This is a genomic window from Spartinivicinus ruber, assembly GCF_011009015.1.
In the GTDB taxonomy this organism is placed as follows: Bacteria; Pseudomonadota; Gammaproteobacteria; order Pseudomonadales; family Zooshikellaceae; genus Spartinivicinus; species Spartinivicinus ruber.
Genome location: NZ_CP048878.1, coordinates 4,119,759 through 4,235,101, shown reverse-complemented (window position 1 = coordinate 4,235,101; position 115,343 = coordinate 4,119,759). Strand labels below are relative to the sequence as shown.

Annotated in this window: 85 protein-coding genes and 1 pseudogene (2 of these 86 cut by a window edge); 67 read left to right on the top strand and 19 right to left on the bottom strand. The window is 42.4% G+C overall.

The window, feature by feature from the left end:
- The 11 genes from G4Y78_RS19100 to G4Y78_RS30825 all read left to right on the top strand — a co-directional run.
- Positions 1-1,241, top strand: partial view of an alanine racemase gene (locus G4Y78_RS19100; protein ID WP_163834540.1) — the 3' portion only. It extends 25 nt beyond the left edge of the window; 1,241 of the gene's 1,266 nt are visible here — the last part of the coding sequence; its start codon lies beyond the left edge, outside the window; the stop codon is at positions 1,239-1,241.
- 10 nt (positions 1,242-1,251) lie between these two features.
- A complete protein-coding gene (locus tag G4Y78_RS19095) occupies positions 1,252-1,707 on the top strand; it encodes an acyl-CoA thioesterase (protein WP_230425621.1) in 456 nt (151 codons plus the stop codon).
- An 18-nt stretch (positions 1,708-1,725) separates the two neighbouring features.
- Positions 1,726-2,565, top strand: a complete 840-nt coding sequence (locus G4Y78_RS19090) for a hypothetical protein (protein WP_163834539.1) — start codon at positions 1,726-1,728, stop codon at positions 2,563-2,565.
- 56 nt (positions 2,566-2,621) lie between these two features.
- A complete protein-coding gene (locus tag G4Y78_RS19085) occupies positions 2,622-4,103 on the top strand; it encodes a glutamate--cysteine ligase family protein (protein ID WP_163834538.1) in 1,482 nt (493 codons plus the stop codon).
- Between the two features lie 4 nt (positions 4,104-4,107).
- Complete coding sequence (locus G4Y78_RS19080; protein WP_163834537.1) at positions 4,108-5,133, top strand: M14 family metallopeptidase; 1,026 nt, start codon at positions 4,108-4,110, stop codon at positions 5,131-5,133.
- A 193-nt stretch (positions 5,134-5,326) separates the two neighbouring features.
- Positions 5,327-7,483, top strand: coding sequence for a LamG domain-containing protein (locus G4Y78_RS19075; RefSeq protein WP_163834536.1), 2,157 nt, complete (start codon positions 5,327-5,329; stop codon positions 7,481-7,483).
- An 81-nt stretch (positions 7,484-7,564) separates the two neighbouring features.
- On the top strand, positions 7,565-8,830 hold the full coding sequence (locus G4Y78_RS19070) for a LamG-like jellyroll fold domain-containing protein (protein WP_163834535.1): 1,266 nt from the start codon (positions 7,565-7,567) through the stop codon (positions 8,828-8,830).
- Between the two features lie 527 nt (positions 8,831-9,357).
- Entirely contained in the window at positions 9,358-25,203 is a 15,846-nt protein-coding gene (locus G4Y78_RS19065) for a LysM peptidoglycan-binding domain-containing protein (RefSeq protein ID WP_163834534.1), read from the top strand.
- Positions 25,204-25,205: 2 nt separating this feature from the next.
- Positions 25,206-25,619, top strand: a complete 414-nt coding sequence (locus G4Y78_RS19060) for a hypothetical protein (RefSeq protein ID WP_163834533.1) — start codon at positions 25,206-25,208, stop codon at positions 25,617-25,619.
- A gap of 757 nt (positions 25,620-26,376) precedes the next feature.
- Positions 26,377-27,825, top strand: a complete 1,449-nt coding sequence (locus G4Y78_RS30830) for a LamG-like jellyroll fold domain-containing protein (protein WP_222937536.1) — start codon at positions 26,377-26,379, stop codon at positions 27,823-27,825.
- A 253-nt stretch (positions 27,826-28,078) separates the two neighbouring features.
- Complete coding sequence (locus G4Y78_RS30825; protein ID WP_222937535.1) at positions 28,079-29,512, top strand: LamG domain-containing protein; 1,434 nt, start codon at positions 28,079-28,081, stop codon at positions 29,510-29,512.
- A 343-nt stretch (positions 29,513-29,855) separates the two neighbouring features.
- Here the strand turns inward: G4Y78_RS30825 and G4Y78_RS19045 are convergent, their stop codons facing one another.
- The gene (locus G4Y78_RS19045; RefSeq protein WP_163834532.1) at positions 29,856-30,263 is read right to left on the bottom strand and encodes a hypothetical protein; all 408 of its coding nucleotides are present in this window, start codon (positions 30,261-30,263) and stop codon (positions 29,856-29,858) included.
- Between the two features lie 243 nt (positions 30,264-30,506).
- On the opposite strand from G4Y78_RS19045, the gene G4Y78_RS30820 reads away from it, so the two are divergent.
- Entirely contained in the window at positions 30,507-31,739 is a 1,233-nt protein-coding gene (locus G4Y78_RS30820; protein WP_222937534.1) for a LamG domain-containing protein, read from the top strand.
- Positions 31,740-31,867: 128 nt separating this feature from the next.
- Here the strand turns inward: G4Y78_RS30820 and G4Y78_RS19035 are convergent, their stop codons facing one another.
- The 3 genes from G4Y78_RS19035 to G4Y78_RS19025 are packed head-to-tail and all read right to left on the bottom strand — an operon-like array spanning position 31,868 to position 35,436.
- Positions 31,868-34,192 carry a PqiB family protein gene (locus G4Y78_RS19035; protein WP_163834531.1) on the bottom strand — a complete coding sequence of 775 codons (2,325 nt, stop codon included), beginning with the start codon at positions 34,190-34,192 and terminating at the stop codon, positions 31,868-31,870.
- Positions 34,185-34,838, bottom strand: a complete 654-nt coding sequence (locus G4Y78_RS19030; protein ID WP_163834530.1) for a paraquat-inducible protein A — start codon at positions 34,836-34,838, stop codon at positions 34,185-34,187. Before G4Y78_RS19030 ends, G4Y78_RS19035 begins: the two co-directional genes overlap by 8 nt.
- Positions 34,828-35,436 carry a paraquat-inducible protein A gene (locus tag G4Y78_RS19025; RefSeq protein ID WP_163834529.1) on the bottom strand — a complete coding sequence of 203 codons (609 nt, stop codon included), beginning with the start codon at positions 35,434-35,436 and terminating at the stop codon, positions 34,828-34,830. The genes G4Y78_RS19030 and G4Y78_RS19025 overlap by 11 nt, the downstream gene beginning before the upstream one ends.
- Positions 35,437-35,572: 136 nt before the next feature.
- Between G4Y78_RS19025 and G4Y78_RS19020 the strand changes: the two genes are divergently transcribed.
- Together G4Y78_RS19020 and G4Y78_RS19015 are read left to right on the top strand one after the other, a co-directional pair.
- Positions 35,573-36,082 carry a GNAT family N-acetyltransferase gene (locus G4Y78_RS19020; protein WP_163834528.1) on the top strand — a complete coding sequence of 170 codons (510 nt, stop codon included), beginning with the start codon at positions 35,573-35,575 and terminating at the stop codon, positions 36,080-36,082.
- Positions 36,083-36,095: 13 nt separating this feature from the next.
- Entirely contained in the window at positions 36,096-36,347 is a 252-nt protein-coding gene (locus G4Y78_RS19015) for a YkgJ family cysteine cluster protein (protein ID WP_163834527.1), read from the top strand.
- A gap of 169 nt (positions 36,348-36,516) precedes the next feature.
- Here G4Y78_RS19015 and gltA read toward each other — a convergent pair whose 3' ends face one another.
- Positions 36,517-37,803: a citrate synthase gene (gene gltA / locus G4Y78_RS19010; RefSeq protein WP_163834526.1), complete on the bottom strand. Its 1,287-nt coding sequence runs from the start codon at positions 37,801-37,803 to the stop codon at positions 36,517-36,519.
- A gap of 733 nt (positions 37,804-38,536) precedes the next feature.
- Here gltA and sdhC point away from each other — a divergent pair.
- From sdhC to G4Y78_RS18925, 17 genes are all read left to right on the top strand, one after another.
- Positions 38,537-38,911 (top strand): succinate dehydrogenase, cytochrome b556 subunit, encoded by a 375-nt coding sequence (gene sdhC / locus G4Y78_RS19005; RefSeq protein WP_163834525.1) that lies wholly within the window; start codon positions 38,537-38,539, stop codon positions 38,909-38,911.
- Positions 38,905-39,273 (top strand): succinate dehydrogenase, hydrophobic membrane anchor protein, encoded by a 369-nt coding sequence (sdhD, locus tag G4Y78_RS19000; protein WP_163834524.1) that lies wholly within the window; start codon positions 38,905-38,907, stop codon positions 39,271-39,273. Before sdhC ends, sdhD begins: the two co-directional genes overlap by 7 nt.
- A 3-nt stretch (positions 39,274-39,276) precedes the next feature.
- Complete coding sequence (sdhA, locus tag G4Y78_RS18995; RefSeq protein WP_163834523.1) at positions 39,277-41,049, top strand: succinate dehydrogenase flavoprotein subunit; 1,773 nt, start codon at positions 39,277-39,279, stop codon at positions 41,047-41,049.
- 10 nt (positions 41,050-41,059) lie between these two features.
- Positions 41,060-41,767, top strand: coding sequence for a succinate dehydrogenase iron-sulfur subunit (locus G4Y78_RS18990; RefSeq protein ID WP_163834522.1), 708 nt, complete (start codon positions 41,060-41,062; stop codon positions 41,765-41,767).
- 570 nt (positions 41,768-42,337) lie between these two features.
- Complete coding sequence (locus tag G4Y78_RS18985; RefSeq protein ID WP_222937533.1) at positions 42,338-45,175, top strand: 2-oxoglutarate dehydrogenase E1 component; 2,838 nt, start codon at positions 42,338-42,340, stop codon at positions 45,173-45,175.
- 84 nt (positions 45,176-45,259) lie between these two features.
- Entirely contained in the window at positions 45,260-46,486 is a 1,227-nt protein-coding gene (odhB, locus tag G4Y78_RS18980) for a 2-oxoglutarate dehydrogenase complex dihydrolipoyllysine-residue succinyltransferase (RefSeq protein WP_163834521.1), read from the top strand.
- Positions 46,487-46,600: 114 nt separating this feature from the next.
- Positions 46,601-48,043 (top strand): dihydrolipoyl dehydrogenase, encoded by a 1,443-nt coding sequence (gene lpdA / locus G4Y78_RS18975; protein WP_163834520.1) that lies wholly within the window; start codon positions 46,601-46,603, stop codon positions 48,041-48,043.
- Positions 48,044-48,246: 203 nt separating this feature from the next.
- Positions 48,247-49,413, top strand: a complete 1,167-nt coding sequence (sucC, locus tag G4Y78_RS18970; RefSeq protein WP_163834519.1) for an ADP-forming succinate--CoA ligase subunit beta — start codon at positions 48,247-48,249, stop codon at positions 49,411-49,413.
- 2 nt (positions 49,414-49,415) lie between these two features.
- Positions 49,416-50,291 (top strand): succinate--CoA ligase subunit alpha, encoded by an 876-nt coding sequence (gene sucD, locus G4Y78_RS18965; RefSeq protein WP_163834518.1) that lies wholly within the window; start codon positions 49,416-49,418, stop codon positions 50,289-50,291.
- A gap of 491 nt (positions 50,292-50,782) precedes the next feature.
- Complete coding sequence (gene ald / locus G4Y78_RS18960) at positions 50,783-51,904, top strand: alanine dehydrogenase (RefSeq protein WP_163834517.1); 1,122 nt, start codon at positions 50,783-50,785, stop codon at positions 51,902-51,904.
- Positions 51,905-52,271: 367 nt separating this feature from the next.
- Positions 52,272-52,964, top strand: coding sequence for a DUF599 domain-containing protein (locus tag G4Y78_RS18955; protein WP_163834516.1), 693 nt, complete (start codon positions 52,272-52,274; stop codon positions 52,962-52,964).
- A gap of 220 nt (positions 52,965-53,184) precedes the next feature.
- A complete protein-coding gene (locus G4Y78_RS18950) occupies positions 53,185-53,901 on the top strand; it encodes a hypothetical protein (RefSeq protein WP_163834515.1) in 717 nt (238 codons plus the stop codon).
- 138 nt (positions 53,902-54,039) lie between these two features.
- On the top strand, positions 54,040-55,956 hold the full coding sequence (htpG, locus tag G4Y78_RS18945; protein ID WP_163834514.1) for a molecular chaperone HtpG: 1,917 nt from the start codon (positions 54,040-54,042) through the stop codon (positions 55,954-55,956).
- A gap of 531 nt (positions 55,957-56,487) precedes the next feature.
- Positions 56,488-56,751: a BufA1 family periplasmic bufferin-type metallophore gene (locus G4Y78_RS18940; RefSeq protein WP_163834513.1), complete on the top strand. Its 264-nt coding sequence runs from the start codon at positions 56,488-56,490 to the stop codon at positions 56,749-56,751.
- Between the two features lie 8 nt (positions 56,752-56,759).
- A complete protein-coding gene (gene bufB, locus G4Y78_RS18935; RefSeq protein ID WP_163834512.1) occupies positions 56,760-57,632 on the top strand; it encodes an MNIO family bufferin maturase in 873 nt (290 codons plus the stop codon).
- Positions 57,616-58,395 (top strand): HvfC/BufC N-terminal domain-containing protein, encoded by a 780-nt coding sequence (locus G4Y78_RS18930; protein WP_163834511.1) that lies wholly within the window; start codon positions 57,616-57,618, stop codon positions 58,393-58,395. The genes bufB and G4Y78_RS18930 overlap by 17 nt, the downstream gene beginning before the upstream one ends.
- A gap of 64 nt (positions 58,396-58,459) precedes the next feature.
- Positions 58,460-58,918: a DoxX family protein gene (locus tag G4Y78_RS18925; RefSeq protein ID WP_163834510.1), complete on the top strand. Its 459-nt coding sequence runs from the start codon at positions 58,460-58,462 to the stop codon at positions 58,916-58,918.
- Positions 58,919-59,452: 534 nt separating this feature from the next.
- On the opposite strand, the gene G4Y78_RS18920 is transcribed toward G4Y78_RS18925, so the two are convergent.
- Positions 59,453-60,637 carry a hypothetical protein gene (locus G4Y78_RS18920; RefSeq protein ID WP_163834509.1) on the bottom strand — a complete coding sequence of 395 codons (1,185 nt, stop codon included), beginning with the start codon at positions 60,635-60,637 and terminating at the stop codon, positions 59,453-59,455.
- A gap of 220 nt (positions 60,638-60,857) precedes the next feature.
- Between G4Y78_RS18920 and G4Y78_RS18915 the strand changes: the two genes are divergently transcribed.
- Positions 60,858-61,667, top strand: coding sequence for a substrate-binding periplasmic protein (locus G4Y78_RS18915; protein ID WP_163834508.1), 810 nt, complete (start codon positions 60,858-60,860; stop codon positions 61,665-61,667).
- Positions 61,668-61,733: 66 nt separating this feature from the next.
- Complete coding sequence (locus G4Y78_RS18910) at positions 61,734-62,201, top strand: hypothetical protein (RefSeq protein WP_163834507.1); 468 nt, start codon at positions 61,734-61,736, stop codon at positions 62,199-62,201.
- Positions 62,202-62,271: 70 nt separating this feature from the next.
- Here G4Y78_RS18910 and fabB read toward each other — a convergent pair whose 3' ends face one another.
- The gene (fabB, locus tag G4Y78_RS18905; RefSeq protein WP_163834506.1) at positions 62,272-63,486 is read right to left on the bottom strand and encodes a beta-ketoacyl-ACP synthase I; all 1,215 of its coding nucleotides are present in this window, start codon (positions 63,484-63,486) and stop codon (positions 62,272-62,274) included.
- A gap of 12 nt (positions 63,487-63,498) precedes the next feature.
- The gene (fabA, locus tag G4Y78_RS18900) at positions 63,499-64,014 is read right to left on the bottom strand and encodes a 3-hydroxyacyl-[acyl-carrier-protein] dehydratase FabA (protein ID WP_163834505.1); all 516 of its coding nucleotides are present in this window, start codon (positions 64,012-64,014) and stop codon (positions 63,499-63,501) included.
- Positions 64,015-64,659: 645 nt separating this feature from the next.
- On the opposite strand from fabA, the gene G4Y78_RS18895 reads away from it, so the two are divergent.
- From G4Y78_RS18895 to G4Y78_RS18870, 6 genes are all read left to right on the top strand, one after another.
- Positions 64,660-65,685: an NAD(P)H-dependent glycerol-3-phosphate dehydrogenase gene (locus tag G4Y78_RS18895; protein ID WP_163834504.1), complete on the top strand. Its 1,026-nt coding sequence runs from the start codon at positions 64,660-64,662 to the stop codon at positions 65,683-65,685.
- Positions 65,686-66,051, top strand: a complete 366-nt coding sequence (locus G4Y78_RS18890; RefSeq protein WP_163834503.1) for a DUF4389 domain-containing protein — start codon at positions 65,686-65,688, stop codon at positions 66,049-66,051. It begins immediately after the preceding gene.
- Positions 66,052-66,054: 3 nt separating this feature from the next.
- Positions 66,055-66,540 carry a phosphohistidine phosphatase SixA gene (gene sixA, locus G4Y78_RS18885; protein WP_163834502.1) on the top strand — a complete coding sequence of 162 codons (486 nt, stop codon included), beginning with the start codon at positions 66,055-66,057 and terminating at the stop codon, positions 66,538-66,540.
- A 144-nt stretch (positions 66,541-66,684) separates the two neighbouring features.
- Positions 66,685-67,482, top strand: coding sequence for an alpha/beta hydrolase (locus tag G4Y78_RS18880; RefSeq protein WP_163834501.1), 798 nt, complete (start codon positions 66,685-66,687; stop codon positions 67,480-67,482).
- Positions 67,442-68,347, top strand: coding sequence for an alpha/beta fold hydrolase (locus G4Y78_RS18875; RefSeq protein WP_163834500.1), 906 nt, complete (start codon positions 67,442-67,444; stop codon positions 68,345-68,347). Before G4Y78_RS18880 ends, G4Y78_RS18875 begins: the two co-directional genes overlap by 41 nt.
- A gap of 44 nt (positions 68,348-68,391) precedes the next feature.
- Complete coding sequence (locus G4Y78_RS18870; RefSeq protein ID WP_230425620.1) at positions 68,392-69,411, top strand: patatin-like phospholipase family protein; 1,020 nt, start codon at positions 68,392-68,394, stop codon at positions 69,409-69,411.
- A gap of 144 nt (positions 69,412-69,555) precedes the next feature.
- Here the strand turns inward: G4Y78_RS18870 and folE are convergent, their stop codons facing one another.
- Complete coding sequence (gene folE, locus G4Y78_RS18865; protein ID WP_163834499.1) at positions 69,556-70,098, bottom strand: GTP cyclohydrolase I FolE; 543 nt, start codon at positions 70,096-70,098, stop codon at positions 69,556-69,558.
- Between the two features lie 66 nt (positions 70,099-70,164).
- Positions 70,165-70,767, bottom strand: coding sequence for a Smr/MutS family protein (locus G4Y78_RS18860; protein WP_163834498.1), 603 nt, complete (start codon positions 70,765-70,767; stop codon positions 70,165-70,167).
- Between the two features lie 104 nt (positions 70,768-70,871).
- Here G4Y78_RS18860 and prmB point away from each other — a divergent pair, with 104 nt between their 5' ends.
- Positions 70,872-71,813, top strand: a complete 942-nt coding sequence (prmB, locus tag G4Y78_RS18855; RefSeq protein ID WP_230425619.1) for a 50S ribosomal protein L3 N(5)-glutamine methyltransferase — start codon at positions 70,872-70,874, stop codon at positions 71,811-71,813.
- Between the two features lie 11 nt (positions 71,814-71,824).
- The gene (gene aroC, locus G4Y78_RS18850) at positions 71,825-72,922 is read left to right on the top strand and encodes a chorismate synthase (protein ID WP_163834496.1); all 1,098 of its coding nucleotides are present in this window, start codon (positions 71,825-71,827) and stop codon (positions 72,920-72,922) included.
- 182 nt (positions 72,923-73,104) lie between these two features.
- Here aroC and G4Y78_RS18845 read toward each other — a convergent pair whose 3' ends face one another.
- Together G4Y78_RS18845 and G4Y78_RS18840 are read right to left on the bottom strand one after the other, a co-directional pair.
- The gene (locus G4Y78_RS18845) at positions 73,105-73,611 is read right to left on the bottom strand and encodes a SixA phosphatase family protein (protein WP_163834495.1); all 507 of its coding nucleotides are present in this window, start codon (positions 73,609-73,611) and stop codon (positions 73,105-73,107) included.
- 3 nt (positions 73,612-73,614) lie between these two features.
- Positions 73,615-74,490, bottom strand: coding sequence for a LysR family transcriptional regulator (locus G4Y78_RS18840; protein ID WP_163834494.1), 876 nt, complete (start codon positions 74,488-74,490; stop codon positions 73,615-73,617).
- Between the two features lie 181 nt (positions 74,491-74,671).
- Here G4Y78_RS18840 and leuC point away from each other — a divergent pair, with 181 nt between their 5' ends.
- The 13 genes from leuC to G4Y78_RS18775 all read left to right on the top strand — a co-directional run bounded on the left by leuC (position 74,672) and on the right by G4Y78_RS18775 (position 91,853).
- The gene (gene leuC, locus G4Y78_RS18835) at positions 74,672-76,093 is read left to right on the top strand and encodes a 3-isopropylmalate dehydratase large subunit (RefSeq protein ID WP_163834493.1); all 1,422 of its coding nucleotides are present in this window, start codon (positions 74,672-74,674) and stop codon (positions 76,091-76,093) included.
- Positions 76,094-76,103: 10 nt separating this feature from the next.
- Positions 76,104-76,751: a 3-isopropylmalate dehydratase small subunit gene (gene leuD, locus G4Y78_RS18830; protein ID WP_163834492.1), complete on the top strand. Its 648-nt coding sequence runs from the start codon at positions 76,104-76,106 to the stop codon at positions 76,749-76,751.
- A gap of 12 nt (positions 76,752-76,763) precedes the next feature.
- Entirely contained in the window at positions 76,764-77,843 is a 1,080-nt protein-coding gene (gene leuB, locus G4Y78_RS18825) for a 3-isopropylmalate dehydrogenase (RefSeq protein WP_163834491.1), read from the top strand.
- Between the two features lie 63 nt (positions 77,844-77,906).
- The gene (locus tag G4Y78_RS18820; protein WP_163834490.1) at positions 77,907-78,929 is read left to right on the top strand and encodes an aspartate-semialdehyde dehydrogenase; all 1,023 of its coding nucleotides are present in this window, start codon (positions 77,907-77,909) and stop codon (positions 78,927-78,929) included.
- Positions 78,930-79,371: 442 nt separating this feature from the next.
- Positions 79,372-82,254: a FimV/HubP family polar landmark protein gene (locus G4Y78_RS18815; RefSeq protein ID WP_163834489.1), complete on the top strand. Its 2,883-nt coding sequence runs from the start codon at positions 79,372-79,374 to the stop codon at positions 82,252-82,254.
- A 45-nt stretch (positions 82,255-82,299) separates the two neighbouring features.
- Entirely contained in the window at positions 82,300-83,160 is an 861-nt protein-coding gene (truA, locus tag G4Y78_RS18810) for a tRNA pseudouridine(38-40) synthase TruA (RefSeq protein ID WP_163834488.1), read from the top strand.
- A gap of 21 nt (positions 83,161-83,181) precedes the next feature.
- Positions 83,182-83,820 carry a phosphoribosylanthranilate isomerase gene (locus G4Y78_RS18805; RefSeq protein ID WP_163834487.1) on the top strand — a complete coding sequence of 213 codons (639 nt, stop codon included), beginning with the start codon at positions 83,182-83,184 and terminating at the stop codon, positions 83,818-83,820.
- A complete protein-coding gene (gene trpB / locus G4Y78_RS18800; RefSeq protein WP_230425618.1) occupies positions 83,798-85,021 on the top strand; it encodes a tryptophan synthase subunit beta in 1,224 nt (407 codons plus the stop codon). Before G4Y78_RS18805 ends, trpB begins: the two co-directional genes overlap by 23 nt.
- 10 nt (positions 85,022-85,031) lie before the next feature.
- The gene (gene trpA, locus G4Y78_RS18795; RefSeq protein ID WP_163834485.1) at positions 85,032-85,832 is read left to right on the top strand and encodes a tryptophan synthase subunit alpha; all 801 of its coding nucleotides are present in this window, start codon (positions 85,032-85,034) and stop codon (positions 85,830-85,832) included.
- A 106-nt stretch (positions 85,833-85,938) separates the two neighbouring features.
- Entirely contained in the window at positions 85,939-86,949 is a 1,011-nt protein-coding gene (accD, locus tag G4Y78_RS18790; protein WP_163834484.1) for an acetyl-CoA carboxylase, carboxyltransferase subunit beta, read from the top strand.
- The gene (gene folC, locus G4Y78_RS18785) at positions 86,939-88,225 is read left to right on the top strand and encodes a bifunctional tetrahydrofolate synthase/dihydrofolate synthase (protein WP_163834483.1); all 1,287 of its coding nucleotides are present in this window, start codon (positions 86,939-86,941) and stop codon (positions 88,223-88,225) included. Before accD ends, folC begins: the two co-directional genes overlap by 11 nt.
- 3 nt (positions 88,226-88,228) lie before the next feature.
- Positions 88,229-88,885 (top strand): SPOR domain-containing protein, encoded by a 657-nt coding sequence (locus G4Y78_RS18780; protein ID WP_163834482.1) that lies wholly within the window; start codon positions 88,229-88,231, stop codon positions 88,883-88,885.
- Positions 88,886-89,288: 403 nt separating this feature from the next.
- Complete coding sequence (locus G4Y78_RS18775; protein ID WP_163834481.1) at positions 89,289-91,853, top strand: hypothetical protein; 2,565 nt, start codon at positions 89,289-89,291, stop codon at positions 91,851-91,853.
- A gap of 140 nt (positions 91,854-91,993) precedes the next feature.
- Here the strand turns inward: G4Y78_RS18775 and G4Y78_RS18770 are convergent, their stop codons facing one another.
- Entirely contained in the window at positions 91,994-92,617 is a 624-nt protein-coding gene (locus tag G4Y78_RS18770; protein WP_222937532.1) for a hypothetical protein, read from the bottom strand.
- A 447-nt stretch (positions 92,618-93,064) separates the two neighbouring features.
- Here G4Y78_RS18770 and G4Y78_RS18765 point away from each other — a divergent pair, with 447 nt between their 5' ends.
- From G4Y78_RS18765 to G4Y78_RS18755, 3 genes are all read left to right on the top strand, one after another.
- A complete protein-coding gene (locus G4Y78_RS18765; protein WP_163834479.1) occupies positions 93,065-93,568 on the top strand; it encodes a CvpA family protein in 504 nt (167 codons plus the stop codon).
- A 121-nt stretch (positions 93,569-93,689) separates the two neighbouring features.
- Positions 93,690-95,204 (top strand): amidophosphoribosyltransferase, encoded by a 1,515-nt coding sequence (purF, locus tag G4Y78_RS18760; protein WP_163834478.1) that lies wholly within the window; start codon positions 93,690-93,692, stop codon positions 95,202-95,204.
- Between the two features lie 6 nt (positions 95,205-95,210).
- On the top strand, positions 95,211-96,431 hold the full coding sequence (locus G4Y78_RS18755) for an O-succinylhomoserine sulfhydrylase (protein WP_163834477.1): 1,221 nt from the start codon (positions 95,211-95,213) through the stop codon (positions 96,429-96,431).
- A gap of 73 nt (positions 96,432-96,504) precedes the next feature.
- Here G4Y78_RS18755 and G4Y78_RS18750 read toward each other — a convergent pair whose 3' ends face one another.
- Positions 96,505-96,828: a hypothetical protein gene (locus G4Y78_RS18750; RefSeq protein WP_163834476.1), complete on the bottom strand. Its 324-nt coding sequence runs from the start codon at positions 96,826-96,828 to the stop codon at positions 96,505-96,507.
- A gap of 188 nt (positions 96,829-97,016) precedes the next feature.
- On the opposite strand from G4Y78_RS18750, the gene G4Y78_RS18745 reads away from it, so the two are divergent.
- From G4Y78_RS18745 to ribA, 7 genes and pseudogenes are all read left to right on the top strand, one after another.
- Positions 97,017-98,972 (top strand): cellulase family glycosylhydrolase, encoded by a 1,956-nt coding sequence (locus tag G4Y78_RS18745; RefSeq protein WP_163834475.1) that lies wholly within the window; start codon positions 97,017-97,019, stop codon positions 98,970-98,972.
- Positions 98,973-99,052: 80 nt separating this feature from the next.
- Positions 99,053-99,973, top strand: a complete 921-nt coding sequence (locus G4Y78_RS18740; protein ID WP_163834474.1) for an AAA family ATPase — start codon at positions 99,053-99,055, stop codon at positions 99,971-99,973.
- Positions 99,974-99,994: 21 nt separating this feature from the next.
- Positions 99,995-100,948 carry a DUF58 domain-containing protein gene (locus tag G4Y78_RS18735; RefSeq protein ID WP_163834473.1) on the top strand — a complete coding sequence of 318 codons (954 nt, stop codon included), beginning with the start codon at positions 99,995-99,997 and terminating at the stop codon, positions 100,946-100,948.
- A 6-nt stretch (positions 100,949-100,954) separates the two neighbouring features.
- Entirely contained in the window at positions 100,955-103,015 is a 2,061-nt protein-coding gene (locus tag G4Y78_RS18730) for a transglutaminase family protein (RefSeq protein ID WP_163834472.1), read from the top strand.
- Between the two features lie 434 nt (positions 103,016-103,449).
- On the top strand, positions 103,450-103,941 hold the full coding sequence (locus tag G4Y78_RS18725; protein WP_163834471.1) for a hypothetical protein: 492 nt from the start codon (positions 103,450-103,452) through the stop codon (positions 103,939-103,941).
- A 394-nt stretch (positions 103,942-104,335) separates the two neighbouring features.
- Positions 104,336-104,773, top strand: a pseudogene (locus tag G4Y78_RS31125) (NADAR family protein); the annotation flags it as partial.
- On the top strand, positions 104,765-105,400 hold the full coding sequence (ribA, locus tag G4Y78_RS31120; protein ID WP_230425770.1) for a GTP cyclohydrolase II: 636 nt from the start codon (positions 104,765-104,767) through the stop codon (positions 105,398-105,400). The pseudogene G4Y78_RS31125 and the gene ribA, both read left to right, overlap by 9 nt.
- 93 nt (positions 105,401-105,493) lie before the next feature.
- Here ribA and acnB read toward each other — a convergent pair whose 3' ends face one another.
- Positions 105,494-108,079, bottom strand: coding sequence for a bifunctional aconitate hydratase 2/2-methylisocitrate dehydratase (gene acnB, locus G4Y78_RS18715; RefSeq protein ID WP_163834469.1), 2,586 nt, complete (start codon positions 108,077-108,079; stop codon positions 105,494-105,496).
- Positions 108,080-108,564: 485 nt separating this feature from the next.
- Entirely contained in the window at positions 108,565-109,434 is an 870-nt protein-coding gene (locus G4Y78_RS18710) for a universal stress protein (RefSeq protein ID WP_163834468.1), read from the bottom strand.
- A 200-nt stretch (positions 109,435-109,634) separates the two neighbouring features.
- On the opposite strand from G4Y78_RS18710, the gene miaE reads away from it, so the two are divergent.
- A complete protein-coding gene (miaE, locus tag G4Y78_RS18705; protein ID WP_163834467.1) occupies positions 109,635-110,252 on the top strand; it encodes a tRNA-(ms[2]io[6]A)-hydroxylase in 618 nt (205 codons plus the stop codon).
- Between the two features lie 169 nt (positions 110,253-110,421).
- Here miaE and G4Y78_RS18700 read toward each other — a convergent pair whose 3' ends face one another.
- Positions 110,422-111,153 (bottom strand): UDP-2,3-diacylglucosamine diphosphatase, encoded by a 732-nt coding sequence (locus G4Y78_RS18700; RefSeq protein WP_163834466.1) that lies wholly within the window; start codon positions 111,151-111,153, stop codon positions 110,422-110,424.
- Positions 111,154-111,155: 2 nt separating this feature from the next.
- Positions 111,156-111,653: a peptidylprolyl isomerase gene (locus G4Y78_RS18695; RefSeq protein WP_163834465.1), complete on the bottom strand. Its 498-nt coding sequence runs from the start codon at positions 111,651-111,653 to the stop codon at positions 111,156-111,158.
- A 324-nt stretch (positions 111,654-111,977) separates the two neighbouring features.
- On the opposite strand from G4Y78_RS18695, the gene G4Y78_RS18690 reads away from it, so the two are divergent.
- Both G4Y78_RS18690 and cysS read left to right on the top strand, forming a co-directional pair.
- Positions 111,978-113,681: a glutamine--tRNA ligase/YqeY domain fusion protein gene (locus G4Y78_RS18690; RefSeq protein ID WP_163834464.1), complete on the top strand. Its 1,704-nt coding sequence runs from the start codon at positions 111,978-111,980 to the stop codon at positions 113,679-113,681.
- A gap of 20 nt (positions 113,682-113,701) precedes the next feature.
- Entirely contained in the window at positions 113,702-115,084 is a 1,383-nt protein-coding gene (gene cysS, locus G4Y78_RS18685; RefSeq protein ID WP_163836528.1) for a cysteine--tRNA ligase, read from the top strand.
- 82 nt (positions 115,085-115,166) lie between these two features.
- Here cysS and folD read toward each other — a convergent pair whose 3' ends face one another.
- On the bottom strand, positions 115,167-115,343 hold the end of the coding sequence (gene folD / locus G4Y78_RS18680; protein ID WP_163834463.1) for a bifunctional methylenetetrahydrofolate dehydrogenase/methenyltetrahydrofolate cyclohydrolase FolD. The gene runs 681 nt beyond the window's last position; only the last 177 of its 858 coding nucleotides appear in the window; its start codon lies beyond the right edge, outside the window; the stop codon is at positions 115,167-115,169.

The following is a 115,343-nucleotide window of genomic DNA, read 5'->3' as shown; positions in this document are numbered from 1 at the left end:
TTTTAGCATGGGTTATTTATCGATTAACCCGAGATACCAGCCAGCCTCATAATTATTATTTTCAACGACTTAACCAAACCTTACAGCAAGTGGGGCCTGCCCGACCATTGCAACTCGTTGATATGGACCGTTTGGCGGGTAACGCTGCGGTGGTTAAACGGCATTACCCTTATCCAAAACAATTGCGCTTTGTGGTTAAATCATTACCCTGTGTTCCTCTATTAAAATGGTTACTTGAAACATTTAGAAATGATAAATTAATGGTTTTCGACTGGCATTTTCTGCCGAAATTACTACCCCAATTTCCAGGAGTCGATTTTTTATTCGGAAAACCCATGCCTGTTCAGGCATTACGCCAAGCTATTGAGCAAATCCAAGACTGCTCTCCAAATTCGTTGACACAAGTGCAGTGGTTAGTCGATTCGCCGCAGCGACTGATGCAGTATTTATCCGTAGCAGAAGAAAAGTCTGTGACATTACGAATTAGTATTGAAATTGATGTGGGGATGCATCGTGGTGGGGTGAGTGACCTGGCCAGTTATCGGCAAGTGCTGTCTACCATTCAACAGTATTCAGCTTATTTACAGTTAAGTGGCTTGATGGGTTATGATGCCCATGTGGCTAAAGTACCTCACTTGTGGCCTATGTCTGCCGAGGGGGTAATGGCTAAAGCTCACCAAAAAATGCTAACGCAATACCGTCAATATGTGCATGTATTACAAGTAGAGTATGCCTCGTTATTTCATTCGGCATTGTGTTTTAACAGTGGTGGCAGCCCTACCTACTGTTTGCACGGTGGTAATCAGGTGGTTAACGATGTGAGTTTAGGCTCTTGTTTGCTGCAACCCACCGATTTTGATTTACCCCATTTAGCGGCCCATCAGCCAGCCTGGTTTATAGCAACGCCTGTTTTAAAAAAAATGGCTGGACTACAGATCCCATTTGTAGAGTTGTTGTCTAATTTTATTGCTCGTTATTTACCCCGTTGGCAGCATACTTATTTTATTTATGGTGGTTATTGGCGAGCAGAGCCCTTTTCACCACAAGGTTTGTATTTTAATCCGTTATATGGGCGTAGTTCCAACCAGGAAATTTTAACGGGCTCTGCTAAAACGGCACTGGAAATTGATGACTATATCTTTTTTCGACCAAGCCAAAGTGAAGCAGTAATGTTAGAATTTCCTGAAGTTTATGTGGTACGTGATGGGAGAGTGGTCGAACAGTGGGCAATGCTAAAATAGGTATCCTATAGTGAGTAATGGTCAAGAAATAAGTCAACAATGGGATTTACCTGCTCCGTTTATTTTAGATGTGATTGTAGATGAAACGGTCATTGACCACTATGGGCATGTTAATAATGCGGAATATGTACGTTGGTTGCAGGATGCCAGTTGGGCGCACTCGAATAGTATTGGTTTATCAATTGACCAATATAGGGAATTAAACCGCGCAATGGTCGTGCATCGCCATGAGATTGATTATGTAGCATCTGCTTTTCATCAGGATCAATTGCAAATTGCAACCTGGATAGTTGCATTGGATTGTAAACTGAGTTTAATCCGGCAGTTTCAGATTATTAGACCACAAGACCAATGTTGTATTTTGCGGGCTAAAACCAAATTTGTTTGTGTGGAGCTCTCATCAGGCAAACCACGTCGAATGCCTGAAGTATTTATTGAAGGGTATAGCCAGTTGTTGATTAAATAAACAGTTGTAGGGATTTATGTGGGTAAAAAACACTATTTGATTATTTTATCGTTGCTTTTAATGACAGTAACTGCCGTTTATTTGGGATGGCGCTGGTATCGCAGTCAGCAACCTGGCTCATCATTATGGGTGTCGAGTGTTGTACAAAATCAGCACTATACGTTTGGGAATTTTACTTTAGCTTGGAGTGATAAAAATAGCCAGTGGCAGCTAGTCTATAATCAAAAACAAGCAGCATTAAATAATCAGTTACTCTGGCAATCATTACCTCAACAAGCTTTTCTTCAGGCAACTATTAACCACAATAATCAAGTAATTGAATGCCCGCAGCAGAGTATTCAACAGCTTTACAGTCGGGCCACTTTATTCCAGTTTGCTGGGCAATTAGCTTGTGGCGATCAATTAATTCCTTACCAAGTGGAGTGGTTACCAATTACATCGGATGTGCTTAAATTAAAGCTGGTAGTGTTACATGAACAGGTGAAAGAGATTCGTTGGTGGTTAGGTAGTGAACAGCCTCATTACCAGCTTTCAAGTCAAAAAGTTATTCCTTGGCAACTCCAGGCTAATATGAAAGCGAGTTGTCGGCTGCCCAATCAATTAAAAGAAAAGTGTCTACCAGATCGTATAGGCGGTTTTCATTGGCCATCGGGATTGACCATGTGGCGGCTACACCCAACTAACAATGCATCCTTAGTAGCTATGACAGGGTCAGACCAAGGAAGCCAGGATAAAAATGGCTGGTGGCTGCTGCAACCGGGCAATGAATTAGAGCTATTGTTACTTAAACAACCATCAGCAGCAGCAAGTCTTCAGTTATTACAACAACTAGCTCTTCATCCTGCTTTGCAGCCTTGAGTGAATTGGCTAAGCTTAAAGTGTTTTGTTAATGTGAGCTTGCTTTGAATGCTGTTATGGGTGAAAGAGTAACTCAGTATCACTTTGATCCTGATGACTATGAGAAATTTTCCCAACGTTTACATCAAAGCCTGGCCATTTTTCAACAGTTGATTAAACGGCCTGGCTTTGGTGAGGGGCCTGTATTATTAGGTGCGGAATTAGAGCTTTATATCACTGACAAGCAATGCAATGCACTGCCTATCAATCAAAAGTTAGTGGAAGAGTTTAATGACAAAAAACTAACTCATGAATTAAATCGCTATAACCTGGAATATAATTTATCACCTGTTAGTCTTAAACCCACGCCCTTTAAAAGCATAACGGAAGAGCTTAATAGAATTATCACTAGTTTACAGCAATTAGCAGATAAGCATGGCGGGCGCATATTCCCCATAGGTATTTTACCCACGTTAACTGAAGATGATATTGATCCTGCAATGATGACGGATATTCCACGGTATCATGCTTTAACCAAAGGGGTAAAAGCGTTGGGGAATGGTCATTTTATGATTAATATTGATGGTAAAACTCCATTACAATTTTGTACCGATGAAGTCACCATGGAAGGGGCAAATACGTCTTTTCAACTGCATTATCAAGTTAAACCTGCACGTTTTGCGGATCTTTTTAATGCAGTTCAATTAGCAACACCTGTAGTGTTAGCCTTGGCTGCAAATTCACCCACTATCTTCGGTCATGAGTTATGGCATGAATCAAGAATTGCATTGTTTAAGCTCACTGCTGAAACCCACCAGCCTCACTCATACTGGCATCAACCCGCTCGGGCTAATTTTGGTCATGGCTGGGTGCGACATGGAGGAGAAGAGTTAATGGCAGAAGCTATTAGTTTACATCCTCCATTATTACCCATTTGTACTGATACAGACTATCAGCAACAAATGGCTGATGGTTTAACCCCTAGTTTAGATGAATTACGTTTGCATTTAGGGTCAGTTTGGTCGTGGAACCGACCTGTTTATGACCCTACTAATGGTGGCCATCTGCGAATTGAAATGCGTTCGCTACCAGCAGGCCCCAGTGTAATTGATATGATGGCGAATGCAGCGTTACTGATAGGTTTGTCTGAAGGCTTGGCTGAACAAATGAATTATTTATTGCCTGCAATACCCTTTAGCTATGTAAAAGGAAATTTTTATGAAGCTGCAAAACGAGGGCTGAATGCAAAGTTAATCTGGCCCAGTGTTACCAGCCATCAACTGGCGGAGCAGCCAGTGACAAAACTGGTAGATATTTTGCTGCCCATTGCGAGTAGAGGTTTAGCTAAACTAGGTATTAGTAGTGATGAAATAGATAAATATATGCAGGTGATTAAAGATAGGACTATCGCAAAGCAAAATGGCGCCATTTGGCAACAAACTATGCTTAATAAACTAAAATATCATTACCCGCTTCAAGAAGCATTGCACCAGTTAACTGAAAAGTATTTTCAAAACTTCATGTCTGGGCAGCCTGTTGCACAGTGGGCAAGAGAGTAGTGTAATGACTAAGGCAGTATTAAAAACTTGGTATGACCCAAAACCCGATGAAATAGCTGATCGGCATGGGGCCTTTTTACAACAGCTTGGTCAGCCCACTTGCTTGTTTATTCCAGGCAAAGATACTTCTAAGATAAGGGCTATTACGACTTTATTACATGGTAATGAACCATCGGGGTTAATCGCGGTTCACCAGTGGTTAAAAAGCCATTACGAATTACCAGAAGCCAATATTTTAATTATTATTGCCTCAGTTAAAACAGCATTAACAGAGCCTTTATATACATACCGACATTTACCTGATGAGCGAGACTTAAATCGCTGTTTTAATCCTCCTTATGAGGATAAGCAAGGGCAAGTTGCAGAAGCTATTTTAAATTGTTTGGCAGAATATCAGCCAGAAGCTTTATTGGATATTCACAATACCTCAGGGGATGGACCTGATTTTGCCGTAACTATCAATGACTCTAAACCTCATCAGTGGTTAAGCTCATTATTTACCGGGTTAATGATAAAAACTGACCTTCGTTTGGGAGCCATAATGGAGGTGGTAGATAATTTGTACCCAACAGTGACTATTGAGTGTGGTGGTGCCAAAACTGGTCAATCACATCGCACCGCTTTTCAAGGGTTACAACGGTATCTGCATACTCCTGAGTTATTTGCAGCTAATACCTTTAATCAAATACAGGTTTTGTATAATCCTGTACGTTTGGAGTTGGATGATAATATTAATTTAGATTTTTGTGATCAACCAGTATCAGGAAAGGATTTAACACTGCGTAAGGATATTGAGCGATTTAATTTTGGTGTAGTGGACGATTCTGTACATTTAGGTTGGTTAAACAATGGTGGTGACCGGTTATTAAAAATGAGTGATTTAACCGGCAACGATATTTTTCATGATTATTTTGATATAAAAGACAACACTATTTACCCTTCATTTCCAATTCAACTGTTTATGATTACCACAAACCCTGTAATAGCGGTTGATGACTGCTTATTTTATGCGGTGAAGGCGAGACATTAATTTATACGCGTCGAGTTTTTTGTAGTTGATATACTGAAATTAGTATAGTTTGTCAAAAAAGGTAGTTCTTTTTTAATCTGTCGGGCTTGGATAAGATAGCCATTATTCTCGTTAACTTCATCACAATGTTTGACTAAGGTTTCAGCTTTCTTATAATGTGCTGCCTATTTTTACTAGGTTTAGGCAGTATTCAATGAAGTTTAATAATTTTAAGAAAACACCTCTTCTGTTAGCTGTAGCACTGTCAAGCAGCATTCACGCAAACCCAACACCAACTTCTTCTGAATATGGCCATTGGTCATTTGGTGGTGGATTTTCTCAAACAGGCACCAAAGATAATTCAGGCAATAATCATCATGGGTATTTCTTGGGAAATGCTGAGTTGGTGAAAAATGGGCAGCCTGTTTTGCATGGCGGGCAATATACAGCGGATGGTGCCAAGGGTACGGCACTAGTGGTGGAACAACTTAACCCCTTTATCGTTAATCTGGCAGATTTTAATAGTGGTCAACCTTTTTCGCTCAGTTTGTGGTTAAAAGCTGAACAATTCAATATAAAACAAACGTTGGTTGAACAGCTGGGTAAAAATAATGGGTTGTTTACCCTTTATTTTGATGAGAATAACCAGTTGCATATTGAGTGGCATACTACTACAGGGGAAAAGGGTGAAGCCGTTTCGGTTGATCCTTTATTAGTCAAAAAAAATCAATGGCAACATTTGGTTTTTTCATTTAACGGCCAACAAGATGGGATACATGTTGCCTTAGATGGTAAAACCATTGCTTTAAATCAGTCAACGTTACCTCTGGATATTTCAATCAGCGGGCCATTAATGTTTAGTAATAGTGCCCTAACAGAGTTAGAAGCACCGTTATTGGGTAGTCTTGATGAAATTCACTTATACAATCGAGCGTTAAGCTCTGTAGAAACTAATTGTTTAAAAGATTTTGGTTTTAATTGTGTGCCCGCTTTTTACCAAGGCCCACGAGGCCCCAGAGGGTATCAAGGGGATGCTGGACTACAAGGGACAGTTGGGCCAAAAGGACCAGCCGGTGAACGAGGCAAACAAGGTGAAACAGGTGAAAGAGGCCCCAGAGGACAAGCTGGACCAAAAGGTCCCCAAGGATTAACAGGTGAAAAGGGTGAAACTGGGCAACAAGGACCTAAAGGTGAAACTGGCCCAGCAGGACCTGCTGGAAAAGATGGTAAGGATGGGATAATTAAAACACCAACAATTAGAACTTGTCGTTTTGAAAATTCACATCACTTGGTTGGGGGGTGTACAGTTAGTTGTGAATCTAATGAAAAAGTTATTGGTGGTGGTTGCAATGTGATTAGTCAGGCTAATGTCCATCAATTTATTAAGAAAAATTATCCATTTCAAAATGGTTGGGCTTGTGAAGCTCATGATGGATATTCAAGTAAAGATTATTACCCACAAGGAAAAGGTTACGCTATTTGTATGGAAACTGTCGAAGATGAGGATTCTATACAAGACAGTTGGGAACGTTATTATGGGTTAGATCCCGAGACAGATGATGCCCAAGAAGATGCGGACAATGATGGAGTTACCAATGCCCAGGAATTTATTAATGGCACAAACCCTATGGTGGCTGATGCTTTAACGGTGAACCTGAATAAAAAAATCCAACAGTTACAGCCAATCCGCCACTATGTTGCTGATGATATTAATGAGCAAAATGGTACAGTATTAAGAGACCGTAGTGGCACAGTAGAAGGAAAGTTAGTCTCTCGCTCCGGAAAAATACTCGATAAATTGCATGATAGTGAAGTGCCTGGAGCAGCGGCTAAATCCTTTGATTTTAATGGGGATGCCTATTTATCCATGGGTAGTTTAACTGCGGATGAAATGAAGGAAGGATTTACTTGGATGGGGTGGTTTAAACTAGATAGTTTGAATGGTTATCAGAGAATAATTAGTGCAGGAGATAGCAAGGAGAGTAGAAATATAGTATTCACGTTTTATAGAGCAACAAAATCTTTATCTGCTTACTATTACTATACTTCTGGAGGACGAGCTTGGAAATCTGTATTGCAAGAGCCAAGTTTTGATGAAGGTGATAATTTTCATGTGACATTGACGTATAGTAATAAAAAGACCACTTATTATGTAAATGGTATGGTCGCTAAAGTTGTTGAAGAAAAAGGTGATCCTGTTAAAAAAAATAGACGTTATTTAAACTCTGGATATTCACTTTGGAAATCTGAAAATGGTGTACCTGGCAGTGGTGGCATCTCAGACCTCCAATTCCAACGAATCGCGATTTTCGATAAAGCTCTAACCCAACAGCAAGTGGCTGAGTTATATCAGTTAGGTGCTACGCAGTAATTTTCTGATTTGATCAATTATTAGTTTGTCAGTGCTGAATAGGAATATTCAGCACGCTCATCAACGTGGTAAAAAAACAATATGAAAAAATATATAATTAAACCCTTGGCTTTAGCGGTTGGTTTATTTTCCGTTACAGCAATAGCGAATCCAGTCCCCACTTCTTCAGAGTATGGTTTTTGGTCTTTTGATGGTGGAAAACACCAGTTGGGGGCTGCGGATTTTTCGGCGAGTCAGCACCATGGTTATTTTTATCAGCACCAAGTAGGTGATATGGCTGGTGGCCAATTTGTTAATGGAAAAAAAGGTACTGCACTTGTTGTAGAACAAGACAATCCATTAGTGGTACCCGCTGCTGATCTGGATATTTCTCAACCATTTTCAGTAGCATTGTGGTTTAACATTGACCAGTTAAATACTGAGCAAACGCTTTTTGAAAAAGCCGATGTTAATAGCCAAGCGCAATTTTCAATTTATATTGATGATGAAAATCAAGTGAATGTAGCATTTGTCGGAGCAACTGGCAGTAGAGGAGGTTTAGTGTCATTGCCACTAGGCAATATTAAACAACAATGGCAACACTTAGTTTTTTCATTTGATGGCAGCGCAAAAACCATGCACTTGTCGTTAAATGGGCAAGCAATGAACACTGTGAACTTAGGGTTAAATGAAGTAATAAAAACGAATGGCTCATTAATTATTGGTAATAGTGAATTAAATCAGTTGCAAACACCACTAGTGGGCCAGCTAGATGAAGTACGAATTTTTACCCGTGCTATTAGTTCAATAGAAGCAAAATGTATTGCTGAGTCAGGCTTTAATTGTGTACCGTTTTATTACCAAGGCCCTAAAGGTGATAAAGGAGATCAGGGGCCTCCAGGGTTAAAAGGAGACAAGGGAGATAAAGGAGATAAAGGCGACCAAGGGTTACAAGGTGAAAAGGGTGATAAAGGCGACACTGGTCCTATAGGCCCAAGAGGCCCGCAAGGATTTACAGGTGAAAAGGGAGATAAAGGTGACCAAGGGCCACAAGGCGAAGTCGGACCGCAGGGACCAAAAGGTGATAAAGGCGATCGTGGACCAGCAGGGCCACAAGGACCAATGGGACCAGTAGCAACGCATTATTCTAAATTACCAACAGGGAGTTTGGCGGGGTATTGCCGAGTTGGTTATTGGCAGTATTTCGCCAATAAAGGAAAATATCAGGTTATTCCACCAGCTATTGCTGTACGTGAAGGATCAGGGTGGAGTTGTCGCTGTGAAAGTGGTTGGACACCAGTTACAACAGGGCTGCACTATAATCAAGAACCATGGGATATGATAATGTATTCCTGTATAAAGAATTAAAATACTACACAAGAAATCTACTAACTTAGCAAAATGTTGCGAGTTGCTCAGTTAAGTGTTTTCTCGATCTTAAAGGCTAGTGCAAAAGCTAGCGGATATGGGATGACTGGGTGTTCTGTAGCTAAGGCATCGATACCTTTTTAGCTCTTGATGTGCCAGGGACGGCACTTCAAGAGCGGCGGAAGAATATCCTGTTATTCCATATCAGACACTAAATTTACTTTCTACACCCTTCCGCAACAGCCTCGCAGGGGAAAGGGAATATTTCATACAATATGCGAATCATCCACTATCTGTCTTGCCTTTATATTGTAAGTGAGTAATTGGTATTCAATTAACCTGTTTTTTTTGACTAAAAAATACTCATTTCTATAAAAACAAAAAAAGTTTGAAAAAAAAGTTTACGTTTTTCTGAAAACTCTGGATATATAACTAAAGGGCTTACGAAAAACGCAATTGATTGTTTTTTAGTCGCCATTATATGTACAACAGTTAGTGTACAGATAGTTAAGAATTAGAGAATTATTATGGTTGCAGTGATTGCTGGACAAGATTTAGGTTTACATAACAATGTATTAGCTGGACTAGGGGGCAATAGCCAGCTGGGTGAAGGAAATAACCGGGTTTTTATTAACCATCAAACCGGTAACCTGGTGGTGCGTCATCATACCGATGCAGTAGCCAGTGTAGGGTTAGATACAACTTTGCTGCACACCTATAACAGCCAGGGGCAAACCAATGATCCTCGTCATAACCCTTGGCTGTTAGGCTTAAACCGGTTTATCAGTCAATTACCTGAGCCACCGAATGAACCAGGTAGTAGTTTAATTAAGCAAAATGGTGATGGGAGTGATAGTGTTTATCGCTATGATGAAAAGCTGCAAGCCTATATTACGACCGATGGTGAGGGTGCCCATGATTACTTTCAATATGACCAGACTAGCCAAACCTGGACCTGGACAGAAGGCACTAGTCGTGTCACTGAAACCTATAATGCTCAAGGGCAATTAATTCAGTTAACGGATAAAGCAGGTAATCAAACTCAGCTCAGTTACCTAAACAACAAGTTAAGTACAATTACGGATGCTTCGGGTCAAGTCACTTCATTGATTTACACTGACAACCTGTTAACTGAAGTACAAGTGGCTTATCCCAATCAAGCAGGTCAACAAATAAGCCAGGTGGTGTCGCGCTATCAATACGATGAGCAAAACCGCTTAAGTCATGTGATCGTGGATTTAACGCCAGCAGATAACAGTATTACTGATGGCCAAACGTATCAAACCCAATACCGTTACGATGGTAACAGCCAGCGCATCAAAACCATTCATAACAGTGACGGTACGGCTTTAACTTTTACCTATGAACAGGTGAACGGCACTTACCGTGTAGCCAGTTATCGTGATGCTACGGGTGTGGGTGTAGACTATCAATACGATGTTGCCCAACAAATTACCCATGTCACTAATACCTTGGGCCATCAAACCAGTTATCAGTTTGACGACCAGGGCCGTATTACCCAAGTATTTACCCCCGCAGTGGATGGCCAGCGGGATACGATTGCTTATCAGTATGACGAGCAAGACAATATTACCCAAATTACCAATGGGTTGGGTGACCGAATTAGCCGTCAATACGACAGTATGGGTAATCTTACCTATGAAATCGACAGTGAAAACCGGGTCAGCCACTATCAATATAATACCCAGCAACAGTTAATTGCCGAGGCCACCTGGCAGTTACAGCGAGCACCTACAACGCCTGCGGAATTCACGGCCATACCGGAAAATGCAGCGTTTACCCGTCATCTTTATAATTCACAAGGATTACGTCAATTTACCTTATCGGCGGAGGGACGAGTTTCTGCATTTCAGTATGACAGCCAGGGCCAGTTAATTGAAACTTATCAGTTAGCTGGTGTTGTATATCCGATTGCTTCACCTGAAGAGACAGAAAGTGAGATCACCTTAACGGCGGTGTCTGATTGGGTTAATGCACAGTTAGCCAATGGTCAAGCCACGAAACTTACTCAAACCCTGACTGAATACGACAGTCGCGGTTTAATTAATAAAGTCGTTAAACAGGGTACGGATAAAAACGGTGCAGCACAATCGATTGAAACTGTCTTTAACTACGACCACTTTGGTCGGTTATTAAGCACGGCAAATGCTGAAGGGGCAACAGAAACCTTAAGCTATGATGGCTTAGGGCGGGTGTTGAGTAAAACCAATCAAGCTGGTTTAACCACTGTTTATCGTTATGATGACCAAAACCATTTAGTGACGACCACCTTCGCTAGCGGGTTAGTTAAAACTGAATTATTTGATGCAGCCGGTCGATTATTAAGCCGTACCGAACAAGCCACTGATGACACCCAGACTTTGGGTAAAGTCCGTTATTTTTATGATCAAGCGGGTCGGCAAATTGCCATGCAGGATGCCAATGGTGGACGCAGTTACACCCTGTATGATACCCGTAATCGTAAAGTGGCCACCATAGATAGCCTTGGGGCAATGGTAGAGTATCGTTACGATGCCAATAATCAGTTAATTGAACAAATCCAGTACCACCAGCAGGTAAACACCCGAGGCTTAGTGATGGGTGGGCAAATTAATGAACAAAAACTGGTGTTGGATACACTACGGCCTGCGTCGTCTGCTACCGCCGATCGCCATAGTTACTGGGTATACGACACCGCAGGTCAAAAGCGATTTGCGATTAATGGCCAGGGCCAAGTCAAAGAGTGGGTTTATAATGCCCATGGTAAAGTGGTGGGTGAACATCAATACGAGGCCCCATTAGCGACTAGCCTACTAGGTCAGCGATTAACCGTTGCTGAAGTGCAGGCCAATTTGGGTGACTACACGCCGATTGTTGTACGGAACTCGTCGACTACACCTTGGGAAACGACTTATAAAGCCTCGGCCTATCAACTGGGTGCTTCCGAGCAGACCACAGAAACCGTCAAAAGCTATGCTACTTTGCAGCTGAGTGGCTCAAGCAGCTATCAAATGGTGGATAGCATTCCTAACCATGTCACTGTGATTAAACAACAAAATAAGGCTGATATTACCGGTACTATTTTAGTAAATTATTTAACGGATGAAGAGCAAGCATCGGTTGACAAGATAGTCGTAGACTTTATTGATTTGAAAACTCGTCAATCCAAACGGGTAACAACCGACCCAGCTCAATTTGATAATTATCAAGGCGAGTTAATTCTACCTAGCCATTTAACGGGTGGCCGTTATCGTGCCAGTGTAGTGGTATATTTGCAAAATGGTGAACGGATTGCCAAACCAACCTTTGTGATTGAAAAAGGTCGTCACCAGTTTATTAGCCAAACGATTCGTTGGCCGGTTGATGCGCTGGCCAATCAGCCTGGCACTAAACATCAGATTGAATACCGCCCCTTAGATCGCCCACCGTTTGGTTTAACGGCGACGGCGCCTTTTAAGACAGTTGCTGTAGAGATTGTCGATGGTTTTTATCAGGCCACCCTTGAAGAAGTAGTACCGAATTTACCTTATGAAGTCCGCTTAGTGCATCAGCAGGATGCCAGCAATATTGACAATGAACAGCTGACCGAAAAATCTGGCACCTTTTTATTGGTGCCTACCTCCAGAGATTCCACACAAAATATTGAGTTTTCTCAAGCAGCGGTTAATAGTCAAACCGTAGAGGGAGCATCGCTAACCGGTATTATTTCAGCCGAAGAAGCGAAAAAAATCGATTATATCTCTACTTATGTCGACTCAGTAGGGAGCCAAAGCGAAGAAGTCAGCCATGCGTTGACCTACCCAAGGGGGTATCGTCATTACCAAGGGGAAGTGAATTTATCCTTAGGTCGTGAGTTGGATAGCGGCACTTATCGTATATCCATGACCAAATATTATTATGATGGCACCCGAGCGGAAGAGTCATTTGTTTATCAAGTCGGTAATCAGCAAGAGATTAATTATCATACCCGCCTGACCATTCCCCTGGATCAGTTACCATTAGCTGTCACCAAACCGGGAACAACCGTTGCCTATCGATTGGCTCAGCAGGAGCCTAGCCAGTATGAATTTGTCGATTTAGCTAGCCAGTTATCGGCAGATAAACAAGCCATTGAGTTGGCATTAACGGATTTAATTGCTGGCCGTAATGATCTGACTATTAAAATTGTTCAAGATGGCGACCCGGTCATTGAGCGGGAAGGCCATGCGCGAATAACAGTTGATGGCTACTCGAAAAAACAAGTGTTATTAAAATTCAGTGACGAAAATGGCGATAAAATAGCGGGCCGTTTTAATCACCATTTTTATAATGATGACCAACAGTTAATTGGCTCTATTGATGCCGAGGGTTATTTAACTGAAATTATCTATAACGAAGCCGGGCAAAAAGTTTCAGAAATTCGTTATGCCACTAAAACTCCTTATGTGGTAAGTCAACAATTTAGCCATAGTTTGGAGCATCTTCGTCCCGCTGCTAGTGATCAAGACCAGCGAACCTTTTTTATATACGACAGCTTTGGACGACAGGTGGCGACTATCGATGCGGAAGGTTATTTAACCGAACAGATCTTTGACAGCTTAGGACGATTAAGCCAAACCATCCGTTATCAAAAGCCTTTAGCGGTACTTAAAAAAGAGCCCTTAGCAGTACTTAAAAATGAGCCTTTAGCGGTATTTAATAATCAGCCTTTAGCGGAAGCTGCTTTAAATAGCCCAGCTACAGAACAATCGTTAGTAGAGCTGCGTCAATTAGCCACTGATCCACAACAAACCAAGTGGGTGGAGCAATTCCGTTATGATCAAGCAGGCCGTAAAATCCAGTCTATAGATCGGTTTGGGGTCGTCACCCAATACCAATATGATCCGCTAAGTAATTTAACCACCGTTGTGACGGGTGAAGATCAAGCTCGCTCTAAAGCGGTTGTACAGCAGCGTCGGTTTGATCAAAAAGGTCGGGTTATTGCAGAGTTAACTGCCGAAGGTAGCCAATTACTAAAAACAGCTACTACCGACCAAGCCAAAGCGCAAATTTGGCAAACCCACAGTAATCAGTTTGTGTATAACGATGCGGGCTTAAAAATAAAAGTGATTCAGCCACAAGCTGAAAATGGCCAGCAGCCAACCAGCTACTTTTATTATGATCGTTCCCATCAACTGCGTTATACCATTAATAGTTTGGGTGAAGTGACGGAACACCGCTATAACGGCTTTGGTGAAAAGATTAAAACCATCCGTTATCAAACTCGAATTAGCACGGAAGGGTTAACCGGAGGGTGGGATAATAGTCGGCAACTGAAGGATATTCAGACCAGCGCGGAAGATATTACCACCCAGCAAGCCTTTAACCGTTTGGGGCAAAAAACTCTCACTGTTGACGGAGAAGGCGGCATAAGTCGTTTGGCCTACAACAGTTTTGGTGAGTTATCCGAATTCACCAAAAGCATTCAAGCGGCCAACGAAGCATACACCACTACCCGTACCTATTATGATAAGCGCGGTCAGTTGATTCGAAGTGTGGCTGGGGAAGGGGCTGATCAGCAAATTAGCCACAATGCTTATGATGCTTTTGGCCGCCTCACTACTAAGACTTTTGCTGATGGTAATGTTGCCCAGACGGCCTATGACCGATTAAATCGGGTAGTTGCGGAAGTTACTGATAGTGGTAACAAAACCCAGTTTCGCTATGATGCGTTAGGCCGCAAAGTGCAGGTCACCGATCCACTGGGGCAAGTCACTCAGTATCAATACGATGACCAACAACGGACATTATCGGTGACCTCTCCGGGTGGTCACACGGTGAAAACCTGGTCTAATCAACATGGCGAGGCGTTAAAAGTTCAAGACCCTAACGGTAATAGTAAACAGTATCAGTATGATGCGGCAGGTCGTTTAACTAAAACCGAATTTTTTGATGCCCAAGGCAATTTACTGCAAACCAGTGAAAAACAGTTTAACCAGTTGGGTTGGTTAACAGAAACCACTGATAAGCAAGGGATTACCCGACAGTTTAGTTATGATGCCGAAGGTCGTAAAATCCAAGAGGTAGTAGACCCAACAGGTTTTAAATTAACCACACGCTATACCCTGGATGCCCAGGGCCGGGTGATCAGTCAATCAGGGCCTGATCGTTTAACTTCCACTCGCACAACTTATGATGCTAATGGCCGGGTCACTGAAATTATCAGTGGTAGTAAATTTAGAGGAGTACAGCTGTTTACCCGTTACCGTTACGATGAACTAGGCAACCAAGTGGCGGTGGAAAAAGGCAGCTTGGAGACGGGCGTTGAATCTACCGTTCATTATGAATACGACAGTTTAGGACGCAAAACTGCACAGATTATTGATCCCGAAGGATTAGCATTACGTACCGACTATCAATATGATCAGCGCAATAATGTCATTGTGGAAACGGATGCTAATGGCGACAGTACCTACTATGCCTACAATGGCAATAATCAATTGCGCTACATGGTGGATGGTAATGGTGGCGTTAGTGTCATTGAATATGACAATGCTGGCCGTAAAATCATCGAGCGTCAGTTAGCAAAGCCAATTACTATTGAAGGGCTAGCAGCCGACCTGATTAACCACAGTGGCGATTCACGAGTGGCGGTGGAAGGGCGTGTCTCTGCTCGGCCTAAACCACAACTGACAGAAAAGAACCATGTGTCTTATACCTTGTATGACAAGGATGGACGGGTTGCTTATCAGTTTAATAGTGTTGGCCATGCAGTCGGTTTTCAGTACGATGCCAATGGCAATATCATTCAGGAAAATAAATACACGACACCTGTATCCAATGTAGAGCATTTATTTGTCGGTCAGCAATTTGACCAACTAATTGAACAATTAGAAAGCCAACAGCCCATTAGCAGTTACCAGTTTTATAATGGTTTAAACCAGCCTGTGGTTACGATTAATGCGGCAGGTTATGTAGCAGTTAATCATTATGATGAAAATGGCCGGTTAGCAGGCACAACTCAATATAGTCTGCATTTTGAAGATGATTTAAATATTCAACCTGAACAATTAGCGAACTTAAATCTTGCAGAATTAAGTGAGAAAGTAAGCCAATTTTTATCGGCGAATGATGATGTTGCAAAACAAACTAGCCAGATTATTTATGACAGCTTAGGGCGCAAGCAATACCAGATTGATGCGGCAGGTTATATCAGTGAATTTCAGTATGATATCAACAGTCGTATTACTGCCAGTTTGCAATATAAAACACCTATTAATTTACCGGCTCACTTAGGAGGCACAGGCCCTGAGTTTATTACAGCAGAAGTCATTGCAGCTCATATTGCTGAACATAACGAAACGGCAGCGTTTCAGCAGCATGTATATGATAAAGCGGGGCGTGAAATTTATACCATTGATGCCCAAGGGCATGTAACAGAAAAACTGTATGACGGCTTAGGTCGTGTAATAGAAACTCGCCGTTATCAAGGGATTATTGCTTATCAAAGCAAACCATCGTCTTTCCAAACTGCACGTAAACTAGGACAGTTGGATTATGTAGTATCCCGTACAGTATATGATCAGGCGGGGCGTGCCACCTTTGAAATAGATCCATTAGGCCATGTCACTCAGCACGAATATGATGGGGTAGGTCAATTAATTCGGAGTGTACGTTATGCGAAGCCTATAGCGTTATCCCAAACCACTGCATCACTGAATACAACAGAAGTTGACTCTCTTTTAGTGGCGGCTGATAACGACCAATCCACTGTTTACCAATACGACGCAGCAGGGAATAAAACTGGTTTATTAACCGGTGCCGCATCGGTATTAAAAGCGGATATGACGGTTGAAGAAATAAAAACCGCCATACAGCAGCATAAAATCCGGGTGGAATATTATGAGTATGACGCGCTAGGTCAACGTACTGCGATTCATCGGCAAACTGAAACGGGTGAATGGTTGACCCTGTTCCACTATGACGGTAAAGGCCAATTAGTCCGTGAATTAAAACAGGTAGATGCCGACAACGGTTATTTAACTGTGTTTGATTACGATGCGTTTGGTAATAAGGTTTTCGAAAACCGTTACAGCGGTTTATTGCCAATAAGCAAAGGCGCGAATCAGTCCCGCTCGTTGGTGTATGCCGATCGGATTGTACGATTCCGTTATGACGGATTAAACCGGTTAATTGCCGAAACAGCGCCGAGTGCGGATGGCAATGGCCATGAAACTCATTATGTGTACGATGCCTTTGGTAATTTAACCAGTAAAATTGAAGCGGCGGGTAAACAGTCAGAACGCCACACTGAATACCGCTATGACGACCGCAACCAAAAAATCGCAGAAATCAAAGCAGCAGGGACTGAGGCGGCTGCAGAAACCCGCTATCAATACGACAGTTTAGGCCGGTTAACCACCATTATTGATGCTCGTGGTGTGGCGCTGATCAGCCAAGACAGCGATTGGGCATTAGCCGAGCGAGCCAAACTGGGGATGACACATACCGTACAAAATGAGGCGGGTGAAGACGTTCCCGGTGCCACCAAACGGGCTCATGAGTTAACTGACGACGAGATTCGTACATTATTAGCCGCCTATACCAGCACCCAAACCTTTGATGCGGCGGGGCATAAAACCTCAGAAACCGATGCGTTAGGGTATGTGACCCGAACGGAATATGATGCCTTTGGCAATATCATTAAAGCCACTGACCCAAAAGGGGCGGAAGGGTATTTTTATTACGATGCCAATAATCGTTTACGCTTACAAATCGGTCCTTCTGGTTATGCCACCGAAACTCGTTATAACGCCTTCGGCCAAGTGGTCGAAACCCTGCGTTATCAGCAGCCGCTATCTGGTAGTATTGGTAGCTATGATGAAAATACCGCACTCAACGACTTATTAACCCAATTAAATAGTCAAACAGGGGTGCTCAGTAAACAAAATCAAATTAATGGCTTTGGCCAAATTACCGCTGTCACCGAAGCGGGCGTTACCGAAACCTTTAGCTACGATGCGCAAGGCAATAAGCTTAGCCATACCGATCGCAACGGCAATACCACCCAGTTTGAATACGATGCCCAAGGGCGGTTAATTAAACAATACTCGCCGCAGGTCCGAGTGGTGACGAATGCCGAAACCGGTGCAGTGGCGATGCAATCGGTAGTGACCCAGTACGATTACGATTACTTAGACAACAAGGTTCGTACAACGGTTGGGGTAGGCAGCAACACCCCTTTAATCACTGAAATGGATTACGACCCTCAAGGCCGATTAATTACCCAGCGAAAAGCTCAGCATTGGGTGGAAGATGGTCAATCGGGTGGCGGTAAAAATACCATACCTGAAGTACAGCGCCGTTACGATGCGGTCGGCAATGTGATTACCGAAACCGATGCCAACGGTAATACCAGTACCTTTTACTACAATGCCCGTAATTTAGTGATCGCCAAAGTGGATGGGGAAGGCTATTTAACCGAATTTAGCTATGATGCCGCTGGTAATAAATTAACCGAGCGGGTATACGACACCTCAGTGGGCACTGTTTACCCGAACAGTCAACCGGTGGGCCAAGGCCAATACCGAGAAACCACCTTTGCAGTCGATGCCAATAACCGGGAAGTGGCTCAATACAGCCGCACGGTGTTAATGCACGATATTGATAAAGGCTATTTCTATGGTCGTAAAGCCCAACACCAGGTGTATGATGCCAATGGTAATGTGATCAAAGTGATCGATGGCCGGGGTAACGCCAGCTTTAATTATTACGATGCCACTGGCAATGTCATTTTAACGGTTGACCCTTTAGGTTACGCCACGGCTAAAAGCTATAACCCAGCCAGTCAGCAAATAGAAGAAATTAAATTTGCTCAATCCCTGACGGCTGAACAATTAGCGAATTTATCGGAACAGTCTGATCCACAACCGCTGCTGGATAGCTTGGATAAAAACGCCGCCAATAATCGAATTACTCGCCAACAATACGACGCTTTAGGCCGCCTCATCGAAACCCGCCAGGTGAATGTGGAGCACCAAGTCAAAGTGGGCAACGAATGGCAAACCCACACCGGCGATGCCATTACCCAGCTGTTGTATGATGCCAACGGCAATAATGTGGCGATTATTCGCAAAGGCGAAACCACCGCAGGCGAAGCAACTGGCCCAGCAGAGCGGATTGATATTGGCTACGATGCCTTAAATCGAAAAGTGTTGGAGCAAAGCACTGGCTATACAGCTGCCAGTGGTGAAACGGTGCGCCAGACTACTAGCACCTACTACAATGCCCAAGGTCAACAAGCTTTAGTGGTACAAGAACAAGCGGATGGCAAACAAACCCAATTTGAGTTAAGTGCTGGGGATTTAATTACCCGACTGATATACGACAAAGCGGGTAACGCTATCAAACAAATTGATGCTAATGGCAGTGCCACCGAATTATTTTACGATGGCAACGGCAATGTGGTGCGTAAACGCCAGCATTTATTGCAAGCGGACGGTACCACTAAAGCGGTGGATATGCGGCTTGCCTACGACAGTTATAACCGGGAAGTGTGGCGAGATGAAGGGATCGGTGCCATCAAACACGTGTGGCATAACGCCCATGGTCAAATCACCGGCAAAGGGATTAATGGTCAAATTCAGGAATATTATGAATATGACCAAGCCGGTAACCTGGTCAAAACCAATGAAAAAAATGGTGCGCCACGCCTTTATTTATACGATGAAAATGGTAATGTCAGCCAAGAAATCCAATCCCAGGCAATTGATTTATCAACCATTACCCTCAGTGAAATTCGCACCCTGGATGCGAGTAAGTTACACATCACTTTAAGCCGTTACGATGCTCGTAACCAACTTACGGATGTGATTCAGCCGGAAATGTCGTTCCTGACTGGGACGGATAGCACTACCCCAGCTGAACAGGTAGTTGAGGCCACCCCGTATACCTTTGGTAAAGCCAGCATGTCCGGTGGTGAAGCCTTCCAAATGCGGTTTTCACTAAAAGCCAGGCCACGCCGAAGCAATAAGCCGCAAGTGCATTATGATATTCGTTCCGTACAGTTTAATTGGAAGGATGTTAATAACGCGCCCACGAAATTTAAACTGGACTGGGACTCAGGGTTTACTTGGAAGTCACGAGGTGTTTCGCAATTTACCGCTAATCAAAGTACCGGCAGCGTTAATTTTGGTACCCGAGGCTCGCGCAGTTATAAAACGACGAGGAGCAATATTTATAGCCAGGGGATGATTTATCGTTTTAATCTGTATAAAGATAATGGTAACGGTAAATACACGCCATTATTAACCAATGCGAAAGGGCGGTATCACTGGACAGGTTCTGGTCCAAGTGGCACGCGTTACGAAGACGGGCAAGTGCATTATGCACCGCAAATTATTAATTTAGAACAACAACCCAAAGAAACTACCCGACTACGGTTTTATTATCGGGTGGCGCAAGACCCAGGCTATGCCAGCCGGGAATATAACGAAGCGAATTATCAGCCAGAAAAATACAGCTTTCAGGTGACGGGGTCACGGGTACGACGTAATGGTGGCCATTGGGCCGTGGATATGTCCAATGCCCCTGGGTTAAAAGAAAACCAAACCTATGAGTATTTTTATGAGGCGGTGAATGCTCAGGGTAACGTGATGAACCGGGCTGAGGGGATTTTTAAAACCAATGAAAATGCCCAAAGCGGTGAAACCTTTGATCTGCAATTAAATATGACCCAAACGGCGGCCACGCCGGCATCTGAAACAAATGCGGAAGCCAAGCCCAGTGAGCAGCAGTTAGACACAATTTATTTAAGCTGGAAAAACCTGGGTAATTACACGGGTAAATTACGCTTTGACTGGGATGCCGGTTTTGCAGGAGCAAAAGGTTCAACAGAGGTTGATGCTTCCCAGCAATCCATTCAGTTAACACCGAATACCAAATTGCAAAGTGCTGAAGGGCGTGTCTTTACCTACACCATTAATGTCTATAAACAAAATACGGCCGGTGAGTGGGAATTATTAGACTGGTTGCGAGGCGATTATAGCTTTAAAGGCAAACGTTTTGAGTCTGGTACTTATACCGCCACAGGCCACCATGAGTTGGATCGCCATCAGGGAATTAAAAAAGGCAGCATTACCCATCGAAATACCGGGCGGCCACCCTACCATCGCAATAGCCTGGATTATTTAATTGGTAAGCAAGCACTGGTCAGCCATGCCGTTCACCGTCAGCAAGCTTATAACGCCTTTGGTGAAATTATTAAAGAAGTGGATGGTAATGAGAAGGTTACACACTTTACCTATAACCAGCTGGGCAAGATGGTGCTTAAGCAAGCCCCGGAAGTGAGTGCCACCGATGAGCAAGGTAATAAACAGCAGGTGACGCCCACTACCCGTTATGGCTACGACTTATTTGGCCAACAACTGTCGACCACTGATGCTAATGGCAATACTAATGAGCAGCAGTGGGCCGCAGGCCATATAACAGGAGAACTGCATGCGGATGGGGGGCAAGTCCAGCAACAATACGACGAGTTTGGCCACAAAGTTAAACAGACTAACGAGTTGGACCTGGTAACCACTTATGGTTATGACCAAGTGGGCAATATTACCCAGGTCAATCGGGCAGGTGGTAATAATGACACCTATAGCTATGATGCCGCGGGGCAACAAGTTAGTCACACCAATGCCTTAGGTAAAACCGAGCATTATCAATACGACAGTAGTGGTCGGGTGCTGTCCCATACCGATTATGCGGGGTTTACCACAACCTATCAGTATGAATATAACGGCTCGATTGGAGAGATTGGCGGCTGGGTTGTCACAAATACCAATGCCGAAGAAAAAACCTTAATAGACCATAAAGACGTATTTGACCGGATTCATTATCACGAGGATTTAGGGGGACGGAAATTCTGGTACAAATACAACTCGGCTGGGAAATTGCTGTGGCAAAAGGGCGACACCAACTTAGAAAATGAATTGGAGCATGATCAGGAAATTTATTACGGCTATTACAACAATGGCTATATCAAAAATATTGATGATTTAGGTGCAAATAATTATTCCGAGTTTAAATACGATAAAAACGGTAATTTAATATTTGAGGCCTATTACAACATTGATGAAGATCAGGGGCAAAAAAGGGTTTATACCCAACGCTCGAATGTAGAGTATGACGCACTCAATCGTATTACTAAAATCGATGACCCGAAATACACCATTACCTATGAATACGATACCATGGGTAATCGGCGTAACGTGCGCAGTGAATATATTCAAGTAGACCAAGACCCCGTAGCAGCAGAAACCGATCCTGGATTGAAAAAGCATGTACAAGCGTTTTGGTATACCTATGATGCCATGAATCGGTTTACCACCACTATGGGCACGTTGAAAGACGGCCAAATTGTAGCGGGTGATCATGGTTATCAAATTAGCTATAACGCTGCAGGGCAACGTGTTCAGGCAACCAGTAAAAATAACACGGAAGTGTACGCCTATGACGAAAATGGTAAATTGACGACCACCCATATTGATGGCGTGCTCCGTGCCCGTCGGGTCAATGATGTAGTGGGTAATACCACGTTATACGGGGAGTATGATCAACAGGGTAATTTGTATCGGGAAGTCAGCAAGGAGTATGACGCTAATAACCGAGCCATCAAAGAAACCACCACGACCGAAAAAGGCGAAAGTAGCAGTAAAGGCACCACGTTTGAATACGATAAGGTAGGTAACCTGAAAGTCACCGCCACCTTTGGTGATGACCCGGTGATTAAAACCCATTACAGCTATGAGTTATGGGACGAATACAAACGCAAAACCATTCGTAGCCAAGCCAAAACTGGCCAGGAGTTACGTTGGGTTTGGCAGCCGGGTACCTCAACCTTTGGGTATGACCAAAATGGCCATATCAATTATGTAGAGGATGAATATAACGCACGAATATTGAAGTATATTAATAACCACAAAGGCCAAGTCTTAACCCGTACTGAAGAAGGTCATCAGCGGGATGGCACCCAATATTTAAGAACCCATCAGTTTTATTATATGAACGGAGTGGGTATCGGCGATGTGGGGGATGATGGCCCCACTTACACCGATTACGCTACCCAGCTGGCGTATAACCAAGGCTTAATGCGCCGCCCCGATAAAGTCACCCCAGTCTTTAGTGCTGACTTTGATGCCAACTACCGGGCTATTGGTGAAAACTACCCAGCACAAAGCCCAGGGGTATACACCATTAAAAAAGGCGACAGTTTACAAAGTATCGCCTTGGCTTTATGGGGTGACAGCAGCCTGTGGTTCTTATTAGCCGATGCCAATGGGTTAAAACCTGAACAAATTGCCAACCTAAAACCCGGCACCGTATTAACCGTGCCGAATAAAGTCACCAACATCCACAACAACAGCAGTACGTTTAGGCCCTATGATGCCGGCGTAGCGATAGGCGACGTGAGTCCGACATTGCCGGATGTGCCACCACCGCCGGCACCGAAAGGTGGGGGCTGTGGGGCGGCTCAGGTGATTATTATAGTGGTGGCGATTGTTGCGACCATATTTACGGCAGGGGCTGCGGGGGCTGCGTTTGGTGCTATGGCTGCAGGAACATCCGCAACTGCGGCAGCAGGTGGCTTGGTTGCCTCTGGTTTTGCAGCAACCATGTCAGCAGGGCTAGCAACTTTATCAACCCTAAGTTGGGCTTCGGTTGGGGCTGCATTTGTGGCTGGAACAGTTGGCTCAATAGCAGGCCAAGCAGCTGGAGTTGCGCTTGGTGTACAAGATAAAATCTCATTTAAGCAAGCAGCGAAAGCGGGTCTTCAAACAGGCATTTCTACTGTTGTAGGTGGTGCTGTTGGTGAGTATTTCAGTACAGCAAGTGGTTTAGGAAAGACTGTTTTTGGGGCAGGAAAACAAGTCAATAGTTGGCAAGCTGCTGCTAGGGCTGCTGTAGGTAATATTGGTACACAAGCACTTTCCATGCAGTCAGGTTTGCAGAAAAAGTTTGATTGGCGCTCTACCGCTGTTGCTTCTATCTCTGCAGGAATCAGCAGAGGATTAAATAATGCTGATTATAGGACGGATAATTTGGCTGTAGATACAACGACCGATACTTTAATTAGTGAAGGTGTTGAGGCAGCAATTTATAAACGTAAGTTTGATGTTAATAGCTTTGCGGGTAATTCAATTGGACATTCAATAAAAGCTTACTACCGTCCTCAATCTAGTTCTATCGTAAATGAAAGTGCTAAGGAAAATCAGCATGGCAGCGAGAGTAAGAAGGCATATGGTGTTGAGTCAGAAATTATACAAACTGATTTAGAAAAGCTGTTTAGCTATGATCCGAAAGAGGAGCTTAAGCAAGTCAACCCAGATGTTATTAATCAAGGACTTGCTGAAGATTATACTCAACAAATTGTAGAAGAAATTAAAATTGATGAGCAACTAAATGGAAGGCTTGAAGGGTACTCTTATAACCAGAAAAAAGCGTTTTTAAACTCGGTAGGTGAAGCATACCCTGATTATGATGTAAGTCAATCTTCTCAAGCAAAAAGTGCTGCAGGCCTGTATGCCCGTAGTGGCTTTAGGAAAATAGGCGTAGGAACTAACTGGCAGGAACGTAATGATCAAAACTACCAAGCGTATCTGGCTAATTTTGAACCAGATCCAGTGGGTGAATCAAAAGCGGAACAAATAAACCAAGTGAAAGGATATATTAAGCCATTATATAATGAGTCACCAAAAGACTTTCATACAAGAACAATAGAAATAGTTAATAATTTTGAGTTGGCACTCAGTGTAGATAAAGAAATAGGAATAGAACATGGAAAAGAGGGGCTTGCATTTTTCGGTGGTAATGAAAAGCACCAAAATAAATTAGTTGCAGCAGTCAAAAAAGAAGATCTTCTTGAGTTTGCAACAGTGACTAATCGGGGAGATATTGTTGAAGACTATAACTCTGTTGAAAATATGCACCCTATTGATGTGGTAAAACATTGGGCACTGGGTTATGGAGGTAATCTACATTTTAGTCCTGAAAGTAGAGTGTCTAAAATCTTTAGTCAAGGAGATGGCGCTAAATTACTTGAAGACAGATTTTATAATAAGTTTGCTGGCAATCCACCTGACTTAGGTGAAATGAATAAGGTAGATTATAAATATACATGGTTTTGGAGAGCATTTAACCTAAATTCAGCGGAACAAGTCGTAGGTACATGGAAAGGTGAAGCAATAAGACATGGAAATGAAGTGGTATTTCGTGCAAAAAATAATATGTCTTTGAACTCATTAACCTTCGGGCGACAACGTAGTGAAACAGGTTGGGACTGGCTAAATCCGGAAATACTTGGGCCTAATGAAGGTGATTTATATATGACAATAGAGTGGTCAAGGCCTTTAAGGAGTAAGTGATTATGAAGAATAAAACAGTCGTTACATGTTGCTTATTTGCTTTTTTAGGGGGTTGTCTATTTTTATTTCATGGGTATAGCACCCCTTTGAAAGACTTTAAAGGCTGTTATGTGCAGAATACTGTTAAGCCTATAGATAAGATATGTGTTTATCAAAATGGTAAATATGAACAATTTGCTTTTGATGATAAACATAAAACTCTTGTGAGTTACAATATAGGCTTATGGAGAAGTTATCTGACGAAGGAAGGAAATCATGAGGATGTAGGGGTTGTCTTAAATAAATATTTAGACAACGCTGGTGTTATAATTGAGTTAGATATATTTCCTTATAAAAACTTGTTTGGTAAGGAAATATTTGTTGTGCATGGAGATGAATTTTCTGAAAGTAAATTTTATATAAAGGAAAATAATTAAAAATGGTCACTGGGACGTACGCATAAATCTGACACAATATAAGTGTCATTTAACCTTTAAAATAGAAGTCATTATGTTGTAACAGGTTTTGAGTATGACATGTGCCCGTCAATAACAGGTGTCGTTGAATGCGACGCCTTTCTTTATATTGTGCATCCTTGCACTATACCCTACGGGCCAGCTAAAGATGTTCCAATTTTTTTCCAGAAAAATTGGTCATTGCATTACTCGTTGTGTACGACGGGCTTTTTTAGGTTATGAAGATCAATTGACAGGCCAGTCATTTGAGCGCAAGTTTTTGCGTCCTGCAAAACTTGTATACATTACTTCCATGTGAATAACTGTCGTCAGTGGGTGGTGGATCGTTGGTTGCGAGAAAAACGCAGTTAATGCAGGGCAAATATAAGATTATTGTAACAACTGGGATAAAGCTGGCTAAAAGGAATGAAAGCAGCCAGGCGATTATTTAAAGTTAATGATATAACAGCATGACAAAGCATTTTATCAATTATTAGCCTCATACTATTTTTTATAGTAATAAACAGCTCCTTACTTTTATAATTGTTTTACTCATTTAACTACTGCTGTATAATTACCACTCATTTTTATTGAGTAGTTATTTATAGTCAAAGCGAGTGTCTTTTAGATGAGGCTGCCAAGTGATGAATCCCATGAGCCTAAAATAATAGGTGATTGGGAGCGACGGCAACAAACTCTAAAAGTCATTCGCGAAGAATATAGGCTTAGGCAGTTCTGAATGAAATCAAAACAATTTAAAAAAGCCCCTCTCCTGTTGGCGATGGCTATTGCGGGTAATGCATTAGCTAATCCAACTCCTACCTCTTCTGAATACGGCTATTGGTCCTTTGATGGCGGTAAACATCAATTAGGCGCGGCTGATTTTTCAGCGGCGCAACACCATGGTTATTTTTATCAGCGTCAGGCCGGTGATGTATCGGGTGGTCAGTTTGTTAATGGTAAAAAAGGTACGGCGTTAGTGGTAGAACCAGAAAATCCATTGGTGGTGCCAGCTGCTGATTTGGATATTACCCAGCCTTTTTCTGTTGCATTGTGGTTTAAAATTGATCAATTAAATATCGAGCAAACATTAATCGAAAAAGCTGATACCAATAGCCAGGCGCAATTTGCGATTTATTTGGATGATAAAAACCAAGTCAATGTGGCCTTTGTTGGGGCAACGGGTGAAAAAGGTGGCTTGGTATCATTACCGTTAAATAATAGTAAAGGCCAATGGCAACACTTGGTATTTTCATTTGGTGGTGATGCGAAAAATATGTATCTGTCGTTAAATGGACAAGCAGCGAATACGGTTAACTTAGGCTTAAATAGCATTGTTAACATTAATGGTCCGTTAATTATCGGTAATAGTGAGTTAAACCAATTACAAACGCCACTCAATGGCCAGCTGGATGAAGTACGACTGTTTACCCGTGCCATTAGCTCGATTGAAGCCAAATGTATTGCTGAAAATGGTTTTAATTGTGTACCGGTTTTTTATCAAGGCCCTAAAGGGGAAAAAGGTGACCAAGGCTCGCCTGGATTAAAAGGGGATAAGGGAAATAAAGGTGAAATAGGTGAGCGCGGTTTACCAGGTGAAAAGGGTAATAAAGGCGACACTGGTCCTATAGGCCCAAGAGGCCCGCAAGGTTTTAAAGGTGAAAAGGGAGAACAAGGTGAGCAAGGACCACAGGGCGAAACAGGGCCTAAAGGCGACAAAGGAGATAAAGGTGACCAGGGACCAAAAGGTGAAAAAGGGGATAAAGGTGAAGCAGGCTCTTCGGTAGATCGTAAACATTATTTTGTATCAAGAGAACAACGTGGCACTTCTTTAGCGATTCCTGAGCAAGATATTATTGATTTATGTGCAGATGAGGATGGGTGTAAGCTTAGAATAGGGCTTGAAGGGTGGGATGGAGAGAATGGTCCAAATAGTCATCGGATAGCATCTCGCGAATCATTATTTTATTACCATGCCGAAACAAAAAAATGGAGAGCATCAGCAGGCGATGTGCAAGGAGAAAATAATAACAATGTAACTCAGCATATTATGAGTCCATGGGCTTGCTATTTTACCGATGGACAACATATCAACTGGAAAGATGTGTCAGATAAGGATAATAATTTTTGGTTACTTTCATGGAGTGATGGGTATGACGCTCACTGTCGCCTAACCATTATTGATTAGGAATTAAATGTCTAGTTACCGCCCAAGTCAGTAAATATGGGGAATAGGGTATTTTGTAGCTACGACATGGATGTCGTTTTAGCTCTTGATGTGCCAAGGATGGTACTTCAAGAGCGGTGAAAGAATACCCTGTTATCCTATATTGAACACAAAACTTATTTCCTGGCACTTTGTTGCTGCAGAAGGCAGCCGGTACTTATTTAAAAATCTATTCTAGAAAGTTTTATTTGAAAATAATTGTAAGATGAAAAACATGCATAAAATAGTTAAACCTCTAACCATTGCTATCTCGGTCGCTTTATCTTCATCAGCTGTTGCACAGTCAACCACTTCTGAACTGGGTGTTTGGTCATTTGATGGGGGCTTTTCTCAAGAAGGGACGCGGGATTATTCTGATAATCATCACCATGGTTATTTTTTTGCAAAGGCTGATTTGATAAAACCAGGCGAAGCTCTTTTAAGTGGTGGTACTTATACACCAGATGGTGCCAATGGGAATGCGTTGAAAGTAGAGCAAGACAATCCATTGTTAATTAATATCCCTGGGTTTAATAGTGCTGAGCCTTTTTCATTATCCTTTTGGCTTAAACAAACCACGACAGATAATGTTCAACAAGTACTATTTGAACAAGTGAATGATAATGGCGTATTCACGGTTTATTTAGATGAAAATAATTATTTGCATGTTGAATGGCAAGATGGCTCACCCAGCCCAAAAGGTGTGACATCAATAGACCCATTAACCAATATCAATAATCAGTGGCAGCATGTGGTTTTTTCATTTAATGGTAAACTACATGGGATGCATGTGGCGTTAAACGGCAAGCGTTTACCTGTGCAATTACAAGGAAAGCCAGCAGGGGGTTTTACAGGACTCATTTCTGTGGGTAACAGCTTGGTTAGTGATTTGAGCAGCCCATTTCAAGGACAGCTGGATGAAATTCAGCTCTATAATCGCCCCTTAAGTTCTATTGAAGCCAAATGTTTAGCAGAATTAGGTTTCAATTGTGTGCCGACTATTTATCAGGGGCCAAAAGGGCCTAGAGGATTACAAGGGCCAAGTGGGTTGACAGGTGATCAGGGAAATAAAGGTGAAAAAGGGGATCGTGGTCTACAGGGTGAAAAGGGTAATAAAGGCGACACGGGTCCTATAGGCCCAAGAGGCCCGCAAGGCTTTAAAGGAGAAAAGGGAGAACAAGGAGAGCAAGGACCACAAGGCGAAATCGGACAGCAGGGGCCAAAAGGAGATCAAGGTATTCAAGGCCCTAAAGGCGATAAAGGTGACCCAGGTTCTTCGGTAGATCGTAAACATTATTACACGACAAAAGCAGAGCGTGGAACATCAATTGTTATCCCAGAACAGGATATTATTGATTTATGTAGTGATGAGGATGGTTGTCAACTACGTATAGGTTTGGAAGACTGGAGCACTGCGTATCCTGGTGCTGTTGAATATAAGAGCACTATGTTTTTCTATAATAAAGATACTAAGGTCTGGGTAGGAGAAGGACTTGCTGGAAAAAACGGAGATAACTTATTCCAAGCAAACTCAGCTAATTTTTATGCATGTTATTTTTCTGATGGGGATTATGAAAATTGGAGTAATGCAGGTGATAAGGACCTCAACTTTTCTTTTGTTAGTTGGAAAGAGTATGTTGCTAATTGTCGCCTAACTATTATTGACTAGAAACTAAATGTCTAGCTATCGCCCAAGTCAGTAAATATGGGGAATAGGGTATTCTGTAGCTACGACATGGATGTTGTTTTAGCTCTTGATGTGCCAAGGATGGTACTTCAAGAGCGGTGAAAGAATACCCTGTTATCCTATATTGAACACAAAGCTTACTTTCTGACACTTTATTGCTTCAAAAGGCAACAGGTACTTACTAAAAGATATATTCTAAAAATAATTAATTAGATAGTAATTGCAAAATAAAAAAATAGCTAATAAAGCTTTAAAAATATAAAGTTTTAATAGCTATTCGAAATTTTCGGTCAACATATTGTAATTTGCAAGTTTGACCTGCCAATTAATCGCAGCGTGGGTCTCGGTAATGATCTGTAATAGAACAGGGATCTCGATACAGAGTACGATAACCTTCAGCAAATGACTTATTACCATTTAGGTTTTCTACCTGAAAAACATACCAGCCATCACCATTGGTTTTGGCTGGTTGGGGTACATAACCAGCTTTACATTGACTTTTTAGAAGGTCGTACTCGTACTTTTTAATCCTATGGTAATGAAAATATTGGTGAGGTGGTTTAGACTGTCTATCCATATAACCAAATACAGTTGCATATTCTCCATTAGGCTGTTTTAGCCAATTCCAATCACTGCCATCAGGTTTAGCGCAATAAACATACATGCTCACCCAGCCTGCTTGGCTTGTTGATGCTATTAAAAGTAATGAAACTGTGATGAGATGTTTGAGCATAGATACCTTCCCAAAAAGTTGGAAAAATAACCGAGTTTTTCTTATTAGAAAATACTGATAATTACTTATTATCCACAAGTAACCTACATAGGCTTTCTTTGTTGGTTAATTGAAGAATGGGGGTAAAAAGTTTCTTTACTAGTAAGGCTTAAGGTATCGTTAATACTGTTAACTGCATGTAATGTTTTATATAATAGTTGCTCATTTTTATTGAGTAGTTATTATAATTTTAGGCAGTACTTAATGAAACTAAAACAATTTAAAAAAGCCCCTCTGTTGTTGGCTATAGTAGTTGCCGGTAATGCATTAGCTAATCCAACCCCGACTTCTTCTGAATATGGTTATTGGTCGTTTGATGGGGGAAACTCCCGTTTAGGCGCCGCTGATTTTTCGGGTAGTGAAAATCATGGACACTTTTATGACCGGGAAAAAGGAGATTATTCAGGTGGGCGTTTTACCGATGGTAAAAAAGGTGACGCACTGGAAGTGGAAGCTAAGAACCCGCTGGTCATAGAAGCAGCAGATTTTGATACTCAAAATCCGTTTTCAATTGCGTTGTGGTTTAAAGTAACCACCTTAAACCAAGTGCAAACCCTGATAGAAAAAGCAGATGCCAATAATAATGCAAATTTCTCTATTTATTTGGATGAGCAAAACCAACTGAATGTGTCGTTTACTAATGCGGCTAATAAAACTGGTGGCCTGATTTCTGAGCCATTAAATAACATCAGAAATCAATGGCAACACCTGGTGTTTTCCTTTGATGGTGATCAATACAATATGCATTTAGCCTTAAATGGCCGATTTTTACCTAGTCAAAATGATGGATTACCAAATGCTGTTGTGCCTAAAGGACCAATGCTAATTGGCAATAGTGAACGAAATGGTTTAGAAACCCCACTGCTCGGTGAGTTAGATGAAGTGCATTTATACAGCCGTGCTATCAGCTCTATTGAAGCAAAATGTTTAGCAGAATTAGGCTTTAAGTGTGTACCTAATTTTTACCAGGGGGCAAGAGGGCCGAAGGGTAGCCAAGGAACAGCTGGTTTACCGGGTAAGGAAGGAGTTCAAGGCGAAAAAGGTGGTCGTGGCCCGCAAGGCGAGAAAGGTGATAAAGGCGACACGGGTCCTATAGGCCCAAGAGGACCGCAAGGCTTTAAAGGAGAAAAGGGCGAAAAAGGTGAGCAAGGACCACTGGGTGAAATTGGGCCGCAAGGGCCGATAGGGGATAAAGGTGACCTTGGACCTGTTGGCCCACAAGGACCAATGGGGCCCGTTGCTACTCATTATTCTAAATTACCAACAGGTAGTCTAGCTGGCTTTTGTTCTCAAAGTGGTCACGTGGAGGCAGTTTTACCTGCCAAGTTAGAAGGGGGGCAGTGTACCTGTGAAGAAGGCTGGTCAGCTTTTCTAACTGGATTAGCTTATTACTCGCAACCATGGGATACGCAAAGGTATTCTTGTATTAAGAAATAAACTATTTGCATTGCAATAAAAATTTCAGTAGCCAGGGATGGCTTTCTTTTTGGAGGTAAATACTTCAAAGGTAGTAAAAAAGCACCAAATAAAAAATCATCTGGCACTTTTCTTTTATCATTATCAGGTTATTTAATCTCAATCTCCGGTCGCCACTCTAGCCATTTTGGGTCTACTTCTTCATGGAGGGTAAAGTATTGTTTAGGGCTGGCTAGTTTACCCATTTCATTATTGTTCGGGGTAGCGAAGGCGATGCCCCCTTCTAATATAGACTCTAAGGTGCTGGCTTTGATTTTAGCGCCGCCGAATAAACTGAAGTCGACACCGATGCCGCTGGTATTCCAGAATTTACTGTTGCTACGGACCAGTGGGGCGTATTTATATTTAATGGTGACTTCAATATACACTTCATTGGCTTTAGGGCTGAGCCGGTACCCTGTTACTTTGCCTACTTGTACATCACGATAAAATACCGGGTTACCGACTTGAACGGCACCTAATCGTTTGGCGGCTAGCATTACTTTAAAACCTGCTAGTGATTGAGCTGGTTTGTTGGGAGCTTCTTCTAGCCCTTTAAATGCAGTTGCTTTGGCAGGGTTGCCTTTGGCGGGAGCTGCTTCGATATACTTACCGGTTACTAACGTATCTAAATGAGCGGTTTTAGCTAAGCCTAATTCGGGCTTTACTACCCAGAATCGAGTCCCTTTACTGGCTAATCGCTCAGCTTCGGGGTTGAGCATTACTTTGACTTGCACTTTAGATAGCTGATCGATAAGTTTGACTTTGGTGACTTTTCCTACCTGAATCCCTTGGTATTTAATCGCGGTGCCTTGGGATAAACCATCACCATGTTTAAAGGTAATGGTAATGGGATAGCCGATTTGATGAGCCGCATCGTAATCGTCGTATATTTTAAATTGCGCACCATTTTTTACCGCTTTCGGTCGACGAATAGGGGGCGTATAAAATGAAATACCACCTGCAAAAATTGCAGTCATGGACTCAGTGCGAACTTTTAGGCCTGATAAACCACCACTGATTTCAACACCACTACTGTGCCAAAAACGGCTGTGGCTTTGTACCAAATGTTGATATTCGGGCTTAATATGAACATTGATTTCCACTTGCTTTTTGTCTTTGCCCAGCTGATAACTTTTCACTGTGCCGACTGGTATTTTTTTATAATAAACAGAGCTACCAATATCAATGGAATCCAGTTCATCACTCAATAAAGTTAGGTGTCGTCCTGGGGTGTCCAATGGCAGTGGGGGTGGGGCATTCAGCGCAGTAAATTCCCGTTTGGGTTCAGATGCATCGGGGTCACCAATCCGCATGGCGATATAATTGCCTTTAATTAAGGCATCCAATCCAGTAATACCTGCAATCCCTATTTTGGGTTTTACCAGCCAAAACTGGGTGCTTTCATTTAAGGCTGGTTCAGCGCGCGGGTCAAACAACACATCGGCATAAACCCCCTGTAAATCCGGCATAATGGATACATCTTTGACAACACCAGCGGTCAACCCTTCAAAAATAACTTTGGTTTGGCCAATAATTAAATCTCGTCCGCTTTTAAAACGGATACGGGCTAAAATGCCAGCTTCGGCGGCATCGAAATCTTCGTATAAAACAAACTCATCCTGATCATTGACTGGACTGTGTTGAGGCTCTGTATCTGGGGTGTAAAACGCGATACCTCCAGCAATTAAACTGGCTAGGGATTCAGTGCGAAATTTAAAACCTGATAAATTGCCTTTAAAACTGATGCCGCTGGCATTCCAGAATCGACTGTTTTTCTTGACCAGGTGACGGTATTTTTCGTCAATTAATACTTCGATATTAACGCTTTTTAAATCCTCGGCTAGATTATAATCAACCACCTTGCCAACAATTAATTTTTTATAAAATACCGGGCTATCGCGATCGAGAGAGCCTAACTCTTTTGCTTGCAAACGAATTTGTAAACCGCTTTCATCATCAACAGGGGGTGGTTCGGTTTGGGCAGTAAAGTGACGTCTAGCTTCACCTTCCCCAGGTTTAATGGCAATATAATTACCCGACACAAGCGTTTCCAAACCAGATACTTCGGCCACGGAGATTCTGGGTTTCACTAACCAAAACTGGGTATTTTCCCTAAGCAGTGATTCTGTTTTGGCATCCATTTCAACTTTTACATCAACTGCAGACAGGTCATCATTGATGACAACTTTTTTCACAACACCTGCTTTAAGCCCTCTAAATAAGACTTCTGTTTTTCCTGCAATAATGCCTGAGCCAGAGTCAAACCGAATGGTGATTTCAACCCCAGCATCGCGAATACCTTTATAAATAATCCAGCCGCCAATCAGTAGTGCAATAAATGGCAGTAGCCAAATAGGGGAAATGCCCTTTTTTTGGCTGATAATCGGTTCAGGTAAGGGTGGTTTTGGTATAGGGTTGTTTGTTTCAGTCAATCGATGACTCCTTTTGGGGAGAAGCATTATCCCAAATCAGTCGTGGGTCAAAGGTCATGGCGGCAAACATGGTCATGACCACAACGCCACCAAAAGCACCTGCACCAACTCCAGCTTCAATGGTTGCCAGGTTGCCCATTCTTACCAGTGCCACTAAAGTAGCGATAACAAATAAATCTAACATTGACCAGCGGCCAATCCACTCAATCATACGGTACATTAAGGTGCGTTGCTGGGGGCTTAAAGACCATTTGAATTGAATAGATAGTAATAGAATGGTTAAACCTAGTAGCTTTAAAAGAGGTACCGCAATACTGGCAATAAATACCACTGCTGCGATAGGAATCATGCCTGCTTTTGCTAAAGCAATCACGCCAGACATAATAGTGTCGGCCTGGCCGTTACCAAAAAAAGCAATTTTGGTGATAGGGTAGGTATTGGCTGGAATAAATAAAATCAAACTAGTTAACGTTAATGCCCAGGTCTTGGCTAGGCTATTGGGGTAACGGCTGTGCAATGGGCTATGACAACGAGGGCATCGCAACTGAGTCTCACTGTGCTCGTTGTTTAGCTGACATACTTTGTGGCATTCATGACAAACAATGAGCTGAGCTTGTTGTGCTGTTAACCAGGGGTTAGTTGACACGATATTGCTCCAATAGTGACCAAACCTGATGTTTATTCAGGGTAACCCTCACTAATATTACCGCTAACAATAGGCCTATAAAACAAGCCAGGCCGAGTCCAAAGTGCAACTCTGCCAGCTCAAGCAGTTTGATCATAGAAACCAGTATGCCCAACATGTAGACTTCTAGCATGCTCCAGGTGTCGAGTTTTTGGTAACCCCGAAAAGCTAAAAAATGGCGAAACCGGGTTTTTTTACGAGTGATGCCTATTAACACATAAGTCAGTAAAATGAGTTTTACAAAGGGGGCAATAATACTACAAAAGCTGATCAGTAAGGCTGTCCACCACAGGTCATGGGTAAAAAGTACATAAATTCCAGCCAATACAGTGTCATGTTGTGACTGCCCTAACATTCTCATTGATAATAAAGGCAGTGAAATAGCTGGAATAAATAAAATAATCGCGCTTAAGCAAATAGCTAAGTTTTTTTCTACATTATGAGGCGTATTCTCATAAAGGGTATAGCCGCAGCGAGGGCAGCGTGCTTTGCAGCCTAATGGTAAAGGCTGAATGGGAACAAGCAGATCACATTCGTGACAGGCTGTCAGTGTATCCATAGGCTCCTAAATGAAGTGATTAAACCCTTCGCATTGGGTATGCAAACAGTAGACTTTAACTGCAGTTGACTTATTACGATAGTTGATTCTTGTTGAGTGTGATAGCGTTCATTAAAAAGCAAGGGATATTATTGGTATGACTGTATCAGTGTCTAGCAGTACCATTTATTATTTAGAAATGAAATCATCTGACCAGCTAAATCCTGTAGCAGCACCAGCTCTTGATGTGCAAGTGAAGAAAGTTGAAATCCCCTGCTGGCAGTTAAATCGATTTTTATATCAAGTGGTCGGTGAGCCTTGGCAATGGTATGAGAAATTATCTTGGCTGGAAAAGCAGTGGCGTAATTATGTTGAGCGTGATGAGCTGAATACCACCTTGCTTTATGTGTCAGGTACACCGGCAGGTTATTTCGAGCTTGAGCAACAAGAAGAAACAGTTGAGCTTAAATACTTTGGCTTGTTACCTCAGTTTATTGGTATGAAGTTGGGTGGGTATTTATTGTCAGAGGCGATCACTCAGGCCTGGCAAATTGCTTCAGAGCGGGTATGGGTACACACTTGTACCGAAGATCACCCAGCGGCAATGGCTAACTATCAAGCTAGAGGCTTTCAATTGTACAATACAGAAACCGCCATTAAATCGTAGGTTTTAGTTGTTTATGCATTGTCGAATGGGCTGTGGTGCTTGCTGTATTGCCCCTTCAATATCTAGTCCAATTCCAGGTATGCCTAACGGTAAACTTGCCGGTGAGCGTTGTATTCAGTTAAATGAGCAAAATCTTTGCAGTTTGTTTGGTAAATTAGAGCGACCAACGGTATGTTTGCAATTTAGTGCAGATGCTGCAGTTTGTGGTGAGACGAATCAGCAGGCATTAATTAACTTAATGGAATTAGAGATAATGACGAATTGAGCCTGGTGTTCGATATGGAAAACAGGCTGTTTTTTCGCCGATCATGAAGGGCCTTCAATGGCCTATCATGATCTAGCAAGGCATTCTGCCTTAGCTGTCAATACCCTGTTACTCTATATCTTTTCTATCCTTAAAGTGAGAGTGATGGCAGCGTTTCGATAAGAGGTGTTTACTTTCGCTTTTCTAAAGGCACAAAATCCCGTTTTTCTGAGCCAGTATACAATTGACGTGGCCGACCAATTCGGTAAGGGCCACTGATCATTTCATGCCAATGGGCAATCCAGCCAGGTGTACGGCCAGTGGCGAATATCACGGTAAACATTTCCGTGGGAATACCAATGGCTTTTAAAATAATGCCTGAATAAAAGTCGACATTTGGGTATAGCTTACGTTTGACGAAGTACTCATCTTCTAAAGCAATTTTTTCCAAACGCTTAGCGATTTTCAGTAATGGGTCGTTCTCTAGACCAAGTTCTTCCAGAACTTCATCGCAGCTTTGTTTCATTACTTTAGCGCGTGGATCAAAGTTTTTGTAGACCCGGTGGCCGAAGCCCATTAGACGGAATGGGTCGTCTTTATCTTTGGCACGGGCTATAAACTTGTCGATATACTTTTCGTCACCAATTTCTTCCAGCATATTTAATACAGCTTCGTTGGCTCCACCATGGGCAGGCCCCCATAAAGCAGCAATACCAGAAGCAATACAGGCAAATGGATTGGCACCTGAAGAACCAGCCAAACGAACGGTTGAGGTGGAAGCATTCTGCTCATGGTCAGCGTGTAGCAAGAAAATCCGGTCCATTGCTTTGGCTAAGACTGGGTTAACTTTACTTTCTTCACAAGGTGTACCAAACATCATGTGTAGGAAGTTTTCCCCGTAGCTAAAGTCGTTACGTGGGTACATGAAGGGTTGGCCAATAGAATACTTGTACACCATCGCTGCCAGGGTTGGCATTTTGGAAATTAAGCGAAACGCGGCTATTTCTCGGTGTTGTTCATTACTGATATCTAAAGAGTCATGATAGAAAGCGGATAATGCACCCACTACACCACACATAATCGCCATCGGGTGAGCATCACGACGGAAGCCGTTGAAGAAGTTACGCAACTGCTCATGAACCATGGTGTGGTTTTTGATGGTGGCAATAAATTTGGCTTTTTGCTCAACGCTGGGCAAGTCGCCATACATTAATAAATAGCAAACTTCTAAATAGTCGGATTGTTCAGCCAGCTGTTCGATAGGATAGCCGCGATGTAGTAATACTCCCTTGGATCCATCAATAAACGTGATTTTAGATTCACAAGCGGCAGTGGATACGAAGCCAGGATCAAAAGTAAATAACCCTTGGTTGGTTAAATCTCGTACATCAACTACATCAGGCCCAAGCGAACCAGAGTAAACAGGTAATTCGTGAGTTGTATCGCCGATGGTCAATTGCGCTTTTTTTTCTGCCATCTAGGCCTCCTATCATGCCATTCTTTTGGAAGGGTAACACATCATTGGTACAGATATACCCTTTTAGTATTGTAAAACACTTAGAGTTTGTTGACGCTTGCTGGAAGTACGCTTTTGGCAACTTTCAGCTGATAATCCGCAAACACTCGTAAGTTGACGAATAAACTACGTCTTTATTATGTCTTCCCAGGAGGTGGGAGGGTGTCGAAAGCCTGTTACGATACCCTCACAGTAAACCGGCTCAACTATAGAGAGTAAGAACTTTTTGTCAAATATATACCCTGGTGTTGCCAGTTTATTGAATAGGTAATATTGAAAAATTGTCTGACCATTCTCTTAGCTTGCCACGATTACTTAGGGGGTTGGTATTTATCTACTTTAGTAGCATATTTAATTAGTTAATTACAGTCTTCTATCTTTCTAGTTAAATCCTTTTAACTGTTAAATAGAAATTGATTAAGTTATCTATAAATAAATTCTGTTCAAAAAATAATCTGTAAAGACGCATATGTAGTAACATTACACAATTGTAATTAAGAAACGATCTATTTATACTTCAGCCGCGAATTTGTTGGGGTTACTGGCTAATACAGTCAATGACTTCTAACCTATTTATGAAATGTGCTGCATCCTATAAATAAGTCGAGCTACTTATTTATAGGATGCAGCAAGAGTCTTTGTACGCGTCCAAAAAATATCACGCCTGACTGGGCCTGCTTGAGTGTGAAAAGCCGTGAATAGCAAACGACCTGTAAACTTAGATCTTAGAACTATAAAACTCCCGTTACCAGCGTACACCTCCATTCTTCACCGTATATCTGGTGTCATTCTTTTTATTGGCATTGCCTTTCTTTTATGTGCTTTGGATTCTTCCCTGAGTTCTAAAGAAGGCTTTAACAGTATGAAAGAAACAATGAGTCATCCTTTTGCCAAGTTTATTACTTGGGGCTTGTTGTCGGCATTAATTTACCATTTTGTTGCTGGTGTAAAGCACTTGTTGCTCGACATTGATATTGCCGATGGTAAAGAGTCCGGCTTGCTCGCTTCTAAAGTGACTCTTGCTGTTTCTGTATTACTGATTTTGATAGCTGGAGTGTGGGTATGGTAACCAATGTAACCAACTTGTCTCGTAGTGGCTTATATGACTGGATGGTCCAGCGTGTATCAGCCATTGTTTTAGGTGTCTATTTTCTCTTTATGCTGGGCTTCTTTATTACGCATCCTGGTTTGACCTTTGCTGACTGGCATGGGCTTTTCAGTAATACAGCAATGCGTATTTTTAGCCTTATGGCCATTGTTGCATTGGGTGCACATGCCTGGGTAGGAATGTGGACCATCACGACCGATTACCTGACTGAACAAGCAATTGGCAATAAAGCGGTTGTCGTTCGCTTTGGCGCACAAGCGATATGTGGTTTTGCCATGTTTGCTTATGTGGTTTGGGGTATTCAGATTTTGTGGGGATTATAAACAATGGCCAATATTCGCACCATTTCCTTTGATGCAATTGTAGTTGGTGGTGGTGGTGCCGGGATGCGCGCGGCACTGCAATTAACTGAGTCAGGTGTAAAAACAGCCTGTATTACTAAAGTATTTCCTACTCGCTCACATACGGTTTCTGCGCAGGGTGGTATTACCTGTGCTATTGCTAGTGCTGATCCTAATGATGATTGGCGATGGCATATGTACGACACAGTAAAAGGCTCCGATTATATTGGTGACCAAGACGCTATTGAGTATATGTGTTCGGTGGGGCCGCAAGCAGTATTTGAATTAGAGCATATGGGGCTGCCATTCTCGCGTACCGAAACTGGTCGTATTTATCAGCGCCCTTTTGGTGGTCAATCAAAAAATTTTGGTGAGGGTGGCCAAGCCGCAAGAACCTGTGCCGCAGCTGACCGGACGGGTCATGCCTTATTGCATGCTCTTTATCAGGGTAACTTAAAAGGTGGTACCACATTCTTAAATGAATGGTATGCAGTTGACTTGGTAAAAAACCAAAAAGGCGCCATTGTAGGTGTGGTTGCTATTTGTATCGAAACCGGTGAAACCGTTTATATCAAATCAAAAGCCACGGTATTAGCAACAGGCGGTGCAGGCCGTATTTATCAATCCACGACTAACGCGTTAATTAATACCGGTGATGGTGTGGGTATGTCACTGCGTGCAGGTGTACCTGCTCAAGATATGGAAATGTGGCAATTCCATCCAACTGGCATTGCAGGCGCTGGGGTGCTGGTAACAGAAGGCTGTCGTGGTGAAGGTGGTTATCTCATTAACAGTGAAGGTGAGCGTTTCATGGAGCGTTATGCCCCTAACGCAAAAGACCTGGCTGGTCGGGATGTAGTCGCTCGCTCGATGATTTTGGAGATTCTGGAAGGCCGTGGTTGTGGTCCTAATAAAGATCACGTACTACTGAAGCTGGATCATCTAGGTGAAGAAACACTGAATTTGCGTCTACCTGGTATTTTAGAGTTATCTCGTACCTTCGCTCACGCAGACCCTGTTAAACAGCCGATTCCAGTTATTCCAACTTGCCACTATATGATGGGTGGTGTAGCAACGAATGTCGGTGGTCAGGCGCTTGCTCAAGATAAAAAAGGCAAAGATATTATCGTTGAAGGGCTTTATGCGTGTGGTGAGGTGGCTTGTGTATCAGTACACGGCGCTAACCGTTTAGGTGGTAACTCACTACTCGACTTGGTGGTGTTTGGTCGTGCAGCTGGCTTGCAAATTGAGCAGTCTTTGCGTGAAGGCTTTGACTCTATGGATGCCAGTGATACTGATATCGAAGCGGCTATGTCACGTTTAAATCGCTTGAATACTTCAAGTGGCGGTGAAAAAGTGGCTGAAGTTCGTGCTGAATTACAAAAGACCATGCAGCTATACTTTGGGGTATTCCGCGAAGGCGACAGTATGCAAAAAGGCCTTAAGCTACTCGAAGAAATTGGTGAGCGGATCCAAAATACCCACTTAGAAGACAAGTCATCTGCATTTAATACGGCTCGAATTGAAGCGCTTGAATTGGAAAACCTCTATGAAGTTGCACTTGCTACCGCAATGGCAGCCGAAGAGCGCAAAGAAAGTCGTGGTGCCCATGCCAGAAATGACTACCCAGATCGCGATGATAAAAACTGGCTGAAACACTCCATGTATTTCCCATTAGAGAAGCGTATCGGTAAGCGGGATGTAAACTTCTCGCCGAAGACAGTTGATGCGTTTCCACCAAAAGCACGTAAATACTAAGGGGGAGATCATGTTAGTCAGTATTTATCGTTATAATCCTGAAACCGATAAAACCCCTTACATGCAGGATGTGACAATTGATCTTCCTGAAGGTAAGGATTTAATGGTACTGGATGTGTTGGGTTTGTTAAAAGAAAAGGACCCAACTTTGGCTTATCGTCGCTCCTGTCGTGAAGGTGTGTGTGGCTCTGACGGGATGAATATGAATGGCACCAATGGGTTGGCCTGTATTACACCTGTATCGCAAGCCACCAAAGGCAGCAATAAATTGGTTTTACGGCCATTACCAGGGTTACCTGTGGTACGTGACCTAGTGGTGGATATGAGTCAGTTTTATAAGCAGTATGAGAAAATTAAACCTTATCTGCTAAATGATGAGCCACCACCGGCTATTGAACGATTGCAAATGCCTGAAGACCGAGAAAAATTAGACGGCTTGTACGAGTGTATTCTGTGTGCCTGCTGTTCTACCTCTTGTCCTTCATTTTGGTGGAATCCTGATAAGTTTGTTGGCCCTGCTGGTTTATTACAAGCTTATCGTTTTCTTGCAGATAGTCGTGATACGCATACTGAAGAGCGGCTTGCAGAATTAGACGACCCTTTTAGTGTATTCCGCTGCCGGGGTATAATGAACTGTGTCAATGTATGTCCAAAAGGGCTTAACCCAACTCGTGCCATTGGCCATATCAGGCAAATGCTGCTAAAGAGTGGGACTTAGTAATAGCAATTACAGGTGTTTCAGTTCATACTTGGCACCTGATTTTTGTAGGGCATTTTAACCATGGCGGGGTTGCTTAGGGTGTTTAAAGTGTAGTGTTCGCTTTTTATGCTTATATAGTGTAATCCATGCCTGACCTGTTGTAGTTTTACCAAAGCTATTTTTGCGGTTTTGCCAGGATAATTAAAACCTCAAAACGTCAGCTGGTTGGGTAATTCCGACAAATGCCCTACATTACTGAGTTAATTGCATGGTAGTGCTGAATGAGTTAGTTAATTTATTACTTCTCTATAATAAGTACTGCAGTGTTGATAAATAGCCGGAGCGGGTAGTTGTGTTTAATTTTTAATCGTTAAATGCAGTTACCTTTATGCCCCGGTTTTTGTGTGAGTGTTATAACGAAATACAACGAGTCTGTTTGTCGGCCTATCTGGTAAAGCCGTTTAAGCTTATTCCGTTTTAACTGGCTCAGTTTAACTAGTAATAAGCTGTGTAACCTGAAGCAAAACAGCTTTGGGGAAAACCTGACAAAACTTGCCGGATAGCTGTCTTACTCATGGGGTAATAAGAATGCAAGAAGGTGTCATGCACCAGATGTGGCGGACTGCGCATATATCTGGTGGCAATGCAGCTTATGTAGAAGAGTTATACGAGCAATTTTTGCGTGATCCAAACGGTATACCAGAAGAGTGGCGTGACTATTTTGAGAAGCTGCCACAAATTGAAGGTGTTAGTACTCAGGATGTTTCGCATGCCACCATTCGTGAACACTTCCAGCTGTTAGCAAAGCAACGATCTACTTCCCATGTAATGGCACCTGCTTCCGTTACCTCTGAACATGAAAAAAAACAAGTTCAGGTAATGGAGCTGATTGAGTCATTTCGTCAGCGGGGCCACCAAAATGCCAAACTTGACCCTCTTAACCTCCAGCATCGGCAACAAGTACCAGATTTGACCCTTGAGCACCATGGACTTAATCAAGCTGATCTAGACACTGTATTTCAAACTGCCTCTCTTTCATTTGGTAAAGATGAAGCCACTCTTAAAGAAATCTGGCAAGGTTTAAAAAATACTTACTGCTCCACCATCGGTGCAGAATTTATGCACATTGTAGATTCTGAGGAGCGTCGCTGGTTTGAGCAGCGCCTGGAGTCTAATCGTGCTCACCCTACCATAAGCAAAGAATCCAAGCTGCATTTATTAGAGCGTTTATCGGCTGCAGAGGGCTTGGAAAAATACCTTGGCACTAAATACCCAGGTACCAAACGATTTGGTCTGGAAGGGGGTGAAAGTTTGGTGCCAATGGTTGATGAGTTAATTCAACGGGCAGGTTCCTATGGTGCCAAGGAAGTGGTTATTGGCATGGCACACCGGGGCCGGTTGAATTTATTGGTGAATATCCTAGGCAAAAACCCCGCTGATTTATTTGACGAGTTTGAAGGGAAGAAGCTCCAAGACCAAGGGTCCGGCGATGTGAAATACCACCAGGGCTTTTCGTCCAATGTGATGACACCTGGTGGTGAGATTCACTTGGCAATGGCATTTAACCCCTCTCACTTAGAAATTGTTTCACCTGTGGTTGAAGGTTCAGTACGTGCGCGCCAAGATCGCCGTAATGATATGAAACGTGATTTAGTGGTGCCGATTAATCTTCATGGGGATGCTGCATTTGCAGGGCAGGGCGTGGTGATGGAAACCATGCAAATGTCGCAAACCAGAGCTTATAAGACAGGTGGCACCATCCATATTATTGTTAATAACCAGGTTGGTTTTACTACCAGTCGTCAGGATGATGCCCGCTCAACTGAATATTGCACCGATGTGGCTAAAATTGTTGAAGCGCCAATTTTGCATGTTAATGGTGATGATCCAGAGGCTGTATTATTTGTTACTCGTCTGGCTTTAGATTACCGGATGCAGTTTAAAAAGGATGTAGTTATTGATTTGGTTTGTTATCGTCGCCGTGGCCATAACGAAGCAGATGAGCCCTCTGGTACCCAGCCATTGATGTATCAGGCGATTAAAAATCAACAGACTACACGCACTTTGTATGCTGAGCGCTTGATTAAAGAAGGTACGTTAACTGCCGAAGAAGACAAGCAAATATTTGAAGGCTATCGTACTGCACTAGATAATGGCCAGCATGTAGTGAAAAGCCTGGTTAAAGAGCCTAACAAAGAATTGTTTGTCGACTGGACTCCTCATATCGGTCATGAATGGACTGCAAAACACGACACTCGGATTGATATTAATGCTCTACAGGAGCTGGCCAATAAACTGCAAGATATTCCTGATGGGGTTGTGGTACAGCGTCAGGTAGGAAAAATTATTGAAGACCGACGTAAAATGGCCGCTGGTGCTTTACCTATCAACTGGGGCTTTGCTGAGACTATGGCTTATGCCACCTTGTTGCATCAAGGGCACCCTATTCGCCTCACTGGGCAGGATGTTGGCCGGGGAACTTTCTCTCATCGTCATGCTGTATTGCATAACCAAAAAAATGCTGAGCCTTATATTCCACTGAAAAACCTGGCTGAAGGCCAGACAACATTTGATATTTACGACTCGCTATTATCTGAAGAAGCTGTACTGGCTTTTGAGTATGGCTATGCCACAACAACACCCAATGCTCTTGTTATTTGGGAAGCACAATTTGGTGATTTTGCTAATGGTGCTCAAGTTGTGGTAGATCAATTTATTACCAGTGGTGAGCATAAATGGGGGCGTTTGTGCGGTTTAACCATGTTACTGCCTCACGGCTATGAAGGACAGGGACCTGAACACTCATCAGCACGGTTAGAGCGTTATTTACAATTGTGCGCTGAACATAATGTACAAGTATGTGTGCCTACGACACCTGCTCAAGTTTTCCATATGCTTAGACGACAAGTGTTGCGTCCTTTGCGGAAGCCGCTGATTGCTCTAACGCCAAAGAGCTTACTTCGCCATAAACTAGCAGTTTCAACCTTAGAAGAGTTAGCAGAAGGTAGCTTCTATACCGTGCTGCCGGAAGTGGATGAAATCAATCCAGCTGATGTTAAGCGTTTAATTATGTGTAGTGGTAAGGTCTATTACGACTTACTGCAAAAGCGTCGTGCGGAAAATATTAACGATGCGGTAATTATACGTATTGAACAACTTTACCCATTCCCCCATGAAGACTTGGAAGCTGTTTTTGCACAGTATCCAAATTTAGAGCGTGTGGTGTGGTGTCAGGAAGAGCCAATGAACCAGGGAGCCTGGTACTCTAGCCAGCATCATATGCGCCGGGTGATTGCAGAGCATCCTAACAAGCACCTGTATTTAGAGTATGCAGGCCGTGAGGCATCAGCAGCTCCCGCATGTGGCTATATGTCGGTGCATGTGGAAGAACAGCAGAAGCTGGTTGATGATGCTTTCACTGTTTAATTGTAGGGCAGAATTAAGTGTCCTCTTAAATAAAGAATGATTGGGTAATAAGCAGTAAACATTAAAGGTTTTTAAGGAAACAACATGGCCACTGAAATAAAAGCACCTACTTTTCCTGAATCAGTTGCTGATGGCACTGTCGCCACTTGGCACAAAAAAGTGGGCGAAGCCTGCAGCCGCGACGAATTATTAGTAGATATTGAAACCGATAAAGTGGTTTTGGAAGTAGTAGCACCTGCTGATGGTGTGTTGAAAGAAATTGTTGCTGCCGAAGGCGATGTGGTTGAAAGTGAGGCAATTATTGGTCTGTTTGAAGAAGGTGCAGTCGCATCTGCAACCCCTGCAGCAGAGGGCAAAACAGCTGCTACTGCAGAAGCTGCACCTGCAGCCTCTAGTGCTCAAACAGAAACAGGTGAAGCAATATTAAGCCCAGCTGCTCGCCGTATAGCTGATGAGCATGGTGTTGATCCAAGTGCAATTAAGGGCACTGGCAAAGGTGGCCGAGTCACTAAAGAAGACGCATTGGCACACGTTAAGCAAGCAGGGCAAAGCCAGCCTGCAGCTGCTCAACCGGCTGCAGTCCAAGCCCCAGTTGCCAGTGGTGGTCCTCGTGAAGAAAAACGTGTACCCATGAGTCGCTTACGCGCTCGTGTGGCAGAGCGTTTGGTTCAAGCGCAACAGACAGCAGCGATGTTAACAACGTTTAACGAAGTTAACATGAAGCCAATTATGGATTTGCGGAACAAATACAAAGATGTGTTTGAAAAATCCCATAATGGCACCCGCTTAGGCTTTATGTCATTTTTCGTCAAGGCAGCAGTGGAAGCGCTGAAGCGTTATCCAGCTGTCAATGCCTCAATTGATGGCAATGACATTGTTTATCATGGCTACCAGGATGTTGGGGTGGCGGTTTCTTCTGATCGTGGTTTAGTGGTACCTGTATTGCGCAATGCTGAAAATATGGGACTGGCTGAAGTTGAAGCGAAAATTCGTGAATATGGCTTAAAAGCGCGTGATGGCAAACTGTCGATTGATGAAATGACCGGTGGTACCTTCACTATTTCTAATGGTGGGGTGTTTGGCTCGTTAATATCTACGCCAATATTAAACCCACCTCAAACCGCTATTTTAGGCATGCACAAAATTCAAGAGCGGCCAATGGCAGTGAATGGCAAAGTAGAAATACTACCAATGATGTATTTAGCACTATCTTATGACCATCGTCTGTTAGATGGTAAAGAAGCGGTGACTTTTTTGGTGGCTATCAAGGAAATGCTGGAAGATCCTGCTCGTATTTTACTGGAAATCTAAGCACCTAATTTATTCTCAGAATAATGAGGTTGTTGCAACGCTTATTTAAATTAGTTAAATGCAGCAACCTCCAGGTTTATTTGCCAAGCGCAAAATTGATTTAGGACATTAAACATGGCTCAAAAATTTGATGTTGTGGTAATTGGTGCAGGCCCTGCTGGTTATGTTGCTGCTATTCGTGCTGCGCAATTGGGTTTAAAAGCGGCTTGTATTGAAAAGTGGATTGGTAAAGACGGTAAAGTAGCTTTAGGCGGCACTTGTCTTAATGTAGGTTGTATTCCATCGAAAGCCTTATTAGATAGCTCCCATAAATACGAGGAAGCAAAAGATCACTTTAACGTGCATGGCATCAGTTTAGATAATCTGAACATTGATGTTCCTGCCATGATTAAGCGTAAAGATCAGATTGTTAAAAACTTAACTGGCGGTGTTGCAGGTTTATTTAAAGCGAATGGCGTAACTGCCTATGAAGGTGCTGGTAAAGTATTAGCAGGAAAGCAAGTAGAAGTTACCAAGCATGATGGTAGTGTTGAGCTGTTAAATGCAGAAAATATTATAATTGCCACTGGTTCTAGCCCAATAGAAATTCCACCTACTCCATTAACTGAAGGTTTGATTGTTGATTCAACGGGGGCCTTGGAGTTTCAAGACGTACCAAAACGTTTAGGTGTGATTGGCGCGGGTGTTATTGGCCTGGAATTAGGAAGTGTTTGGAGCAGGCTAGGTGCTGAAGTGATTGTACTTGAAGCTATGGATACTTTTCTGGCTGCTGCTGACCAGCAAATTGCCAAAGAATCTGCCAAGATTTTCAAAAAACAAAAGCTTGATATCCGCTTAAACTGCCGGGTAACTGGATCAGAAGTCCGTGGTAATGAAGTGGCAGTTAAGTACACTGATGCCAAGGGTGAAGAATGTGAAGAGTTGTTCGATAAAGTGATCGTTGCGGTAGGGCGTCGTCCTTACACAGAAAATCTATTAGCCGACGACTCTGGTGTTAAGATGGATGAGCGTGGCTTTATTTTTGTAGACGACCAGTGTCGTACAGAAGTGCCAGGCATTTATGCTGTCGGTGATGTAGTGCGTGGTCCAATGTTAGCCCATAAAGGCTCAGAAGAAGGCATTATGGTTGCTGAATTAATTGCTGGCCAGGCTGCTCAAATGAACTACGATTTAATCCCTTCAGTTATTTATACCCACCCAGAAGTAGCTTGGGTAGGTAAAACTGAAGAAGAAGTGAAAGCTTCTGGCGAGCCTTACAAAGTTGGTGCTTTCCCATTTGCTGCCAGCGGTCGGGCAATGGCCGCTAATGACACTGCTGGTACGGTTAAAGTGATTGCACACGAAAAAACTGACCGTATTTTAGGCGTTCACGTAGTCGGCCCAAGCGCTGCTGAGCTAGTACAGCAAGGTGCTATTGCCATGGAATTCGGTTCAAGCTCAGAAGACTTGGGTTTAACTGTCTTCTCACACCCAACCTTATCTGAAGCATTGCATGAAGCCGCATTAGCGGTTGATGGCCATGCCATTCATATCGCTAATAAAAAGCGTCGTAAATAATTAGGTTTGGTAGCTCGGTTTTAATAAAACCAAGCTGCCTTTTTACTATAGCAATGTGAATTTAGGCTACTCTAAATGTCGATTGCTATAGTTTTTAGTGGGGTTAGCAGAACTTTAGTATTTACATTGTGTAAGTGACATAAAGCGCTGTTGATTGAATTAAGTGCAACTCGAATTACAGCACAAAAAACGGTAGAAGAAGCATGAATCTTCATGAGTATCAGGCGAAGCAATTATTTGCTGAGTATGGCCTGCCTGTCTCCAAAGGCTATGCGGTAGATACCCCCGAAGCAGCTGCTGAAGCCGCTGATAAAATCGGTGGTGACAAGTGGGTGGTGAAAGCGCAGGTTCACGCAGGTGGACGCGGTAAAGCCGGCGGTGTAAAGCTGGTTAGCTCTAAAGACGAAGTAAAAGCCTTTGCAGCTAATTGGTTAGGTAAGAACTTAGTGACTTACCAAACTGATGAAAAGGGTCAGCCAGTCAGTAAAATTTTGGTTGAGTCTTGCACTGATATTGATCAAGAACTGTACCTGGGTGCAGTCGTTGACCGCTCAACTCGCCGTATTGTTTTCATGGCTTCCACTGAAGGTGGCGTAGAGATTGAGAAAGTTGCTGAAGAAACCCCAGAAAAAATTCTGAAGGCAATTATTGACCCATTGGTGGGTGCGCAGCCTTATCAAGCCCGTGAAATTGCTTTCCAACTTGGCTTAAACTCAGCTCAAATTAAGCAATTTACTAAAATCTTTTTAGGCTTGGCAAAGTTATTCCAAGACTATGATTTGGCGTTATTAGAAATTAATCCATTGGTTATTACCAGTGAAGGTAATCTGCATTGTCTGGACGGTAAAATTAATATCGATGGCAATGCTATGTACCGCCAGCCTAAATTAAAAGAAATGCATGACCCCTCACAGGAAGATGCCCGTGAAGCGCATGCAGCTTCTTGGGAGCTTAACTATGTTGCATTAGACGGCAACATTGGCTGTATGGTTAACGGCGCTGGCTTAGCAATGGGAACCATGGATATCGTTAAGTTACATGGTGGTGCCCCAGCCAACTTCCTTGATGTTGGGGGTGGTGCGACTGAAGAGCGGGTTGCTGAAGCTTTCAAGATAATTTTGTCTGACGACAATGTAAAAGCCGTTTTAGTGAATATTTTCGGTGGTATTGTTCGTTGCGACTTGATTGCTGACGGTATTATTGGCGCTGTTAAAGATGTTGGTGTTAATGTGCCAGTTGTTGTGCGCCTTGAAGGTAACAATGCAGATTTAGGTGCTAAGCGCCTGGCTGACAGTGGCCTGGATATTATCGCTGCTACAAGCTTGACCGATGCTGCCCAGCAAGTTGTTAAAGCCGCGGAGGGTAAATAATAATGAGTATCTTAATTAACAAAGACACTAAAGTTATTTGCCAAGGTTTTACAGGTTCTCAGGGGACTTTCCACTCAGAGCAGGCTATTGAATACGGCACTAACATGGTAGGTGGAGTCACTCCTGGTAAGGGTGGTCAAACTCACTTAGGCTTGCCTGTTTTCAATACGGTAAAAGAAGCCGTTGAGCAAACCGGTGCTGAAGCTTCTGTTATTTATGTACCAGCGCCTTTCTGTAAAGACTCTATTCTGGAAGCAGCTAACGCTGGGATCAAACTGATCGTTTGTATCACTGAAGGTATTCCTACTTTAGACATGCTGGATGCCAAGGTGAAGTGCGACGAGTTAGGTGTGCGTTTAATTGGCCCTAACTGTCCAGGTGTGATTACTCCAGGTGAATGTAAGATCGGTATTATGCCTGGTCACATTCATAAGCCAGGTAAAGTCGGTATTGTTTCTCGCTCTGGTACGTTGACTTATGAAGCAGTTAAACAAACCACTGATCATGGCTTTGGCCAGTCTACTTGTGTCGGTATTGGCGGTGACCCAATCCCAGGCAGCAACTTTATCGACATTTTAGAAATGTTCGAAAAAGACCCACAAACTGAAGCCATTGTGATGATTGGTGAAATCGGTGGTACTGCAGAAGAAGAAGCGGCTGCTTACATTAAAGCCAATGTTAGCAAGCCTGTAGTTTCTTATATTGCTGGTGTGACTGCGCCTCCAGGAAAACGGATGGGGCATGCAGGTGCGATCATTTCTGGTGGTAAAGGTACAGCTGATGAAAAGTTTGCTGCATTAGAAGATGCTGGCGTTAAAACGGTTCGTAGCTTAGCTGAGATTGGGAATGCGTTAGCAGAACTCACTGGCTGGAAATAAAATTTTCCTTCGTGAATGACTCTTAGGATTTGTTGTGACCACCATGGATGGTGGGAATGCAGTTTTTGCATGGTGGTATGGAAACCACTAATTAGGGCAATGCAGGAGCAATTGCCGAGGAGCAAAAAACTGCCTGACGGCCTTTCCTTAGAGCCCTACACTTTGGAAAATCAAATAATATGAAAAAGCAGCCTTTTTAGACTGCTTTTTTTGTGGGTTGGTAGAATAGATATTATTTCTTTTAATAAATTTAATTTTAGATAAATAAACTAATAAAAACTAAAATTTGAAGTAAATTTCTGCAAATATGCCGCTATACTGAGCAAATAGTCCTGTATGCCTTTCGCTCGGGTATGCATAAATTTCCCAAATGAGGTCGCTGCAAGCTAATGGATGTCCCGCATCCACTTTGTAGCAGTATGTAAATAATATTATACCCGATAGGGTATAGCCTAAGTAGTAAACATTATAAAGATAGGGGGTCTGTTGCTATGTTAGTTGGTGTACCTAAAGAGATTAAAAACCACGAATATCGAGTTGGCCTAACACCGGCAGCGGTTAAAGAGTTAGTTAATCATAATCATCAGGTATTTGTTGAAACAACAGCTGGTGATGGTGTTGGTTTTACTGATGCTGACTATCAAGCAGTAGGTGCAACTATTTTAGATACAGCAGAAGCTGTATTTGAAAAGGCTGAAATGATTGTTAAGGTTAAAGAGCCTCAGGCTGTCGAAAGAAAGCGCCTAACTGAAAAACACACTTTATTTACTTACCTTCACTTAGCGCCTGATGTACCTCAAACAGAAGACTTAATTGCTTCTGGTGCGACTTGTATTGCTTATGAAACCGTTACTGATGCTGCTGGTCGTTTACCACTGTTGGCGCCTATGTCTGAAGTGGCTGGACGGATGTCCATTCAAGCAGGTGCTCACTGCTTGGAGAAATACCGCGGTGGGCGTGGTGTATTATTAGGTGGAGTACCAGGTGTTGAACCTGCCAAAGTTGTTGTGCTTGGCGGTGGTGTAGTTGGTAAAAACGCTACAGCAATGGCGGTAGGGCTTGGTGCTGATGTAGTGGTGTTAGATAAATCAGTTGATGTATTACGCCAACTGGATATGGTATACGGAAACCGCATCAAGACTGTTTACTCAACAGAACATGCAATCACTGAGCATGTATTAAGTGCTGACTTGGTAATTGGTGGTATTTTGATTCCTGGCGCGGCTGCACCTAAATTAATTACCCGTGATCACATTAAAGCCATGAAGACTGGTGCGGCGATTGTTGATGTGGCAATTGACCAGGGAGGCTGTGTTGAAACCTCTAAGCCAACCACCCATGCTGACCCTATTTATATTGTGGATGACGTGGTGCATTACTGTGTTGCTAATATGCCTGGTGCTGTGGCGCGGACTTCTACAATGGCGTTGAATAATGCCACTTTGCCTTTTGTGATTGAGCTTGCTAACAAAGGGGCTAAACGTGCGATGGCTGAAAACCCTCATTTATTAAATGGTTTAAATGTTTGCCGTGGCAAGGTGACTTGTGAAAGTGTTTCTGTAGCTCAAGGACTTAGCTATACCCCAGCTTCAGAAATGTTGAACGCTATTTAAGTTATATTTTTCTGAATTCCGGTTGTTTGTTACCCCGACTTGCCGCAACGTTTGTTGCGGCTTTTTTTTGCCTTTTATACCCTTCGCGAATTATTTTTAGGCTTTGTTATCTTTGCTTCTCACCCCAATCACCTCTTATTTATAGGCTTATGGGGCTTCGTCACTCGATGGCCTTGCCTAAAATCCCTTCACTTTGGGTATACTTTGCCGGGAGTTACTTGTAATTAGAATGCAATAGTTAGCGTTTACTTTATTGGGCATCGAGATTTCTGCTTATTTACCCAAAAGTTGTTATTAGATAGCTCTAGAAACTACTTGCTGTGATTGAGCGCAGCACAGTTTTTTTGTAGTAATACTGAGGTATGGCATGGTTGAGCATTGGCTGGATATATTGGCAGTAGTCTGGTTCTTTTCTATTTGGAGTGGCTATAGCTGGTTTGCTTGGCGGCAGGGTAAGGTGACACCCTGTTTAGCTTCTGTTTTGCACCTATATCGTGAAGATTGGATGAGACGGGTATTAACCAGGGATAACTTAATTGCTGATACCAGTATTATTGCCAATTTAGAGCGTAATGTGTCTTTCTTTGCTTCCACCGCTATTTTAATTGTTGCTGGATTAGTGACCACCCTAGCGGCAACAGATGAAGCGATTGGCTTTTTAAGTAATATGCCAATGGTGTCTTCTTCTTCCCTGCAGTTATGGGAATACAAAATTTTGATTATGATCATTATTTTTGTCTATGCTTTTTTTGCATTTACCTGGAGCCTGCGTCAGTACAATTTCAGTTCAGTATTGATTGGTAGTGCTCCGCGGCAAGATGAAAATGATGTATCAGAGCAAGAGCGTAATAGCTTTGCCGTTAGATCTGCCAAGGTATTGTCAATGGCTGGCAATCAGTTCAATTATGGTCTACGTTCTTTTTATTTTGGTTTAGCCTCCCTAGCCTGGTTTATTACTCCTTGGCTATATATGTTAGCCACTTCCATTGTTGTATTGGTGTTGTATCAACGGGAATTCCACTCAAAAGTATTGAAAACCATGCTTTATACCGAAAAATAACCGCTATACCTAACCCTAGCCCGAATACTTCATCAAACCACAGAAAAAATCCATGCAGCCGATGGAAACCAGGGCCTTTAGCCGGAATGTCCAGAACCTTTGATATCTGATGAAATATTCGGGCTAGTCTGTAAAAAAGCAACAGTTTGTCGGTAAGTGCTTGTTAGTTGAACGCTTGTTCATTAATCTTTGCCTCTTTTTTGAACGTGATTGGTAAAGTATGGCGTTTGTGTTGCTGGCTCTAGGGCTTGCTTTATTTGTGGGTGGGGGAGGCTACTTTTTTTGGCTTGCCTATCAGCGGTACTCTATCTTGGGTGTTTTGTGTGTTGTGCCGCCTGTTACTGTTTGGCTTGGGCTTCGCCACTGGGAGCAGGCTCGGTTTGCCTGGCTGACCCAATTAATAGGGGTGGTTAGCTGCTGTTGTGGGTTAACGATCATCAAACATGAGCAACCAGCTACTTGGCAGTATTGGTCTGATCGTACTTATGCGACTGTATTGCAGGTGGTGACCCAATTGAGGCAGTTGCCTATCAAAGAGCAGTATCTGGCTTTACTTGCTCAGTTTGAAAAAAAACCTACCGAGGAGCCATTAACCGGTTTATTAGCAGGAGAATCGTTTACACCCAATCAGGTTATTTATACAAATGAACAACTGGTATTTAACCAGTTGGGGAAAGATAGTGACCTGCCTGAAATATCGCTAAGTATTAATTTACCTGAAAAGCATTGGCATTTACTCCACCAGCAGGGTAAGTTAAACCTGACTGATGCACCCTTTGCTGTAAGTTGGTACAGCAATACTAGGAATACTGCTGCCTGGGAAGAGCAGATTGGTATTAAACGGCTTAAACTGCTACGGCTGTATAATCACCAACTGGCTTTTGACTTGCAATTTGATCAAACCAGTCAGTTATTTGGTTATGCTGAATATCGCTAGTAAACCTCTTTTGCTGTTTTGTTATTGAAAAATCCATAACTATCCCCATCTAGCCATTAACTAGGTCATTTACTAACAGCTGTATTTAACCTTGTTAGTAACTATCTTTTGTATTGTGAAAAATGGGTATTAGTCGGTATGACAGTGGAAACTAAAAAAGAAACGCTAGGCTTTCAAACCGAAGTAAAGCAACTGCTTCATTTGATGATTCATTCGCTTTACTCAAATAAGGAAATTTTTCTTCGTGAGCTGATTTCCAATGCTTCTGATGCTGCTGATAAATTGCGCTTTGAAGCATTGTCCAATGCTGATTTATACGAAGGTGACTCTGATCTGAAAGTGCGAGTCAGTTATGACAAAGAAGCTAAGACCGTTACCATCAGTGACAATGGTATTGGTATGACTCGCGAAGAAGTGATTGAGAACTTAGGGACAATTGCTAAGTCTGGTACAGCTCAGTTTCTTAAGTCTCTGACTGGTGATCAGCAAAAAGATGCCCAGCTAATTGGTCAGTTTGGGGTTGGCTTTTACTCGGCCTTTATTGTGGCAGACAAAGTCACTTTGACCACACGTCGCGCAGGTGAGCAGGCTGCAATATGTTGGGAGTCTGCTGGGGAAGGTGAGTTCACTATCGAAGAGGTAGAAAAAGCGTCTCGTGGTACCGAAGTAACCTTACATCTAAAACCAGAAGAAACTGATTTTGCTGATGGCTATCGGTTACGCAGTGTTATTCGTAAATATTCTGATCACATTGCTATCCCTGTGGTGATGAAAGAAGAAGTGATGCCAACAGGTGATGAAGAAAAAGACCAAGAAAAGGCTCAAGAAGAACCAAAAGACGAAACTATTAATACCGCTAAGGCGATGTGGACTCGTCCTCGCACAGAAATTTCTGATGATGAGTATAAAGAGTTTTATAAGCACATTAGTCATGATTTTGGTGAGCCGCTAACTTGGAGCCACAACAAAGTTGAGGGTAAGTTAGACTACACCAGTCTTCTATATATTCCTGCCAACCCACCATTTGATATGTGGAATCGGGAAGCCCAGCATGGCCTGAAGCTTTATGTACAGCGGGTCTATATCATGGATGAGGCTGAGCAGTTCTTGCCTCTATATTTACGCTTTGTTAAAGGTGTGCTGGATACAAATGATTTACCATTGAATGTGTCCCGTGAAATTCTGCAAAAAGACAGCAAAATTGATTCTATCCGTAGCGCTTTAACTAAGCGGGTATTGGATATGTTGGAAAAACTGGCGAAAAAAGATGCAGAAAAATATGCGACTTTCTGGAAAGCCTTTGGGCAGGTGCTAAAAGAAGGCCCAGCAGAAGACTACACTAACCGAGAAAAGATCGCCAAGCTGTTGCGTTTTAGTAGTACTCACACTAATAAAGCAGAGCAAGACCAGTCGTTAGAAGACTACATAAGCCGGATGAAGGACGATCAAGACAAGATTTATTTTATTACCGGTGAGTCTTTCAATGCAGCAAGTAATAGCCCTCACTTGGAAGTTTTCCGTAAAAAGGGCTTGGAAGTGCTGATACTGCATGATCGAATCGATGAGTGGCTGATGCAACAGCTAGGTGAGTTCGATGGTAAGCAGTTAGTGGATGTTGCTAAAGGTGAGCTTGATTTAGGTAAGCTGGATACTGAAGAAGAGAAAAAAGCTCAAGAAGAAGTCGCTAAAGAAAAGGCTGACTTGGTTGAAAAAGTGAAAGAAGCCTTGGGTGATAAAGTCGCTGAGGTGAGAATATCTCATCGTTTAACAGACTCACCTGCTTGTTTGGTGGTAGGGCAATACGATATGGGGGCTCAAATGCGCCGAGTATTGGAGGCTGCGGGTCAAGCAGTGCCTGAAATCAAGCCGACTTTTGAAATTAACTCTGAGCATCCGTTGGTAGAAAAACTCCATAATGAAGCAGATGTGGATCGCTTTAATGATTTAACAGAGGTTCTATTTGATCAAGCCAATTTGGCGGCTGGTGGTCATTTAGATGATCCAGCTCAGTATGTACATAAGCTAAATAAACTGTTGTTGGAGTTGTCTAATTAATGGATTGATGACCTAATAAAACAGTTTTAGCTTAACACAGAAAGCCACCTACTATTTTTAGAGGTGGCTTTTTTTATTGTTAAATTAAAGGTAATTAAATATTTTTTTATAGAAGATTTACTTGTCGGTTATTTTTTTGAGTAAGCGAAAAATATTTTAGGCTTTCTGTAGTATTAATAATAAGTAGATATTTATCGTTAAAATAAATCTTCAATAAAATTTTATAGGAAGCATAGTTTTATAATTTGACTGTAAGACACTGATTAAATACTCAATAATCTTTTTTAGGTATTTCTAATGTTCTCTATAAGCATTGTCATGTTTGACTTTGTTTATTATATGTTTTTGCTATTAAGAATCACTTTGTGATTCCAATAACAGTTTTAAGTTTATTTGAAAGTAAATCTAAAAGGGGCAGGTCTTAAACTACGAGATGGTAATCGTGAACTAATATTGTAGGGATTAGACACGAGTGTGACTAATGAATAAAATACCATCCCATTACATAAATATGAAATTTAGGAGTTTATCATGAAAAAAACAGCAGCCTTGTCTGTCGCTTTAGGTACATTAGTTGCACTATCTGCTGCTTCCAATGTTGCTCTTGCGGGTGAGAAAAAAGTTAAATGTTATGGTGTGATTGAAGCTGGCAAGAATGATTGTGCTGCTAATGGCCATTCCTGTGCAGGCCAGGCAAAAGCCGATAATGATTCTAATGAATGGAAATATATGGCTAAGTCAGAGTGTGAAGCCAAAAATGGAGGCGTTGGTAAACCGAAAAGTGTAGATGGTTAATTCTCAATATGTTACTTGAGAAACAAGTATTCAATCGTTGCCGGGATATCCCGGCAACGGCTGGCATTGGACTGAGGCAGCCCCATCATCAGGCATTTGCTGAAACAAAGCCTAGTATTGACTGGGTTGAGGTACATTCAGAAAATTACTTTGAGATGAATACACCACCTTTTGAGTTTTTAATGGGAGTCAGGCAGGACTATGCACTGAGCTTGCATGGGGTGGGGCTTTCATTAGGCTCAACGGATTCGCTTAATAAACAACATCTACAACAGTTAAAAACAATAGTTGAGATTTTTCAGCCGGGTTTGGTTTCAGAACATTTATGTTGGGTGTCGGAAAATAATATTTATTTACAGGATTTATTGCCGCTACCACAAACAGAAGCAGTTGTTAAGCATGTGGTAGAGCGTATTGATACAGTGCAAAATTATTTAGGCAGGAAAATATTGGTTGAAAATGTTTCTTGCTATTTAAACTATCCACATAATGAAATGCCAGAATGGGCATTTCTAGCAGAAGTCGCTAAACGCAGTGGCTGCGGTATTTTGTTGGATATTAATAATATTTATATTAATGCATTTAATCATAAATTTTCTGCCTGGGAGTATATAGAAAATATTCCTAAACAATTAGTAGAAGAAATTCATCTGGCAGGCCATCAGCAAATACAAGCGGGCGATGAAACTCTCCTATTAGATCATCATGGTGACAAAGTTGTTGATGAAGTGTGGGAGTTGTATAAAAAGACGTTGGAATTATTAGGCAATATTCCCACCCTGATTGAATGGGATACCCAGTTACCAGAGTTATCTGTATTATTGGGTGAAGCTGAAACAGCAAATAAATATTTAAAACTTAATTATGAGTACGCTGCATAGTTGGCTGCACCTATTTTCAGAGAGCATTCGTGAGAATGGTGCGGCAATAAAAGAGTTTTCAGAGCTATCGCTAACAAGCAATATAACTGAAAAATTAGCTATCTATCAACAGAATCATTTTGCCAATATCACGCAGGTATTACAAAGCACTTATCGGGTGCTTAATCAAATAATGGGAGAAGGGCGGTTTAAGAGTATTGCCCATGGCTATATTAAACAGTATCCACCAATAGAAGCTAATATTAATCGCTACGGGGAAGCGTTTTCGTTATTTCTTACAGAGCACCCATTATTGCAGGAATATCCTTATTTAGCTGAAGTGGCCAAGTTGGAGTGGGCGACCCATACGGCATTTTTAAGCCCAGAAACGGAAACTTTAGATATAGCTGTTTTAGGTGCTTTAGCGGATGAATCGGTTGTAGACTTAATGATCAGGCTAGCGCCGTCAGTGAAATTGATAGATTCAGAATACCCAGTGCTTGATATTTGGCAAGCTAACCAGCCAGGTGTTGATCACTCTGTTGATAATAAAATAAATAAGTCTGAAACTTATTTATTAATCATGCGAGAAAAAGATAAATTCTCAATACAACCCTTAACTAAAGCAGAATATAGCTTTTTGAATGCTGTTAATGCGGGCAATTTTTTTAATAATAGTATTCAAGCTGCTTTAGATGAGGATGAACACTTTAATATTGGTGAAATACTCCAGCAATATATCCTGCAAGGGATATTTAGTGAGATAGCACCTGTTAGAGCTTAGTTTTATAGAATATTAAAAATAGCAGAAGCGAAGTGTATATAATGGCTTTGTTTGGAGAGAGACTATGTGGCAAAAAATTTTAAAAGGCTGGCAGCAACTGACCTGTGTATCTAATGCTTGGTTTGCACCAGTTGTTGATTTAATTATGCGCATCTATGTTGGCTTGGTATTTTGGCGATCAGGACAAACCAAACTGGATAGCTGGGATTCTACATTGGTTTTATTTGAGTATGAGTATGATGTACCAATACTGCCACATGATATTGCTGCCTATATAGCAACAGCTGCAGAACTAGGGCTAGCAGTCTTATTAATAATAGGCTTAGGGACCCGCTTTGCAGCTGCTGGACTATTGTTAATGACTCTGATAATTGAATTATTCATTTTCCCCTATGGTTCAGAAGGTCACTCTACTGATCACTATTACTGGATGATAATATTCGGCAGTTTATGGATGAGAGGGGGTGGTGCTATTTCAATTGATCACTTTTTATGGAAGAAATGGAAGCAGGGGATAAATTAATTATTTCTTAAAAAAAACCGGCTTTAGGCCGGTTTTTTTATGAGTAGTTGGAAAGAAGTTACAAACAACTCATTACATATAAGGTTAAAATTGAACAGACTTTTTACTGGATGACTTAATGCAAGTAGCTTTTGTTGGAGTGCCTGTATTAATCAATTGCTAGCTTTTTTCACAACTGTTTTGGTTGTTACTCAACTGAGCAGGCTGTATTAGACGAAAAGATATCCAACAATAACCAGCAATGGTACCCTCTGGTAGCTCAGTATAATTCGTGGGTCGTCCTTTGGGGCTTGTCTCCTGGTGTGGTGACTTTTTCCACCACGTTTTAAAAGAGGAGTATGATACCTATTTCAAACTTTGATGCAATTCAGATCATCGACAAGTTAGAAATTAATGATAAGAGCTTTGAGTACTTTACGGCTTGACAATTTAGGAAAAGGTATTAGCTGCTATACTTTAGAAAGGTTTGAGATTCAATTTATCCTATCTTTATAAGCCATTTATTGTAGGCATGGGAGTTTATTTTAGGAGGAATCAACTCAACTTCTTGCTGGATTTTGGCTTTTTATTTTTCTTGTTAATATAATCAAGCTCTTGTTGGTAGCGGCTTTTCATTATAGTCATTTCGGTAGGAAAGAGTGATTCTAAGTCTAAAATAAAGTCTTTTAAGTAACGGTCGCTTTTCATGCGATTTAAATAGTTGTAGGTTTCGTAGGAGGTGATGACATCCCTGCCTGCATTTATGCTGTTAATCAACTTCAATGCTTCAGATTTTTCATGATCTTTTACATCATTATTACTTGTACGACTATAGTCAATCATATGAATAATTAGTCTTACAGCATAAGGTGTGCCATAGTCTGGTAGTAAATTTAACGCTTGCTGGTAAGCATATACAGCACGCTCTTTATAGAGGTGAGAGTGGCTTTTTTCATATAATGACATATCAGCAATGGCAATATTTACCCAAGTGTAGTAGGAGAACTTAAAGTCTTTTTCAAATTTTGTTTGTAATTTATGAACTTCAATCCACTGCTCAGCATTGACTAATACTTTAACATAGTTATCTATAAATTTAGGAAAAAAGCTTTTGTCTCGTATTTCAAGTGCTCTGCTCTCCATATTTTTAAATTTTTTGGCTGCAGCAGAGTAACTGATTTTTTTTGCTTTTATATTAGCCATCAGTTTCTCAACTTCAATTTCTAATGCCGATTTTTGTAGGCTCAGTAATTGTGATTTAATACTTTCAAATTCTTTGTTTGTGGCAGTCTTAGCTGTTTCCTGGACAGTGCTGATGACTTTAGGAAAAATATTTTCTTGGGCACTATGAAGAGCTTTATATTGTTCATGGATAGTATCTAACTTATAGTTAATACGGTCTTCTAATGGTTCAACTGCCTTTTTAGTGTGCTCATCCATTTTTTCTGCAATTTCCTTTTTTATTTCATCTTTTATTTCTGATATAAGCTTTGGAATTTGATTAATGCCAAAAAATGATAATACAACTATTGCTATACCAATCCAGTTACGCCAAGTTGAGATTCGTTTGTTGAGTTGTTCACTTACATCTCTGGTGATTTTGGATACGGTAATGCTTTCAAATTCTTCTTTGGGTATGCGATAGTAAGAGTGGTCGATATCATCGATTAGCTTGGTGACTTCTTCTTTTAGTCGTTCGACGTCCTGTTTGGTTTCATCATCATTATTTTCTGTTGACATAAGCGTATTATGTTTTAAGCAAGGTTGGCTTAAAATAACAATAGCACTATTCCATCAAGCTATCATAACTTTGCTTTTATCTATTAAGTCATGAGCGTCAGTGCTTTCATGGTTACTTGGTATGAAAGCTATTATTTTGAATAAAGGCATCAATGGTAATGTTACTTTGGGCTATTCTTAATCAATATTATCAAGCTGTTACAGACTGTAGGTGATTAAGATGGTTAGGTTGTTTTTATTTAGTTTATTAGCTTATTACGCCATTTTGGGAGTAGGTTTTGCCAATGCTCAGCAAGAGCTGTTGATTGTAGGAGAAGAGTGGCCTCCATTTGAATTTAAGGATGGTGATGAAGTTGTTGGTATTGATGTTGATATCGCTACCTATATTTTTAAGGAGATGAAAATCCCAGTTTCCTTTAAAATGCTGCCATGGAAGCGAGCATGGAGTATGGTTGAAGAAGGTAAAGCTGATGCGGTTTTCTCAACAAGCTTTAAAGAAAAAAGAGTACCTTATTTGATTTATCCAAAAGAGCATATGTGGATGAGTGAGTTTGTATTCTTCAATAATACTGCTAATAAGCTCAGTCAATTTGATGGCTATAAAACTGTTATTGAAAAGGATTTGAAGGTAGGGATTATTAATGGTAATTCTTATCATCCTAGTTTTTGGCAAGCATTTCCTTATCAAGATGGCTCGACAGAGTATGATGAATCTAAAGTGTCTTTATTAAATAAACAGCTAAAAGGAGCTGTTGATATAAAAGTCAATTTTAAAAAGCTTGCATCTAACCGAATCGATGTATTTACTGCTGACAAAGTGATTGGACAATTTACAGCAAAATTACTGGGGCTTAATAAGGATATTAGCTACTATGATGTTGCGTTGTACTCAAAACCTTACCCTATGCCGTTTGTGAAGAAGTCTACGTATCCTGAGATCGAAAAGGTGGCAATGGAGTTTGAAAAACGTCTAAAAGCATTAAAAGAAAGTGGTAAATACCAAGAAATTGTAGATAAGTGGCTGAAATAAGGATAGTTTTTATTTATTAAGTTATAATACAGCTGTTTGTTTTGGTTAAAAGTGATGTCTTAGATTATGCGTTGGTGTTTAAGTGTTGTTTTGGGTGGCTGTTTAAATGTTGCTTTGGCGGCAGATCAGCAAGTTTATATTGTCGGTAAGTTTCAGTTGCAAGGCACCAGTTATGCCCAGGCTGCTTTTTTTCGTAGTGATAAAATTGCAAATCATGCGGTTTGTGAAGAAGAGTTGCAAAAAGGCCAAAGAGGAGAATGGGATAAAATTTTTCATGTACTCAGGCCAGTTGGAGGAGGTGCCAGTTATACGGCAGATTATCGCTGTGTAACAAGTAATCAATTTTTTGAGGATTGGCGAGGCAATCGTTCCTATTTTAAATATAATTATTTGGTTGAGGTAGTGAATAAAGAGTTAAATGTTCAGGCGTTTAGTTCTCCTGCCAAGTGTTTAAAGGCATATCGAAAAAATAAAGCCAAATTCTCATCATTTGCATTCTGTGGTAAATCAAACCAAGCGATAAAAGAGAAATAACCAATAAAAAAGGCAAGCTTTGAGTCGCTTGCCTTTTTAGTCTGTAGATATTTTTGTTTGTATGGTGTTGTTACTTTTCGTATTTACGTAGTATTAATGAAGCATTGGTACCACCAAAGCCAAAGCTGTTAGACATGATAGTAGTCAAGGTTGCTGCTTCTGCTTGGGTGACTAATGGTAATTCGCTGACGCCTTCATCTGGTGTTTCAATATTGGCGGAACCGGCAATAAAGTTGTTTTCCATCATCAGCAAGCTATAAATCGTCTCATGAACGCCAGCAGCACCTAATGAGTGGCCGGATAACGATTTCGTAGAGCTAAATTTAGGCAGCTTATCACCAAATACGGTTTTCATGCCGTTAACTTCGGTGATGTCGCCAACAGGTGTGCTGGTACCGTGTACATTAATGTAATCAATTGGGGTGTCAACGGTGGCCAAGGCTTGCTGCATACAACGAATGGCGCCTTCCCCTGATGGGGCAACCATGTCATAGCCGTCAGATGTTGCACCATAGCCAACGATTTCTGCGTATATTTTGGCTCCACGAGCTAGTGCATGTTCTAGTTCTTCAACCACCACCATGCCACCACCGCCAGCAATAACAAAGCCATCACGGTTAGCATCATAAGGGCGTGAGGCTTTTTCTGGCGTGTCATTATATTTAGTGGAAAGGGCGCCCATAGCATCAAATAAGGCAGTTTGAGACCAGTGCTCTTCTTCTCCACCACCAGCAAAAACAACATCCTGCTTGCCCATTTGAATTTGTTCAACTGCATTACCAATACAGTGTGCGCTAGTGGCACAAGCAGAGGTAATTGAGTAGTTGATACCTTTAATTTTGAAAGGCGTTGCTAAGCAGGCAGAAACTGTTGAACCCATAGTTCTGGGTACCCGATAGGGGCCAACCCGTTTGATGCCTTTTTCACGTAAAATATCTGCAGCTTCAACGATATTTTCGGATGATGCACCACCTGAGCCTGCAATTAAGCCGGTACGTGGGTTGGACACTTGGTCTTCAGACAGGCCAGCATCAGCAATTGCTTGCTCCATGGCTAAATAGGCAAAGGCTGCTGCTTTGCCCATAAAACGGATTCTTTTTCTGTCTATATGTTCGCTCAAGTCAAGATCTACAGTGCCTGCAACATGGCTACGAAAGCCCATTTCTTTATAAACAGGGTTAAACTTAATACCTGAACGGCCTTCTTTTAACGATTTAAGAACCGCTTCTTTATCATTACCTAAACAAGAGGTAATACCTAAGCCGGTAATCACTACTCGTTTCATGTTTCGCTAGCCTTAAAATGAGTCAGTGGATGTAAACAAGCCTACTCGCAAACCTTCGGCTGTGTAAATTTGCTTGCCATCTACGCTTACACTACCGTCAGCGATACCAAGAATCAATTTGCGAGAAATAACCCGTTTAAGGTTAATATGATAAGTGACTTTTTTGTGGGTTGGTAAAATTTGGCCAGTAAATTTCACTTCACCGCTCCCTAATGCTCTGCCACGACCAGGAAAGCCTTTCCAGCCTAAGAAAAAGCCTACTAATTGCCACATTGCATCTAAACCTAAGCAGCCAGGCATGACTGGGTCACCAGGGAAGTGGCAGGAAAAAAACCACAAGTCAGGGTTAATATCCAGTTCAGCAATAATTTCGCCTTTGCCATAGGCTCCACCTACTTCGTCAATATGGGCGATTCGATCAATCATCAGCATATTAGGAGTTGGCAGCTGTGCATTACCCGGACCGAATAATTCGCCACGGCCACATTGGAGCAGTTCTTCATGGGTAAAAGCATGTTTACGGGTCATTCGCTATACCTAAGCTAAGTTCAATACAACAACAATGTTTATCTGGGGTTATCTGGGCAATAAGTCAGGTTAATCCATGAAGCTTAAAGGGTAATTTAAGTGGGATGACTAACTCAAATAATGATATGCATATTGTAGGGGAGTCACTATTCATTGCTTTCCTCATGGAGTACCAGTATATCACTAAATGTCAGTGGAATTAATGGGGGTTGTAACTTTTTAATCTAACTAAAACACAATTAATGATTCTGACATCATGATTATCTTGGTTTAGCCAGGCCATTGGTTGTCACATATATTACTTATTATAAGCCGTATAGTTGATCGATTTTTAACAAACAGCGAGTTAAGTTGTGACAGCAAATAGTCTTCATAGTGAATAAGTTGTTTCTACCTGTAATGAATAGTAGTTAGGGCCTGCAATTTATAACAATTAATCTGTCAGCGCTAGGCTGGAATGAAAACAGCTGTTTAAATTGTTGATTGGGGCGGTTAATGAATAGACAGTCGTATACTCATTAGTGTCGGCCTTGCTAAAAAGCAGGCCGCAACTGTGTTATGCTTGAGATACCAGAGAAACTAACTGTTTATCAGAAAGCCCTCTAAGCCAATAACCCTCTAAGCCTATATAAAAGAGAACGGCAGATGAAGCGAATAGTTGCAGTATTAGGTGGTGGTAGTTTTGGTACCGCCATTGCAAATATCCTATGCCATAATGGGCATCAAGTGACATTATGGTTGCGTGATCAACAACTAGCCGACCATATTAATCAGCAACATATTAATAGCCGGTATTTTCCAGACTATCCATTACACCCTGAATTGGTTGCTACAACAGACCTTGTTCAAGCAACTGCAGATGCAGAGCTGGTTTTTATCGCTATTCCCAGTAAGGCATTTCGCACGACGATTCATCCACTACAGCAACACCTGGCGGGTAAATGTATTGTAAGCACCACTAAAGGGGTGGAGGCACAAAGTTTTATGCTGATGAGCCAAATTCTTCAGCAAGAAATTCCCAATGCGCGCGTGGGGGTGCTCAGTGGACCCAATCTAGCAAAAGAGATTATGGCTAAAGGGCTAACGGCGACAGTCATCGCCAGTGGTGACAGTGAGTTACGTCAGTTGGTTCAGTCAGTCTTACATTGCGACTATTTTCGGGTATATGGCAATGACGACATGTTTGGTGTAGAGCTGGGTGGTGCCCTAAAAAACATCTATGCCATTGTTGCAGGGATGGCTGAAGCAATGGGGATGGGTGCGAACACTAAAAGTATGCTGATTACCCGAGCCTTAGCGGAAATGAGCCGTTTTGCTGTTCATATGGGGGCCAACCCCATGACGTTTATTGGTTTGGCAGGTGTTGGCGATTTAATCGTGACTTGTATGTCGCCATTGAGCCGTAATTTTCAGGTGGGGGTGGCATTAGGCCAGGGTAAATCGCTGGAAGCAGCTGAAACAGCGTTGGGGCAGGTGGCAGAAGGTGTTAATACCCTACAGTTGGTAAAAGATAAGGCTGATCAAGTAGGTGTTTATATGCCAATGGTTTCAGGCCTGTATGAAGTGGTGGTAATGAAACAGCCTATTGAAAAAGTGGTTCGTAGCTTAATGCTTGGGGAACAAAAGACAGATGTTGACTTCAGTGTCACAGAATTATTAGTGAGGCAGTAAATGGATCAGTCCATTAAGCAAAACATAAAGTCCGATTCACAATGGCTAAGATTGCTGTTTATTGTGTTATATGGCATCGCTTATCAAGTGGCGGAGCTGGTAGTGCTTTTTATCGTCATCATTCAAGTGTTATTTGCTTTGTTTACAGGTGCACCAAATCAAAAACTAACGCAGTTTGTGGGAGGCGTGAATCAGTTTATTTTTCAAATATTGCAATTTGTTACCTATAAAACGGATGAAAAACCTTTTCCTTTTCAGGATTGGCCAGAGTCTTCAGCCGCATTAAATAAGTCTTCAGCTCAGCAAGAAGAGCCACCAGAAGATAAACAGTCAGCTGCTGATAAAGGATTAGGAGAGTCTAAATAAGTAATGATAAGACTATTAATCATGCGTCATGGAGAGGCAGCCATGACTATTCCAGATGCAGCACGTGAGTTAACTGCAAAGGGTATACAGCAGGTACAGCAGCAGGCTAACCAGTTATGCCTTGAGGGGATGATTCCAAGCCATATTTTTGTCAGTCCGTTGAAACGTGCTCAACAATCCGCTGAGTTAATGGCTCAGGTATTGTGTCCCACTGTTGAAGTAACCACAATAAACTCACTAAAGCCTAATGACTCTCCAGCAGCTGTGTTGACAGCATTAGATAAGCAAGTAGAGCAGGACAATCGTGAGTGGGACACTGGCTGTTTATTATTGGTAAGCCACCTACCATTGGTGGCAGTGTTAACAAGCTTATTAATTGAAGGCCACCAGCGGCGGTCTTTGACCTTTATGACTGCGGATGTTATCGCGCTGGAAACTGAGGTAATTGCTGCAGGTTGCTGTGATTTACTTAAACAGTTTCGGGTTTAGCAGGTCAGCAGGTCGCCAATTTTTACTAATTTTCAACCAAAAGCTGACTAAATAAACTAATAAGTCAAAAAAAGTTGAAGCAAGGCTGAGTGGTTGTAAGCTAACATTTGTTTTAAATGGTTGTATGGTTAGCGGAGCTGTCTCTTGACACCTATTCACTTTTCACATGCTAATGGTTTTCCAGGGGAAACCTATCAAGCGTTATTTCAAGCATTGGAACACAGGGGTTTTAGTGTCGATTACTTACCTTTGCATGGCCATAACCCTTGTTTTCCCGTTGCAGATAATTGGTTAGGGCTGGTTGATGAGCTAATTGAAACCATTAAGCAGCGCTATCAACGACCTATTATTGCAGTTGGCCACTCACTAGGTGGGGTGCTTTCGGCGTTTGCGGCAGACCAGCAGCCCCATCTGTTTAAGGCGGTCATTTTACTTGACTCTCCTGTGCTGACCGCTCTGGATTGCTCCGTCGTTAGTATGGCTAAGCGATTAGGTTTAATAGATAAAATTACCCCTGCTGGTCGCACTAAAGGAAGGAGGGCTTTGTGGTCAAACCGCTCAGATGCCAAACAGTATTTTGCTAAACGGTCGTTATTTGCTCAGTTTGCAGAACAATGCTTAGACGATTATGTACAGTATGGGTTAATTGACCATAAGACAGGTGTTGCATTACGGTATAACCCAGAAATAGAACTTTCTATCTACCGGACAGTTCCCCATATTAAATTAAGTAAACATTATCAAGTGCCTACTGCGTTATTGTACGGAAAACAAAGTAATGTAATAAGGCGACATCAGGTTTCTAATATGCGCCGCCAACGTAAATTTTATGTGCGTGAGGTGGTAGGCAGCCACATGTTTCCTTTAGAAGACCCTACTGGTACAGCAGGACAAATCATTCATGCAATACAACAGCTCCGGCCTGGTAGCTTCACTAATTGAAGACTCATTAAACATAGCACGTCCGGTTACGATTAAACACCACGGCCAACATTGGGCAGGCTTATCTTGGGGGCCTGCAGATAAAGCTCCTTGGATTGCCTTTCATGGCTGGTTGGATAATGCTGCTAGCTTTGCTTTATTAGCTTCAAAGTTACCTGATCAACATATTATTGCCATTGATTTAACAGGGCATGGCAAAAGTGATCCCAGAGCAGGGGAAGGTGCTTATTTGCTTTGGGATTATGTTGCTGATATACGTTCAATCTTAATGGCGTTAAATATTAAACAGGCTTCATTACTGGGACATTCCCTTGGAGCCATAGTCTCGGGTATGTATGCGGGTTGTTATCCAGAAAATGTAGAGCGGCTGATTTTGTTAGATGGTTTAATTCCTTTTACTTGTTCTGAACAAGATACTCCGCAGCAGTTACGGAAAGCTTTAGAGCAAGAACCTATTTTAGTGAAATCAGCACGTAGTTATGAGTCGGTCAGGCAAGCAGTTAAAGTAAGACAGTTGCAAGGTAAGTTATCATTTGAAGCTGCCTGGCTATTGACGGCTTATGGGTTGGCTTCCATTTCAGGTGGTGGATTTCGCTGGCGCTATGACCCACGTCTAAAATTGCCTTCGCGTTGGCGTTTAACAGAAAATCAAGCAGGTGCTTTTATTCAAGGAATACAGGCTAAACTATTAGTATTGGTGGCTGAGCAGGGCTTATTTCCTGACAAACTACAGGAATATGTTTCTCGTTGGATACCAGTTGCCACCTGTAAACAATTGCCGGGACATCACCACTTTCATTTAGAGCAAGAAACCGTTGAGCGAGTTGCAGAAGAAATTCGACATTGGTTGTCTGAGCTAAACTAAAAAGTGAAAAATACTACATCACTCTTAAAGTGCAGGAGTGGAAATTGTTAAAGAGCAGTGCAGAAGCAATAGTTAATATAGCTAAGCCACAAAAAACCGTATCGTTAGTATTGGGTAGTGGTGGAGCAAGAGGTTATGCCCACATTGGTGTGATTGAGGAATTAACCAGTCGTGGATATCAAATAAAATGTATCGCTGGCTGTTCCATGGGTGCATTGGTTGGCGGTATATATGCGGCTGGTAAGCTGCCTGATTTTGAAGCTTGGGTGAGTGAGCTAAATACTCTTAATGTTGTGCGATTATTGGATTTACGCTTAAAGGGCCAAGGTGCGTTAAAGGGAAATAAAGTATTTGATGTATTAAGGGAAATGATCGGTGAGTGTACCATTGAATCGTTACCCATTCCGTATACAGCAGTTGCCACTGACTTGGAGTCGCAACGGGAGGTGTGGTTTCAGTCGGGCCCGCTTTTAGAAGCTATTCGAGCTTCCATCGCTATTCCCAGTATTTTTACACCGGTTCGGATTGGGTCACGACTATTTGTGGATGGTGGTGTATTAAATCCGTTACCTATTGCGCCTACGGTATCTGCTCATAGCGATTTAATTGTCGCAGTTGATTTAAGTGCAGATGATGATGAACTATATTTACCTACCGATAAACAAATCATCGTACAACCGCAAGCGCCTACGGCACTTGATCGTTGGTTTGCTCAGTTGAAATTGCGTACCCAAGGTTTTTGGGATTCTCGTAAAGATGAGTTTGCTAGTGTGGTAGAAGAAACTGATGAGCCAGTATTAAAACGAGGCATGCTGGATATTATTAACGAATCGTTGGAAACCATGCAGGGAGCATTAACACGTTATAAATTGGCTGCCCATCCACCGGATATTTTAATAGGTATTCCCAAAAATATTTGCCGTTTTTATGAGTTTCATAAAGGACCTGAGTTAATACAACTGGGGCAGGTGATTGCTAAGGATGTACTGGATCGATTTGAAGCCCACCAGCATGAAAATGGCGGGAAAAATAATGGCAATGGTAACAAAGCGGTGATGCGGTAGTCAGAAGTGCATGCTCGAAAGCTGCTTCCCCCCTTTTTAAGGGGGGGGGGTTAGACTATGCCATCGTTCTATTCTCTTTGTTTTCGACAGCCTCCTACGTAAAAAGCTAAACAAGAGAGAAACGTAACAAATACATTGTCTTCTTTAATCTTTGATTAGCGATAAAAACTCCATACGGGTATTTTCGCTTTTTCTGAACTGCCCAAGCATGACGGATGTTTTCATTACCGAGTTTTGTTTTTCAACCCCCCGCATCATCATGCACATATGTTTGGCTTCAATGACGACAGCAACGCCTTTAGCATTAGTTACCTGTTCAATGGTTTCGGCTATTTGTCGTGTCATGTTTTCTTGAATTTGCAGCCTGCGGGCAAACATATCAACAATACGCGCAATTTTGGATAAGCCCAACACTTGACCAGTAGGTAGGTAAGCAACATGACATTTGCCTATAAAGGGCAGCATGTGGTGTTCGCAAAGGGAGTAAAGTTCAATGTCTTTGACTAACACCATTTCATCATTATCTGAAGGAAACAATGCGTCATTAACAACCTCGTCAAGGTTTTGTTGATAGCCACGAGTTAAAAACTGCATTGCTTTAGCCGCACGCGCTGGCGTGTCTTTTAAACCGGGGCGGCTGACATCTTCGCCAATGGCTTCGATAATTTTATTAAATGCCTGTTCCATGATGTAACCTTGCCAAAATCTGAAGGCATACCCTACGTTAAGCGAATAAACGGGTAAAGTGTTTTTTTAGTTTTTCCAATGTCCTTTTTGTTTAGGCTTTTTAAGCAGCACAAACATCGAACCATTACCACCAGCATGGGCAGGGGTAGTGCAAAAAGCAATGACGGCAGGTAGTTGTCGTAGCCAGGTATTCAGGTAGCTTTTTAGTGTGGGACGTTTGCCAAAATTACGGTGGGATTTACCATGAATAATTTTTACACAGCGATAGCGTTGTCGTTGGCTGAACGCTAGAAACTCAACCACCAATTTACGCGCTTCTTCAATGCGGTATCCATGTAGATCCAGTTGATAATCAATAGTCAATTTTCCTTGCTTGAGATGTTGAAAATGACTGAGTTGAATTCCCGCTTGATGATACTCTACCTTTTCCTCTGGACCAATAATTGGTACATAACCCTCAGATAAACCATCAACATCCACTCCATTGGTTTCAATGGTTGCTGCCTGTTGCTTAGCTAGCTGGGTATTTGAAGGGGAAGGGAGTTCAGCTGGAATAGTGACAGCAATGGCTTGAAAAACAGTGTCTACATCATGTACAGCTGCTAAAAACTCAGCAATTTCACTGGCTGGTAGTGGTGGTTGAGATGGTTTTTTCGGCGGCTTTGGCATACTGCTTTAATACAAGATTCATAAATTGCGTTACAATAGCGGCTCTAATGCTTTCTCTCAAGGCTACCTTTAAAAATAGATTATCTTTTTGTCGGAGTGTTTTTGTGCAGCCACATCAAGCCCCATCATTTCAAGGGTTAACCACTATCCGTGACTTTATTCGCTGGACTTACAGCCGCTTTAATCAGGCGGATATATTTTATGGCCACGGTGCTGATAATGGTTGGGATGAAGCTGTACATTTGGTTTTGCAAAGCCTGGCATTGCCTTGGGATATTGATAAAGCACTATTTGATTGTCAGTTAACTGATGAAGAAAAACAGCATGTGGCATCTTTAATTCATCAGCGCATTGAACAGCGAATACCAACAGCCTACTTGGTTAATCAGGCTTGGTTTTGTGGTTTACCTTTTTACGTGGATGAACGGGTTTTAGTTCCACGCTCGCCTATTGCAGAGCTAATTAATAATCAGTTTAACCCTTGGTTACAGGCTAATAAAGTGGAGCGAGTGTTGGACTTGTGCGCAGGCAGTGGCTGTATTGGGATCGCCTGTGCCTATGCGTTTCCAGATGCAGAAGTCGATTTGACGGATATTTCCACTGAGGCATTACAAGTGGCAACAGTCAATGTAGACCAGCATGAACTCACCCATCGAGTGTCGCCCATTCAGTCTGATTTATTTCAACAGCTACCTACACAACGATATCAACTCATTGTCAGTAACCCACCGTATGTAGATGCTGAAGATATGGCTGACATGCCTGCAGAATTTCACCATGAGCCTGCTTTGGGGCTAGAAGCAGGTGCTGATGGGTTAGACTTAGCAAAACAAATTTTAGCGAAAGCAGCTGATTATTTAGCCGTTGATGGACTATTAGTGGTAGAAGTAGGGAATAGCCAGTGGGCGATGGAAGAGCAGTTTCCACAGGTACCATTTACCTGGGTAGAGTTTGAACACGGTGGTCATGGTGTTTTTGTCTTAAGTGCCGCAGATTGTCAGCGGTATCAGTCTGCTTTTCAGGCCGCTATTAATAAAGCAGTTTAGGTATCAATAAAATGTCAGGAAACACATTTGGTAAGTTGTTTACAGTCACCACTTTTGGTGAAAGCCATGGTCCGGCATTAGGTTGTATAGTTGATGGTTGCCCCCCAGGGTTACCAATCAATGAAGTAGATTTACAGCTGGAGCTGGATCGCCGTAAACCGGGTACTTCCAAATTTACCACTCAGCGCCGTGAGCCTGATCAGGTCAAAATCCTATCGGGGGTGTTTGAGGGGAAAACCACAGGTACACCTATTGGGTTAGTGATTGAAAATACAGACCAGCGTTCAAAGGATTATTCCAATATCAAGGATCAGTTTCGCCCAGGTCACGCTGATTACACCTATACCCAAAAATATGGCTTCCGTGATTATCGTGGGGGGGGGCGCTCTTCTGCAAGAGAAACAGCCATGCGGGTAGCAGCAGGTGCTATTGCTAAAAAATTCCTTGCCCAGCAGGGGGTTGTGATTCAAGGCTATTTATCTCAATTAGGTCCAATAGAGCTGAGTTGTGTGGAGCTGGGGGCGGTTAATCAAAACCCATTTTTTTCTGCTGATCCTGAGAAAATCCCGCAGCTTGAAGAGTATATGCAAGCGTTGAGAAAGTCAGGTGATTCTATTGGGGCTGAAGTGACGGTAATGGCGTCAGGATTAATGCCTGGTTTAGGTGAACCCATTTTTGATCGTTTGGATGCTGATATTGCTCATGGTTTGATGAGCATTAATGCGGTTAAAGGCGTAGAAATCGGTGATGGTTTTACTGTGGTCAATCAAAAAGGCACCGAGCACCGGGATGAAATAACCCCAGAAGGTTTTTTATCTAATCATGCTGGTGGCATTTTAGGTGGCATTTCTACGGGACAAAACATTGTCGCTCGGATTGCATTAAAACCCACTTCCAGCTTGCATTTGCCAGGACGAAGTGTGGATATTAATGGTCAACCGATTGAAGTTGTTACGAAAGGTCGCCATGACCCTTGTGTTGGGATTCGAGCAACACCTATTGCAGAAGCGATGTTAGCAATCGTATTGATGGACCATTGGCTACGCCATCGGGCACAAAATGCAGATGTGGTATCGCCAACGCCGGTAATTCCGGGGAGCATTTGTTAAATACAAGTGGTGACAGGGTGTTCTGTCGCTAGCAACATGGGTGTTGCTTTAGCTCTTGATAGACACCAGGGAAGGTTTTTCGAGAGCGGTAGAGGAATAGCCTGTCACTCCATAGTTTGGGCACTAGCGTTATTTTCAACGCTCTTTCATGACACTCTCTTTGAAAAGAGGACTTGTGATGGCTAAACCGATTCCACCAGTACCTCTTTGGGTCTTAAACAATCCATTACCTCACCACAGTTGTTGTTAATTTCTTGCCAACTACTAATATTGCAGCGGATGCGTGTAACACAGCACGTGGGTATATTACCGTTAAACTTAGGGTCCAAGGCTTGAATGGTTTCTTCAATGCTTGGGTTATGGCCAATTATCATGAGTCGTTGGCATGCGGATGGTGCTTTTTTAATTACATTGAAAATGGCTTTAACTGATGCATCGTAAAGTTTGGAGTGCCAATCGACTTGATCAGGGGGAATCGCCATCGCTGGTAATATTAATTCTGCAGTGGCTTTTGCACGAATAGCTGGGCTGGCAAAAACTCGATCAGGTTGCCAGTGTTTGTCGGCTAATAGCTGACCCATGAGTGGTGCAGTTTTTTTGCCTCGTTTATTCAAAGGGCGGTCGAAGTCAGACAGTGAGTCATCTTTCCAGCTGGATTTAGCATGGCGTATCAGTAATAGCTCCTTCATTCGTTATATTCCTTTAGCTGCCTGCAATAGATTAATAAAAGTTTTGGCTGCATTCGATAGCGTGCGCTCTGGGTGATGAATATAACCCAATTGTCGGCTAATAGGCAGTGTATTCAAGGGTAATATCCTTAAGCTGTCGTCTACCATAGCTTGAGGAAGAACACTCCAAGCTAGACCAACGGCGACCATCATTTTAATGGTTTCCAAGTAATTTGTAGCCATAGCGATATTTAAATTTAACCCTGCCTCATTAAATAATGACTTCACAATGTGATGGGTAAACGTATTGCTACCAGGGAAAATAGCACTGAAATTGGTTAAGTCTTCAAGTTCAAGTAGTGTTTTTGTTGTAAGGGGATGGTCAGGCGCTGCAACAAATACGAGTGGATCATCCCAGATTTTTTCTGAAATAACGTTAGTTTTAAGGCTGGGAGATAGTGTAATGACTGCTAGCTCAACTAGGCTTTGTTGAATGCCTTCGTATGCCCACTCTGAGTCAATAAATTTAATATCCAAAGCGACTTCTGGATACTGAGAAGTAAATTGCTTTAGTAAGGGAGGGAGTCGGTGTAAGCCTATGTGGTGGCTGGTTGCCAGAGTAAGGGTACCTGCCACAGTGCCTGTCAGGTTTTGGATTTCTCGCTGGGTATCGGCAATGGTGCTGATAATCTGATAAGCCTTGGGTAGCAGCGCTTTTCCTGCTTCTGTCAGGCTAATTGTGCGGCCGACGCGGTCAAATAATTTAGCGTTAAGCATTTCTTCTAATACTGCAATACGTTTACTCACCGCTGGCTGAGTAAGGTGTAGTTTTTCAGCCGCGACTGAAAATGAGCCGGTTTCAGCAACCGCAAGAAATGCGCTAAGGGAGTGTGTATCCATAGTCAGTCATCAATAAACGAATGAAAGCGATTTGGTATTCCAGATTTTTATAGACTCTCTAAAAATTATTAATTTGTTTTATTTGACTGCTAAGCCTAGCATATAACAGGCATATGAAAAGCATTACAGGGTATGTGAGGCCTGCAAATATACCCTGATGGCTCTGATGAGGATAACGAAAATGACTGCTAAAACCCTATACGACAAGTTATGGGAGATGCATTTGGTGGCCGAGCAAGATGATGGTTCGGCCCTAATATACATTGACCGCCATTTATTACATGAAGTCACTTCGCCACAAGCTTTTGAAGGGTTGAGGCTGGCAGGCCGTCAACCTTGGCGGCGTGATGCTAACCTCGCAACCCCTGATCACAATGTGCCAACGACGGTTGTTGAGCGCCAAGCAGGCATTGAAGGTATTGTTGACCCTGTTTCGAAGATTCAGGTGAAAACTCTTGATGACAACTGCCAGTCTTTCGGTATTACTGAGTTTGCCATGCAAGATCATCGGCAAGGCATTGTCCATGTGGTTGGTCCTGAGCAAGGGGCAACACTCCCAGGAATGACAGTAGTTTGTGGTGATTCGCACACTTCTACCCATGGCGCATTTGGGGCTTTAGCTCACGGTATTGGCACTTCCGAAGTGGAGCATGTGTTGGCTACTCAGTGCTTGGTGGCTAAAAAAATGAAAAACATGCTGGTGAAGGTAGAAGGCCAGTTATCACCTTTTGTGACTGCTAAGGATATTGTGCTAGCCGTCATCGGTAAAATTGGTACTGCGGGTGGCACTGGCTATGCCATTGAGTTTGGTGGTTCAGCTATACGCGCATTATCAGTGGAAGGTCGCATGACGATCTGCAATATGGCCATTGAAGCAGGGGCTCGGGCAGGAATGGTCGCTGTTGACCAAACGACCATTGATTATGTTAAAGGCCGTCCTTTTGCACCCAATCAAGCGCAGTGGGAGCAAGCCGTGGCCAGTTGGCGACAGTTGGTGTCTGATGAAGGAGCTCATTTTGACAAAGTAGTGGAGTTGGCTGCTGAAGAGATTCAACCACAAGTCACTTGGGGGACATCGCCGGAAATGGTAGCGCCTGTTGTAAGTTTTGTTCCTGATCCCAAAGATGAAAATGATCCAACCCGGAAAGAAGGTATGCAACGAGCCCTTGAATATATGGGGCTACAACCAGGGATGCCAATCACTGATATCAAACTGGACCGGGTGTTTATTGGCTCTTGTACTAACTCGCGGATTGAAGATTTACGGGAAGCAGCAAAAGTGGTGCAAGGCAAACAAGTGGCCGCGAATATTAAGCAGGCCATGGTAGTGCCAGGGTCTGGACTGGTGAAAGAACAGGCCGAAAAAGAAGGTCTGGATAAAGTTTTTACTGAAGCGGGGCTGGAATGGCGAGAGCCTGGTTGCTCTATGTGCCTAGCTATGAATGCCGATAAGTTAGGTCGTGGTGAGCACTGTGCCTCTACTTCAAATCGTAATTTTGAAGGAAGGCAAGGGTTTGGTGGCCGTACCCATTTGGTCAGCCCGGCAATGGCCGCAGCTGCTGCCATTTATGGTCATTTTGTTGATATTAGAGCGATTGGCTAAGGAGTAACCCGTGGAAGCATTTACTCAATTAACTGGCGTGGTGGCTCCTTTAGATCGCGCCAATGTTGATACTGACATGATCATTCCCAAGCAGTTTTTAAAATCAATTAAACGTTCAGGGTTTGGTCCCAACCTGTTTGATGAGCTGCGGTACCTGGATGAAGGTCAGCCTGATCAAGATTGCAGTAACCGCCCCTTGAACCCCGAGTTTGTATTAAATCAGCCGCGTTATCAAAGATCGAGTATTTTACTGGCAAGGGAAAACTTTGGCTGTGGTTCGAGTCGAGAGCATGCACCTTGGGCTTTATTGGATTACGGCTTTCGTTGTGTGATTGCGCCAAGTTTTGCGGATATTTTTTATAATAACTGCTTTAAAAATGGCATTTTGCCCATTGTGGTGGCGGATAATGAGGTTGATCAGTTATTCGAAGAAGTAGTGAATCAGGAAGGCTATCAACTTTCAGTCAATCTTGAACAGCAGGCTATTACCAAGCCCGATGGCAGTGTTATTACATTCGAAGTAGACGACTTTCGTCGTGAATGTCTGTTAAAAGGTTTAGACGAAATAGGCCTTACATTAGCGAAGTCTGATAAAATTAAAGCATTTGAAGCAAAACACAAACAGCAACATCCTTGGTTATTTGGTGCAGTTAAATAAATAGGCATTTAAATGAGTAAGCAAATTTTAGTATTACCCGGTGATGGGATTGGGCCTGAAATAGTCACTGAAGCTATTAAGGTACTAGCAGCTGTAAAGGATAAATATCAACTGGCTATTGATTGGCAGGAAGGCTTGGTGGGTGGTGCTGCCATTGATGCAGAGGGTGTACCATTACCTGAAGCAACCTTAGCTCAAGCTAAAGCGGCTGATGCTATTTTATTAGGGGCAGTTGGTGGACCTAAGTGGGATCAATTGGAAATGGCCAAGCGTCCAGAGAAAGGCTTGTTAGGCTTGCGTGCTGAGCTGGAATTATTCGGTAATTTGCGCCCAGCGATTCTTTACCCTCAACTGGCCAATGCATCTACCCTTAAGCCTGAAGTCGTTGCTGGTCTGGATATTTTAATTGTACGAGAGCTGACGGGGGGTATTTATTTTGGTCAGCCTCGTGGTATTAAAACTTTAGAAAATGGTGAGCGCCAAGGTTTTAATACCTATGTGTATAACGAGTCTGAAATTCGCCGGATTGCAAAAGTAGCATTTGAAGCAGCTCAAAAGCGTCAGGGTAAGCTTTGTTCAGTAGATAAAGCCAATGTATTAGAAGCTACTGTCTTATGGCGTGAAATCATGGAAGAAGTTGCTAAGGATTATCCTGATGTTGAGCTGAGCCATATGTATGTCGATAATGCAGCAATGCAGCTGGTTAGAGCACCTAAACAGTTTGATGTGATCGTAACAGGCAATATGTTTGGTGATATTTTATCAGATGCGGCTGCCATGTTGACGGGTTCTATTGGTATGTTACCTTCCGCCTCATTAAATGCTGAAGGTAAAGGAATGTATGAGCCTATCCATGGTTCTGCACCGGATATTGCTGGAAAAGAAGTGGCTAATCCGTTGGCAACGATTTTATCCATTGCAATGATGCTACGCTATTCACTGGGTTATGTAGAGCCTGCAGATGCAATTGAAGCAGCAGTTAAGCAGGTTTTGGCTGGCGGGCTGCGTACGGCTGATATTTATAATGAAGAAACCAATACCCAGCAGGTGTCGACAAAGAGAATGGGAGATGCAGTGGTTGCTGCGCTGTAACCTATATTTGAATTTTAAAATACAGATAGGTTAAATCACTAATTAATAGGAAGTAACTTAAAGATGACTAAAACATATGATGTCGCTGTAGTTGGAGCAACCGGTGCTGTCGGAGAAGCTATGCTGTCTATTTTAGAACAGCGAAATTTTCCCGTAGGAAAAGTATACCCTTTAGCCAGTAGCCGCTCTGCAGGAAGTACTGTTTTATTCAACAATAAGCCAGTTGTGGTAGATGATTTAGCTACCTTTGATTTTAGCAAAGTGCAAATTGGTTTATTTTCCGCTGGTGGCAGTGTTTCTGCTGAATATGCACCCAAAGCAGCGGCCGCTGGTTGTGTAGTAATCGATAACACCTCGCATTTTCGCTATGACCCCAATGTACCATTAGTGGTACCTGAGGTGAACCCTGAGAAAGTAGCGGACTATACTAAATGTGGAATTATTGCGAATCCAAACTGTTCTACAATTCAGATGTTGGTCGCATTAAAACCATTGTATGATGCTGTCGGCATTCGTCGTATAAACGTTGCAACTTACCAAGCGGTATCTGGCACAGGAAAAGATGCTATTAATGAATTAGCCTCACAAACGGCTAATTTGTTGAATGCTAAAGGTGCAGAAGCTAAGGTTTATCCAAAGCAGATTGCGTTTAATGTGCTGCCACAGATTGATGTTTTTCAGGAAAATGGCTACACCAAAGAAGAGATGAAAATGGTGTGGGAAACCCAAAAGATTTTTGGTGATGAAACAATTTTGGTTAACCCAACCTGTGTACGAGTTCCAGTTTTCTATGGGCATTCTGAAGCAGTCCATATTGAAACCAAGGAAAAAATAACAGCGGCTCAAGCACATGCGCTGCTGAAAAAAGCATCAGGCATTGTTCTGTTGGATGAGCACAAAGAGGGTGGTTACCCAACCCCTGTTACGGAAGCCGCTGGTGAAGATCCTGTCTATGTTGGGCGTGTTAGAGAAGATATATCATGTGACAGAGGTCTCAATTTATGGGTTGTAGCGGATAATGTAAGGAAGGGGGCAGCTCTTAACAGTGTACAAATTGCCGAGATATTGATAAAAGACTATATATAATTGATACTTACTTAACGATTTGAACCTTATTTCTAGCTTTAGTCTAACTGACTAGAAGCTGGCTTTTGTTGTATTTGCAAATCTAAGTAGACAAAGAGCAGGTAGGCGGGCTACTTACCTGCTCATTGTGTCTTATAGTTATATACAGATTGACCAATCGCGTTCAGGTTTGAGCTTGCCGAACAGCTTGCTCTTCATCAGGCTCGTTCAGCATTCACAGGAAGTTTATGTATTCATCGTTTGGGATCAATTAATGGATCGCGAGGGGGAAATGTATTGATTTACTTGTTTTTAAGGCAATTTCCAACGTAGTTGGAAGGTACGTGGAAAATCGCCAAAACAAGTGGAACTGGGAAACAAATAATTGGTCGTGAAGTGTATGGCAGAAAGACCCGACTCCTTAGAAATCGCAAGATTAAATGATAATAAAGGATTGAGAATTATGGTGCGCAAGCTTGTAGTGGCAATGGCTGCAACCGGGGCCTTGTCATCGGGGGTGGTGAACGCCCTGGGCCTTGGGGATATTGCCCTCAAATCCGCCCTCAACCAGCCATTGAATGCTGAAATCGAACTCATCCAGATTAGAGACCTGAACGCTAATGAAATATTACCCAACTTAGCCACCCGTGAAGACTTTAACCGAGCTGGGGTAGAGCGCATCTTTTTTCTTAACAATATGAAGTTTGCTACGGTAGTGCGCCCTAATGGTACTGCTTATATTAAGGTGTCTAGTAATAAACCCGTTCGTGAGCCTTATCTAAATTTTCTAGTAGAGGTGCACTGGCCAAGTGGTCGGCTACTGCGTGAGTATACCGTGTTGCTCGACCCACCAACGTTTGCAGAGCAAGCACCCTCTGCTGTTCAGGCACCAGCGACAGTAGAACCTGTTGCTGCTCGTCCAACGCCAGTTACTGCACCAACTACGGCAGAAACAACCCCTGTTACTACAGCGCCTGCCAGCGATACGAGCTTCCAGGGTGATAGTTACCGTATACAAGCCAATGACACGCTTTATGAAATTGCTGCCAAAGTTAAGCCTTCCAGTCAGGTGACTGTGCAGCAAACCATGTTGGCCTTGCAGCAAGATAACCCAGATGCGTTTATTAACAACAACATTAACCTGTTGAAACGGGGTAAGGTCTTACGCCTCCCAGATGAAGCGCGGGTAAAAAATGTGTCTGTAAGAGATGCGGTCACTCAGATTAAGCAGCAAAACCAAGCTTGGAAACAAGGCTCAACTGATTTAGCTGCACCGCAAATTGATGCAACGCCTAGAACTGATGCTGAGCCAGTTGTGACAGAAACCGCTGACGATGGCAAGTTAACGATAGTTTCTGCGGCCACCAGTCAACCAGATGAAACCGGTGCAGACACTGGCCAGCCTGATGGAACCGCTGATGCTCAGGTGAGTGAGCTGAAAAACGAACTGGCACTTGCGCAGGAAAACCTGGATAAATCCCAGCGGGAAATTGAAGAGCAAGGTGCGCGACTGGAAGAACTAGAAGACCAGATAGGTACTTTGCAGCGCTTGTTAAGCTTAAAAGATGAGCAGTTGTCTGCATTACAGGCACAGCTTGCAGAAGCTCAGGAACAAGCCAAGCAAGCGACAGATGCTGTTAAGCCTGAAGTGGTTGTTGATACCCAGCCTGTTCAGCCAACTACTACGCCTGAGCCAAAACCCCAGCCTGAACCAGAGCAAGGTATCATTGATCAAGTCCTGGCTAGTCCTGTGATGTTGGGAACTGTCGGTGGAGTGATTATTGCCTTGGTCGGTGGTTTATTCCTTTGGTCAAGACGAAGAGCTCAAGAGGAAGAAGAGTTTTACGAAGAGTTTGAGGAGGAAGGCCTGGGGGAGGACCAAACCGTCGTTAGCGGAGTGAGCGGCGGTGGTGCTGAAGAAGCACTAGAAGTGGCAGAGGAAGAGCCAGCGGAACCTGTAACGCCGCAAACAGCAGACCCCGTTGGTGAAGCTGATATCTATATTGCTTATGGCCGTTTTTCTGAAGCAGAGCAGTTGTTACGTAATGCTATTAATGATGAGCCATCTCGCAGTGACTTACGGGTGAAGCTGCTCGAAGTCTATGCAGAGATGCAGGATGCCAGCGCATTTAGTCAAGAGTTACAAGAGTTACATGAGTTAGCTGACCAAGGTGCTATTCAGCAGGCTGAAGCATTGAAGGTTAAGTTTGGTGATGCACTTACTCCTCCAGCCCCTAAAATTGCTGCAGAGGAGTCGGATGAGTTTGCTGACTTAGAGCAAGGGTTTGGTGATGAAACTCTCACCATGGAAGACCTTGATGAAAGTTTGTCCCTTGATGATCTTGATCTTGAAGGTGAGATTACGCAGCAAGAGACATCTGCTGAAGCAGATGAATTAAGCTTGGATGACTTAGAAAGTAGCCTGGAAGCTGAGCTGGATGAGGAAGAATTTGGCTTGGATCTGGGGAGCTTGGAGGAAACAGTCGAAGAGCCTGCAGCAGCTGATGAGCTCGACTTGGAGCTTAGTCTGGATGAAGAGGCTGCTACTACAGAAGAGTCTGTCGAAAGTTTTGATGAACTGTCCTTAGACTTAGAATCTGATGAAACTGAAGATCTAGAGAAAGCATTAGATCTGGATTTAGCTGATTTGGAAGAAGAGCTCCCAGCAGAAGAAGAATTTAACCTAGATGAAGAGTTAAGCTTAGACATGGACATGGACGAAGCGGCGCCTGCAGCGCTTGATGAGTCTATGGAAACGTCATTAGAGGACCTGGAACTTGACTTGGCTGAAGAAGGACTTGATCTTGAGCAACCAGAAGTGCCTGAGGAAGCAAAGGCCCCTGCCGTTGAGCAACCTGCACCAGTTACTCCTGCTGAAACCTTAACTCAAGCAAAAGATGTAGAGCTATCAGAAGAAGAGGAAGCTTTTATCTTAGACTCTGATGCAATGGAAGATAATTTAGCTGATTTAGATGCTGCAACTGAAAGCCTGGCAGCAGAGTTGGCGATTGATGATTTAGATATGGACGATGATTTGGACGTGACTGCTGAAGCCCCCGTTACCAGACCTGTACCTGCTGCTGAAGATCATGGCGCTGCTACTGCAGTAGCTGAGCCTAAAGTCCAAGCTAAGCCAGCGGTAGCAAAAGCAGCACCAGCAAGTGAAGAGCAAGACTATGAGTTTCTGGCTGATGCTGATGAGGCCGCGACTAAGCTGGATTTGGCGCGTGCTTATATTGATATGGGTGACCAGGATGGAGCTAGGGATATCTTGGATGAAGTCATGACTGAAGGAAATGATATACAGAAAAAAGAAGCTCAAACGCTGTTGGATAGCATGGAATAGCGATAACCATTAATATTCCCCTTTCACAGCAGTAATCAGGTAGTAATGACTCAAGTACAACCCCATGATTCAGTCGCTGATCAGCAGCCAGCGACTGAAGTGGTTCAACGTTTTGCTGCTAGTATCGAATATGACGGCTCACATTACCATGGCTGGCAAGCCCAGCGTTCAGGCATCAGTACCGTTCAGCGAGCAGTAGAGGCAGCTTTTAGCAATGTCGCTGATCATCCGTTGACAGTAATCTGTGCTGGGCGTACTGATACTGGGGTACATGGCTGTAATCAAATCATTCATTTTGATAGTTCGGCAGTTCGCTCTGAGCGGAGCTGGGTGTTTGGTGCCAATAGCAATTTGTCTAATGATATAGCCGTGCGTTGGGTTAAGCCGGTAGATGACAGCTTTCATGCTCGGTTTAGTGCAGTTTACCGCCGCTATCGCTATGTAATTTTAAATGCTCCAGTTCGGCCTGCTCATCTTCCCAACGGGGTTACCTGGAATTATCGACTTTTGGATGTTGCATTGATGCGTGATGCAGCTCAGCGTCTTGAAGGAGAGCATGATTTCAGTTCATTTCGCGCCATTGGTTGTCAGGCTAAATCGCCTGTAAAGACAATTCACCATTTGCGGGTCGAGCGGTTTGGAGATTTGATAGTTATTGATGTAAAAGCCAATGCTTTCTTGCACCATATGGTTAGAAATATTGCTGGTGTATTAATGACAATAGGCAGCGGCAAGCGCCCTGTCAGTTGGGTAAATAATGTATTAGCTGCTCGAGATCGAACTCAGGGCGGTGTGACAGCGCCACCCTATGGCTTATATTTTGTTGATGTTGGCTATCCAGAGCAGTTTGATTTACCTTCCCCGCCTCTGGGTCCGTACTTTTTATCACCTTGGCTGACAGAATAGCCACTTTCTTTTGGGTGACTTATGAATCAACGTGTTAGGGTAAAAATTTGTGGCATCACTCAGGTAGCTGATGCACTGGCAGCGGCTAATGCGGGAGCTGATGCCATTGGGTTAGTGTTTTATGAACAAAGCCCAAGAGCAGTCACTATCCAACAAGCTTTAGAGATTACTAATCACCTGCTTCCTTTTATTACGGTAGTTGGCCTGTTTGTGAATGCATCTGCTGAATATGTACAACAGGTGTTAACTGAAGTGCCATTGGGTTTGTTACAATTTCATGGTGATGAGTCAGAATCATTTTGTCAGCAGTTCAATAAACCTTATATAAAAGCCCTTCGCGTGCGAGAAGAGATGGATATTAACCGTATTATCGGGCAGTATAAGTCGGCGGTAGGTATCTTATTAGATAGCTATCGCCCCGGTATCCCAGGGGGAACGGGGGAAACTTTTAATTGGCAGTGTATTCCTGCCCATCCCAGTAAACCAATTATTCTTGCCGGTGGCCTGTCTGCGGATAACGTGGCAACGGCTATTCGACAGGTGAAACCTTTTGCTGTGGATGTCAGTGGTGGGGTTGAGCAGCAAAAAGGGGTTAAAGACCCTGCCAAAATTAATGCGTTTATTCGAGAGGTTGCCAGTGTCTCAACAATACAGTGTTGAAGATCTATTAAATCTACCCGACAGTCGTGGCCATTTTGGACCTTACGGCGGTCGTTTTGTATCTGAAACCTTGATGGCGGCATTAGCTGAGTTGGAAGAAACTTACCACAAATTGTGGCGAGACCCAGACTTTCAAGCAGAGTTTGATAAAGACTTAGCCCACTATGTAGGTCGCCCATCACCACTGTATTTTGCTGAGCGATGGTCTAAGCACCTGGGTGGTGCACGAATTTATTTGAAGCGTGAAGATTTAAATCATACTGGTGCGCATAAAGTTAATAACACCATAGGTCAGGCATTACTGGCCAAGCATATGGGTAAGCCCCGAGTTATTGCTGAAACTGGTGCTGGACAGCATGGGGTGGCGTCTGCCACAGTGGCTGCCCGCTTAGGATTAGAGTGCCATGTTTACATGGGGGCTGAGGACGTTAAACGGCAATCGTTAAATGTTTACCGGATGTCGCTGTTGGGGGCTACAGTGATTCCTGTTGAATCTGGCTCACGTACTTTAAAAGATGCATTGAATGAAGCTATGCGGGACTGGGTCACCAATGTGGATAATACCTTTTATATTATTGGTACTGTTGCTGGTCCTCATCCATACCCGCAAATGGTGCGTGACTTTCAATCAGTGATTGGTCGGGAAGCGCGTAGTCAATGTCTTGATCAAACTGGTAAGTTACCTGATGCTATCGTTGCTTGTGTGGGTGGTGGCTCTAACGCGATTGGCTTGTTTCATCCTTTTATCAGTGATACTTCCGTTAAAATTGTGGGGGTGGAAGCTGCAGGTGAAGGCTTAGGTACTGGCCGTCATGCAGCACCGCTTTGTGCAGGTAAGCCTGGAGTGCTCCATGGTAATCGCACTTACTTAATGGAAGATGCTGCTGGCCAGATTATTCATACTCACTCTATTTCTGCTGGCTTGGATTATCCAGGGGTAGGTCCTGAGCATGCTTGGCTAAAAGACACTGGCCGGGCTGAGTATGTTGCTGTAACCGATCAGGAAGCATTAGCGGCATTTCATGGTTTGACTCGTATGGAAGGAATTATTCCTGCTTTAGAAAGCAGCCATGCATTGGCTTATGTTGAAAAGCTGGCACCAACGATGTCAGAAGACCAGGTAATTGTGGTCAACCTTTCTGGTCGTGGTGATAAAGATATCCATACTGTTGCGGCCATTGATGGCGTGGACTGGAGCTAATGGGGGAGTCATGAGTCGAATTCAATCTTGCTTTGAACAATTGAAAGCAGTCCAGCGTAAGGCATTAATCCCCTATGTGACAGCGGGTGATAGCTCACCACAACTTACTGTACCTCTGATGCATGCTATGGTTGAGGCAGGAGCTAACATTATTGAGCTAGGGGTTCCTTTTTCTGACCCGATGGCGGATGGGCCTGTGATTCAACAGGCTTGTGAGCGGGCGCTGTCCCACGGGGTTACCTTATCCAATGTGTTAGCAATGGTGGCAGAGTTTCGCCAGCAGGATAACCAAACACCTGTGGTATTAATGGGTTACCTCAATCCGATTGAAGTGATGGGTTATCAGACCTTTGCTGAAGCCGCGGCTGCAGCTGGTGTCGATGGGGTACTGACAGTGGATTTACCACCGGAAGAAGCTGGTCCTCTCGCTGAGCAATTAACAGCCAATGGTATTGACACGATTTATTTGTTGGCTCCCACAACTGCGGAAGCACGCATTAAAACGATTTGTGATAGTGCCTCTGGGTTTATTTACTATGTTTCTCTAAAAGGTGTCACAGGCGCAAATACTCTTGATGTTGATGCAGTTAATGATCAGCTGAGCCGAATTCGCCAATTTACTCAACTGCCAGTGGGAGTTGGGTTTGGTATTCGTGATGCAGAAACAGCTAAAGCTGTTGCGCAAACAGCTGATGCTATTGTCGTTGGTAGTGCGATTGTTAAAAAAATCGCTGCGGGTAATGATGATCAGACGACGATTGCAGCTGTTAAGACGTTGCTTGGCTCGATGCGCAAGGCCATTGACGTATAATTAGGGATTTATCGTATTTTTTGTTTGTAGCGGAAGTGCTAGGGTATGGCCTTATTTGGTTTAGATACTCCTGGCATTTCCGCTTTGTTATTTTAGGTAGCAACTTATGGCTAATTGGTTATTAGATAAATTTAATCTGCCGTCTTTGTCTGGCTCAAAAAAGCATAGTAATGTCCCTGAAGGGCTGTGGAAAAAATGCGTCCAGTGTAGCGCAATTCTTTATCAGCCAAAGCTTGAAGAAAATCTGGATGTGTGTCCGAAATGTGGCCACCACATGCGGATTTCTGCTAAAACGCGTTTAGATTATTTTTTAGATCCCGAAAACCGAGTGGAAATTGCGGCTGATTTAGAGCCTGAAGATCGTCTGAAATTTAGAGACAGCAAAAAATATAAAGACCGTTTAAATGCTGCCCAAAAACAAACAGGACAAAAAGATGCGTTGTTAGCAATGCAGGGTACTGTAAAAGGGATACCAGTGGCCACAGTGGCTTTTGAGTTTTCTTTTATGGGGGGATCAATGGGCTCCGTAGTGGGCGAAAAATTTGTACAAGCTGTTAATGTTTGTATAGAGCAGCGTTGTGCCCTAGTTTGTTTTGCAGCTAGTGGTGGTGCCCGAATGCAAGAAGCTTTATTTTCTTTAATGCAAATGGCGAAAACCAGTGCAGCACTGGAAAAACTGAAAGCAGCAGGCTTACCTTTTATTTCTGTATTAACTGACCCTGTTTATGGCGGTGTTTCTGCCAGTTTAGCTATGTTAGGCGATATCAATATTGCTGAGCCAAACGCATTGATTGGTTTTGCTGGTCCTCGGGTTATTGAGCAAACCGTGCGCGAAAAATTACCGGAAGGCTTTCAACGTAGTGAGTTTTTATTGGAACATGGCACCGTTGATATGATTTTACAGCGGAGCGAACTACGTGACCGGATAGCTTCATTATTAGAAAAGATGACTTTTTACTTTACAGCTGAGCAAGCTGCTAATGATGTGGTTGTTGAGGAGAATACGACACCTGAAGTAGATCAGGAGCAAGCTGAATCTGTAGCTGAAACTAATGAGTCAGTTGCAGAAGCGAATACTGAAGAGCAACCTGCTCCAGAATCCAAAAATGAGGTTTAAGCAGTTAGCTGAGTGGCTCTCTTGGTTAGAGAGCCTGCACCCCACCGAAATTGATCTTGGTTTATCCCGTACTCAACAAGTATTGCAACGGCTTAATTTATCCAAATTAGGCAGATGGATTATTACGGTTGCTGGTACCAATGGTAAAGGGAGTACCATTGCCATGTTGCAAAGCATTTTGCAGCATGCAGGCTATCGAGTGGGCGTCTACACATCACCGCACTTTTTACACTATAACGAACGAGTAGTTATTGATGGTCAGCCTGTGTCTGATGGTCAACTAATGATGGCTTTTAATGCTGTTGATGTAGCCCGACAGGAAACCTCATTGACCTATTTTGAGTTTGGCACTTTAGCAGCGATTTGGTTGTTTCAGCAACAGCCGTTAGATGTGGTACTGCTTGAAGTAGGACTGGGCGGTAGGTTGGATGCAGTGAATATTGTTGATCCAGATATTGCTGTGGTAACCAGTATTGGTTTAGATCATGAAAGCTTTTTAGGAAACGACTTAAATACGATTGCCTGGGAAAAAACCGGTATTGTAAGAGCAAATATTCCACTGGTTTATGGTGATGATACTGTTTATCCGGCAGTAGTAGAACGAATGGAAAATGATCAGGTTAAGTTGTTGAGAAAAAACCATGAGTTTGGTGCCTTGGAACTAGCTGATTCTTGGTCCTTTAAAGGAAAAACAATTGATGGCAGTGATTGTGAAGTGACAGGCTTACCTTATCCATCTCTCCCTTTTAGCAATGCAATCACTGTGCTACAAGTACTACAACAGTTGCCTTTGTCAATACTTCGTGAGTCTGTAATGCAAGGGTTAATCAGCGCTAAGTTACCAGGTCGTCTGCAAATTGAAGAGGTGGTGATCAACGGTAAACCAAGCCAATTAATTCTAGATGTAGCGCATAATCCTGCAGCTGCTCAAATGATAGCCCAGCACCTAAAGCAGGCAAATCAACCGCTACGGGCGGTATTAGCTGTATTGGCAGATAAAGATGTTGAAGGCATTGTGGCTGCTATGGCTCCTGTTATCAGCCAGTGGTATCTCAGTCAGGTTGATGTCGATCGGGCGCTGGCTGTTGATGCGTTAACAAGCAGGCTGGATATGCAAGGTGTAACCAATTCACAATCATTTCAGGTGTTGAGAACAGCCATTGAGCTGGCTGCTCAAGAGGCCGAGCCCAATGAGCCCATTATCGTGCTAGGCTCATTTTATACGGTTGCAGAAACGTTAAAGTTAATTCCAGAGTGGGCTGAGGAGCAAAAGTAAATAATGGATGACGGCTTAAAACAACGATTGGTTGGGGCTATTGTATTGGTGGCATTAGCTGTGATTTTTTTGCCGCAATTATTTGATCAAGAAACGCCTTACCAAGTGGTTAAAGAGCCTATTCCTGAACCGCCAGTGGCGCTGACAGAGCCCGCTTATATTGAGCAGCAGCGCCAGCGGGTTGCTGAGCGGCAGGCTGAACTTGCTAGCAATTCTGACCAGCAACAAAATACCCAGTCAGCTATTGATGAACAAGAGCCAGTTGAGCTGGTGGTTAATGAAGCCGAACAACCAAAAGAGCCAGTAACGGAAGTTGTGCCAAATCAACCTATAAAAACTGTTGATGCTCAGGGGGATAAAGCTGATAAAGCCATTGCTGTTGCTCAACAAACAATTCCTAGCTTAGATGAGCAGGGAGTACCCATTGCTTGGACGTTACAGTTGGCAACTTTTGGAAACCAAGCCAATGCGGACAAATTATTAAATGAGCTAAGATCGGCAGGCTATAAAGCTTACAGTAGGCAAGTGGCAAGAGACCAAAACAGTTTGACCCGCGTATTTGTTGGCCCCTCTTTATCAAAAGATAGTGTTATTCTACAGCAGCAGTCTATTGCTAAGCGCTGGTCTTTACCAGGGTTAGTGATGCGCTTTAAACCTTAGCCTACCACTATTATAAAGAGTTGAGACTTTTTAGGTACTTGTTGTTTAGAGTTAGCTGTGACCGCCAAGGATGGTGGAAATAAAGTACCTTTCTCCTCCTTTTCTTGTGTTTTGGCAAATTTACTTGGCAGGCAATAGTAGAATTAGTTTAAGGGTATCTACTATGTAAATTAACCAGAATTCTCTTCACGATTAATTTTTATAACCGAAAAACTAAACTATAAAGTCTCTTCACTAAAGAACTGTTTTTTTATTGGGTTAATACTAACGTGTTGGAATGTAGTTAATGTCAGTATTTTTTAAGATAGAGCTAATATAGCCATGGGAAGGCTGTTTTAAAGAATTTAATAATAATAAAACTTAAAAAATCACCCAGATAAATTAACAGGTGAGGAGTTGTCTTATGCCTTCAATGGATCACCTGAATGGCTCTGGCCATTTAAGTCAGCTGGATGACAACACAAATCGTATTATAGAAGAGGGGCTGCCTGTTGGTAATCATCGTGGGCGGCGGTTTAGTTTATCTTTAGCATCTACTACTTCAGTAGAGCAGCGGCAAATGGCTGGGCTGTTTCAATGTAGTGTAAGTACCCCTGCTAAGTTACCAAAGTGTTCTACTCAGTTGCTACAAAACCAAGACCCGTTTCGGTGGATAGATAATCAAGGTCAGTTTTCTCGTCAGGAAACACAGCACTTATTGCAGGTGTTACAAGGTAATGGTCAATTATCAGTACTTAAACAACAACAGCAATTGCATGATGTGTTTAAGCAGTTGCAGTCTTTACACATGCTATTAGCAGAAAAAAAGGATGCTCAGTTAACTGTGGCTGAGGTGGAAAGCCTTCAACAGACATTAGAAAATTTATCTCAACTATTGCCAAAAAGTGAGCTTAAAGAATTAGCGCAATTATTGGCAGTTCAGGTGAGAGTGAAAGGGCTGCTAATCGCCAGAGAAGCGTTAAAAGCGCAAATGCATCAGCAACTAAAGCGATTTGAGCAACCAGGTAATTACTCTCAGGTGAATTTATCGTTGCAACTGACGGCGGGAGCGGGGCTGTTTGGTCTTGAATTGTTAAAAGGAAAAATTGGCATTGATGCTGGTTTGTATGTAGAAGCGGATGATGATACGGGGATTTTGGAGTTTCGTACTGGTGGTTTGCAGCTGGGGGTGACTGCAGGCGAAACGAAAATTATGCAGGCATCCGGCGATTTTAAAGTAACTAAAGGGGTAATTTATAATGATGACTCTTTAGATGATTTTATTGAGCGCCATATGGATAATTTGATGGGCGCACTGTTTACGGCTGGGGCAGGCAAAAACGTTAAACATCTGAAGGGGTGGCAGGAAAATCGTCAGTTTGCTGCTCTACAACAACAAGCTCTGACAGGACAACATCGGTTGAATAATTTGTTGTTAAAACATGGGGTAGCCAGCCAAGTGGAAAGTCAGGTTGCACAGCCAAAAGCTATTCCTTTACGCATTCCTATTATTAAAAAACAGTTTGATGCTAGTTTGCAGTTGTTTCATCGGGTATTTCAGGGCACTTATTCTCGTATTAGCTACAAAGGCGATGCGCATAAACGTGAAAAACTGCTAGACAGTTTAAAAGATGATAGTAGTCGTATTCATCGATTTAAGCATGAATATTATATGCCGAGTATTAATCGACTTGCGGAAGTTAATCAAAAATTAAATACTGAAAATAGTGATACATTAAAACCCGCTTTACCTGATCGCACTAAACAGGTTATTGATGAACTTTCGGCAGAATTTGAGCATTATAGCCAAATCGTCCAGTTCTGTGATTATGGAAAAAAACATCCTAACGAAATTAATAAGCAGGAATTAAAACAGGCGCGTCAAATTAAGGCTTCACTGGAAGCTGCGCGTGGTTGTAAAGGGCGGGGAGAGTTTATCAAAGCGATAGTTGTTGCCTATGCTGCGCTTCAACAAGTTTATCAAGCCAGTGCCTCTGGTACCCAAAATGCTCAGCATGCAGCAAGCTTTGCTCACTTTGAAAATCGTTTAAAGCGGCCACTATTTCATGTATCTGATAAAACATTTTTTGAAAAATTAAGCTTTAAAGCAAGTGGTGAGTTTAAGCGTAATTATCAAGCTGGTACTTTAACTATTTCATTGCCGGCTGAACATGCTTCCTTAGGAATTAATGTTAATTATTTTAATACTATTAAACACCCTAATTACTATCGACAAGGGGAGTTTTTAGAGTTTAATGTTAATTTAAAAGGCCAGCTTGGGTTAACTGATCTCATTAATTTATTGGCTTCTGAGCGAGCAGCATTTAATGGGTTAAATAGCATTTTTCAGGCAAATGGCAGTGATGCTAGTGTTTCTGCAGAAGAAATTGCCAAGCAAGTCAATGATACACTAATTTTTGCTGGTGATATTGGGTTGGAAGCGGGTGCCAGTGTCAGTATCCGTTTAAGACGTTCTGAAAATAAAAAGTGGGCCTTGCAATTTGTTCGGTTAGCTAGTCAGTCTGGTATTAATCTTTCAGGAGGTGTTTCTGCACCTGTGGCGGCTGGTATTGAAGCGGGCGGTAAAGTTAAAGTCAATGCTAGTCAAAATACCGTTCGTCGTGAGTGGTTAGGGAGTAATACCTTAAGCTATATTTTACCTATTTTTAATACTTTACAAAGCTCTAACCAAGCCAGTCGCTGGGATGCGTTTATTCAGCGCCATCAGTCTGTATTTGGCGAAATCTTTAGTAATATTGCAACCAGTAATACTACTATTCATCAAGAAGTACATAGCTTATTGGAGCAGATTGGTAAAGATGATTTGAGTAGTTGTTTTGCAAAAGCCATTACTGATTATAAACAGCAGCCTACCCAGGTTAATTTTCAGTTAGCTAAAGAAGTATTTAATGAATTTTTATTTGAGCAGCGAGGAGTGTATAAAGCTAACAGTAAACCGCAGTGGACTGATAAAACAGCCGATATATGATATATCTCGAAAGCTGTATTTAATTATTGGTTAAATGGGGTTAGGAATAATAGCGCTAGTGCTGGCCGAGGATGTAAAAGAAGGTGTAAATCGTCATGTTTTATACCTTCTTTACATTTTTTTGCAAGTAAAAGCAGAGTTTAAAAATGCACTGATTGATGCTTGCATCTGTATACATCAGCTATAACAGATGTTGGCTTAGAACTTCTGGTCGAAATAATTTTCGTTATATGGTAACGGTTGCCACCCATCATGTAGCTTTGGTTTGCCAGCTCAGGTTCAATATTGTCTGGGTGTGTTTTAGGTACGGTGTAAGTCCCTAATACTTTACAAAGGTTATTTTCAATTTCTGCAAAAGAAATTGCGCGTACTGCGTGAGCCCCAGGTATTAGAGTAGTGCGGGAGTTATTATTAATCGTTGCCGTTGGGGAGTTTGTGGTTGCTGCTCCAGTAGTCAGATCACAGCTATATAGCTCTGCTACAACCCCTGTTGGTCTGGACTTATTCTTGGACAGAACTTTGGAAATAAAGTAACGATTGCCTCCTTTTTGGTAAGCAACATTTTTCAGTTCACGAGTAACATTGTTAGGGTGTGCTTTAGTAATGGTGTGAGTACCGACAAAGTTACATTCTGATTTTCTAGCGACTTCTAAAGGTGACATAGCCTTAATGCTTTTTGCCTCAGGGTAAACGGCAATCTTTCGTGTTCCACACCCAGCTAAAACAGTGCTAGCAATAACAGTAAATAGTATCGTTTTTTTCAAAGTTAACATCCTGCCTACAAAACAAGTTATCTCTAAGCAAAGCATATTACTATTAATTAACCAATTAATAAATAACCAACATACAAAAGTTTCTGGACAGTGGCTGTTGTATTTTATGGTGTATACCTTCTGATAATAAGTTTTAATATTAGGGGTAACTTATTGTAACAAGTAGGTATTATTACCTATTTGCAAATGATTACTGTCCTATCACTTAATGTATTTTTAGTGTTGTTTTTTAATGGATTTTTGAAGAGTAAGGATAGCCCGCTCAAAGCATTTTATATTTTTCTCATATACATTCAATGACTGGAAGTAGTCTATATGGTCAGCTTTTACTGCTGTATCGGTTTACTTTTAGTCTGTTTTGTTAATGCTTGGGTAATCTAAATAGCTTTGTTAGAATCGCTGCGTTTTGCAATTGACTAGTGCGGGGCCATTGAGGTTGTGAGTTTAATTTGGGTCGATTGGCTAATTATTGGCATTATTACTATTTCCAGTTTATTAAGTATCCGCCGGGGCTTTTTTCAAGAAGCCATCTCAATGTTGGCTTGGCTGGCAGCGATCATTGTCGCTTGGGTTTTTGGCGGCAGCTTATCATTACTGTTTGTTGATTATATTGCGACAACTTCAGTGCGGGTGGTGTTGGCATGTATTGTATTATTTTTAGCTACTTTATTGTTGGGTGCTATTGTCAGTAAGCTGTTTGGTGAGCTAGTGAAAGCAACAGGTTTCACTGGCACAGATCGATTCTTAGGAATGATACTTGGGGCTGGGCGAGGAGCTCTTTGTGTCGTGTTACTGGTTGGCGTAGCAAGCTTATTACCTGTACAGAAAGACAATTGGTGGCAGCAATCACAGTTAATTCCCTACTTTTTAACGGTAGCTGATTGGTCTCGGCATCATTTAATGGAGCTAATTGCTCCCTACATTAATAGTAAAACACAATGAGATTCCTGAAAAACACCTGTATTGGCCTACAATACAGGTGTTTTTCTTTGTGCGTAAGCAAACTAAAATGGGTCTAACAAGAAGGCTCAGTAACACTAAAAGTCTGGAATGAGGTAGCTTCATGTGTGGGATTGTCGGAATTGCGGCAAAGTCGAATGTTAATCAGGCCCTCTACGATGCATTAACGGTGTTACAGCATCGAGGCCAGGATGCAGCTGGCATTGTCACCTGTGCAGATACACGGTTTTACCTGAGAAAAGATAATGGCCTGGTGCGAGATGTCTTTAGAACCCGCCACATGCAGAGGCTGATTGGTAATATGGGAATTGGCCATATCCGATACCCAACAGCCGGTAGTTCCAGTTCAGCTGAAGCACAGCCGTTTTATGTTAATTCGCCTTACGGAATTACTTTGGCGCATAATGGCAACTTAACTAACGTTGATAAAATTAAAGAAGATTTATTCAAAGCCGACCTGCGCCATATTAATACTAATTCTGACTCTGAAGTGCTGCTTAATGTCTTTGCCCATGAACTCCATGCGTTAAAACAACTGAAACCTTCACCGGAACATATTTTTCAGGCCATCAGTAAGGTCCATCAACGTTGCGAGGGTGGTTATGCAGTGATTGCGATGTTGGTTGGTTACGGTATAGTCGGGTTTCGTGACCCTAATGGAATTCGTCCAATGGTGTTTGGTGAGCGGCAAACTAAAGCGGGTATGGAATATATGATTGCCTCTGAAAGTGTTGCCCTTGATGCGCTAGGCTATAAAGTTGTTCGTGATGTAGCCCCAGGAGAAGCTGTTTTTATTGATGCTGATGGGCAGCTGCATACCCAGCAATGTGCACCAGCATCTAAGTTACAGCCTTGTGTGTTTGAGTTTGTTTATTTTGCCCGACCAGATTCCATTATTGATGGTAGCTCTGTTTATAAAGCCCGGCTAAAAATGGGCGAAAAGCTGGCAGATAAAATTCTACAGGAACGACCAGATCATGACATTGATGTGGTGATTCCAATCCCTGACACCAGTCGTACATCGGCATTGCAGTTAGCCAATCGACTAGGGGTAAAATTTAGAGAAGGCTTTATCAAAAACCGCTACATTGGTCGTACTTTTATCATGCCAGGGCAAAAGGAGCGGAAAAAATCAGTTAAACAAAAACTGAATGCCATTGACTTGGAGTTTCGCGGTAAAAACGTAATGCTGGTAGATGACTCGATAGTACGGGGCACTACTTGTAAGCAAATCATTGAAATGGCAAGAGAGGCAGGGGCAAAAAAAGTCTATTTTGCTTCAGCGGCACCTGCGGTACGTTATCCCAATGTTTATGGTATTGATATGCCAACGGCCAGTGAATTAATTGCCCATGGTCGTACTGACCAAGAAGTGGGAGCCTTAATTGGTGCAGACTGGTTGGTTTATCAGGATTTAAAAGACTTGATCGGATCTGTCACAGAAGGATGTAAAACCAAGTTTGATGGCTTTGAGTGTTCAGTATTTGATGGTAAATATATCACTGGTAATATAGATCAGGCTTATCTTGACCGGATAGAGCATGCCCGCAGTGATGCGGCTAAGACAGCTCAAACAAAGGCCGACAATGCCATTATTGACCTGCATAATGACGAGTAATTGATAATGTCCGAACAAATTTTTGATAGTGACTGGTATGGTTCAGACCTATCGGAAGCTGCGTTTGAAACCTTGGCAGTAAGAGCTGGGCAGCGTCGAACACCAGAGACAGAGCATTCAGAACCTATTTTTACGACGTCGAGTTATGTATTTAAAAATGCTGCTGATGCTGCTGCACGATTTGCCGGGGATGTGCCTGGTAATGTGTACTCCCGTTATACCAATCCCACAGTAAGAACGTTTGAAGAGCGGATTGCAGCACTGGAAAAAGGCGAGCAAGCAGTGGGCGCTGCTTCTGGAATGGCAGCGATTTTATCCACTTGCATGGCACTACTAAAAGCAGGGGATCATGTTGTCTGCTCTCGTAGTGTATTTGGCACCACGACCAATATTTTTGATAAAGTGTTGCGCAAGTTTGGCATTGATACAACGTTTGTTGACATAGTTAATCTTGAGTCATGGCAAGCAGCCATTAAGCCAAACACTAAAATGCTTTTTTTAGAAACACCTTCTAACCCACTTAGCGAAACAGCAGATATTCGGCAGTTGGCCGATTTAGCTCATCAACATGATGCACTGCTAGTGGTGGATAACTGTTTTTGTACTCCAGCATTGCAGCAGCCCCTTACTTTAGGAGCTGATGTGGTGGTGCACTCTGCCACTAAATTTTTAGATGGCCAAGGCCGTTGCGTGGGTGGTGTAGCAGTTGGTCGCAGTGAATTGATGAATGAAGTGCTGGGTGTTATTCGTACCGCTGGTCCTTGCATGAGTCCTTTTAATGCTTGGGTGTTTTTAAAAGGTCTGGAAACCCTGTCACTTCGGATGGAGCGTCATTGTTCAAATGCGCTGGCATTGGCTGAATGGTTAGTCCAGCAACCAGGGATTGAAAAAGTGCATTATGCTGGGCTAAAAAACCATCCACAGCATGCGCTGGCTAAACAGCAACAAAAAGCCTTTGGTGGTGTATTGTCGTTTGAAGTCTCAGGGGGTAAAGCAGAAGCCTGGCAGTTTATCGATGCCACCAAAATGGTATCAATAACGGCTAATTTAGGGGATGCCAAAACCACCATTACTCATCCAGCTACTACCACTCATTGCCGGTTATCTCCAGAAGATAGAGTAAATGCTGGCATAAAAGACTCATTAATTCGTGTTGCTGTAGGACTAGAAGCGATTGACGATTTAAAGGCAGATATGGCACGTGGGTTAGCAGCGATTAATAAATAAATCGATAAAGCATTTATCTTTAAAAAGCCAGAAGTAGTGGAAAGCTTCTGGCTTTTTAATTATCTACGGCATATTAAGAGTTTCCACAATTCCCAGGCTGACAGGCTACAACTGTCGACTGTTCTTTAGTAAGCGTCTTTTTATCAATCAGTGCCATATAGGCTTGAGTTAGACTGCTATCTGTAAACTTTTCAGCTGCGGCTTTAGCAGCTGTTTCAGATTGCCAATAATTGATGCCTATCCACTCCTCAGTAATATGGTTAAAACTTAATGATCGATATAGGAAACCAGGTTGCTGTTGAATAAACAGTTGTAGATTTTGGTTGGCTGTTTCCAAATCAGCTTGGCTGGCTCCTGTATTTAATTTAAAGCGGAATATTTCGATAGACTCGGACATGTTTGTTGCTCCTATTTTGACTATGAAGTCGGATCTACTAAAGTGAGATTACGCATATCACTCGTTTATTAGGTCATACTTGAGTGAGGGTGATATGTTAAAAGGGAGCTCCTGACAGCATTCTGTCAGCAGGAGTAAGCTGACCAAGTAAAAAATAATAAACAACACAGCAATAGGATAAGATGGTCATGAATCGTCTACAGGGATTAGTAGGGGACTGGGGGATAATTGTTGCATTGGTTTTTCTAATTTTCATGTCAGTAGAGTCATCGGAAAGCAATGGCGTGTTGACTGAGGAAGAGGTAACAGCAAATGTGGCATCAGAAGCGACTTTTACTCCTGTTTTGATGCCAAGAGCAAAAGCCTGTCCTTCTAATAAAGGTAGTGTGGATCGTTATTGGACGCTTACAGATAAATTAGGTCGTGAAGTCTATTGGCAGGGCTTTAATGTATCTGGCAGTGTTAAATTGGCAGAAACAGGCTTTAAACCTTTTAAAAATATTGCAGATGCACGACAAACATTTCAGCAAATTAAACAACGTACTGGCGCTAATTTAGTGCGCTTTACCCTCGCTTGGGAGGGGGTACAACCTGCTCCTAATTATATTGATTACCAGTATTTAGCGGATATTACAGCGCAAATAAAAGAGGCGATTAAGCAGAAACTTTATGTAGTGCTGGATTATCATCAGGATTTATTTAGCCGACATCTGTTTAACCAAAAGTCATGGCATACTGGTAATGGAGCGCCAGCTTGGGTCGTGCCAGATGAAGACTATCCACCAGAGTATTGTGGGCCTGTATGCTTCAGTTGGAGCCAGCATAATATTACTGATAAGGCTGTAAGGTTGGCTTTTCGCCGGTTTTGGGCGAATACCTCCGTAGACACCACAGCAGGGCCTATACGTATCCAGGATGCATTTCTAGCGCAACTAGCAGCCACTTTGGAATACCTTGATGCGCAGTTAACCACTGACGAACTGTCGTATATATTGGGTATAGATCCTTTTAATGAGCCGGTTGATGGGGGAATGGAGGGCCTTTCCCCTAAAGAATGGGATAATCAGGTGTTATGGCCATTTTATCAGCGAGTTCGACAAGTGTTGAATGATGTCGGTTGGCAACAACAGTATGTGTATGCTGAACCATTGGTATTTTGGAATACCAATGCTGGCATCGTACAACCAACAGGCGGTCAACATTTAAATCAACCACCAGGAAAAGGCTTCATCTTTAACAGTCATTATTATGATGCAGCACGGATGAGTTGGCGGTTGCGCTGGGCCAAGTCAGGCAGTTATTTGGCAGAATTTGACCAGATAAGACAGGAGGCGAGTTTTTTACAGCTACCGGCTTTCGTAAGTGAATTTGGTATGTGGCTTAACGGAGAGGGTAGTAAAGACCCTATTCGAATGTTAAAAAGTCAGCGTCAGGCGATGAGCCTATCCCAATTAGCTGAGGATAAACGACCTGCGTTTTGTTCCCCTTATATCTCTGCTACCCAATGGCATTGGGATATCTACTATAACAACCATCATGAATACCAAAATAGCAATCCTGAGAAATTAATGACCCAATGGGATGCCTGGAATGAGGAAAACTTTTCGGTGGTATCTGATGATGGCAATACATTTAACTTGCCTGGGCCTTTGTTACAAAGAGCTTATCCCGAGCGTGTTGCTGGACAGTTATGGCATAGTTATTTCAATGATGCTGTTATAGATAAAAAAGGTAATTCGCTCAGCTGGGTTGGGATTAAGCCATTGGGTAGTGACACTATAAAGTGGCAGGATCAACCTTTTTTTTGGGCAACTTGGCAGGGAGAGGAAAGAGGGGATAGCTGGTTTTACTTACCAAGCGAGTTGGTTAAGAATGACTTTATAGTATTGACGGATCAGTATTTAGTAAGATCAGATCAATTACTTGACCAACAAACAGCGGACATCCAATGGATACCAGCAACAAAAGGCCCCTTAAATACAGGAGGGCGCTTGGTAGTTAGTAGCCATCAAGAAACAAATCATTTTGTCTTGGTCATACCTAATCAAAACAATAATAATGAAGTCATTAATTGGTCAATGCTTCAACAGCAACTTAATACGACAATTGCTAACCAATTAAGCCCCCTGATTTTGCTACAATAAAAAGTTATTTTTTGGAACTTGTTTATGGAGCCGTGGTCGGTTTACTACACTTGTTGTTTTGAATTAGGCATTTTATAAATATGCAACAGTTAATAGAAGCTTGTATTACAGAAATTCAAAAAGCACTGATTGGTAAAGAACAGCAAATTCGCTTGTCATTATGTTGCTTATTTAGTGGTGGCCATTTACTGATAGAAGACTTGCCGGGAATGGGAAAAACCACCTTTGCTCATGCTTTAGCACAGGTTATGGGGTTTAGTTATAGCCGGGTGCAATTCACCAGTGACTTACTACCAGCCGATATCCTGGGGGTGTCGGTGTTTGAGAAAAAGTCTGGGCAGTTTGTGTTTCATCAAGGGCCTATTTTTGCTCAAGTTGTGTTAGCGGATGAAATTAATCGCGCTACGCCAAAAAGTCAGAGTGCGTTGTTGGAGGCAATGGAAGAACGGCAGGTGTCGATTGAGGGGGAAACCCGCCAGCTACCAGAACCATTTTTTGTGATTGCCACTCAAAACCCAATGTCCCAGGCGGGTACTTTCCCTTTACCTGAGTCCCAGTTGGATCGCTTTTTAATGCGAATTTCTTTGGGTTATCCCGATCCGGCGGCCGAACGTGACGTGTTATTAGGTAACAGTGGTCGGGTACAGTTGAGTAGAGTGAAGAATGTTATCGATGCTGACCAGCTAAAGCAAATTCAACAACAGGTGGCGGATGTAAAACCAGCAGAAGCAGTGCTGGATTATTTACAGCGTTTACTTACCCACACTCGCCAAAGTGAAGATTTTGCTTATGGTTTATCGCCTCGGGCTGGCTTAGCATTATTACGTTGTGCTCAAAGCTGGGCATATATGGCTGGCCGTGATTATTTGATTCCAGAAGATGTCCAAATGGTATTGCCTGCAGTAGTTGAGCATCGGCTACGAGAACACAGTGATATGCAAGGCCGAACTGGTGAAGCATTAGGGCAGAGGTTATTACAGGCTGTACCTGTGGTCGTTTGAAAGTAGCTAGAGACAGTTTTAATGAATATTGCAAAGCAATGGCAAACCTATCTAAGCACTTGGTTAAATCGACGTATACCACCTAGTCATCAAGTAACTTTAAATCAAAGACGGCTTTTTATCCTGCCTAGTCGTACCGGATGTATTTTGTTATTTGTGGTAGTGGCGATTTTTCTTGCGGGAGTTAACTATGAAAACAGTATGAGTTTTGCTGTTGCTTTTTTTCTGGTGAGTTTATTTGTAGTAGCAATATTACATACCTATAACAATTTAGCGGGTATGGAGATAATTGGCGTTAATGGGGGCTCTGCTCATGTTGGAGATGATGTGGGGTTTGAGTTAAAGCTTAAGGCTAATACGCCTAAAAAAGGCCATGAGTCGATACATTTATATTGGCCTCAGGGTATCCCGCAACTAGCGTCTATTGAGCCGGCAGGTGAAGTCAATGTAAAAGTATTTTTACCTGCCAAACAGCGGGGTTACTTTAAACCCGGTCGACTTTGCATTGAAAGTTATTATCCGCTGGGTTTGTTACGTTGCTGGACTTGGATAGACCTTTCTATCACTGCGCTAATTTATCCTCAACCGATTAAGTGTCACTTACCTTATTTTGAGTCAGCCAGTGTTGAAGGCCAAACCCTGGCTAAGGATGGTGTAGAAGATTTCGCTGGATTAAGAGATTATCACCCAGGTGATGGATTACGCCATATTGCGTGGAAGCAATATTCTAAAACCGATACCCTACTGACTAAAGATTTTTCTGCCTATACCGACCGGCGACGTTGGTTAGATTGGGATAATATTCCTGGGGCTGACCTAGAAATAAAACTATCACACCTTTGTTATTGGTGTATGCGCTGTGAGCAGTTTCAGGAAGACTACGGGTTACGTTTGCCTGGTATTACTATCGAGCCTGGACGTGGTCAACTGCATCTTCGCCGTTGTCTAACTGAGCTAGCCCTCTTTCAGGTGTAGTTTGTCATGAAGATTGGACATCAACAAATTCCCCGCTCTGGTCTTATATGGCTGTTGCTTACTCAAGCATTGGTTATTTTACCTCAATTAACCCGACTACCGATATGGGTGGTCATTGTCGCCATTATTTGTGCATTATGGCGAATCATGATTTTTCGTAGTCGTTGGTCTTATCCTAAATTATGGATAAAAATCCTTGTGGTCGGAGCAGCTGTTATTGGGACGTTACTCCATTATGGTACGATTGTGGGGTTAGAGGCAGGTGTTGCCTTATTAGTTACCACATTTTTATTAAAACTGCTGGAAATGAAAAACTTACGAGATGCCTATCTGGTAATTTTTCTTAGCTATTTTGTTGTGGTAACGGAGTTTCTATATTCACAAAGTATTTTAGTCGCTAGCTATATGCTATTTACATTGCTGGTGATTACCTCTGCTTTAGTAGGCTTGCATACTCCGCATTTAGGTTTTCAGCCTTGGAAAACCTTGAAAAAAGGTGTCGTACTAGTCGTTCAGTCAATACCTTTAATGGTATTGTTATTTTTGTTTGTACCGAGAATTAGCCCGCTGTGGCGGGTGGAATTTCCCCAAACTAATGCTAAAAGTGGTGTGAGCGAAACTATTAGTCCTGGTGATATTGCTAATTTAAGTAAGTCTGCTGGGCTGGCCTTTCGTGCAACGTTTAAAAGCGATATTCCACCAAGAGATTTATTGTATTGGCGTGGTTTGGTGATGAGTCATTTTGATGGTCGTCGTTGGACCCAAGGTAGTCGAGAATTAGGACAAGCCAGTAAACTATCAACCGATCTAACCCAATTAGAATCCCCTTTATTAAGCTGGCCTAATAAAAGAGCTAGCTGGGAACAACGCATGGAAAAAGTTGGGGACGTTTATGAATATGATGTGATCATTGAACCTACACAGCAACACTGGCTATTTAGTTTGGCTAACTCGGAAACCAATGATACCAATATTGCATTAGTTAGAGACTTTAGGTTGGTGGCTGCTCAGCCAATTACTCAACGTAAGCAATATAGTGTTACATCTTATCCTAATAGTCATCAAGATAAAGAATTACCTGTATGGCTAAAACGCCTGAATTTACAATTACCCCCGTTTGGTAATTCAGGCGCTCGAGCAATGGCTGTTCAGTTTTGGGAGGCCAGTGGCCATTCGGTGGAAAACTATATTGATAAAGTCTTAGCCCATTTTCGTCAGGAGCCTTATTTTTATACATTAAAGCCACCTTTATTGGGGCGTGATAGTGTTGATGAATTTTTAATAAATAGTAAAAAAGGCTTTTGTGCCCACTATGCCAGTGCATTTGTGTTTTTAATGCGGGCAGCAGGTATTCCGTCACGAATGGTGGCGGGTTATCAGGGTGGAGAAATTAATGAGGTAGGAAATTATGTGCAGGTCAGACACTTTGATGCTCATGCCTGGTCTGAAGTATGGATGCCTAAAAGGGGATGGGTGAGGGTGGATCCAACGGCAGCAGTGGCTCCAGAGCGAGTAGAAGATGGTTTAGAAGCAGCCGTTGCTGAAGAAGGTAGCTTTTTAGCTGAAAGCCCACTATCGCCATTAAGGTTTCGTAATGTACCCTTTTTAAATAATGCACGGATGCAATGGGAGTTATTAGAGCATCAGTGGCAGCGTTGGGTTCTCAATTATGATCAGGCTGCTCAACTGAAATTATTTGAGCGTTGGTTTGGGGATAAAAATTGGTATGTTATCGTTTTTACCATTGCGGGTAGTATGTTTGCGTTAATCGGGTTGTTAGCATTGTGGATTATCTGGCGACAACGCCCACAAGCCAAAGACCCAGCCAGTCAATGTTATTTGGTTTTTTGCAAGCGTATGGAAAAGCATGGGTTAATACGAAAAATCGACGAACCACCTCTTACATTTTTAGTTCGCATCCAACAGTTGCAACCAAAACTTTCAGTAAAAGCTACTATGATAACAGAACTCTATGTAAAATTAATGTATCAGTCAGCGGTATTATCAGCACAAGAGCGTAAAGAACAGCTAGCGCAAATGAGAAGTGTGGTAAAAAGCTTGCGTTAATTGCAGTAATGCTGAGAAACAGCAATAAAAAGAACAATTGATATTTTATCCGAATATGATTAATTTCATTTGCCCAGGCAATAATGCCACCAGTCAGATTAACCGGTTTTTTAAAACCATGCTGCAACAGTAATTCACAGATTATAGCGGAGCGACCACCAATATTTGTTCCTGTCAGGAGTAAAATCCATTAAGCTGAGTATAATAGGCATTAACCTTTTATTTCATTTACTTCGAAATAGCAGAAATCTTCCGTACAATTCTGTATAAAGTGTTAGTGTAAACGTTTAATTGGCTACAAATATTGAGTTAATAGTAGTACTGTCTTTATACGGTTTTCATCTATGAGCATCTATATCATTTCTGTAGGTGCTTTTAATGGTAAAGATCGCTAAAATAGCTTTAATTGTTTTTTAATTTGAGTATTAGATGATATGAACTGGGTTGAATATCAACAGGAGTTTGATCATTGTAATCAATTAATGATAATTTGTATTAATAATTTGGTGGTAGATGATTGGCTTAAGGTTATTAAATTTTTTAGCCTGACAAAAGCTGAGCTGCATTTATTTAAAAAAGGAAAACTAGTAATGCTTCCTAATAGTATTGCTGGTTTGACTTTATTGTTAGAGGCTGGGGATGATTGTTTATTATCGATTGATTTAGGAAAGGTTCAGCTTTTTGGTATTTTGAAACGATGGACAATGCTTACGTTGCTCTTTAAATCATCACAAATAGATTGTGAAGCTAATGCAAAAGTAGTCTTTCGGGTAATGACAACGTTAGGGCGGCAGCTTAATAAGCCCGTGATACTTGTTACGGAGCAAAATAGAGCCAGGCCCATATTTTACTATTTACCCGGACAGGGGCTTACTTATTTGTCTTTAACTCACCAAGGCAATAATAATCAACAGTCAACTGATTAAACGCTAGGGTATATAAATTATATCGTCTCACTCCGCTATTCATTTTATTATACCTTTAGGGGAGTGTTAGTATTTTATACAAATAATAATATATATTGAGTATTCTTTTGAGGCCTGTAAAGGAGCTTATGTTTTGTATGAATTTAAAGTGATGCTAAATTTCTAGTGATACCTTACAGCTGTTTTCTTTTGCTGACCAGCAACCTATTAATTTATAAAGCTATTTTGGAGTTAAGTGAAGAAAAAAATAGTGTGTATTTTGTCATTTAATTGTAGTAATTAGTTCATTGATCGTTGTTAATTATCCTTGTAGTCGTTTTTGGCTAGCCCTTTGCTCCTTGTCTTGTAAATTGCCTCAAAGCTTTTTCGCTGAATAATTAATTAGCCACTAAGTATGGCAGGGAGTAGAGAAATGAATGATATTATTCGCTTTTATGAGCCTATCCAGCCTTATGGGTTTTTATCTAATTTTGCTGAATATCCCATTATTGTAGATGGAGTTGAGTGGCGTACCAGTGAGCACTACTATCAAGCCGCTAAGTTTATGGCCAGAGACATTACGTCACAAATTTATCATGCAGCTACACCCGCTGAAGCATTTGCATTAAGTCGAGAGTTTTCCAGTCAGCTAAGAAGTGATTGGGCCGAAATTAAAGACAGTGTTATGTTGAGAGCATTGCGTTGTAAGTTTTCTCAGCATCATCAATTGGCGCATTGGCTGGTTGCAACAGGTAATAAAAGACTGATTGAACATTCATCTAAAGATAGTTATTGGGGGGATGGTGGGGATGACAGTGGTCTTAATCGGCTGGGAGAACTGTTGATGCAGATTCGTCAGGAGTTGACTACTCAATTACCTCATCAGCTGGTTCATTATGTGGAGTCTGCTCAGTTGCCCATGGATATGGGGGTTTTTACGATGCATGGGTTTATTGAGCAGCGGACTGGTAAAGAGCATGTAGCGTTAAGTTATGGGAATATTGATACCAGTAAACCTGTGTTGATCCGATTGCATTCAGAATGTTTAACTGGTGATGCTTTATTCAGCTTGCGTTGTGATTGTGGTTTTCAATTGAATAAAGCCTTAAAAAATATTGTAGATCACGGGAGTGGGGTACTACTTTATTTGAGACAAGAAGGTCGAGGTATTGGCCTTCTTAATAAAATTAAGGCTTATAATTTACAAGATGCTGGTGCTGATACGGTAGAAGCGAATGAAAAGTTGGGGTTTGATGTTGATATGCGACGTTATGATTTTTGTAGAGGGATTTTGCATTATTTTGGGATTAATGAAGTAAAACTGATGACCAATAATCCACGTAAAGTTAATGCATTAACAAGAGAGGGAATTAATGTAGTGGAAAGGGTTCCACTAAGAGAAGGGCGTAATCCATATAATAATAACTATTTAAATATTAAAGCGAGGAAGTTGGGACATATGTTGGATGAAATCATATAAAAGATTTGTACTGGAAAAATTTTTAAATAAAAACCGGCTTAAACGCCGGTTTTTATTTATCCGGCAAAGCCGGCATGGGTAGAAGAACTGACCTTAAGCAGAGGCTTTATCAGACGCAATAATCTGATTAGCAGCTTGTTGGAAAGATTCTATTTCATTAAAGTTCATATAGCGATAAATATCATTAGCCATGCTGTTAATATTTTTCGCATATTCCATGTACTCCGCAACGGTAGGCAATTTACCTAATACTGAGGCAACTGCTGCAAGCTCTGCTGAGGCTAAGTAAACGTTGGCTCCATCCCCTAAACGATTAGGGAAATTTCGAGTTGAGGTGGAAACCACTGTGGCACCAGGAGCTACCCGTGCTTGGTTACCCATACATAAAGAGCAACCTGGCATTTCAGTACGTGCACCTGCACGTCCATAAATATTGTAATAGCCTTCCTCCATTAACTGGTGCTCATCCATTTTAGTAGGAGGTGCAATCCACAACCGAGTGGCCATTTGGCCTTTCATTTGATCCAGTAATTTTCCGGCTGCACGATAATGACCAATGTTGGTCATACAAGAACCGATAAATACTTCGTCAATTTTATCACCAGCAACATCCGACAACAGTTTTACATCATCCGGATCGTTAGGGCAGGCTAAAATAGGTTCTTTAACTTCGTTTAAGTCAATATCAATGATAGCAGCGTATTCGGCATCAGTGTCTGCTTCCATTAGTTCAGGGTTTTCTAACCAGGTTTCCATAGCCTGAGCACGACGCTCCAGGGTTCTGGCATCTCCATAGCCCTCAGCAATCATCCAACGTAATAAAGTGATGTTGGAGGTTAGATATTCAATAATCGGCTCTTTATCCAATTTGATGGTACACCCCGCAGCAGAGCGTTCTGCAGAAGCATCGGATAACTCAAAAGCTTGCTCAACTTTTAGGTCAGGCAAGCCTTCAATTTCTAAAATACGACCGGAGAAAATATTTTTCTTACCTTTTTTCTCAACGGTTAACAGTCCTTGCTGGATACCATAGTAAGGAATGGCATTGACCAAGTCGCGTAACGTCACCCCAGGTTGCATTTTTCCTTTAAAGCGAACCAACACTGATTCAGGCATATCCAGCGGCATTACTCCAGTTGCAGCAGCAAAAGCCACTAAACCTGAGCCAGCAGGGAAGGAAATACCAATGGGGAAGCGGGTATGAGAGTCACCACCGGTGCCAACAGTATCAGGCATTAACATTCTGTTTAACCAGGAGTGGATAATGCCATCTCCAGGGCGTAATGAAACACCGCCGCGGTTTTTAATAAAGTCTGGCAACGTGTGTTGGGTATCGATATCGACTGGTTTTGGATAAGCAGCAGTATGACAGAAGGACTGCATGACCAAGTCAGCAGAAAAACCTAAGCAGGCTAAGTCTTTAAGCTCATCTCGAGTCATTGGCCCGGTCGTATCTTGAGAACCGACGGTTGTCATTTTAGGTTCGCAGTATTGGCCAGGCCTAACCCCAGTTACGCCGCAAGCGCGACCCACCATTTTTTGCGCTAAGGTATAACCTTTACCTGTTTCAGTGGCATCAGCAGGGCGTTTAAATACACCAGATGGCTCAAGGTTTAAAAACTCACGGGCTTTATCAGTTAGCCCTCGACCAATAATTAAAGGAATACGACCACCGGCGCGTACTTCATCAAGAATAACGTCAGTTTTTAAGGTAAATTCACTGATCACTTCATCGGTGCCGTGCTTTGTTATCTTGCCTTTATAGGGGTAAATGTCTATTACATCGCCCATATTCAAACTGGATACATCACATTCAACGGGTAATGCTCCAGCATCTTCCATAGTGTTAAAGAAAATCGGGGCAATTTTTCCACCTAATACAAAACCGCCGTCTTTTTTATTAGGAATATAAGGAATCTCATCACCCATATACCAAAGTACGGAGTTAGTCGCTGATTTGCGCGATGAGCCAGTGCCTACCACATCACCTACATAGGCAACAGGGTGCCCTTTTGCTTTTAGCTGTTCAATCGTTTCAAGTGGATTATCCTCTAATCCTGGACGCGGATTTTTCAGCATTGCTAGGGCATGTAAAGGAATATCAGGGCGAGACCAAGCATCAGGAGCGGGAGATAAGTCGTCAGTATTGGTTTCTCCAGGCACCTTGAATACCGTCAAAGTGACTTTTTCAGGCAAAGCGGCTTTATTGGTAAACCATTCAGCATTGGCCCAAGATTGCATGACTTTTTGCGCATTGGCGTTACCAGCATTATATTTGTCGGCTACATCATGGAACGCATCAAACATTAATAATGTATGCGACAGTTGTTCTGCTGCTAACTCACCCAAGCTGTCGTGATCAAGTAATTCCACTAAGGTAGCTATATTATAACCACCTAACATGGTGCCTAATAATTTAGTGGCATGGGCGGTATCAAGCAGTGGGGAGTAGGCTTCTTCTTTGACGATGGCAGACAAAAAACCTGCTTTCACATATGCTGCTTCGTCTACACCGGCAGGGACTCGGTTAGTGATTAAGTCAAGTAGAAAGTCTTCTTCACCAGCAGGTGGGTTTTTAAGTAATTCGATTAAACTGGAAACTTGTTCAGCATTGAGAGGTTTAGGCACAATACCTTGTGCGGCGCGTTCTTCTACGTGTTGGCGATAGGCTTCAAGCACTGTAATACCCTCATCAGTTAGGCCTGCCTGGTACCATTGACCGGCAGATCATTAGTCACGGTTGTTTAGAGGCTTATGGGGTTTCGAGGTGTAAGTAATGAAGTCGACAATTAAAATTTAAGAAGTTGCCTGTTGGTTGTAAGGCACTTGTAACCCATTACTTTTAATGAGTATACACTACACAGTAAAGACAGTAGTTTGTGTATGTTATGAAGTGGGATCCTCTAGCATGAGGCTTACGCAGTTAACTTTCTTTTCAATTGTTAACTCAATTATCAATTTAATTGCGAAAAGTATCTACGCCCTTTGCTGAGCCTCTTAACTCACCTGTTTTGCGGCTGGAGTATAACGCATTGGGCGTAGTAAAGTTAAGATAATCATAAAGCTTCTGTAGCCATAATCATTATTCACAAAAAAAATACTGGATTAATAATATGGCTGTTGATGGTTTTTGCTTACTTATAGATTGCTGTATAAGTGCTCTATTATTTGTTTTCTAATACGAACTCCATGCTATCCATGAATTGATTAGGCCTTAAGGTAAGAATATCGCAGTTGAGCTCATCAAGAAGGGATTCAGCTGTATTACCAATAACAGCAGCACTGATCCCCTTGCGAGCAACTGTGCCTAAAATAATCAATGGAGCATTTAACTTTTTGACCAAAGCTGGAACTAGGCTGGTGGCAGGGCCTTCTCCTATGTGCAGTTGCTCAGAAGGCATAGCAAACTTATCCAGATACTGTTGGCAACCTTGACGGTATTTATCCTCTAATAAAGCAGCGTTTTGTAACACAGGGTCAGGCGAAGACAGCATGGGAGGCGGATAAGCAGTCACAATATGGCAGGGACTGTCTATGAACCCAGCAATGGCTTGAGCATAATTTACTATTACATCATTTAATATTTGATGGGTGTCGTCATGAGGGTCAGCATCAATGGCTGCCACAATTGGCTGCTCACGCCAGCTTTCAGCTTGCTTTACGATTAGTACGGGTACTGTGGTATAGCGAAGTAGTTTCCAGTCAGTAGGAGTATTAATTAATCGTTTTACTTCATTTTCGTGAATGGCTTCTTTAATGATGAGCTGGCAGCGTTGAGCCTGTTGAAAGTGAATAACCGTTTCATGAAAAGATTCATGCCAGGCTTGATAAGCCATTGCTTGTAGCCCTTCCTGGGACAAGGTATTAACCTGAGCATTCAGCCAGTCATCCCACTGATCGTTAGGTCTTTTATTACAGGCGAGTAAGTGGATGGCGGCACCTGTCGCATGACCAATCAACTTTGCTCGTTGCAAAGAAAGAGAGCCGGCTGACTCAGGATTGACTACTACCAAGATTTGTTTAAGTGTTTCCATCTGGAGTCCTTGGCAAGTGATACAAACATCAAGAATAACTATCAAATAGTAAATAGCAATTTAAACGCCTGTTTGATATGGATCAAGCATAATTACAAAACAACATTAAAAATGCTTGGGTTCGGTGAAATACTCCAGCTTGGGGGTGTTGTTCTAGAATACTCACCCGTATAATGCCCTGCTTTTACCAGTAGTTTGTTATGAAACAGTTACCTGAGCTAAAAGACTTTTTATTATGTGAAACCCCCGATAGTTGGGTGTCTGCTGCCTTAAAGCATCCAGAGATTTTGTTGATTGATCATGCTCATTGCGAGAAAAAAGCAGCGGCTACTGCATTAAATTTGATGTTCCGCTATGTGGATAAAGTCGATTTGCTCAATAAAATGTCCCGGTTGGCTCGAGAAGAACTCAGGCATTTTGAGCAGGTTTTAGCGATAATGGTGAAACGAGGAGTCGAATATACCCATCTTAGCCCTGCTCGCTATGCTGCAGAATTACGTAAGCTGGTGAGAACTCATGAACCGGCTCGGTTAGTTGATACGCTGATTGTGGGTGCATTTATTGAAGCTCGTTCTTGTGAGCGGTTTGAAAAGTTAGCTCCTTACCTAGATGAGGAGCTGGCTAAGTTCTATCTCTCGTTATTGAAATCTGAAGCCAGGCATTTCCAGGATTATTTAACCCTTGCCATGGCGGCTATTGATGAGCCAATTGATGAGCGAGTGGCTTTATTTGCAGAAAAAGAGCAAGCGCTGGTATTGGCTTTAGACGATGAGTTTCGTTTTCATAGTGGGCCGCTAGAAGCTGCTACAGCTGAGTAATAAAAAGCTATTTATTAGCTGAGGGGTAAATTGCTTGCCTAATGCTACCTCAGCTAAAGCGAGATTTATGCTGTAGATACAGAATATCCAGTTTCACCATGCCTGCTAATTTTTGAAGTAGTCTTTTTGAGAGAGAAAGAGGTTTAGTTTTGAGTCTTACCGAATATATTTAAACTGATATAGGAAAAGAGTCCAGTTGATACTGGCCATCTTTCTGCCAACGCAACACCCAGCCATTTTTATCCCAGTCACCTAAGACAATCCGTTTGCCAGGTTTACCACTAAGTTCAGTTAAGTCATGAATGTTTGGACGGTGGGTATGACCATGAATCATGATATCAACCTGATGGCCAGCCATCACATGAAGAGCTTCTTCTGGTGTAACATCCATTATCTCTAGTGACTTTTGTTGTCCAGCAGTTTGACTTTGTTGACGAAGTTGTTGACCTAACGCAATACGTTCTGGAATGGTCATGGCAAGCAGCTTTTTGATCATTTCTGGGTGGCGGAATTGTTGTCGAAAAGCCATGTATTCAGAGTCTTTAGTGCAGAGGCTATCACCATGCATTAGCAATACCCGCTGGCCATATAGATCAACGACAGTTGGGTCATTCAACAGCTGACAGCCTGTAAGCAGGCAAAACTGTTTGCCAATTAAAAAGTCACGATTGCCGTGCATAAAGTAAACAGGAATCTGGTCGCTGACTTGCTTGAGGCTGGTTAAAATAGGTTGATGAGCAGGTTGAATAGCATCATCCCCCAGCCATACTTCAAAAAAGTCACCCAATATGTACAAGCTATCAATGCCCTGAGTTTGTTGGGCAAGGAACTGTAAAAACGCCCGAACAATTTCCGGGCGTTCTGCTTGTAAATGTAAATCAGAAATAAACAGTGTTGTCATTGTTAGTCGGTAATGATTTCAGCAGACTCGATAATGACATCTTCCCGAGGTACGTCCTGGTGAAAACCCGCTGAGCCGGTTGCAACCTCGCGAATTTTATTGACTACGTCCATGCCTTCAACTACTTCACCAAAAACAGCGTAACCCCAGCCATCAGGTGTTTTTGAGCGAAAATTAAGAAAATCATTATCAACAGTGTTAATGAAAAATTGTGCAGAAGCCGAGTGAGGGTCATTAGTGCGAGCCATCGCGACGGCTCCAGCTTTATTGGCAAGACCATTATCGGCTTCATTTTCAATAGGTTCGCGGGTTTCTTTTTGGTTCATGCCAGGTTCAAATCCGCCACCTTGGATCATGAAGTCTTTGATAACCCGGTGAAAGATAGTGCCATTATAGTGGCCACTTTTAACGTATTCTTCAAAGTTAGCTGCAGTTTTTGGCGCTTTTTCGTGGTTTAGTTCTAGTTTAATATCACCGAAGTTGGTGTGAAGAACGATCATTGTGAAGCCTTGCAATGGTTAAGGGTGAACGAAGAACTGTAGGGTTACTTAAATAATTAACCGGTTATCACAGTTCAGGTAAAGTCAGAAATGCAGTAATTACAACTGTGCAATATTTAATAATAGTGTAATTAGCAGCAAGACAATTTTTAGGCAAAGCCCAAAGATTGCTTCTTATCTGGATTCATTGGCGGTTATAATAACCGTTTTGCTTATGCTACGAAATATTTATCTCAGTGATTGGGTAGATAGTTTTAAGGTGGCAGCAATCCATCATAATTTACGGGCGAATATTAGCCCCGTGAGGTAAAGCTTTTAATTATTATGGCTACAAACGACGCTGAAAATAAGGTGATAAAACCAACTAACTTTATTCAACAAATTGTTGAGCGTGATCTGACGGCTAGCAAAAATGATGGCCGCCTCCAGACTCGTTTTCCACCAGAACCAAATGGTTATTTGCATATCGGTCATGCAAAGTCGATTTGCCTTAACTTCGGTTTAGCTGAGCGTAATGGTGGTGCCTGTAATCTGCGCTTTGATGACACTAATCCAGAAAAAGAAGAGCAGGAATATATTGAGTCAATCAAGCAGGATGTTGAATGGTTAGGGTTCCAGTGGCAGGGTGAACCACGGTTTGCTTCCAGCTATTTTGATCAGTTTTATCAGTATGCCATTGACCTGATAAATGCAGGGAATGCCTATGTTTGTAGTCTTAACGCTGACGAGGCGAGGGAGTATCGAGGTACATTAACTGAGCCTGGCAGAAACAGTCCTTATCGGGAGCGCTCTGTTGAGGAAAACCTGACGTTGTTTGAACAAATGCGAGACGGCAAGTTTGATGAAGGTGCTCATGCCTTGAGGGCTAAAATCGATATGGCCTCGCCTAATATGAATTTGCGAGACCCGATCATTTACCGTATCCGTAAAGCAGAGCATCACCAAACAGGCGATAAGTGGTGTATTTATCCGATGTATGATTTTGCCCATGGATTGTCTGATGCAATAGAAGGTGTTACCCATTCTATTTGTACTTTGGAGTTTGAAGATCATCGGCCCCTTTATGACTGGTTTTTAGATCAGTTAAATGTGCCATGTCATCCTCAGCAAATTGAGTTTGCACGATTGAACTTGAACTACACCGTCACTAGTAAGCGCAAGTTAAAGCAGTTGGTAGATGAGCAAATTGTTGATGGCTGGGATGACCCAAGAATGCCAACCATTGCTGGTATGCGTAGGCGAGGATATACCCCAACGGCTGTGCGCAACTTTTGTGATGCCATTGGTGTCACCAAAAGTGATGGGGTGGTTGATGTAGCGATGCTGGAACATGCTTTAAGAGATGACCTTAATCAGCATGCTCCTAGGGCAATGGCCGTGTTGAGGCCTCTTAAGCTGGTCATTGAAAACTATCCAGAAGGGCAGGTAGAAATGCTGAAGGCACCCGTGCACCCACAAGATGAAAGCCAGGGTACTCGCGAGTTGCCATTTGCCAGAGAAATTTATATCGATCAGGAAGACTTTAAAGAGCAGGCAAACAAGAAGTTTAAGCGTCTTGTATTAGGTAAAGAAGTGCGGTTACGTAATGCATATGTGATTCGGTGTGATGACGTCATTAAGGATGAAGAGGGTAATATTACTGAGCTGCGCTGCAGTTATGATGCTGAAACATTAGGCAAAGACCCAGAGGGGCGCAAAGTGAAGGGTGTTATTCACTGGGTAACCGTAGAGCACTCTATACCTGCTGAAGTGCGACTATATGACAGGCTGTTTAATGACCCCAATCCAGATGGTCATAAAGAAGCAGATTTTAAAGATTTTCTTAACCCTGAGTCATTAACCGTATTAGAAAACTGTCGCCTGGAACCTGGGCTAGCGACCGCCTCGCCGCAATATGCTTACCAGTTTGAGCGGGAGGGCTACTTCTGCTTAGATAGCAAAGCGGCTAAGTCTGGACAGCGCGTATTTAACAGGACGGTCACTTTACGTGACTCCTGGGCCAAGATTGAAAAAAGCAGTGAAAGCTAAAAGAAGGATAAATTGGCGTGTTGCAAATTTATAACTCTCTTACCCGAAAAAAAGAACCTTTTCAGCCATTAATGCCTGGAAAAGTATCCATGTATGTGTGTGGAATGACCGTATACGACTACTGTCACCTTGGTCATGGTCGGGTATTCGTTGCTTTTGATGTGATTGTTCGTTACTTGCGGGCGAAAGGTTACAACGTTAATTATATTCGTAATATCACTGATATTGATGACAAAATCATTCGCCGGGCTCAGGAAAATAACGAAGATTGGCGGCTGCTAGTTGATCGTTTTATTGGCGCGATGGACGAGGACTTTACAGCACTAGGTATTCAGAAACCGAATCTTGAGCCTAAAGCAACAGAACATATTGATCAAATTGTTGCCATGGTGGAAACCCTGATTAGTAACGGCATGGCTTATGCTGCTGACAACGGTGATGTTTATTATGTGGTAGAAAAGTTCGATCATTATGGCCAGCTTTCTGGCAAAGTACTGGATGAGCTACGCTCTGGCGCGCGAGTTGAAGTAGATGAAGTGAAACGAAATCCACTGGATTTTGTGCTTTGGAAAGCAGCCAAGCCAGGTGAGCCTGCCTGGGACTCTCCTTGGGGTAAAGGTCGGCCAGGCTGGCATATCGAGTGCTCTGCTATGTCTACCTGTTGCCTGGGTAATACCTTTGATATTCATGGAGGTGGGCCTGACCTTAAGTTTCCTCATCATGAGAATGAAATTGCTCAATCTGAAGCGGCTACCGGTGAAAAGTACGCTAATACCTGGATGCATGCAGGGCCGTTGCGTTTGAATGATGAGAAAATGTCCAAGTCGCTTGGCAACTTTTTTACCATTCGCGATATTTTGGCAAAGCACCCTGCTGAGTTGGTTCGGTTTTATTTATTGGCCAGTCATTACCGTAGTCCAATGAACTATACCGAAACCAGTATAAGCGAAGCGTTTAGTGGACTGGAACGACTTTATACAGCATTGCGAGGGCTTAATCTGTCGTCTGAAGTGACTGCCAGTCTGTTTTCTGAGCGATTTAACCAGGCCATGGATGATGACTTTAATACGCCGGAAGCACTAGCTGTTATGTATGACTTAGCTCGTGAAGTTAACCGTATGCGTAAGGCCAATAACCCTGATCAGGCAGCTACGTTAGCGACAGAGTTAAAAAAGCTGGGTGATGTGCTGGGTATTCTCCAACAAGAGCCTGAAACTTTCTTTAAAGGTGAAGGTGAGCAGTCCATTGATGCTGGGCAGATTGAACAGTTAATCGTACAGCGCAATCAAGCCCGAGCTGATAAAAACTGGACAGAAGCAGATCGGGTTCGTGATGAATTGCAGTCCATGGGTGTAGTATTGGAAGACAGTCGGGAAGGAACAAGCTGGAAACTGGATCGGTAACTATTGGAGAGGTTTTCTTCAAAATAACAAAGGCCGTATCATGCGGCCTTTGTTGTACCTGCGGTAAGTTGATCGTTATTAATTAATAGTCATGTAATTCAGTTGCCGCATAATAGGTATTTTCAATCAAGGTAGCCACGGTCATTTGTCCAACACCACCTGGTACAGGGGTAATCCAACTCGCTCGTTGTTGAGCTGCAGCAAATTCAACATCACCTACTAGTGTGCCGTCCTCAAGTCGGTTGATTCCTACATCAAT

Excerpts from the sequence above, each read along its gene's own strand:
- G4Y78_RS19085 (WP_163834538.1), top strand. The coding sequence starts at position 2,622 with ATGGGTGAAAGAGTAACTCAGTATCACTTTGATCCTGATGACTATGAG.
- G4Y78_RS19080 (WP_163834537.1), top strand. The coding sequence starts at position 4,108 with ATGACTAAGGCAGTATTAAAAACTTGGTATGACCCAAAACCCGATGAA.
- G4Y78_RS19075 (WP_163834536.1), top strand. The coding sequence starts at position 5,327 with ATGAAGTTTAATAATTTTAAGAAAACACCTCTTCTGTTAGCTGTAGCA.
- G4Y78_RS19070 (WP_163834535.1), top strand. The coding sequence starts at position 7,565 with ATGAAAAAATATATAATTAAACCCTTGGCTTTAGCGGTTGGTTTATTT.
- G4Y78_RS19065 (WP_163834534.1), top strand. The coding sequence starts at position 9,358 with ATGGTTGCAGTGATTGCTGGACAAGATTTAGGTTTACATAACAATGTA.
- G4Y78_RS19060 (WP_163834533.1), top strand. The coding sequence starts at position 25,206 with ATGAAGAATAAAACAGTCGTTACATGTTGCTTATTTGCTTTTTTAGGG.
- G4Y78_RS30830 (WP_222937536.1), top strand. The coding sequence starts at position 26,377 with ATGAAATCAAAACAATTTAAAAAAGCCCCTCTCCTGTTGGCGATGGCT.
- G4Y78_RS30825 (WP_222937535.1), top strand. The coding sequence starts at position 28,079 with ATGCATAAAATAGTTAAACCTCTAACCATTGCTATCTCGGTCGCTTTA.
- G4Y78_RS19045 (WP_163834532.1), bottom strand. The coding sequence starts at position 30,263 with ATGCTCAAACATCTCATCACAGTTTCATTACTTTTAATAGCATCAACA.
- G4Y78_RS30820 (WP_222937534.1), top strand. The coding sequence starts at position 30,507 with ATGAAACTAAAACAATTTAAAAAAGCCCCTCTGTTGTTGGCTATAGTA.
- G4Y78_RS19025 (WP_163834529.1), bottom strand. The coding sequence starts at position 35,436 with ATGGATACACTGACAGCCTGTCACGAATGTGATCTGCTTGTTCCCATT.
- G4Y78_RS19020 (WP_163834528.1), top strand. The coding sequence starts at position 35,573 with ATGACTGTATCAGTGTCTAGCAGTACCATTTATTATTTAGAAATGAAA.
- G4Y78_RS19015 (WP_163834527.1), top strand. The coding sequence starts at position 36,096 with ATGCATTGTCGAATGGGCTGTGGTGCTTGCTGTATTGCCCCTTCAATA.
- gltA (WP_163834526.1), bottom strand. The coding sequence starts at position 37,803 with ATGGCAGAAAAAAAAGCGCAATTGACCATCGGCGATACAACTCACGAA.
- sdhD (WP_163834524.1), top strand. The coding sequence starts at position 38,905 with ATGGTAACCAATGTAACCAACTTGTCTCGTAGTGGCTTATATGACTGG.
- sdhA (WP_163834523.1), top strand. The coding sequence starts at position 39,277 with ATGGCCAATATTCGCACCATTTCCTTTGATGCAATTGTAGTTGGTGGT.
- G4Y78_RS18990 (WP_163834522.1), top strand. The coding sequence starts at position 41,060 with ATGTTAGTCAGTATTTATCGTTATAATCCTGAAACCGATAAAACCCCT.
- G4Y78_RS18985 (WP_222937533.1), top strand. The coding sequence starts at position 42,338 with ATGCAAGAAGGTGTCATGCACCAGATGTGGCGGACTGCGCATATATCT.
- odhB (WP_163834521.1), top strand. The coding sequence starts at position 45,260 with ATGGCCACTGAAATAAAAGCACCTACTTTTCCTGAATCAGTTGCTGAT.
- lpdA (WP_163834520.1), top strand. The coding sequence starts at position 46,601 with ATGGCTCAAAAATTTGATGTTGTGGTAATTGGTGCAGGCCCTGCTGGT.
- sucC (WP_163834519.1), top strand. The coding sequence starts at position 48,247 with ATGAATCTTCATGAGTATCAGGCGAAGCAATTATTTGCTGAGTATGGC.
- sucD (WP_163834518.1), top strand. The coding sequence starts at position 49,416 with ATGAGTATCTTAATTAACAAAGACACTAAAGTTATTTGCCAAGGTTTT.
- ald (WP_163834517.1), top strand. The coding sequence starts at position 50,783 with ATGTTAGTTGGTGTACCTAAAGAGATTAAAAACCACGAATATCGAGTT.
- G4Y78_RS18955 (WP_163834516.1), top strand. The coding sequence starts at position 52,272 with ATGGTTGAGCATTGGCTGGATATATTGGCAGTAGTCTGGTTCTTTTCT.
- G4Y78_RS18950 (WP_163834515.1), top strand. The coding sequence starts at position 53,185 with ATGGCGTTTGTGTTGCTGGCTCTAGGGCTTGCTTTATTTGTGGGTGGG.
- htpG (WP_163834514.1), top strand. The coding sequence starts at position 54,040 with ATGACAGTGGAAACTAAAAAAGAAACGCTAGGCTTTCAAACCGAAGTA.
- G4Y78_RS18940 (WP_163834513.1), top strand. The coding sequence starts at position 56,488 with ATGAAAAAAACAGCAGCCTTGTCTGTCGCTTTAGGTACATTAGTTGCA.
- bufB (WP_163834512.1), top strand. The coding sequence starts at position 56,760 with ATGTTACTTGAGAAACAAGTATTCAATCGTTGCCGGGATATCCCGGCA.
- G4Y78_RS18930 (WP_163834511.1), top strand. The coding sequence starts at position 57,616 with ATGAGTACGCTGCATAGTTGGCTGCACCTATTTTCAGAGAGCATTCGT.
- G4Y78_RS18925 (WP_163834510.1), top strand. The coding sequence starts at position 58,460 with ATGTGGCAAAAAATTTTAAAAGGCTGGCAGCAACTGACCTGTGTATCT.
- G4Y78_RS18920 (WP_163834509.1), bottom strand. The coding sequence starts at position 60,637 with ATGTCAACAGAAAATAATGATGATGAAACCAAACAGGACGTCGAACGA.
- G4Y78_RS18915 (WP_163834508.1), top strand. The coding sequence starts at position 60,858 with ATGGTTAGGTTGTTTTTATTTAGTTTATTAGCTTATTACGCCATTTTG.
- G4Y78_RS18910 (WP_163834507.1), top strand. The coding sequence starts at position 61,734 with ATGCGTTGGTGTTTAAGTGTTGTTTTGGGTGGCTGTTTAAATGTTGCT.
- fabB (WP_163834506.1), bottom strand. The coding sequence starts at position 63,486 with ATGAAACGAGTAGTGATTACCGGCTTAGGTATTACCTCTTGTTTAGGT.
- fabA (WP_163834505.1), bottom strand. The coding sequence starts at position 64,014 with ATGACCCGTAAACATGCTTTTACCCATGAAGAACTGCTCCAATGTGGC.
- G4Y78_RS18895 (WP_163834504.1), top strand. The coding sequence starts at position 64,660 with ATGAAGCGAATAGTTGCAGTATTAGGTGGTGGTAGTTTTGGTACCGCC.
- G4Y78_RS18890 (WP_163834503.1), top strand. The coding sequence starts at position 65,686 with ATGGATCAGTCCATTAAGCAAAACATAAAGTCCGATTCACAATGGCTA.
- sixA (WP_163834502.1), top strand. The coding sequence starts at position 66,055 with ATGATAAGACTATTAATCATGCGTCATGGAGAGGCAGCCATGACTATT.
- G4Y78_RS18875 (WP_163834500.1), top strand. The coding sequence starts at position 67,442 with ATGCAATACAACAGCTCCGGCCTGGTAGCTTCACTAATTGAAGACTCA.
- folE (WP_163834499.1), bottom strand. The coding sequence starts at position 70,098 with ATGGAACAGGCATTTAATAAAATTATCGAAGCCATTGGCGAAGATGTC.
- G4Y78_RS18860 (WP_163834498.1), bottom strand. The coding sequence starts at position 70,767 with ATGCCAAAGCCGCCGAAAAAACCATCTCAACCACCACTACCAGCCAGT.
- aroC (WP_163834496.1), top strand. The coding sequence starts at position 71,825 with ATGTCAGGAAACACATTTGGTAAGTTGTTTACAGTCACCACTTTTGGT.
- G4Y78_RS18845 (WP_163834495.1), bottom strand. The coding sequence starts at position 73,611 with ATGAAGGAGCTATTACTGATACGCCATGCTAAATCCAGCTGGAAAGAT.
- G4Y78_RS18840 (WP_163834494.1), bottom strand. The coding sequence starts at position 74,490 with ATGGATACACACTCCCTTAGCGCATTTCTTGCGGTTGCTGAAACCGGC.
- leuC (WP_163834493.1), top strand. The coding sequence starts at position 74,672 with ATGACTGCTAAAACCCTATACGACAAGTTATGGGAGATGCATTTGGTG.
- leuB (WP_163834491.1), top strand. The coding sequence starts at position 76,764 with ATGAGTAAGCAAATTTTAGTATTACCCGGTGATGGGATTGGGCCTGAA.
- G4Y78_RS18820 (WP_163834490.1), top strand. The coding sequence starts at position 77,907 with ATGACTAAAACATATGATGTCGCTGTAGTTGGAGCAACCGGTGCTGTC.
- G4Y78_RS18815 (WP_163834489.1), top strand. The coding sequence starts at position 79,372 with ATGGTGCGCAAGCTTGTAGTGGCAATGGCTGCAACCGGGGCCTTGTCA.
- truA (WP_163834488.1), top strand. The coding sequence starts at position 82,300 with ATGACTCAAGTACAACCCCATGATTCAGTCGCTGATCAGCAGCCAGCG.
- G4Y78_RS18805 (WP_163834487.1), top strand. The coding sequence starts at position 83,182 with ATGAATCAACGTGTTAGGGTAAAAATTTGTGGCATCACTCAGGTAGCT.
- trpA (WP_163834485.1), top strand. The coding sequence starts at position 85,032 with ATGAGTCGAATTCAATCTTGCTTTGAACAATTGAAAGCAGTCCAGCGT.
- accD (WP_163834484.1), top strand. The coding sequence starts at position 85,939 with ATGGCTAATTGGTTATTAGATAAATTTAATCTGCCGTCTTTGTCTGGC.
- folC (WP_163834483.1), top strand. The coding sequence starts at position 86,939 with ATGAGGTTTAAGCAGTTAGCTGAGTGGCTCTCTTGGTTAGAGAGCCTG.
- G4Y78_RS18780 (WP_163834482.1), top strand. The coding sequence starts at position 88,229 with ATGGATGACGGCTTAAAACAACGATTGGTTGGGGCTATTGTATTGGTG.
- G4Y78_RS18775 (WP_163834481.1), top strand. The coding sequence starts at position 89,289 with ATGCCTTCAATGGATCACCTGAATGGCTCTGGCCATTTAAGTCAGCTG.
- purF (WP_163834478.1), top strand. The coding sequence starts at position 93,690 with ATGTGTGGGATTGTCGGAATTGCGGCAAAGTCGAATGTTAATCAGGCC.
- G4Y78_RS18755 (WP_163834477.1), top strand. The coding sequence starts at position 95,211 with ATGTCCGAACAAATTTTTGATAGTGACTGGTATGGTTCAGACCTATCG.
- G4Y78_RS18750 (WP_163834476.1), bottom strand. The coding sequence starts at position 96,828 with ATGTCCGAGTCTATCGAAATATTCCGCTTTAAATTAAATACAGGAGCC.
- G4Y78_RS18745 (WP_163834475.1), top strand. The coding sequence starts at position 97,017 with ATGAATCGTCTACAGGGATTAGTAGGGGACTGGGGGATAATTGTTGCA.
- G4Y78_RS18740 (WP_163834474.1), top strand. The coding sequence starts at position 99,053 with ATGCAACAGTTAATAGAAGCTTGTATTACAGAAATTCAAAAAGCACTG.
- G4Y78_RS18735 (WP_163834473.1), top strand. The coding sequence starts at position 99,995 with ATGAATATTGCAAAGCAATGGCAAACCTATCTAAGCACTTGGTTAAAT.
- G4Y78_RS18730 (WP_163834472.1), top strand. The coding sequence starts at position 100,955 with ATGAAGATTGGACATCAACAAATTCCCCGCTCTGGTCTTATATGGCTG.
- G4Y78_RS18725 (WP_163834471.1), top strand. The coding sequence starts at position 103,450 with ATGAACTGGGTTGAATATCAACAGGAGTTTGATCATTGTAATCAATTA.
- ribA (WP_230425770.1), top strand. The coding sequence starts at position 104,765 with ATGCAGATTCGTCAGGAGTTGACTACTCAATTACCTCATCAGCTGGTT.
- G4Y78_RS18710 (WP_163834468.1), bottom strand. The coding sequence starts at position 109,434 with ATGGAAACACTTAAACAAATCTTGGTAGTAGTCAATCCTGAGTCAGCC.
- miaE (WP_163834467.1), top strand. The coding sequence starts at position 109,635 with ATGAAACAGTTACCTGAGCTAAAAGACTTTTTATTATGTGAAACCCCC.
- G4Y78_RS18700 (WP_163834466.1), bottom strand. The coding sequence starts at position 111,153 with ATGACAACACTGTTTATTTCTGATTTACATTTACAAGCAGAACGCCCG.
- G4Y78_RS18695 (WP_163834465.1), bottom strand. The coding sequence starts at position 111,653 with ATGATCGTTCTTCACACCAACTTCGGTGATATTAAACTAGAACTAAAC.
- G4Y78_RS18690 (WP_163834464.1), top strand. The coding sequence starts at position 111,978 with ATGGCTACAAACGACGCTGAAAATAAGGTGATAAAACCAACTAACTTT.